Origin of the sequence: Janthinobacterium sp. LPB2021202312-11-4 (genome assembly GCF_037049705.1) — a bacterium.
In the GTDB taxonomy this organism is placed as follows: Bacteria; Pseudomonadota; Gammaproteobacteria; order Pseudomonadales; family Pseudomonadaceae; genus Aquipseudomonas.
Genome location: NZ_JBAGKV010000028.1, coordinates 1 through 86,074, shown reverse-complemented (window position 1 = coordinate 86,074; position 86,074 = coordinate 1). Strand labels below are relative to the sequence as shown.

The following is an 86,074-nucleotide window of genomic DNA, read 5'->3' as shown; positions in this document are numbered from 1 at the left end:
CTAGCGACTTCCCTCGCTTCTCAACTGGTTCATCGTCGAACGGGTGGATTCCGTTACGCGAGAGGAAAAGGAACAGATTCCTGCACGCGTTTTTTGTATCGCTAAAGCCGAGCCAGTCTAAGACTACTGTCTCGGGGATGACTGATTGGGGAGGGTAGATCCAGATGTGCCCAGGGTGTTGCTCTTGCCATGCGGCAATTTCTCTCTGCTCAATGGTTAGTGCTTTTAACCGTTCGACTGCTCGTCTAGCTAAAGGGATATCACTCTCGGCAAACCAATGGACACGGGATTGAAACTGCTTTTCCGCAAAATATCTGATACCGCATTCTACGAGAGAGTTGCCATTCGCATCGACAACCACTTCTCCCTTTGCTCCTATAATTGGCCTTTCGACCCAACAATCATAGGGAATCACGGCGACCTCGTTGCCTCTTTGCCCGGTCGCTATCAATAGGTCGATAACACGCAGTAGGATCTCTTCGCCGTCATTAGTGGGATTATTTGTACATAGCGCGTATGCTTCCATTGCTTCGCGCGAAGGTAGTCTGTCATCAGATTTTCGCTGCTTTACTGCACGATCAGGATCGTGTAATGAAATATAATCGTGAGTCGTTCTCTCCGGTTTTGCAGTATGTTCAAAGTGGATGGAGACTTCAGTTAATTGCAGTTTATCCATCGTGTCAGCGATCACTTGGAGATGAGAAATCGCGTCATATAAGTTCTTGTATCTACTCTCACGGAGAAACTGTACTACGCGCTCGAAGTCGCTCCGAGTCAACTGTGTCGGGTCGGCTATGCCTCGCTCAAACAACGGATTGTAGAGTCGTCGCGCAGCAATGTTGTAGGCTGCCACCATCCCGAGTTTCAAATTTCGGATGCGCTGTAGATGTATGATAATGCTCTTGCAAAAGTCCTGAAAAACTAGAGGAAGGGGGCCTTTGGGCGAGGCTAAATAGCCATTTTTTTCAAGTGATTGGCGATGTACCTCAAAGGTGATGGTGTGTTGATGCTGGCGCTGCGGCAACCACCGTTCGACTGCCCACTGCGACGACTCCCACGATGTAGATATCGGGAGTGACTGGAAAGCTGTCTGCTCTTGGCGTATAAAATGTTGAAGATTCTGCCTTGCACTAAACGCCGTCATCTATGTCACCCCCCGATTGTAGTCGGCAGCGCTCGATAACAGCGCTCACTGCTAGAATAGTGGTCTGATGTTGGGCTAATGGTCGATTGTGACTGAGGTCTCCCGCTTGTTCTGCTGCATCGATGAACCGTTGGGCTTCTTGTTGCAGCGCACCCTTCACCTGCTCGTGGCGGCCATCAGCAAAAGGGTGAAATTTCTTGCAGGTGTAGCACGCATAGACAGGGTTGTAGGGGCAAGCGGTGTGAGTTGGAAGGGCGCAGGCCCCGATGTCCCCAATGTACTGTGTGTCGATCACTCCACGAACTTCTCTTTCTGCCTTCGAATGGTCGCGTTTAGCAATTTCACCTGTCAAGAGACTGCGCATAATCCGCTGGTAGGCAGGGCTTTTTCCGAGCGCCCTCTCTTTGATACGGGCAATATTGGGCGTAGCGGCAACATAGGCACGCGCTGCAACCGTGCTGTTGTGACCAAGCATTTCGGCAATCATGTCGGCCGGCGTTCCTTGATCTGCTAGTCCTTGCCCGAGATGATGACGCAGCAGCATGGATACCTGGTTCGGCTTGCTTACTCCCGCGCTACGCAACTCGTGTTTCAGGCATATGCCGATTTCAACTACCGATAGTCGCTTCCCGGCGTGGCTAACAAACAATGGCTCACACCCGGGACCGAAACGACGTTGGACCTCCGAAACATGCTGCCTTATTTTATCACCCAATCGAGTGGTTATTTTGCGAGGTCTTCGCTCAGGTCGGCGCTGTCCGAACTTTTTAGCCATGGGCAGCCAGATAGTGTAATAGTTATTATGCACAGCGCTTTCAAAGTATTCAAAATCATTTACGTCAAGTGAATGAAACTGAATGGAGCGCGGCCCCAACTCGAAGCTCAGGTGAAGAATAATATTAAATTGAACCTCTTCCCATTCATTGGCCTGAATGTCACGATCGATACGCTTAAGCAATCGCACCTCTTCATCAAGGTCCAAACCAGACTGTGCTAGGAATATTCGTTCATATGGATCATTTCGCTTTCCCTTGATCTCTTTAATTGCCAAGTATGTTTCTTTATTAAAACCAGATATCCCCCGATTTAGGGCCCAGCGATAGAATGTTCTAAATAAAACTGTGCTGTGGCGAAACCTACTCCACGAATTGACAGCGGCGACCACATCTTGCAAAGCCCAAGGGAAGCCAGCTGATATAACGCTCTCAGCCAATCGTCTGAGTACCACAGATGCACTGAACGCCGTTAGTGGTGCGTACTTCTCCAATGCATAGGCTAGGAACGCTTTGGCAATTTCCATGAGATCAGGGCTAAAGTCGAGCTCGGCCCAATCTATTTTCATTGCGACGCCGCCGTCATACCACGTCCAGATACTCAATCGGGTGTCAACGTATTTGGGTTGGTCATTGGTGCGGGTGCGAATAGCTATCAGTGAAGGCCCGTTGAACACATAAGTAGGCGAAGAAGAGGAGGGTGATTCGTATTGTTTGTCGGTGTATTTGGCCATGGCAGACCTCCTCAACTTTTAACTCGACTCCAGGCGGCCGTGGCCCGCTGAGCGTTGTGAATATTGGCCGAATCGGCCAGATAGCGACTCGCGTAACGACGTGGCATCTTTGAGGCGTCTGACCAGCCACATATCCGACGAAGTTCATCCATCGCTCGTTCTAAATCATAGCCGCGCGTTTCGAGGAGATAGGCCAGGAAGCGGTCAGCAAAGGTGTGACGAAAGTCATGCGCTGAGAGTGTAGGAAAAACTCCAGGATGAGCCAGTTCGATCGTTAAAAACAGACGATCGAGGACGCTGGACAGCGCGCGAATCGACAGCGGACGCCCTCTGTCGGAAATGAACAAATACCGAAAGGGCAGCTTCATCGGTTTGCCGTTACGCAGCGGACGTCGTTCGCCTTGGATATAGCGCTCATAGACCCCATACAATTGCGCAGAGACCCCCACAGTACGGCCATGTGTTTTCAGCGCAGGCTCTTCGGCGCGCGGGTCGCCTGGATCATGCTCACGATCATTGATGCTGGCATAGGCATGCTGAGAACCCTGATTGATATCCGTGGTGTAGAGCTTCAGTAGCTCTCCGCGACGGATACCAGTCTCCAGCAGCAATTCAATCATTAGCCAATTGCGTAACTGCAGTCGTTCCGGAAACGGATTCTCTGCGTTGCCCGGGCGAATCAGTGTGCGAATGATCTGGAGTTGAGTATCTGTCAGGCTTCGGTAACGAGTGCGGTCTGGCTGAGCATTGATGATATGGCTCTCAAAGCGCCGCTCAATGACGTCGGCGACATCTGCAAATACGACCTCGATGTTAGCCAGGGTGGTTGAGTTCTGGCGGGCGCGCGGAATGTAACGGGTGACGCACCAGGACAGATACTGCTTAAGCAACCGCAGGTACTGGTCACGGGTACGCGGGTCGATCTGAGGAAAAGCTGCCGTTTCAGCTTTGCCAACTCGGGCTACAAGGTTGTCGGCTTGACGGCCGCTTTGGAGCCAGATGGCGTAACCGTCCAGTAACGCCAGAATCGACTCGAAGTGGCAGGCCAAGATGGCGTCGTCAATATTGAGGTCACGGCTTTTGGCATAGATATAGAAAGCCTGGATCGCGCGCAGATGTGCCGCAGCGGTGTTGTAAGCGCGGTACCTGAGCTTGAGTTGAACGTAGATGAACGGGACAAGCATGGGCAACGGCGCCGCGTCTCCGGTCTGCACGAGCAGCGGTACACGCTGACCTGAAGAGAAACGGCATTGAATCAGTTTCATCGGCAGCCCCCTCATTCAATTAATCGCCATGAACACGGAGTACATGGCCCGTTGAGAGAGTGGATGCCAGAAGCGGATTTGTCGAATCAGTACCTTACGAGGCTCATGAACATTTCTAACATGGCACCTCGTTTAACATAATATACATTATGCGTACCTTCGTATTCTTACGCGGGGGGCTCGGGTGGTCAGATTTGGAGCCTGATGCGACTTACCGCACAGGCCTGATCGATATCCTTCATCTGTTGGCAGATATCCGATCAGGCATGAACGAACCTTCGTTCATCTCGTGCTGATGATCGTTAACACCCAGATTTGAACGCTAACGATCAGGCTTGAGCTATCCCTGGTTCACCAGAGAACTACTTATTCGTACTTTCCCTTGCCCAGTTCAGCGGCCGAATCCATAAGGCGCATCAGCAACGGATGTTTCCGCGCAAAGGATGCGACATCCTTAGACGCCGCCGCTCGAAGCTCTAGACGACTTTCAACATCGGCCTGGTGCTGCCTTGCAGTTCTTTCACCGTATTTTTGAACGCGCTGATCCCACGACAAGCCTGGATCAAAAACGTCTTCACGGGCTTGCTGCAAGGCTGCAAACGCGGCTGAATCCTTCTCTCGCAATACTTCATATTCAGCGCGAAATGCCCGACGTTCATCAGGCGTATAGAGCTCACCAGCTAACTGAATCGTCGCCAGAGCCTTGAGAGAACCTTGAATCCCCTGTAGAGCCCCCAAAAGCTCCGAGTGCTGTTTTACCTGTTGGTCATCTGCCACAAAACCTCTCCTTGTAGTGAATAGAATCAGGCACAGGGTAACGAACATGAGCCGTCTACGAGCGTGAAAAAAAGCAAAATCGTAATTCCATTAAATTATAACTAAACTAAATGTCTGTTTAGTTTAGTTATAAAACAGCAACCTCCCAATGAGCGAAATGCTGAACAAAAAGACATCAAACACACTCAGTACGCACGTCCGTAGCCGCGATACTCAGGCGATTTCGGCCTTGGGATTTCGCCAGATAAAGCGCGCGATCTGCCCTATCGATCAGCATTTTTTCATCGCCACCATCCTCGTAGGCAGAGCACGTGGCCAGCCCCAGGCTGACGGTCACAATGCCGAAAGGACTGGTGACGTGTTCAACTCGCTCATCCACCATCCCGAACAAAATCGCCTCGCCCACTGCACGGGCCCCCGCTTCGTCCGTGTTGGGCATCACCACGGCAATTTCCTCGCCGCCATAACGCGCGGCCATATCGCCTGGCCGTCGCACGCAGCGTTTGATCGTCTGGCTAATGATCCGCAGGCACTCATCACCGGCCAAATGCCCGTAGTGATCGTTGTAGCGTTTGAACAAATCCACATCCACCAGGATCAACGACAACGGGCTGCCCTGTCGTTTGGCACGTTTGAATTCGACGTCGAGAAACTCATCAAAATGCCGACGGTTGGCCAACCCTGTCAGTTTGTCTTCGCTGGCAAGAATCTCCAGCGTGTGGTTGAGCTCGATCAATTCGGTCTGGGTAGTGCGCAGCTTTTGCTCGGCGCCGATTCGACGATTGATATGGGAAATCAACCGCCGTCCCAACGCAATCAACAGCCCGAGCAACACCGCCACCACGGCGATGGATTGCTCTGTCTGGCTCCACCACGCTTGCATCGCCTCCCGCTGCCCCACCGCTACCGTGGTCACAAAAGGGTACTGATCGCTACGCCTGAACGCATAGATACGGTGCATACCATCGACTTTTGAAACGAAATCCACAGTGCCCGAAACCGAGTTGCGCAGTTGCGCGGAAAATATCGGCGCTGGCGATAAATCCAGACCAATGTCCTGCTCCTTGAACGGATATCTGACCAACAACCGCCCTTCGGCGGTGGTCAAACTGATCGCGCCGAACTGCCCCACATGGATGGTTCGATAGAGCTTGAGGAAGTGTTCGAGGCTGATGGTGGCCGCGATGACCCCGGCGAAATGGCCATCCGGGTGATCGATGCGCCGGCTGACGGAAATCACCCACACACCCGTGGCCCGACTGAGAATCGCCGGGCCGATAAACAGGCCGCGATCCGGGTTATCGCGATGATGCTGGAAGAACGCGCGATCGGCGTTATTGCTGCCCCCGGGCGACAACGGTTGATTGGTCGAAAATACCCAATCGCCCTTGGCGTCATACAGCACCACACTGTTGAGTTGCGACAGCGCTTGCATCTCTTGCGCGACCAGCGCTCTCAAACGTTCGAGCTGCTCGGGGCCGATGCCGTCGCGTTCGATCCGCTCCGTCAGCCCCAGCAGGACCAATTCACTTTGTTTGAACGTGCCCTCGGTGTACGTATTGAGGGCGTTGGTCAGGTTCAGAGTATCGGTTTCGATATCACCCAACGTGGTCTGTCGGGACGTCCAGATTTGCCAACCCGTCATCAGCACCATGGAGATACACACCAGGGCGGTCAGCAAAGCGGCAAGTCGAAGGTCGCGTATCAAAGGAATACCGAGGGCTGTTGTAACAGGTTAGTTAAAGGCCCGCGCAGTATAAGCGTCTTCGAACGACGCGACACTTGAATTGCCACTCTATCGGGTTATCGACGATTGACCCGCCCCGCTCGCTTGAGTGTTTCGCTCGGCAACTCTTTGAACAACGCGTAGTAACTGCTGGAAAACCGCCCCAAGTGCCAGAACGACCAACGCATCGCCACTTCGGCGACGGTGGTTTCCATTGTGTTGCGGCCCAGCAGTTCGCGGTGCGCGCTATTGAGCCGGCGCAAACGCAACCAATAGGCCGGAGTCATGCCGGTAAAGGCTTTGAACGCGTGCTGCAACTGACGCAGTGACACCCCGGCGACCTGGGAAAGCTCCAGCAGGTTCAGGGTGTCTTCCGGCGCATCGGCGGCCCATTCGCCGACGCGCTTCATGATCGTTCGCTCTTCGGCGCGGCGCTGCAAACCGCCGCGATCCAGGCGCACACAGGCGTTGTCGAGGATGTACAGGCAGTCTTCCAGCAGTTGCAGGGTCAGGGCCTCGCGACTGGGCGGATCGAAGGTCTGCGCCAGTTGCGTCAACGTTGAACTCAACCAGCGGCTGAACAGCGCGTTCTGCTGGCAATTGAGCGGCGACATGAACAGACCTTCCAGCCGCGCCACATTCAAACCATGGCGCTGAACGAACTCCGGACCGAACACCACGGCGATTTCCTGGTAGTTCTCCGGGGTGATCCAGATGTTGCGACTTTCGCCATTCAACACGTACAGCGCGTTGTCGCTGCGATCAAAACAGAACGCCAGCGAGCCTTTTGGCGCGCTGAAATTCTGCTCGACCCGAGTGTTCATGTGCTCTTCGTAAATCTCCACGCCCTGCAAGTCCAGATAACGCACCAACCCGGCGAAATGCCCCGGCGACATCTGCTGGTAATGCTGCACCCAACCCGGTGTGGCGCGGATTTGTTCAGCGACATCGGCGGTGTTGAACGCCTGGACTTGTAACGGATTGCACACTGTCATGGGGTGACCTTACGCACTCGTTTGGTGCGTTTTGGTGCTGCTTAAAGTGGATAGATGGAACCGCAAGGCTCGCCCAAGATAGTCGTCAACGCGCTACAGGGGAAGTGTCCATCAGATGAAACGACCCTCTCCGGCGTTACCAAAACCAATAACGAGGTCCTTATGAATGTCCCTTTCGATCAGCTGTTCACGTGGCTGAAAGATCACAAGATTACTGAGGTCGAGTGTGTGGTCAGCGACTTGACCGGCATCGCTCGCGGCAAAATCGCACCGACTAACAAGTTCCTGCATGAGCGAGGCATGCGCCTGCCGGAAAGTGTGCTTTTGCAAACGGTAACCGGGGATTTTGTCGACGACGACATCTACTACGACCTGCTCGACCCTGCTGATATCGATATGGTCTGTAAACCCGTGGCCGACGCGGTGTACGTGATTCCATGGGCCATCGAACCGACCGCGATCGTGATTCACGACACCTTCGACAAGTTCGGCAACCCGATCGAACTGTCGCCGCGCAACGTGCTGAAGAAAGTCTTGCAGCTGTACACCGACAAAGGCTGGAAGCCAATCGTCGCGCCGGAAATGGAGTTCTACCTGACCCAGCGTTGCGAAGACCCGGACTTGCCGCTCAAGGCACCGCTGGGCCGTTCGGGCCGCGCTGAAAGTGGTCGTCAGTCGTTTTCCATCGACGCCGCCAACGAATTCGATCCGCTGTTCGAGGACGTCTACGACTGGTGCGAATTGCAGGGGCTGGACCTCGACACGCTGATCCACGAAGACGGCCCGGCGCAGATGGAAATCAACTTCCGCCATGGCGACGCCCTGGACCTGGCGGACCAGATCACTGTGTTCAAACGCACCATGCGTGAGGCCGCACTCAAGCACAACGTGGCGGCGACGTTCATGGCCAAGCCGATTGGCGACGAGCCGGGCAGCGCCATGCACTTGCACCAGAGCGTGGTGGACATCGTCACCGGCCAACCAATCTTCGCCGATGCCGACGGCAAAATGAGTGAACTGTTCCTGCACCACATTGGCGGCCTGCAAAAGTACATCCCTAAAGTGCTGCCGATGTTCGCGCCCAACGTCAACTCGTTCCGCCGCTTCCTGCCGGACACTTCGGCACCGGTGAACGTCGAATGGGGCGAAGAAAACCGCACCGTTGGCCTGCGCGTGCCGACCTCCAGCCCCGATGCCATGCGCGTGGAAAACCGTTTGCCCGGCGCCGACGCCAACCCGTACCTGGCCATCGCCGCCAGCCTGTTGTGCGGCTATTTGGGCATGGTCGAAAAGGTCGAGCCAAGCGCTGCGGTGCAGGGTCGTGCCTATGAACGCCGCAACCTGCGCCTGCCGATCACCATCGAAGAAGCCCTGAGCCAGATGGAAGAGTGCGAAACCGTCGAGCGTTACCTGGGCAGCAAATTCGTGCGCGGGTATGTGGCGGTGAAACGCGCCGAACACGAAAACTTCAAGCGTGTGATCAGCTCCTGGGAGCGTGAGTTCCTGATGCTGAGCGTCTAAATCTCCCGCATGAAATTGCATGCCCCTGTGGGAGCGGGCTTGCTCGCGAAAGCGGTGTGTCAGGCGGCATCAATATTGACTGTGCCGCCGTTTTCGCGAGCAAGCCCGCTCCCACAGGGGGAGTGTCAACGCCTGAAAAATCCAACAACCCGAAGAGGTGTCGAATGCGTCTATTGAAATCCGTGGTTCCGGTCGCGCTGGCGGTCATGTTCAGCGCCGTTGCACAGGCTCAACCCACCGTCAGCGTCTACAACTGGACCGATTACATCGGCGAGACCACCCTCGCCGACTTTCAGGGCAAAACCGGGATCAAGGTGATCTACGACGTATTCGATTCCAACGAAACCCTGGAAGGCAAACTGCTCGCCGGCCGTACCGGGTATGACGTGGTGGTGCCGTCCAACCACTTCCTCGCTCGCCAGGTAAAGGCTGGAGCGTTCCTCAAACTGGATCGCGCGCAACTGCCGAACTTCAAGAACCTGGACCCGAAATTGCTCGCGTTGCTGGAGAAAAACGATCCGCAAAACGCCCACTCGGTGCCGTACCTCTGGGGCACTAACGGCATCGGCTACAACGTCGACAAGGTCAAGCAAGTGCTGGGCATCGATCACATCGATTCCTGGGCGGTGCTGTTCGAACCGGAGAACATCAAGAAACTCAGCCAGTGTGGCGTGTCGATGATGGACTCGGCGGATGAAGTGTTCCCGGCGATCCTCAATTACATGGGCATGGACCCGCGCAGCGAAAACCCCGAGGACTATAAAAAAGCCGAAGCCAAACTGCTGAGCATCCGGCCTTACATCACCTACTTCCATTCCTCCAAGTACGTGTCGGACCTGGCCAACGGCGACATCTGCGTGGCGTTCGGCTATTCCGGCGACGTGTTCCAGGCCGCCAACCGGGCCAAGGAAGCGAAGAACGGCGTGAACATCGCCTACGCCATCCCGAAGGAAGGCAGTAATTTGTGGTTTGACCTTTTGGCCGTGCCCGCCGACGCCGCCAACCCGAAAGAAGCTCACGCCTTCATCAATTACCTGCTCGACCCGCAAGTGATCGCCAAGGTCAGCGCCTCGGTGGGTTACGCCAACCCGAACCCGGCGGCCAAGCAATACATGGACGTGGCGCTGGTGAGCAATCCTGAGGTCTACCCGCCCCAGGAAGTCCTCGACAAACTCTACATTTCGACCACCCCGCCCCAGGCGATCATGCGTTTGATGACCCGTTCCTGGAGCAAAGTGAAGTCCAATAAATGAATCAGTACAGCAACGAACACGCCCGCTCCTACTACGCCGCCACGGCAAAGGCCCTGGCGCCCTACCCTGCGCTGGCTTCGGATCTGGACGCCGATGTCTGCGTGATCGGCGGCGGGTTTACCGGGGTCAACACGGCGATCGAACTGGCGCAACGCGGGCTCTCGGTGATCCTGCTGGAGGCCCGGCGCATTGGCTGGGGCGCCAGCGGGCGTAACGGCGGGCAGTTGATTCGCGGCATCGGCCATGACGTCAGCGGTTTTGCCCGTTATGTCGGTGAGGAAGGCGTGCGTTACATGGAGCGCGCCGGGGTCGAGTCCGTGGCGCTGGTGGGTAATCGCATCCGAGAACACGGGATCGACTGCGACCTGCGCTGGGGCTTCTGTGAACTGGCCAACACCACGGCGCAGTTCGCGGCGCTCAAGGCTGAGCAAGAGGATTTGCTTCAGTCCGGATACACCCATGAAACCCGGATCGTCGGCCCGGAGCAGATCCGTCAGCAGGTGGTGAATTCCGGGGCGTATGCCGGTGGTTTGGTCGACATGGGCTCGGGGCATTTGCACCCGCTCAACCTGGTGCTCGGCGAAGCGCGACTGGCCGAATCCCTTGGGGTGCGGGTCTTCGAGCAGAGCCCGGTACTGGAAATCATCCACGGCAGCACCGTGCAGGTTCGTTGCGCGGGCGGCACGATCCGCGCCGGCAGCATTGTGCTGGGCTGCAATGCGCACCTGGAAGAACTGGAACCGAAGCTCAGCGGCAAAGTGCTCCCGGCCGGCAGCTACATCATTGCCACCGAACCGCTGTCCACCGAGATGGCCGCGCAGTTAATCCCGCAGAACCTGGCGCTGTGCGACCAGAAAGTCGGCCTCGATTACTACCGGCTCTCGGCGGACCGACGCTTGCTGTTCGGCGGTGCCTGCCACTATTCCGGGCGCGATCCGGCGGACATTGCCGCCTACATGCGCCCGGCCATGCTCAAGGTGTTCCCGCAACTGGCGAACGTGCGCATCGACTATCAATGGGGCGGCAAGATCGGCATCTCCGCCAACCGTTTTCCTCAGGTCGGACGCCTTAGCCAACACCCGAACGTGTTCTACGCCCAAGGTTATTCCGGCCATGGCCTGAACGTGACCCACTGGTGCGCGAAGCTGCTGGGTGAGGCCATCCACGCCGGCCACAGTCAAGGATTCGACGTGTTCAGCAACGTGCCGCACATGACCTTTCCCGGTGGCCGCGCCCTGCGTTCACCGCTGCTGGCCCTCGGCATGTTCTGGTATCGCCTGCGCGAAATGCTCGGCTAACCGCATTACGCACTACCCCGTAGGAGCTGCCGAAGGCTGCGATCTTTTGATCTTGTCTATTAAAAGTAAAATCAAAAGATCGCAGCCTTCGGCAGCTCCTACGTTTGTTCGCGTTCGGTTGGTGATAAGTGGCGCTTGCCCATTGGGCTATTAATAAGCCATGCCTATTAATCCCTCTGCAATCGGTCTTTCTATTCCCCCTCCCCTCGGGACTAGCATCGGGTCAACTCGATGCAGCGAGTCTTCCAACCATAACTGCACATTCACAAACACTGCCGTCCAACAAAAGAGATAACGCAGATGAATGACGCGATGAAATCGGAAAGCAACTCACCCCACAAAATCAACCTGGTCAAAGCACGTGGCTCGCTGGTCTGGGACGATCAGGGCAAGGAATACATCGACTGCACCGCCCAGGCCTGGTCGAACAACCTGGGTGCCAACGACCCACGGGTGGTCGAAGCGGCGATTGTCCAGTTGCGCGAGATGACTCACATCCGCCCCAACTTCGGCTCTGCGGCCCACACCCGGCTGGTGGCCAAGTTGCGTGAAATCTCACCGGCGTCGCTGAACCAGATGGGGTTTGCCTTGCACGGCAGCCTGGCCGGTGAAATGGCCATGAAACTGGCTTTCAAGAACCGCCCCGGCGCGCAGAACCTGATTGTCTTGCAGGACGGCTACCACGGCCGTTCCCTGGCGACCCTCGGTGCCAGTTGGCCGCACCCCAACAACCCGTTCTTGCCGATCCAGCCGCGCTTTACCCGCGTGCCCCATCCCAACCCTTACCGAACGCGCCTCGGCCTGGACCCGGAAACCGAGTCGCAACTGTGCCTGGGTCTGCTGGAGGAAACGATTCAAAAAGGCGTTGATGGCGGTGTCGCGGCGGTGATGATGGAACCGATCCAGGGCAACGGCGGGCATATCGAGTTTCCGCGTTCTTACTACCGAGGCGTGCGTGAGCTCTGCGACCGGCTGGGCGTGCTGCTGATTTTCGATGAAGTGCAGACCGGTTTTGGCCGGATGGGCACCATGTGGGCGGCGGACTACTATGACGTGGTGCCGGACATCATTGTGTTTGGCAAAGGCGTCGGCGGCGGTTTCCCACTGGCGGGGATTCTGGCCGATGACAAGCTGAAATGGTTCGATGAGGGTGAAGAGGCGCTGACGTTCGGCAACTTCCCGGTGTCGCTGGCGGCCGGCTTCGCGACCGTCGAAGCGATTGTCGCCGACCGCCTCTGCGACAAGGCACGGGACGCCGGTGAATACGTCACGGCGCGGTTGCGGGAGATGCAAACCCGTCATCCGCTGATCGGCGATGTACGTTGCCCGGGCCTGATGGCCTCGATCGAACTGGTCAAGGACCGGGTCAGCAAAGAGCCGGCCTGCCGTGAATCCCAGGAGGTTTACCGTTTAGGCGTGGAACGCGGGGTGCTGTTCGGCGAAAGTCGCTATGCGGGCCTCGGCAACCTGATCAAGGTCAAACCACCGCTGGATATCGAGCGGCCGCTGCTGGCCAAGGCCCTCGACGTGCTGGACGAGGTGATCGGCATCATCGAGGGGCAACGGCCATGAGCACAGTCATCGAAAGCACCCCAAGGGTCGCCGCCAGCGGCGACCCGGCGACACCGTTGTCGAGCGACGACGCGGACCTCGCGAGCCTCGGCTACGAGCAAAAGATGCACCGGACGATGAGTTCGTTCACCTCCTTCGCCCTGGCATTTTCCATGGTGTCGATCAACACCGGGGTGGTCACGCTGTTCGCCGACCCGTTCAACCGGGTCGGCGGCATCGGCATTCTGTTGTGGCTGCTGGTGATCCCGCTGGTGTGCTGCATCGTCATGGTCTATTGCCATTTAGCCGGGCGCATCCCGTTGACCGGTTACGCCTATCAGTGGTCCAGTCGCCTGGCCGGCAACCATTTCGGCTGGTTCACCGGGTGGGTTGCGTTCATCTCGTTTGTCGCCGGGACGGCGGGCACTTCGGCAGCGATTGGCAGTGTGTTCGCCCCGGAAATCTGGGCCAACCCGACCCAAGGGCAAATTCAGGGCCTGAGTATTGGCGCAACGCTGGTGGTCGGGCTGCTGAACATCTGCGGCATTCGCCTGGCCACACGGATCAACGACATCGGCGCGATCATCGAAATCATCGGCACCGTGCTGCTGGCCATTGCGTTGTTCCTGGGGGTGTTTTTCTTCTTTGAACACACCCAAGGCGTGGCGATCCTGACGTCGGCGGCGCCGGTTGGTGGCGGCACTGTCAGCTTCACCACCATGGCCCTGGCGACGTTGCTACCGGTCTCGGTGCTGCTGGGCTGGGAAGGTGCGGCGGACTTGTCCGAAGAAACCAAAGACCCGCGCCGGGCGGCGCCCCGAGCGATGATTCGCGCGGTGCTGGTGTCCAGCGTGTTGGGTTTTGCGGTGTTTGCACTGCTGAGCATCGCGATTCCGGGGTCGGTGTCGGACCTGCTCAGCCAGTCGGAAAATCCGGTGATCAACATCGTGCGCCTGCAACTGGGCAACGTCGCGGGCAAAGTGATGATCGTGATTGCATTCGCCTCGATCCTCGCCTGCCTGATCGCCAACATGGCCGTGGCCACCCGCATGACGTTTGCCTTGTCCCGCGACAACATGCTGCCCGGTTCCAAAGTGCTGGCGCGGATCAATCCGCACTTTGGCACGCCGGTCGCCGCCATCATCCTGATCACGGCCATTGCGGTATTGCTCAATCTGGCCAGCGGCGGGTTTGTGACAGCGATCTATTCGATGGTCGGCCTGACGTACTACTGCACCTACCTGCTGACCTTGATCGCGGCGTACCTGGCGTATAAAAACGGCCGCATGCCGAGCGCGCCACAAGGTGTGTTCAGCCTTGGCCGCTGGCTGATGCCGATGATCATTCTGGGCGGGTTATGGGCCATCGCGGTGATCCTGACCCTGAGCGTGCCGCAAGAAAGCCACACGGGGGCGATCACCACCGGGATTACGCTGGGGGTTGGCGCGCTGTGGTGGTTGTTTTCGCTGCGGGGGCGGCTGAACAACGGCACTGCCGGGCCAAACAAACAACGCCTGGACATCAATTAAGGATCTGAAACCACAATCCCTGTGTGCGAGCTTGCTCGCGAAGAGGCCGTGTCAGTCAGCATTGGTCTGCCTGACACACCGCTTTCGCGAGCAAGCCCGTTCCCACAGGTACGGGGTTTACCGCCGACCATTCGTCGCAACTGTCAGATCTGACAGTAGCCAAACCCCCGCCCTTTTTCGTGTGATACCTCCATTCCGCCCTGCGGCAAAGGAGCGTTCCCCATGAGCCGTTTACCCGCACTTGAATCCAGCATGACCGTTAAACCTCAGGCCCTGCGCCCGCCATTCTTTCCGGCCAGCACCTCCCTGATCGACCCACCGAACTATGACGGCGGTATTCCGATTCGGGCCCTTGAGGATGGGCTGCGATGCATCATCTCGCCGTGGGAGATGATGGACATCGGCGATGAGGTTCAGCTGTATTGGCAAAACCTCACCTCGCCCGTCGCCACAAAAACCATCCAGTTAGACGACGAAGTCGATAAACCGGTGGTGCTCCGGGTCCCGAAAAGCCAGGTGCTGGACGGGGACGCGCGGCCGGTGTTTTATCGGGTAATACGCCGCAATCAGGCACCGGAAGACTCCGAGCCGAAATTGACCTACCTGGTCAAAACCACCCGCCCCGGCGGCTACGATGACAACCCCGAACCGGGGCACTCAGGCTTCCAGTACACCTTCCTCACCGACATCTCCAACGGCGTCGATGCGGGCATGGCGGACCTGGGCGTGCAACTGCGCATCGAGCCCTATGAACACATGACCGCGTTTGACCGTATCGTCTGCCGCTGGGGCAGTCAGGAAGTGATTCATTACCCGGTAACCCAGGCGCAGGTCAATGACCCGCTGAACAACCCGATCGTGATCACCTTCACCCGCGAGGTCATTGAACGCGCCGGCGATGGCTCGCGGGTGGTGGTGACGTATCAGGTCATCGATTGCGTCGGCAATTACCCCGATGAGCGCGATTCCTGGGCGCCGTTCAGCTACGTATTGGTGGACTTGGGGGGTAATCGGCTGGATGCGCCGTTGGTGCTGATGGCCGGCCGGCCCACCAACAACATCGATCTGGACCAGTTGGGCAACGACGATGTCGAGGTCCGGGTCTACACCAACACCACGGATTTCAAGGTGGGCGACAGCCTGCGCCTGACCTGGACCGGCACCCCCGCCCAAGGCTCGCCCATCGTTGTTGGGCCGCTGCTGGAGTTGGTAGACGCCGTGCCGTTTCATTATGACTTCGCCATCCCCAACGCCGCCGTCAAAGCCATCGCCCAGGGCTGGGCCACGGTGTCCTACGTGCGGGTGCGCGACGGCGAACCGGACCGCCCCTCGAAAAACGCCAGCGTCAACGTGCAGGGCGACATCAGCCGCTTGCCAGCGCCCAGCGTGGCCCAGGCACCGGGCGGCACCCTGCCCTCAAATTCGCCTTATGCGACGATTGCCGTGCCGTATTTTGAAGGTCGAAGAACTGGCGATCTGATCACTATCCACTGCCAAGGCCGGCGTCCCGGTGGTGGCGAGACCTACTACTCGATCCCGATCATCGTCTCTGAAAGTGACGCCACAAACCCGATCACCCGCGACCTGCCCGGCAGCCAAATTGCACCGCTGGACGGCGGTACCTTGAAGCTCTACTACGTGGTCGCCAACGATGACCTGGCCGTGCGCAGCGAACGCGAATCCCTGCCGCTGGAACTCAACGTCGGCGTGGCGGCGCCAGACTTCAATGCACCGCAAATCACTGAAGCCGAAGGCGACGTGCTGCTGCCGGAAAACACCCCAAACGGCGCCAACGTCATCGCCCCGTTCAACGTGCCGAGTGACACCCGTGCGGGGGATATCGTTGGGCTACGCTGGGTCGGCTCGGTCACCGGCGCTCATCCGCTGTACGAAATCCCGTTGAGCAACCAAACGGCCGGTAAACCAGTGCCGTTTCTGGTTCGGGCGGAGCACATCCATCCCAACCTCAATGGCACGGTGACGGCGGATTACTACCGTAAGCGTGGGGCTGAGATGACACGGTTTTCCCGGGAACGGGTGTGGCGCGTGGGGGGTGTCGAACTGGATTTACAACCCCCTAGCATCAGGCAAGCCAGCGGCAACAGCCTCAACCCCGTCGCGGCCAAAGACCTGTTGACCGCCGTCATACCCCAAGGCGAGTTGCTCCCCGATGACTTGATGAGCGTGACCTGGACCGCCGCGCCCGGCACCTCGCCAGAAGGCTCGTACACCACACCAACCCGCCCCATCAGTGAAACCGGCCTGGAGATCGCGCTGCCCAATTCAGTGCTGGCATACAACCTGGGCAAAACCGTGACGATGACGTACAGCGTCACCCGGGGCAACACACCGGCCAAGACTTCGGCACCGCTGACGTTGAACGTGCTCAACATCCCGGCTCAGAGCCCCGAGTTACCGACGCCGATCATTGATGCGGCTTCAAACGGCGAACTGGATGTCACGACCCTCACCGGCAACGAACCGTTGTATGTCACGCAGTGGATGTTTCAGCGTCCGGGGCAAGCGGTGTGGTTGCGCTATGACGGCACGGACACCAACGGCAATGCCACCGAAGAAGTGGTGTGGGAAGGTGCGCCACACCACTCTGACCAGGGTTTGGTGATCGGGGCTGCTTATGGGTGGTTGCAGACGCTTAAGGATGGCAGCGTGGTGAGAATCACCTTTATGGTGAATTTTGATGGGGTGGCGAATGAAGCGACGGCGGTGAAGTTTCCGATGCGAACGTATACCGTAAGGTCTATTGAATTGGTGGTTCCAACCATCACTTCGGTCAAAGGCTCGCCGAGCAATGTCGAGATTCCTGACGGTGACACCACTGCCGAAACCGCCGTGCTCCTGATCGGGACCGCCAGCAAAGGTCAGGAGGTCGAAATTTTCGACGACACCACTTCCAAAGACAAAGCCAGGGCCGATGCGAATACCGGGATCTGGACACTGTCGATCACAATGCTCGCGGAGGGTGCGCACAGCTATACCGCCAAGGCGTTGTATGGCACAGGTGCCACTTCTGCTGCCCGGCGGCTGACAGTTGCTGAAGTAGATGACTTCAAATCAGCGCCTGAGACTGATCTAACAACAATTGGCCAGTATGTTTTAAGTGATAAATTCAGAATAACGCTGCGCGCAGTACCCTTCTCGTCGAGCTCTTTATATGTCGCCCCACCACGTTCAAGTTTTCCCTATCGGAAAATCGCAATTTTCCCATACGTCCCCTATCAAACTACTACAACTTATCTCACATATGAACTAGAGCTAAGAAGTGGATCAGCGAGAAGAGTAGGTTTTTGGATGAGGTACGGAAACTTAGGATCTCTTGACGACCACATGTACGTGTACTTCCTCAACTCCACAGGCCAGACGCTTCATTCACAACGTCACAACTACGCTCAAGAAAATCATGGCCGCGAGCTAAAGTTTGACTCAGGCATGTTAAATGAAATTAAAACCATACGACTCTCAACAACCGGCCAATATATGGTGGGCCACTTTGAAATCACACGATAGACAAGACAAAGGGGACGTATTTATTTAATAGTGACGCCCCCTCTTATAAGGACTAACGGGGCCTGGTCTATTTAATTGCAAAACGGCCCCTACCTGTTCAAACCCGGTAGGCCGTATGCATCGAACCAACCGGTTTTGGGACCGCTGCGGCACCCAACGGGCGTAAGCCCCCCTCGCCACGGAGTGGCGTGGCAAGGCCGGGAAGATACCTACGGACATTGCGGATATTTCGGTCCTTGCTTCGGTTGACTGCCCTGCCCGCGCTCCCTATCCTCACGCCCGTCACGACTCATTCGTGATCGGGTTTGACGGCTCGGCTGTATTCACGACGCGCATAGCCTTTCTTTGCTCGAGCACCTCCGTGCCCGTTCATTGCATATGGCGACTGTGCGTGGGGCATCTTCGGGTGCGCCGGGTTCGTGAGACCGGTCCGTCAACCTGCGCACAGTTGCCACCCAACTCGTTTGACGGCGATTTCGTGGCAGCTCCTTTGAAACTCACGGAGCTACAACAATGACCACCGCAACCACAAAACCCACCCCCTTCGCCCCCTGCGATCACGTCGATCATCACCTCCTCGCCGTCCAACCCGACATCCCGATCCTCGACGCCCTGGAACACGCCTCGGTCTACCTCAGCGTCGCCGAAGCCCTCGCCGCTCAGGCCCCCAACGCCACCTGCGCGGAACACGGCGTTTCAATGCGCTGGGCCAGCAAACACATGCTCGGCACCGCCCGTTCCATCGTCCAGGCCTCGATCGACGGCTTGCACGCCGCGCACGCGGGAGGTGAGGCATGAGCGCGCCTATGCCGATGACCCACAACGACAGCGACATCCCGGTGTTGCTGGTCGCCACTCAAGCACCGCTGGACGTGTTGCACGGCAGCGCCGCCAGTCGTTTTCTGGCGGTGACGCAGATGATGGAAAGCCTGGCCAGCCTCGACATCACTAGGGCCAAAGGCGCGGATGTGCAGCAACTGGCCCACGCTGCGGCGATGTTGTTGCGTGATGGCTGCGATGTGATGGACGTGCTGGGGCGGCAGATTCGGGCGCGGGCCTAGCCTTGGCGGGCTGACGGCTGATTTATGAGTTGAATGTGATGGCCTCTTCGCGGGCAAGCCCGGCTCCCACAGGGGATTTGTGGTGGATGCGCATGTTGTGCGCACCGCCAAACCCTTGTGGGAGCGGGCTTGCTCGCGAAGAGGCCGTGTCAGTCGACATCCATATTGACTGACACACCGCTTTCGCGAGCAAGCCCGCTCCCACAGGTTCTGAATTGGTCAGGGGCGGCTACGCGCCACTTCCAGCGCCAGTTGCGCAAAGTTACGCGCCGCCACGCTCGGGGTTGCCGGCAGCGCCACCGCCACCTCGCACATCGGCATGTCGCTGATGACCGGGAACGAAAGCCCCGGCCGGGCGTAAAACCGCGCGGTCGACGACGCCGTGATGCTGATTCCGCGCTCCGACGCCACAGCCTGCAATTCGGTTTCCACGGTAGACGCCTCATCGACAATGCGCGCCGGTTGCGTGCGATAGGTCTCAGCGGTCCAGTAATTGCGCCACGCACCAGCACCAGGCGCGGCAATGATCGGCTCATCAAGCAGGTCATAAATGCTCAGGCTCGCGGCCCCGGCCAATCGGTGGCTGGACGCCAGGCACGCCACACACGGCTCGGTGACCAGCGTCTGCAACTCGATGCCGTCCAGTTCCACGGGCGGGCGCAACACCGCCACGTCCATACCGTCATCGATACCGGCCCGGGGCGAGCCGAAGTCGTATTCACGGACCCTCACGCTGACCTCGGGAAAGCGCTTGGCGAAGGCGCTGAGGATCTGCGGCATCAGGTCGACACCGGCACCGATCAGAAACCCTACTTTCAACGAACCGCGAAGACCGCGGGAATGCTCCTGGGCCGTTCGAGTCAGGCGGATAAGGCTGGCGAGAATTTCCTGGGCCTGTCCCAGCAACACCTGGCCGGCTTCGGTCAGCGTGACGTTGCGGGTGTTGCGCTCGAACAATTGAACGTCGAGCATTGCTTCCAGTTGGCGGATGGTCTGTGACAACGCCGGCTGCGATACGTGAAGACGCGCCGCGCCGCGCACGAAACTGAGCTCCTCGCCCACCGCCACGAACGCCTTGAGTTGGCGAATATCCACACCTGAAATCTGCACTTCATCCCCCTGATCCAAACCCGGCGCCGAGCCGGATAGTCGCATGCTTGCCCAACGATACCAATGGGCGTGAATCAGTCATCGCATCTCCTTGAACAGCCTTTTAATTTGCTCTATCGCAAGGCACTTCTATATTGAGGGGGTGCTCTGACTTTCCTGCCTCCTTGCGAATGCGACCCATGGCCACGACTGACCAGTTGATCATCTGCGAGCACTGCGACTGCGTGTATGAAAAAGTCACGCTCGCCAAACATCAGAAAACCCTGTGCACCCGCTGCGGCGGCGTGCTCCAGCGCTATAACGGCCTGACAGTGCAGCAGCGCCTGGCGTTGACCTTCACCGCGTTGGTGCTGTGGATTTTCGCCAACTTCTTCCCGGTCATGAGCATCAGCCTCAAAGGCCTGAAAAACAGCGCCACACTCTGGGATTCGGTCATTGCCCTGAGCCTGGGGCCGATCACGTTTATCGCGATGGTGGCGGCGATTGCGATGATCATCGCGCCGATTTTCCAGTTGCTGCTGTTGATCTGGGTCCTGAGCTTCGCCCTCGCCCGTCAGCGCGCGCCCGGTTTCAGGTTCTGCATGCGCTGGCTCGAAACGCTAAGGCCCTGGAGCATGCTCGAAGTCTGCTTGCTGGGCGCAATGGTCGCGGTGATCAAACTCGCCGGTTTGCTTGATGTACTGCCCGGTATCGGCCTGTTCGCCCTGGCCATTCTCAGCCTGATGATGATCCGCATTGCCGGGCGCGATATCCGTGAACTGTGGGACGTCCTATGACCACGCCTCCGGTCGCCAGCGAACTTGGCCTGTGCCTGTGTCACACCTGCGGGCTGGCCTGTGACGTGACCGACAATCCTCATGAATGTGAGCGTTGCGGCGCCCCGTTGCATCGGCGCAAGACCAACGCCCTGGCCCGGACCTGGGCCTACCTCTTCGCCGCACTGGCGTTTTACGTCCCGGCCAATCTGCTGCCGGTAATGAACACCAAAATGGTCGGGGCCGGGGCCGACAGCACGATCATGAGCGGTGTGCTGGAGTTTTGGGAGGCCGGCGCCTGGGACATTGCCCTGATCATTTTTATCGCCAGTATCGCGGTGCCCGGCATCAAGTTCGTTGCCCTGACACTGCTGCTGGTGACCGTCCAGCGCGACAGCGACTGGGCACGCAAGGAGCGTTCGAAGCTGTACCGCTTCGTCGAGGTGATCGGCTATTGGTCGATGCTCGACGTGATCGTGGTCGCGCTGGTCGCGTCCCTGGTGAAATTTCAAGCCCTGGCCGACATCGAGCCGCGTCCGGGCATTCTGTTTTTCGGGCTGGTGGTGGTGTTCACCATGCTCTCGGCGATGAGCTTCGATCCCCGATTGATCTGGGACAACACGCCGAATCAACCCCACAACGAGGAGGTCACGGATGAAGCCCCAAGCCACTGACGGGCCACAGGCCCCAGGTCAGGCCAGTATCAAGACGCGGCGTTTCAGCGTTTCACTGGTCTGGATCGTGCCCATTGTGGCGGTGCTGGTGGGCATTTCCCTGGTGGTGCACAGCATCCTGCAGGAAGGCCCGACAATCATCGTCAACTTCAAGACCGGCGACGGCCTGACCGCCAACAAGACCGAAGTCAAATACCGCAATGTGGTAGTCGGCCATGTCTCGGACGTGGAATTGAGCAACGACCAGAAGAGTGTCGATGCCACAATCAAACTGTCCAAACAGGCCGAAACCTTCACCCGCGAAGACTCGCAATTCTGGGTCGTGCGCCCGCGTATCGGTGCGGGCGGAGTCTCGGGCATCGACACCTTGCTGTCCGGCGACTACATCGGCGCCGATATCGGTCACGCCAACGGTCGCGCCAAGAACTTCAAAGGCCTGGAAAACCCGCCGCCGATTACCTACGGCGAACCGGGCAAACGCTTCACCCTGCATTCTCAGGACCTCGGTTCGCTGGACATCGGCTCGCCGGTCTATTACCGCAAGATCCCGGTCGGCCAAGTGGTGGCCTATGCCCTGGACGCGGACGGCAAAGGGGTCAACCTGGAACTGTTCATCCACGCGCCGAATGACGCCTACGTCACCGAAAACACCCGGTTCTGGAACGCCAGCGGCATTGACCTGAACATCGGCGCCAACGGCTTTGCGGTGAAAACCGAATCGTTGTCTTCGTTGCTGGTGGGCGGCATCGCTTTTCTCGCCCCGCCGTACAGCCCCAACGATCAAACCGCCACCGAAGAGAAAACCTTTGAGCTGTTCGACGACCAAGTCACCGCCCTCGCCCCGCCCAACGGCAAGGCGCAGTACTTGAGCCTGCGTTTCGACCAGGCCCTGCGCGGGCTCAAGGTCGATGCGCCGGTGGAATTCCTTGGCATGGAAATCGGCAAGGTGGTGGCGATCAATCTGGATTTCGATGAGAAGAAACGCAGCTTCCCGGTCAACGTCGGCATCGTGATCTACCCGCAACGACTCGGTCAGGCCCACACCAAAATGATCAAGGCCATGATGCACGACCCCAATGACGAAGCGGCGGGTGTCAGGCTGATGGGCACCTTTATCGAGAATGGCCTGCGGGCCCAGGCGCGCAACGGCAACTTGCTGACCGGGCAACTGTACATCGCGCTGGATTTCTACCCCAAAGCCGAGAAAGTCGTGTTCGATCCGAACGCCCGGCCAGTCAGCATTCCGACCATTCCCGGCAGCCTGGAAGAGTTGCAGGAAAAACTCCAGGCCATGGTCGACAAGATCAACAAGCTGCCGGTGGAGCGGATTGCGGGCAACCTCGACAGCAACCTCGTCGAGCTGCGCAAAGGCCTGGCGCAATTCAACGCCAAGACCCTGCCCGGTGTGCAAACCACCCTGGCGGACGTCAGCAAAACCTTGCAATCGGCCAGTTCGACTCTCGCCGAAGACTCGCCGCAGCGCGAACAACTGACCCAGACCCTGGACGAACTCAAACGCATGTCGCGGTCCTTGCGTGAACTTTCGGATTACCTCGGACGGCACCCTGAATCGCTGATTAGAGGTCGCCCTGACAATGCGGCACCAGCGGACCTGCAAGGGCCACCGCGTAACTGACCACAGGAGCAACACCCATGGCTTTTTCGCCAAAGTTCACGTTGGTCGCCGCGTTGCTACTGCTCACCGCGTGCCGCAGCGATCCGATTCACTTTCACACCCTGACCCCGGCGCAGCCTTCGCGGGGCGGCGGTGACGAGATCAAGATCGAAGGCATCAGCGTGCCGCCGCAGGTCGATCGGGCGCAGATTGTCATTCGCCAGGGTAATAGCGGCCTGTCGATCATCGAAACCGATTGGTGGGGCGCGAGCCTGTCGGACGAATTGCGCAGCGCGCTGGTGGATCAACTGACCAACGCCAACCCGCAACGCAAAGTGTCATTGCGGGTGGATGTGCAGCGCTTCGACTCGATTCCCGGCCAGTATGGTTTGATCGACGTCAAATGGCGTTTGCGGCCTATGGGGGCTGGCGATGGTGCATTGGTCACCTGTCGCAGCACCTTGCAGACGCCGTCGGGGCCATCCATTGAAGACCTGGTGGCAGCCCAGCAAAACAACGTCAAACGACTCGCCGCCGTCATCAGCCAGGCGGCCGCCACACAACGAGGTTGCCCGGCGTCCCTCTGACACCCCAGAACTCTGTAGGAGCAGAGCTGCTCACGAAAGAAACCCTGTAGGAGCAGAGCTTGCTCGCGAAAGCGGTGGGTCAGTCACGAGTGATATCGACTGACCCACCGCTTTCGCGAGCAAGCTCTGCTCCTACAGGGCTCTAAATAACTTGAAACAACTCTTCCAGTGTATTTGATACTAGTTTTCAAATACCCCCGCGCTATTACCGATTACGCGACTACGCTCCCGTCACTGAAACTAAAAGGAGCAAGTTTCGTGATCAACAATCGATTTCTGCAAATTTTTCACATCCGTTTCACCGCGCTCATACGCCCCGCCCCTTAGTTTGCTGCTCATCGTTAAAAGTTTGATTGAGCAACTTCAAATCTCGTCGAAATTCTCCCGGCCAAGGCTGCGTTGCGTGCAGTTTTCGGGTTATCCAAAGGGGCAAGACCGTGGTCGAATCAGTGTCATCTGCAATGCCGGCCAGTCGGTGGCTGCCATCGCGACTCAGCAGAATTATCAGCCTGTCGGCCGTGTTGGTCGTGGCGACACTGGTGACCGGTTTCGTCTTGTGGCATCGGTCCCCGACCGATCTTGGCAACGCCGGCGCCAAGGCTCAGGCGGAACTGATCCGGCACTGGCAGGCCGGCGAAGTGGTGGTGCTGGTGCGTCACGCCGAGCGTTGCGACCGTTCGAGCAACCCGTGCCTGGGCCCGGCCGACGGCATTACCCAATTGGGTAGCCAGTCTGCGGCGACCGTGGGCCAGGGCTTTGTGCGCCTCGGCATGGCTCAGACCGACGTCTACACCAGCCCGGTGACCCGCACCGAACAAACGGCGCATTACATGTTCGGTAAAGCAGCGGCGACCCAGGAATGGCTGGCCAGTTGTGGCAGTACCCTGCGCAACGATGTGGTCGCGCACAAAATCCCCCACCGCAACACGGTGCTGGTCACCCACAGCGGCTGCATCAGCGACTTCGAAAAGCAGACCGGTTTCCAGCACGCCAGCACCAGCGAATACAGCAGCTCCTTGTTTGTGAGCATTGATGGCAATGGACAACTTCAAGTGCTGGGCATACTCAATGACGTTGATTGGCATTCGCTATTAAGCGCTAAGCGCTAAGCGCTGAAGTGAGTACTGCCGTCTGAATCAGCAGTTAGATGCCAACCGCAATACAAAACCTAATAAAGAGTTGCAATGAGTAGCGAGCTAATCAGTTCTCCCTCGTTGGCGTACCTATGTAAGAAAGTTTGTCTTTTACATGAATATCTGGACATCGGTGGAATTCAAGCTTGAATTCCTTCAGGAACTGTTCAGCCGGGAAGGTTGATAGTTCCCTGGATTCAGGGAGACCACGCACATTCGGCTGCCGATAGACCTGTATTCATTCAAACCAGTGTTGTACCCGTGCAGGATTGCGCCGGGCGCTCCACTGAACCAAGCAACGTCCCTGCGTTAAGGTCGAGTCATGACGTCCCATAACAACCTGTTGCAACACCCTGCGGCGCATCTGTCCCGCCGCCCTGCACCAGCCCCCACCGCCGCCGAACGCTGGATCGTTCCCGGCTTGCTCCTGGCCTTTGTGGTGTTCTATTTACTGCCACTGATGAGCCACGGTTTGTGGATTCCCGACGAAACCCGCTATGCCCAGATCAGCCAGGAAATGCGCCTGAGCGGCGACTGGATCGCCCCGCATTTCATGGGCATCCGCTATTTCGAAAAGCCCATTGCCGGCTACTGGATGATCGCCATCGGCCAGGCCGTGTTTGGCGATAACCTGTTTGGCGTGCGGATCGCCTCGGCGCTCAGCACCGGGCTGAGCGTCTGGCTGACCTACCTGATCGCCCGCCGCTTGTGGAGCGATCCGCGTAAAAGCGGCGCCTGTGCCTTGCTCTACATGAGCTTCGGGCTGATCGCCGGGCAAGCGGGGTATGCGAATCTCGATCCGCAGTTCACCTTCTGGGTCAATTTGAGTCTGGTGGCCTTGTGGTTTGCCATTGATCAGCCGTCAGGCAAACGGCGAATCGGTGCCTGGGCCTTACTGGGCCTGGCCTGCGGCATGGGCTTCATGACCAAGGGCTTTCTCGCCTGGCTGTTGCCGGTGCTGATCGCCCTGCCCTACATGCTTTGGCAACGACGCCTGGGTGAACTGTTGCGTTACGGGCCGATTGCCGTAGTCGTTGCCGCAGTGGTCTGCCTGCCGTGGGTGCTTGCCATTCACCATCAGGAACCGGACTTCTGGCGCTTTTTCTTCTGGCACGAACACATTCGCCGGTTTGCCGCCGATGACGCGCAACACGCTCGTCCGTGGTGGTTCTATCTGCCGTTGCTGGTGGTGTCGAGCCTGCCGTGGGCGGCGTTGTTACCGTCGACCTTCATTCAGGCCTGGAAGCACAAGGCGCAGCCAGCCATCGGTTTTCTGCTGCTGTGGCTGTTGTTGCCCCTGGCCTTTTTCAGCCTGAGCAACGGCAAGTTGCCGACCTACATCATGCCGTGCCTGCTGCCGCTGGCATTGCTGATGGGGCATACCGTGGTGGGCATGCTGGACCAGGCCAAAGGCCGGGCCATTCGTTTCAACGGCGCGCTCAATGTGCTGCTGGCCAGCGTTGCCCTGATCGGTTTGATTTACGCTCAAGCCACCAGGGAAATCTTCGAACACAACGAGATGTTCAGCCTGTCCCTGGGTTACATCGTGCTGGCCGGCTGGATCATCGCCAACGCGCTGACCGTCTCGCGGCCATTGGTGTTCTGGGCGGCTCCGGCGCTGGGGACCTGGTTGCTGGTGGCGCTGCTGCCGGCGGCGATGCCGGCGACGATCGTCAACAGCAAGATGCCTGATCAGTTTATTGCCGAACACCAGGATGCCTTGAGCCAGACCACCTCATTGCTCAGCAACGACCTGGGCGCGGCGTCGGCCCTGTCTTGGCGGTTGCAGCGTCCGCAGGTCGATCTGTTCAACACCATCGGCGAACTGAAATACGGCCTCGACGACCCGGCGATGGATTCGCGCAAAGTCACCAAGGACAGTGTCGGCCAATGGATGACCGAAGCCCGCAAGAAAGGCGCGGTCGGGGTGGTGATGCGGGTCAACAGCGTGCAGGAAGTCGAGGAAGTCGCGTTGCTGCCGGTGGATGGCAAGCGCTACCAAAGGGGCAATCTGGAAATTCTGATTTTCCCCCAGAGCCAGCCCTGAGCACTAAAGACGAACATTTAACCTGTGGCGAGCGGGCTAAACCCCTCGCCACAGGCTAGCTCTCTCACCACAAGCAAGCTCCCTCGCCAAACAGGCATGTCAATCGCTACTAGGAAACCCTCAATGAAGTTCTGGGCAAGTGACAGGGGTGCGCTATGGCTTCTGCTGGGCGCGACGGCCCTGATGTTGTTGTTGGGTTTAGGCACACGGGAGTTATGGGGCGCGGAAACCCGCTGGGCCAACATTGCCTTGCAAATGCTCCAGAGCGGCGACTACTTCGATCCGTACCTTAAGGGCGGGCCGTATTACGACAAGCCTTTGCCTTCCTATTGGCTGATCACCGCCACGGCGTGGCTGACCGGCGGCCTGGGCCATTGGTCGCTGCGATTGTCGTCGGTGATATCCGCGTGGCTCAGCGTCTGGCTGGTGTACCTGCTGGGTGAGCAACTGTTTCGCAAAGGCACCGGGCTGATTGCCGGCTGGATGTTGGCGACCACGTTCTATTTCGTGTTTTGGGCGCGAGTCGCGACGGCCGATATCCTGACGGTCTGCGGCGTGCTGGCGGCGGTGTGGTGGTACTGGCGCGGCCCGGACGACACCCGACTGGGCCGCTATCTGGGGTTTTTCCTGCTGCTGTCGCTGACTTCGCTGTTCAAAGGCCTGATCGGCTTCATTCTGCCGGGCCTGTTGCTGTTGCCGCATCTGCTGCAGGACGGCCGCTGGAAACGCCACCTCAATCTGCGGCTGTGTGTGGCCCTGGTGATCGCCGGCGCGTTCTACATGACACCGTTCATCCTCTCGCACTTCTACGGCGCGCCGACCTACGGCGAAAGTGGCCTGGGCCTCGTGTTGCGGGAAAACGTCGTGCGGTTTTTCCAGCCGTTCGACAACATCGGGCCGATTTACACCTACCTGGTTTACCTGCCGGTCTACACCCTGCCCTGGGCGCCAGTCTGGTTGATTGCGTTGTGGGTTGCCGTGCGCAATTGGCGCAGCATCGAGCCTAATACCCGTTGGTTGATTTGGGGCCTGGGCCTGTTGATGCTGTTTTTCACCGCCAGCGGCAGCCGGCGCAGTTACTACGTGTTGCCTCTGGTGCCGTTTGCGCAATTATTGGGCGCCTGGTGGATCACCCGGCGAATAGCACAACGCAACGCAGTGAGCCGGTTTGGCGGTCGCGGCTGGAAGATCGGCTTTGGCGCGGCCACGGTCCTGCTGCTCGCGGTGCTGGGGGTCATCTACCCCTGGACCAAAAGCGGTGGCGGCGTGGTCCAGTTTGGCGAAACGGTCAAGCTTGAGGCCAGCAAACGTGCCCCACTGCGCGACTGGCAGATGGTCATGATTGAAGTCGATAACAAACTGCCCATGTACCTGCAAACCGGCGGCGCGCCGTTCTATTACGTGCAGGAAACCCAAGACTTCCCACGCACCGGTGACAGCGCTGCGCTGATGGCCTGGCTCGACGCCACCAGCGGCCAGCATTGGGACCCGCAACGCACCATCGTGGTCGCGCATTACCGCAATGGCGATGCCCTGCCGCTGAACTACCTGAGCGCCGACCATCAAGTCATCACCACCACACCCACGAATGGTGAACGGATGTTTCACGGTCGCGAGGACCAAAGCGTGGCGTTTATCCCGCAATCCTGATCAACCGCTGTAATCCCCTCTGGGAGCGGGCTTGCTCGCGAATGCGGTGGCTCAGTAGACATCTGCTCTGACTGACCCGCCGCATTCGCGAGCAAGCCCGCTCTCGCAGTGGTGTTTCCTTGCATGACCCCGCCCTCACCGAATGACAGGAATTGACGGTTTTTTTAACGTTTTTTTCTCATTCAGCGCTCTACATTCGCCGCGCCTCAAACATGCAAATGATTCCTATTGATCTACAGTTATTGAGAACCTTCCTCGTCAACACGGGGATGGCGCACGCACCAATTAAAAAACAGGAGCTGGCATCGCATGACTTCCCGTATCCCTACTTTTCTCAAAAGAGCACTGCTGACCACCGCACTGGTCAGCGCCGGGCACGTGTACGCCGCCACCGAAGCCGACGGCATCGTGGTCTACAACGCACAGCATGAAAGCCTGACCAAATCCTGGATCGAGGGTTTCACCAAGGAGACCGGCATCAAGGTCACCGTGCGCAATGGCGATGACACCGAGATGGGCAACCAGATCGTCCAGGAAGGTGCGGCCTCCCCGGCGGACGTATTCCTGACCGAGAACTCGCCAGCCATGGTGCTGGTAGAAAACGCCGGGCTGTTTGCCCCGGTGGCGCCTGCCACCCTGGAACAAATCGGCGCACCTTATCGTCCAGCCCATGGCAAATGGGTCGGCATCGCCGCGCGCTCCACCGTGTTTGTCTACAACCCGAGCAAACTGGCCGAAGCCGATCTGCCCAAGTCGCTGCTGGACCTCGCGTCGCCGAACTGGAAAGGTCGTTGGGGTGCATCACCCGGCGGTGCGGACTTCCAGGCGATCGTCGCTGCCGTGCTTGAACTCAAGGGCGAAGCCGCCACGCTTGAGTGGTTGAAAGCGATGAAAGCCAACTCCACCGCTTACCGTGGTAACAGTGCAGTGCTGAAAGCGGTGAATGCCGGGCAAATCGACAGCGGTGTGATCTATCACTACTACCGTTTCGTCGATCAGGCCAAGACCGGCGAAAACAGCAAGAACACCAGCCTGCACTACTTCAAGCACAAGGACCCGGGTGCGTTTGTCAGCATCTCCGGTGGTGGCGTCCTGGCCTCCAGCAAACACAAGGAACAAGCCCAGGCCTTCCTGAAGTGGATTACCGGCAAGGACGGCCAGGCGATTCTCAAGACCGGCAACTCGTTTGAGTACGCCGTGGGCCAGAACGCCGAATCGAACCCAAAACTGGTACCGCTGGCGCAACTCGATGCCCCGACCGTCGACGCCTCCAAGCTCGACAGCAAAAAAGCGGTGGAACTCATGACCCAGGCCGGACTGCTCTAATTGATGCCTGAAACCCTGCCGTCGGGTGTCGCTTCGGCGATACCCGCGAACTCGTTACGACGCTCCCGCGGCCTCTTCATTGGCCGCGGTGGCGTGTGGGTGACTGCTTTATCGGTATTGGTTTCGCTATTGGCGCTGCTGCCGATAGCGTTTGTGATCGGCGTGTCCTGGCAAACCGGTTGGGCCGCCATCGAGACCCTGGTGTTTCGGCCCCGGGTCGGCGAATTGCTGATCAACACCGTGTTGCTGGTGCTGATCACCCTGCCCTTGTGCATCGCCCTGGGCATTTCCCTCGCGTGGCTGACCGAGCGCACCAACCTGCCGGGGCGACGCTGGTGGTCGTTACTCGCGACTGCGCCGCTGGCGGTGCCGGCGTTCGTTCACAGCTACGCGTGGGTCAGTCTGATTCCTTCGATTCATGGGTTGCCGGCCGGCGTGCTGGTGTCGGTGATCGCCTACTTCCCGTTCCTTTATCTACCGGTGGCCGCCACATTGCGGCGGCTCGACCCAGCCATCGAAGACGTCGCCGAATCCCTCGGGCTCAAGCCCTGGGCGGTGTTTTTCCGGGTGGTTCTGCCACAACTGCGCCTGGCGATTTGTGGCGGCGCGCTACTGGTTGGCCTGCACTTGCTCGCGGAATATGGCCTGTACGCGATGATTCGCTTCGACACCTTCACCACGGCGATCTTCGATCAGTTCAAATCCACCTTCAACGGCCCCGCCGCGAACATGCTGGCTGGGGTCTTGGCGCTGTGTTGCCTGGCCATGCTGACCGTCGAATCGGCAGCACGTGGCAGCGCCCGTTACGCCCGGGTCGGCTCGGGCAGCGCCCGGGATCAGCGGATTGTGCGGCTCGATGGCAACACCACGTTGCTCGCCCTCGCCTTGCAAGTCGTCACCTGCGCGCTGGCGCTTGGGGTGCCGTTGATTACCCTGGGCAAATGGCTGATCGCCGGGGGCAGCGAGGTCTGGCAACTGGCTGATTTGCTGCCGGCGCTGCAACAGACCTTGCTGCTCGGGGTCGCTGGCGCGGCGCTGACCACGTGCGCGGCGATCCCGATTGCCTGGCTGTCGATTCGTGCACCGGGTCGTTTGCAACGGGTGCTCGAAAGCTGCAACTACATCACCAGTTCATTGCCCGGCATTGTCGTGGCCCTGGCGTTGGTCACGGTGACGATTCACTTCGCCCGACCGATCTACCAGACCACGATCACGGTGCTGCTGGCATACCTGCTGATGTTTCTGCCCCGGGCGCTGGTGAGTCTGCGGGCAGGCATCGCCCAGGCCCCCGTGGAGCTGGAAAACATGGCGCGCAGCCTCGGCCGCTCCCCCGGCCGGGCCCTGTGGTTGATCACCCTGCGCCTGGCTGCACCGGGTGCCGCTGCCGGGGCCGCGCTGGTGTTTCTGGCGATCACCAATGAGCTGACCGCCACCCTGCTGCTGGCGCCAAACGGCACCCGCACCCTGGCCACCGGTTTCTGGGCCATGACCAGCGAAATCGACTACGCGGCGGCAGCGCCCTACGCGCTGATCATGATCGTGCTGTCACTTCCGCTGACCGGACTTCTTTATCACCAATCCAAACGCACGGCTGGCCGATGAACACCCTCGAACTGAACTCGATCTACAAAGCCTTCGGCGCCCAGCAAGCCCTGGAGAACATCAACCTGTCAGTGCCGACTGGCAGTCGAACGGTGATCGTCGGGCCGTCCGGCTCGGGCAAAACCACTTTGTTGCGCATGATTGCCGGTTTCGAGTTCCCCGACGCCGGCAGCCTGTCGCTCAATGGCCAGACGCTGGTCGACGGCACACATTCAGTACCGGCGCACCAGCGCTTGATCGGTTACGTCCCCCAGGACGGCGCGTTGTTCCCGCACATGACCGTTGCCGACAACATCGGCTTCGGCCTGGCGGACAAAGGCCCCGCTCGACAGGAGCGAATCGCCGAACTGATGGACAGCGTTGCCCTGGATTCGACCATGGCCAAGCGTTGGCCCCACGAACTGTCCGGCGGTCAGCAGCAACGGGTGGCTCTGGCCCGGGCCTTGGCGCAACAGCCGCGCTTGATGTTGCTGGACGAGCCGTTTTCGGCGCTGGACACCGGGTTACGCGCCGCCATGCGCAAAATGGTCGCCCGGTTGTTGGCCGATGCCGGCGTGACCACCATTCTGGTGACCCACGATCAGAGCGAAGCGTTGTCATTCGCCGATCAGTTGGCCGTCATGCGTCAGGGCCGACTGGTGCAATCCGGGCATCCGATGGATTTGTACCGCTATCCCGACGACGAACAAACCGCGCTATTTCTTGGTGATGCCGTGGTGATGCCCGCCCGTATCGAGGCGGGCTGGGCTCATTGCGACCTGGGCCGCATCCCGGTCAACAACCAGGGGAAACACGGAGCGGCGCAGATCATGCTGCGGCCCGAACAACTGCAAATTGGCAGTTCGCCGACCGATTCCCACGGCTGTCCCGGCGTCGTCACCGAGCGCGATTTTGGCGGCAACACCTGCACTTTGACCGTGGAATTACTGCCCGGCGAATTCGAGCCCGGCCGTTCATTGCTGGTGCGCAGCTCCGGCATGCACGCGCCGCCGGCCGGTGCCGCGGTTCACGTGACCACACTCGGTCATGCTCATGTGCTGAGTGACTGATCGTCCTTACAGGTCGAAGCGATCGACCGCCCGGCGCCGTTCATTGTCATCGCGCACATCGTAGTTGGCGGTGGTCTGGATGTTGCTGTGGTGGGCCAGTTTCTGCGCAATCGACAGGTCGTACTCTTCGATCACGCGGGTGATGAACGAGCGCCGGAAATCGTGGGGCATGATCTTCACCCCCACCTGGGCGCCGCGCTGCCGGGCAATGTAATAGATCGCGTGTTTGGTGATGCGCTCACGGGTGATGTGACTGCCACGGCGGATGCGGTTGAACAGGAACAGATCGTCCTGCTGCCCTTCACCCAATTGCGAGCGGCGCAACTCAAGCCAGGCCTCCAGTTTGGCGAACGCCCAGGCCGGCGCGTACTTGATCAACTGTTTGTTGCCCTTGGCCGTGACCCGCAGGCTGCGCTCGCGGAAATCGACCTGATTCAGGTCCAGGTTTACCGATTCCGACTTGCGCATTCCCGAACCGTAAAGCACCGCAATGATCGCCGCGTCGCGCAACCCTTGCGGCCGGGGATCGGCGGCACAGACCTCCATCAATTCCTGAATCAACGTGCGCTTGAGGTTGCGCCCCTGGGACAGCCGTGTGCCGGCAATCCCTTTGACCGAGCGCATTTTCAGCAAGTGCTCCTGGCTGATCAGGCTCATGCGCCACGCTTCGTTCATCACCCCGCGCACCGCGTTTACATACAGCGAAGAGGTATTGGGCGCGTAGCCGTCAGTGCGCAACGTCGCGACTAAGGCCACCACATCCTCGGGCTGGAGCTCGTACCAGGGAATCTCTTCGATGTTCACATCTTCAAAGCCCAAGCGATCCGCCGCGTCTTGCAAAACGTAGCGCATGGTCAGTTGGCTGGAGGGCGCCAGGCGCGCCAGATAAAGGGTCAGCGGGTTGGCTTTTGCAGCCTTGGGGCCATTAACGGGCAAGTCAATCAAACGAAAAAAACCTTGAATGAAAACGGTTCAACACAACAACTAAGGAGTTTGGCTACTTGCAGTAAGGAGAAGCCAGTGCCGGAATTAGGCGATAAGCGGCAGAAGTCTGAACTATGGCTGTCTGAACTTCAGATAAACGATACGCCGACCGGTTTTTCATGTCCCTTTCACATTTTCGCGCTTAATCTGGATGGATATGGCGACTCGCGGTCGCCTTGCACAACCTGACGAGCAAGGAGCAGAAAGTCAACCTACGCAATCTGTCATATTTCTGCGGTAACTAATTGATGCAGCATTCGTTTTAGCGTCTACGCTCAACGTGGATCCAAGGCGTTACAGCCAAAATTCCGTTGATGCTTCAGTCCCGAGGTCCCCATGAGTCAGGCTTTTCTCCCCTTCTCGCGCCCCAGTATTGGCGATGAAGAAATTGCAGCCGTAGAGCAAGTATTGCGCTCTGGCTGGATCACCACCGGGCCAAAAAACCAGGCACTGGAAGAGCACTTCGCCAACTATGTTGGTTGCAAGCATGCCGTGGCATTGTCTTCGGCCACCGGCGGCATGCACATCACCTTGCTGGCCCTGGGCATCGGTCCCGGGGATGAAGTCATTACCCCGTCCCAGACCTGGGTTTCCACCGCCAACATGATCTGCCTGCTCGGGGCGACACCGGTGTTCGTCGATGTTGATCGCGACACCCTGATGACCGACCTGCAAAGCATCGAAGCGGCGATCACCCCTCGGACCAAGGCCATCATTCCGGTGCATTACGCCGGCGCGGCGTTCGATCTCGACCCGCTCTACGCCTTGGCCGACAAACACGGCATCCCCGTGATCGAAGACGCCGCCCACGCCGCCGGGACTTTTTACAAAGGTCGTCACGTCGGCTCCCAAGGCACGGCGATTTTCTCCTTCCACGCGATCAAGAACATGACCTGCGCCGAAGGCGCGATGTTCGTCAGCGACGATGAAGCGCTGGCCAACCGCGTGCGCATGCTCAAGTTTCATGGCCTGGGCGTTGATGCTTACGACCGCCTCACCGGTGGCCGCAAACCGCAGGCGCAAGTCATTGAGCCCGGCTTCAAGTACAACCTGGCCGACATCAACGCCGCCATCGCCCTGGTGCAACTGGAGCGACTGGACGAGATCAACGCCAAGCGCACGCAACTGGCCCAGACCTACCTGCAACGCCTCGAAGGCCTGCCGGTGGAACCCCTGGCGATCCCGACCTACCCACAGCAGCATGCCTGGCACCTGTTCATCCTGCGCATCGACGCCGAACGTTGCGGACTGGACCGCGAAGCGTTCATGAAGGCCTTGCAGGAACAAAACATCGGCACCGGCATTCACTTCATTGCCACGCACTTGCACACCTACTACCGCCAGCGTTTCCCGAACATCTATCTGCCCAATACCGAATGGAACTCGGCGCGGCTGTGTTCGATCCCATTGTTCCCCGACATGACTACCGATGACGTTGAACGCGTCGTCGGCGCCATTGAAAACATTATGGACAGAAGCCTTTGAAACCTTATCCAATCAACTGCGTGTCGATCGTCATTCCGGTCTACAACGAAGAAGAAAGCCTGCCCGAGTTGCTGCGTCGTACCGAAGCGGCCTGCGCACAACTGCACCACGAGTACGAGATCGTGCTGGTGGATGACGGCAGCCGCGACAACTCGGCGCAAATCCTCGAAGACGCCGCCAACCGTGAAGGCAGCCCGATCGTGGCGGTTATTCTCAACCGCAACTACGGTCAGCACGCAGCGATCATGGCCGGTTTCGAACAGTGCAAAGGCGACGTGGTGATTACCCTCGACGCCGACCTGCAAAACCCGCCGGAAGAAATTCCGCGCCTGGTGGCCCAGGCCGAGTTCGGCTACGACGTGGTCGCCACCGTGCGCAACAACCGCCAGGATTCGGCCTTGCGCCGCTGGCCGTCGAAACTGATCAACCTTGCCGTGCAGCGTTCCACCGGCGTCGCCATGAGCGACTACGGCTGCATGCTGCGCGCTTACCGGCGCACCATCGTCGACGCGATGCTCGCCTGCCGCGAGCGCAGCACCTTCATCCCGATCCTGGCCAACAGCTTCGCCCGGCACACCACGGAAATCCTGGTGACCCACGCCGAGCGCGAGCACGGCGAATCCAAGTACAGCCCGATGCGCCTGGTCAACCTGATGTTTGACCTGATCACCTGCATGACCACCACCCCGCTGCGCCTGCTCAGCATCGTCGGCTTCGGCATGGCGGCGCTGGGCATGATATTCGCCATCACGCTGGTCATCCTGCGCCTGGCCTTTGGTGCCGGTTGGGCGGGCGGCGGCACGTTCGTCCTGTTCGCCGTGCTGTTCGTCTTTACCGGCGGGCAATTCATCGGCATGGGCCTGCTGGGTGAATACCTGGGCCGCATGTACAGCGATGTCCGGGCACGTCCACGGTTCTTTATCGAAAAAGTCTTGCGTAGCCAACCCGCCTCCCCTGCTCCCGTTGTCACTGTCGACGGTCTCACTTCAACTTCTTCAGATCAGGTTCTCTCATGAGCAAAAAAGCTGTTGTCTTCGCCTATCACGATATCGGCTGTGCCGGCATCGATGCCCTGCTTGGCGCAGGTTTTGAGATCGCGGCCGTGTTCACGCACGCCGATGACCCGAAGGAAAACGCCTTCTACGGCTCCGTCGCGCAACTGTGCGCCAATAAAGGCATCCCGGTTCACGCCCCGGAAGACGCTAACCATCCGTTGTGGATCGAGCGCATCGCCAAGCTCAACCCGGACTACATTTTTTCGTTCTACTACCGCAACCTGCTGAGCGAGCCACTGCTGGCCACCGCCCGCCAAGGTGCGTTCAACCTGCACGGCTCGTTGTTGCCCGCCTACCGTGGTCGCGCACCGGCCAACTGGGTGTTGGTCAACGGCGAAACCGAAACTGGCGTGACGCTGCACCGCATGGTCAAGCGTGCCGATGCCGGCGCAATCGTTGCCCAGGAAAAAGTCGGGATCGAACGCACCGACACCGCCCTGACCCTGCATGCCAAGCTGCGCGAAGCGGCCACGTCCTTGCTGCGCGACACTCTGCCGGCGCTGCTGCAAGGCAAAATCACTGAAACCGCGCAAGACGAATCCAAAGCCACCGTGTTCGGCCGTCGTACCCCGGCCGATGGCAAGCTCGTCTGGAAAAAACCGGCCGAAGAACTGTTCAACCTGGTTCGTGCCGTGACCCAACCGTATCCGGGCGCGTTCTGCGCTGTCGGCGAGCACAAACTGATTGTCTGGGGCGCACAAGTCGTCAAGGGCAATGAAGGTCAAATCCCTGGCCGTGTCATCAGCGTCGATCCGCTGCGCATCGCTTGCGGTGAAGACTCCCTGGTGATCACCGCCGGCCAGCGCAACGACAATGGCTTGTACCTGAGCGGTCCGCAACTGGCCAATGAGCTGGGCCTGGTGGACGGCTCGGTGCTGCGCGGTGCCGAGTCCGGCCGCGCTCCGCGTCGTACCCGCGTGCTGATCCTCGGCGTCAATGGCTTCATCGGCAACCACTTGTCCGAGCGCTTGCTGCGTGACGACCGTTACGAAGTCTACGGCCTGGACATCGGTTCCGATGCCATCGATCGCCTGCGCAGCCATCCGAACTTCCACTTCGTCGAAGGCGACATCAGCATTCACTCCGAGTGGATCGAGTACCACATCAAGAAGTGCGACGTGGTCCTGCCGCTGGTGGCCATCGCCACGCCAATCGAATACACCCGCAACCCGCTGCGTGTGTTTGAACTCGACTTCGAAGAGAACCTGAAACTGGTTCGCTACTGCGTGAAGTACAACAAGCGCGTGATCTTCCCGTCGACCTCCGAAGTCTATGGCATGTGCCAGGACAAGAACTTCGACGAAGACACCTCGAACCTGATCGTGGGTCCGATCAACAAGCAGCGCTGGATCTACTCGGTTTCCAAGCAACTGCTCGACCGCGTGATCTGGGCCTACGGCGCCAAAGGCCTGAACTTCACCCTGTTCCGTCCGTTCAACTGGATGGGCCCACGCCTGGACCGCCTGGACTCGGCGCGTATCGGCAGTTCCCGGGCGATCACTCAGTTGATCCTCAACCTGGTGGAAGGCACGCCGATTCGTCTGTTCGACGGCGGCGAGCAAAAACGCTGCTTCACCGACATCGCTGACGGTGTTGAGGCACTGGCGCGGATCATCGACAACGACAACGACGTGTGCAACGGCCAGATCATCAACATCGGCAACCCGGAAAACGAAGCCAGCATCCGTCAGTTGGGCGAAGAGCTGCTGCGTCAGTTCGAAGCTCACCCGTTGCGTGCCAACTTCCCTCCGTTCGCCGGTTTCCGCGACGTGGAAAGCAAGGCGTTCTACGGTGCCGGTTACCAGGATGTAGAACACCGCAAGCCAAGCATCGCCAACGCCAAGCGCCTGCTGGACTGGGAACCGACCGTTGAAATGAGCGAAACCATCGGCAACACGCTGGACTTCTTCCTGCGCGAAGCCATGCTCGAAATCGCGGACAAGCGCTGATGCAGGCAGGCCTTCGAATCGATGTCGACACCTACCGGGGCACCCGCGAAGGGGTGCCACGGTTGCTGGAAATCCTCGATGAGGCCCAGGTCAAGGCGACGTTTTTCTTCAGCGTCGGGCCGGACAACATGGGGCGCCACTTGTGGCGCCTCATCCGCCCGCAGTTCCTCTGGAAAATGCTGCGTTCCAACGCCGCCGGCCTGTATGGCTGGGATATTTTGCTGGCCGGTACTGCCTGGCCGGGCAAACCCATTGGTCGTGATCTCGGGCACCTGATGCGTCAGGCCCGGGATGCCGGTCATGAAGTCGGCCTGCACGCCTGGGATCACCATGGCTGGCAGGCCAACGCCGGGCGCTGGAGCGATGCGCAACTGATCGAGCAGATTCGCCGGGGCGTTGACAGCCTCAGCGACATCCTCGGGGCAAAAGTCGACTGCTCGGCGTCAGCCGGTTGGCGGGCGGACGAGCGCGTCATCGAAGCCAAGCAGGCCTTCGGCTTTCGCTACAACAGCGATTGCCGGGGCCAAAGCCTGTTCCAGCCGACCTTGGCCAATGGCCTACTCGGTGCACCGCAAATCCCGGTAGACCTGCCGACCTTTGACGAGGTTGTCGGGCCAACCGTGGCGGCCAAGGATTTCAATGCGTTCATCCTGGACCGCTTTGCCGCTGAAAAACTCAATGTCTACACGATCCATGCCGAGGTAGAAGGGATTCTGATGGCCAATGATTTCCGTCAACTGCTGGCCGATGCGCGCCAGCGGGATATTCGTTTCAAACCCTTGGGCGATCTGTTGCCCGAGTCGTTCGCCAGCCTGCCGGCCGGGCGTGTGGTACGCGGCGCCCTCGAAGGCCGCGAAGGCTGGCTGGGAGTGCAAGGCGCATGAGTAAACGCTGGGCCTTGCCTGTGTTGCTGGCCATGATGCTGCTGGCGTACCTGTTGCCGTTGGGTACCCACGGTTTATGGATTCCCGATGAAACCCGCTACGCCCAGATCAGCCAGGACATGCTCCAGAGCGGTAACTGGGTGTCGCCGCATTTCATGGGTTTGCGCTACTTCGAGAAACCGGTGGCCGGCTACTGGATGATCGCCCTCGGCCAGGCGCTGTTTGGCGACAACCTGTTTGGCGTGCGTTTCGCTTCGGCCCTGAGCACCGGGCTGAGTGTGCTGCTGTGCTTCTTGATCGCTCGCCGAATGTGGAACGACCCGCGCAAAAGTTTTGCCTGCGCCTTGCTGTACATGAGTTTCACCGTCATTGCCGGCCAGGCCGGTTATGCCAACCTCGATCCGCAATTCACTTTCTGGGTCAACGCGAGCCTGGTCGCCCTGTGGTTTGCGCTGGACAGCGCCAGTCGCGGTCAGCGGCTGTTGGGCTGGGTCTCGTTGGGCCTGGCCTGTGGCATGGGGTTCATGACCAAGGGATTCCTCGCCTGGTTACTGCCAGTGTTGATCGCTCTGCCGTGGATGATCTGGCAGAAACGTTGGCGTGAACTGCTGGTCTACGGCCCGATCGCGGTGGTCGTGGCCATCGCGATCAGCCTGCCGTGGGTCCTGGCCGTGCATGCACAGGAACCCGACTACTGGCGGTTCTTCTTCTGGCACGAACACATTCAGCGCTTTGCCGGCGAAGACGCCCAGCATGACGCACCGTGGTGGTACTACCTGCCGCTGCTGGTTGCGTTCAGCCTGCCCTGGGCCGCGTTGCTGCCAACGGCACTGAAACAAGCCTGGCAAACCCGTCGTCAGGCCAACATCGGCTTTTTGCTGTTGTGGCTGGTAATGCCGCTGATTTTCTTCAGCCTGAGCAAAGGCAAATTGCCCGCCTATATCCTGCCCTGTCTGCTGCCCTTGGCGCTGTTGCTGGGGAGTTCGTTGGCGGACCGCTTGAAGCTTGAACAAGGCCGGGCGCTTTGGATCAACGGTTTGCTGAACCTGGTAATGGGCCTGGTCGTCTTGCTGGCGCTGGTTTACCTGCAACTGAAAAAGCCGTTGTACGAGCTTGAGTTGCATCACCTGATCCTGGTGTTTATCGCGCTGATTGGCTGGATCATGGCCAACCTGCTGCAAGCCTTCCGTCCTTTGCAATGTTGGGCGGCACCGGCGTTTGGCAGCCTGATCCTGATGGGACTGGTGCCGGCGGGCCTGCCTAATTCGGTGGTCTCGAACAAGATGCCCGACCAGTTCATCCTCGAACACGCTCAAGAGCTGGGCCAGACCGGGCACTTGCTAAGCAATGATCTGGGGGCGGCGGCGGCGCTGGCCTGGCGCCTGCAAAACCCGCAAGTTGCCCTGTACAACACGGTCGGCGAACTCAAGTACGGCCTGGACTATCCCGACACCGGCAATCGGCGGATCACCACCGATCAGGTGCAACAGTGGATGCAGGACGCGCGCAAGACCGGTTCGGTCGGCGTGGTCATGCGGGTCAAGGGTGACGACGAACTGCACGAAGTGGATCTGTTGCCCAAAGACGGCAAGCGCTACGAGCAAGGCAACCTGGTGATTCTGATCATCCCCAAGGATGCGTCATGAGCCTGTTGCTGCTGCTGACGGCCTGTCTGCTGACCTGCCTGGGCCAGGTGGCCCAGAAGTACGCCGTGGAGAGCTGGCGCGGTAAAGACTCAGGCTGGGGCGAGAAATTGCGCTCGCCGTGGTTGTGGCTCGCCTTGTTCTCGCTGGGTTCGGGGCTGCTGGTCTGGCTGCTGGTGCTACAGCGCCTCGAAGTTGGCGTCGCCTACCCGATGTTGAGCCTCAATTTCGTGCTGATCACCCTGGTGGCCCGTTTTGTCTTTCACGAAACCATCGACCGTCGCCATTGGCTGGGTGTGGCACTGGTGATCGGTGGTGTGGTTTTGCTGGGGCAACAAACATGAACCTGCGCCGTGGAATCAGCTTCGCCCTTGGCAGTGTGATGCTCGCCAGTGCCGCGCAACTGGGCATGCGCTGGAGCATGAGCCGCTTGCCGCAACCCGATCAATGGCTGACGGCATTGGGCAATGGCAGCGTTGATCTGATCGCCATCGGCGTAGTGCTGGCGGCGATCCTCGCCTACGCGTTGTCGATGCTCAGTTGGTTGCTGGCCTTGCGCGACGTGCCGCTGGGCCGCGCGTACTCACTGTTGAGCATCAGCTATGCGCTGGTGTACCTGCTGGCCGCCAGTCTGCCGGCGTTCAACGAACATTTCAGTCTTGCAAAAAGCCTTGGGGTGGCCCTCGTCATCCTCGGGGTAATAACCATCAACTCTCGACCTGCTCGCGCACCTGTTCTTAGGAATGCCCCATGAAAATCAGTGTATTTGGTAGTGGTTACGTTGGCCTCGTGCAGGCTGCCGTTCTGGCCGAAGTCGGCCACGATGTGATCTGCATGGACATCGATGCCAAAAAGGTCGAATTGCTCAAACAGGGCCACGTCAGTATTTTCGAACCGGGGCTGGCCAGCCTGGTCAAGGAGAGTCTGGAGGCCAAGCGCCTGCAGTTCACTACCGATGAAAAACTGGCCGTTCAGCACGGCGAAGTGCTGTTCATCGCCGTCGGCACGCCGTCCAGTGAAGACGGTTCGGCAGACCTGAGCTACGTGTTGTCGGTGGGTGACGCGGTAGCGCGTCATCGCGAGCAGCCGCTGATTCTGGTGGAAAAATCCACCGTCCCGGTCGGCACCGGCGACACCCTTCGCGCCCACATTGAAGGCAAGCTGCAACAGGCGGGTCGTGAGCTGGAGTTCGATATCGTTTCCAACCCCGAATTCCTCAAGGAAGGCACGGCCGTGGCCGACTGCCGCCGCCCGGACCGCATCATTGTCGGCTGCGAGCGCGATGAAGTGCGCGAGGTCATGCGCGAACTCTACGCACCGTTCAACCGAAACCATGACCGCATCATGTTCATGGACCTGCGCAGCGCCGAGCTGACCAAATACGCCGCCAACTGCATGCTGGCCACCAAGATCAGCTTCATCAACCAGATCGCCGAACTGGCCGAGCACCTGGGTTGCGACATCGAATCCGTGCGCCTGGGCATCGGCGCCGATCAGCGCATCGGCTATCACTTCATCTATCCGGGCTGCGGTTATGGTGGTTCGTGCTTCCCGAAAGACATGCGCGCACTGATTCACAGTGCCGAGAAAGCGAACTGCTCCAGCGACCTGTTGCAAGCAGTGGAAGCCATCAACGAACGGCAGAAACACAAGCTGTTCGAGCGGGTCAATGCGTTCTACAAAGGCGACCTGGCCGGCAAAACCTTTGCCGTGTGGGGCCTGGCGTTCAAGCCGAACACCGATGACATGCGCGATGCGCCAAGTCGGGTACTGCTCGAGTCGCTGTTCGCCGCCGGGGCCAACGTTCGTGCGTTCGACCCTGAAGCCATGCAGGAAACCCAGCATCTGTACCCGGACGAATCGAAGCTGATGCTCATGGGTACGCCTGAATCGGTACTGACCGGCGCAGACGCCCTGATCATTTGCACCGAATGGCAGCAATTCAAGGCCCCGGACTTCGATCTGATGCGCCAGCGCCTCGTTGCGCCGGTGATCTTCGACGGACGCAACCTGTACGACGCTGAGCGCCTGTCGCGCAGTGGCTTCCTGTACTTCCCGATGGGTCGCGGCGAGTCACGCAAGCTGCCGATTCCGCAACAGCAATGGCCCACTACACCAGCAGTTGCCTGACGGTGGGGGCTCAATCCAGCAACGCAATCCGTCGGCAGTCCCTGAGTCTGGGGCTGTTGGCATTGCTGTTGTTCATGGCCGGGGTTTACCAGCAGACCGCGATCGGCTTCGATTCGCGGTTTGTGTTGTTTGCCCAGGAAATGCTCCGCCACGGACCGACGTTTTTCCCCACCACTTATGGCCAGCCTTACGCTGACTATTCGGCGGTGACCACGTTGTTCGTCTGGTTGCTGTCGTTGCCATTCGGTGAGGTGAATGCCTTCAGTGCCTGGTTGCCAAGTGCGGTGGCCGGTTCGGTGATCGTCACGCTGATGTACCGGCTGCTGGCGCCCTACTCCACCCGCTGGGCATTGATCAGCATTGCCCTGCTGTTGCTGACCAACACGTTTGTCACCGAAGCCCGCGCCGTGTCCCTGGACCTGATGCTCGCGGCAGTGGCGTTTTCGGTGTTCTACCTGGGCTATGCCGCCGATCATTTCAACGCCAACCGTCGCTGGCTGCTGATCTTTGCCTTGCTGCTGCTTGGCTTCGGGATTCGTGGGCCGATTGGCCTGGTGGTGCCGACCGGCATGCTGTGCAGCTACTTCCTGCTCAATCGTCAGTGGCAACGGCTGTTTGGCTTCGGTCTGCTCGCTGCGGCACTGCTGGTGGTGTGCGTCGGCTTGCTGTTGCTGCTGGCCAAAATCAGCGGTGGCCCGGCCTTCATGCAGGACGTGATTCGCATGCAGTTCATGGGACGCATGGATGGCAGTGAAGGCGCCAGCGGTTCGCTGTATTACTTCAGCAGCTCCATGGGCAACTATGCGCTGGCCTATCCGTTGGGCGTTTTGGCGTTGTTAGCCATCGGCCTGACCACGCCGCGCGAAGCCGGACCGCAGCTGCGCCTGGTGCTGTATTGCGCGGCAGCCGGGTTGATCGTGATGCTCGGGCTGTCGATTCCCCAGGCGAAAAAAGCGCGCTACCTGCTGCCGATGTTGCCCATGGCGGCAATCATTGCGGCGTATCCGTTTCAGGCAACGCGGGGGCGATTGTTCGGCGCATTGCGTGGCGTGATGCAGGGGCTTTGGTTGCTGATCCCGGGCTTGTTGATCGTCGGCTTGATCGTCGGCCAGAAGCGCTTCCCCGAGCAACTCACTGGCCTGGCACCGGTGATGATCGTGCTTGGCGTGCTGCAAGCAATGGCTGTGGCGGCGCTTTTCCGGCCGGCGTGGCGGGCGCAGGCCTTGGCGTTTTGCGCGGTATTGGGATTGTGGTCGGTTTACATCCTGGTGTTCGAACCCGTGGAGCGGCAGCTCTACGACTCACGCACCTTTAGCCGCGCCGTTTTCCTGGAGGTTCAAAAAGACCCCGCGCCGCTGGTGTTGTTCGGTATGGGCAAAGACGCCAAGGCGATCAAGTTCATGGTCAATATCGAACAGGACCTGCAACCGGTGTTTACTGAATCGGTTCAGGAACTGGAAACTATCGCGGCACCGGCGTGGGTGATGTTGGATCGCAGTGATTACATCGCACTCAAAGGAACAACCCTCGGCAATTTGCAGCCAGTCCTGACCGGGCGTTTCGATAAAAACGATTACGTGTTACTGCACCTGTAGGAGCTGCCGAAGGCTGCGATCTTTTGACGTTGTTTTTTCAAGAGCAAAAGATCGCAGCCTTCGGCAGCTCCTACATGTTTTGTGCAGTTCGAGGGTTGGAGTTACTTGCACTAGCATCACACCGGCACCTTCAAATCCACCCCCAACGCCTGGGCAAACGCCTTGACCAGCGGACTGCGCACCGTGTTGTGCCGCAGGATCAGATTGAATGGCGTGACGATGTTGATCAGGTCCGGGCGCACGGCCCGAAACTGACCTTGGGCCACCAGGCTGGCGGCGTAATGTTGCGGCAGGAAGCCCACGAATCGGCCGGTCTTGACCAACAACGCTACCGCTTCCACTTGGGTCGCCGAGGCTGAAAAGCTGTCGTAGTGGGCGAAATTCAGTTTGTCCCGATGAATCGCGTAACGGTGGTTGATGCACTCATGATCCTTGAGCACATGGCTGCCGATTTCCGCCTCCGGCAACTCGAACAACGGATGCCCGACTGCGCAGTAAACCTGCGAGCGTTCTTCGTAGAGTGCGTAGTAATCGAACTCTTCACGTTTCTGATAAACCGGCACGATTCCCGCCACTAATCGCCCCTCGACAACACCCCGCTCTACTTCATCCAACTGTGAGGCCTGAAGTTGAAACCTTACTTTCGGCGACTCTTCATTAATCCTTCTAAGCGCCGCAACTAACGGTGAATTAGGATCGGAGATCGTATTATCAACAACCCCCACACCCAGATCACCGATAAGTTCGTTTTGCGCTGAACTAAGCCGATCACGAAAGTTATCGACCGAGGCAAATAAATCAATCGACGCCTGATACACCAGGCGACCTTCTTCGGTCAGGTGAAAACCTTCCCGGCCCCGGGTGCACAGGCGCATGCCGATGCGAATTTCCAGGTCGGAGATCTGTTTGCTGATGGCTGCCAGGCCCACATTCAGCTCGTTCTGGGCCGCACTGAAGCCACCGGCCTCGACCACCGCCTTAAACACTTTGAGCAATTTGAAGTCCAGACCGCTGAGCGCCAACGGCGCCCGGTGAGGTGGTTTTGGCGGCGGGTTTCCGGAATTGGAAAGTGGGGTTTCCATAATGCTTATTTACCTCTGGCGCTCTAGCAAACAATCTGTGTCCAACAACAAAAATAACGCTGGCTAATAATAATGAACACAGAAAACAAGCCTTGGCAACCGTTAATAAATTCCGTACCTAAGTGCCAACTCACTGATTTCGCACCATTAAAAGCTGACACTTCGATCAGCTCTCGCCACTTCGCAACTGCCCCTTGAAAACTGCTTTGGCCTAACCACGCCCGAATGATTTGCGGCGAGTGTTCAGGGCCTTCAGACCTTATTCAGTTCGCTTTACCGACGAGGAAAACAACAATGTCTCAAACCACCGACCGTCTCTGGGGTGCCCGCTTCAAAAGCGGCCCATCCGAAGCCCTGGCGGCCCTGTCCCGTTGCCCTGAGCGCTATTTCCGCCTCACCCCCTACGACCTCGCCGGCTCCAAGGCTCATGCAGGAGAACTGCAGCGTGCCGGCCTGTTGAGCGAGGAAGAAACCCGCACCATGCTCGGCGCCCTGGATCAGATCGGCGTTGACTTCCGCGCCGGCAGCATCGCCCCGACCCTGGACGACGAAGACGTTCACACGTTCATCGAACGCCTGCTGACCGAGCGCCTCGGCGCCCTCGGCGGCAAGCTGCGTGCCGGCCGTTCGCGCAACGACCAGACCGCCAACGACCTGCGCCTGTTCCTGCGTGATCACGTCCGCACCCTGGCCGTTGAAGTGTTGGCCTTGCAGCAAGCACTGGTGGAACAAGCCGAACAACACGTCGAAAGCATTTGCCCAGGCTTCACCCACTTGCAGCAGGCGCAACCGATCGTCTTCGCTCACCACTTGCTGGCCCACGCCCAATCGATGTTGCGTGATGTGCAGCGTTTGGTGGATTGGGACGCGCGCACTTCGCTGTCGCCACTCGGCGCGGCGGCCATGGCCGGTTCCGCCATCGCTCGTCTGCCCCAGCAGTCGGCCAAGGAAATGGGCTACAGCGGCGTGTGCGAAAACTCCATCGACGCCGTAGCCAGTCGTGACCATGTGGCCGAGTTCCTGTTTATCGCCAGCATGCTCGGGATCAACATTTCCCGCCTCGCCGAAGAGTTTTGCCTGTGGTCGTCGCGGCAATTTCGCTGGGTCGCACTGGACGATGCCTACGCCACCGGCAGCTCGATCATGCCGCAGAAGAAGAACCCGGACATTGCCGAACTGGCGCGGGGTAAGGCGGGGCGTTTGATCGGCAACCTGACCGGTCTGCTCTCCACCCTCAAATCCCTGCCGCTGTCCTATAACCGCGACTTGAGCGAAGACAAAAACGGCGTGCTCGACAGCGTCGACACCTTGCTGCTGGTACTGCCGGCCATGGCCGGGATGGTCGCGACCATGAAGGTCAACGTTGAAGAACTGCGGCGTCAGGCGCCATTGGGTTTCACCCTGGCCACCGAAGTCGCCGACTGGCTGGCCATGCGCGGCGTGCCGTTCAAAGAAGCCCACGAAATCACCGGTGCGCTGGTCCAGGCCTGTGAGAAACACGACATCGAATTGTGGGAAGCGTCTCCGGCGCTGCTGGCCGAGATCGATCCACGCCTGACCCCGGAAGTGCGCGACAGCCTGACCCTGGAAGCCGCCATCGCCGCCCGCAGTGGCTGGGGCGGCACCGCGCCACAACGGGTACGCGAGCAGATCGGTCGCTTGAAAACCGCACTCGCCGCGCAGCATGAGTGGACCGAGAACTATCAGGGCTTCCGCCTTTAAGCCAGACGCAAAACCTGTAGGAGCGAGGCTTGCCCGCGAAGGGGTCGTCACATACAACATCACCGTTGAATGACCCACCGCTTTCGCGAGCAAGCTTCGCTCCTACAGGCACCAGGTTTGACCTGAAATACCAGTTTACGGAGAACCAACATGAGCCAGACTCAGGCAGAACGACTCCAGGCGGAGCGCAAACTGGCCGACAACCAGTTCGATATCACCCAGTACCACCATGTGCCACGGCGCTATTACGGGCGAATTTTCTTCGCCACCGTGATCGTCATCGCGATTCTCGGTCTGGTCCGCGCCTTCGCCGAAGGCAAGATTGAATGGTCCTACATCGGCCAGTTCATCACCTCGCAAGCGATCCTCTGGGGCTTGTTCAACACCATCGTCATGGCGGTGCTGGCAATGGCGCTGGGGATTGTGTTCGGGGTGATCACGGCGATCATGCGCATGTCGGCCAACCCGATCCTGCGCTACGTGGCGGTGACTTACACCTGGCTGTTCCGTGGCACGCCGCTGATCCTGCAACTGCTGTTGTGGTTCAACCTGGCGCTGATTTTCCCCACCATCGGCATCCCCGGCCTGTTCGAAATGGACACCGTGAGCCTGATGAGCCCGTTCGTGGCCGCCCTGCTCGGCTTGAGCATCAATCAGGGCGCCTACACCGCCGAAGTGGTGCGCGCCGGCCTGCTGTCGGTGGACACCGGCCAGTACGAAGCGGCCAAGTCGATTGGCATGGCGCGCCTGCAAGCGCTGCGCCGGATCATCCTGCCGCAAGCCATGCGAATCATCATTCCACCGGTCGGCAACGAGTTTATCGGCATGGTGAAAATGACCTCCCTGGCGAGCGTCATCCAATACTCGGAACTGCTCTACAACGCCCAGAACATCTACTACGCCAACGCCCGGGTCATGGAATTGCTGATCGTCGCCGGTATCTGGTACCTGGCCGCCGTCACCGTTCTGTCCTTTGGTCAAAGCCGTCTGGAGCGTCGTTTCGCTCGCGGCGCCGGCAAGCGTTCTTGAGGAATCCGACATGAGAAGCATCGTCAAGGCCGTGAGCCTGAACAAATATTACGACCAGTACCACGCGCTCAAAGACATCAACATCGAAGTCGAGCAAGGCGAAGTGCTGTGCATCATCGGCCCGTCCGGTTCGGGCAAAAGCACCCTGCTGCGCTGCGTCAATCAGTTGGAGAAGATCGACAAGGGCGGCCTCTGGGTCGACGGCGAGCTGGTGGGTTACCGCGTGGTCGGTAACAAACTGCACGAACTCAACGAGTCGCAAATCGCCCGTCAACGCCTGGCCACCGGCATGGTGTTCCAGCGTTTCAACTTGTTCCCGCACATGACGGTGCTGCAAAACATCATCGAAGGCCCGTGCCAGGTGCTCAAGCGCTCGCCCAAGGAAGCCCACGAGGAAGCCCTGGAATTACTGGCCCGCGTCGGCCTGGCCGACAAACGCAACAGCTACCCGATTGAACTCTCGGGCGGTCAGCAACAACGCGTCGCCATCGCGCGAGCATTGGCGATGCGACCCAAGCTGATGCTGTTCGATGAACCCACTTCGGCACTCGACCCGGAACTGGTCGGTGAGGTGCTGTCGGTGATGCGCGATCTTGCGCAAACCGGCATGACCATGATCGTCGTCACCCATGAACTGGGCTTCGCTCGCGAAGTCTCCAACCGCATGGTGTTTATGGACGGCGGGCAGATCGTGGAGGCTGGAAGCCCCGAAGAAATACTAATAAGCCCACAAAACCCGCGCACCCAAAGCTTCATTTCTGCCGTTCGAACCTAAGCGCCAGCCTCAGCAACCAAGAGCTGCGTAACAACACTCATAAGAGAACGACCATGAAGAATTTCGTAATTCCAGCAGTACTCGCCGGCCTGATGGCTTCCAGCGTCAGCTTCGCCGCCGAATTGCCGGCCAGCATCAAGGCCAAGGGCGAGATCGTTGTCGCGATCATGCCGAACTACCCGCCGATGGATTTCAAGGACCCGGCCACCAACACCCTCACCGGTCTGGACTATGACCTGGGCAACGCCCTGGCCGAACGCCTGGGCGTGAAGATCAAATGGCAGGAAACCGGCTTCGAGCAAATGATCAACGCGCTGACCACCGACCGTGTGGACATGGTGCTGTCGGGCATGACCGACACCGCCGAGCGTCAGGCCAGCGTGACCTTCGTCGACTACTTCACCAGCGGTCCGCAGTTCTACACCTTGCAGAAGAACAAGGATTTCAACGAAATCACCGACCTGTGCGGCAAGAAAGTCGGCACCAGCCGCCGCACCACCTTCCCGGCGGAAATTGCCGAGTACAGCAAGACCCATTGTGAGGGCGCCGGCAAACCCGCCATCGTCGTGATCGGCACCGAAGGCTCGGCGGACGCCCGGGCGCAACTGCGCCAGAGCCGGATCGATGCCGCCATGCAGGGCAGCGAGACCTTGTCGTACCTGAAGACTCAGGAAAAGGACATGTACAAGACTGTCGGCCAGCCGATTTCGGTGCAGTTCTCCGGCATGGGTTTGAGCAAGAAAAAGCCTGAGCTGAGCGAAGCGGTGAAAGTGGCGTTGCAGAGCATGATCGATGACGGCAGCTACCAGACCATCCTGAAAAAATGGGACCTGGAACTGGGCGCGATCAAAACCGTGACGATTAACGCCGGCAAGTAATGCTTGCCCTGTAGGAGCGAGGCTTGCCCGCGATAGCGTCCTCAAGTGCGCCATCGCGGGCAAGCCATGCTCCTACAGGTTGGGAGGCGGACCACAGATTTATGATCGACTCAAATCCAGTGTGGGAGCGGGCTTGCTCGCGAAGGGACCCTGTCAGTCAGCATTGATGTTGAATGACACGCCGCGTTCGCGAGCAAGCCCGCTCCCACAGGGGATGGTGTTTTACCTATAGATGAATGGAGAGCCACAGATGTCCTCCTCACCCCAACCCGCCTGGCCATTCCAGCACAAAGCCTGCCTTGCCCTGGCCTTCGACCTCGACGGCCCGACCGGCGATGCCATGCTCAACGGCTCGATCTGGCGCAAGCCCGAATACTTCGGCTTCGGTGGCTACGGCCCCTACCGCGCTTTACCGCGCATCCTCGACCTGCTCGACGCCTTCCAGATCCCGACGACCTTCTTCGTCCCGGCCTGGGTCGTGGAGAACTGGCCGAAACAGTGCCAGGCGATTGTCGAGCGCGGACATGAGGTGGCGTACCACGGTTACAAACACGAATCCTTTTACGCCCTGACGCTGGACCAGCAGAAGGCCGTGATGAAGAAATCCCGCGAGGTGTTCTGGAAGCATTTGAACATCCGCTCCGAAGGTTTCCGCACGCCGTCCGGTGACTGGCGCGCCGAGACCCCGGCGATGCTGGTGGAGGCTGGCGTCACTTACTCCAGCAGCATGCGCGGCGATGATCGGCCTTACCTGGTCAACGTCCCAGGCTTCGACACACCGCTGGTGGAAATCCCCGGCCGCTGGGAAATGGACGATTACGCCTCCCTCGCCTACACCCGCGCCCCGGACTTCCCCTCGGGGCTGGACCGCACCGCCAGTTACGAATTGACCCTGGACAACTGGTGCCGTGAATACGACGGCGCCATGGATGAAGGGCTGTGCCTGACCACCCTGTTCCACCCCAAGATCACCGGCAAACCGGGACGCATCCTGTTGCTGGAAAAACTCTTCGAACACATGCGTCAGCGCGATGACGTGTGGTTCGCCACCTGCCGCGATGTCGCCCAGTGGTGGCTGAAGGAGCATCACCATGGCTGATTCCAGTGTCTGGCCTGACGGCAACCGCTGCGCCGTCGTCCTGACGGTCGATTACAACGACATCCACGGCATTCTGACCCAAGCCCCGGAAGTCGCCGGGCGGGATAAAACCCTGTCGGTCTGGCGCTACGGCAGCCAGCGCGGCGTGGATCGATTGCTCGGTTTGTTTGCAGAGCTGGGCGTCTCCAGCAGTTGGTGCATTCCGGGCATCGTCGCCGAGGAAAACCCCGGGCATATACAGGCGATTCAGGCCGGCGGGCATGAGATTGCCTGCGCCGGGTATCGCCATCAGAACTACGACAACCTGACGCTGGCCGAACAGAGCGCCGACATCGCCAAGGGCTGCGAAGCCTTGGCCGCGTTGACCGGCGTACGTCCAACCGGGTTTCGCATCCCGGCCGGCAACGGTGCGCCGGGGTTTATCGAGGCGTTGAGAGATCACGGCATCCGCTGGTCTTCGTCGTGGCGTGGCGATGATTTGCCGTTCGCCCACCCGACGGCGCCCGAGGTGATTGAGCTGCCGTTGCACTACGAACTGGAAGACGAACCCTACTTCGCCTTCAACCTCAGCCCGGCGGTGCCGCCGGCGCAATCGCGGATCGCCTCCTACAGCCACACCTTGGGCAACCTGCAAATGGACTTCGCCGGGTTTCACCGGTTTGGCCTCTGTTACGTGCTGCGCCTGCACCCGGAAATCATCGCCACACCGGGACGCATCGGCGTGTTGCGTGAATTGCTGGAAGGGATTCAGCAGCATCAGGACGTGTGGATTGCCACGGCGGGTGACGTGGCGCAGTGGTGGGCGGATTCGGCGGTGCGGGTGACGGAGGATCATCCTGCGGCGGTGTATGAGCGGCACTATCGGGATTACGGCGTATGAGCGAATTTTGCAGTGCCTACCAAGGCGTGATGCGCATGGAGCACCTGGCGCAGTTTTGTGTCGACACACGGTTTGAGGATCTGCCGGCCGCGCTGGTGGCACAGGCCAAGCGGCACATTCTCGATACCTTCGGTGCGACCCTCGCCGGGGCGGGCAGTGACGTGGCGAAACAGGCCCGGACGGTGTTCGAAGGTGAAACCGGCAGCACGCCGGTCTGGGGCACCGATTGGCGCGTCGGTGCGGCGCAAGCGGCGATGCTCAATGGCATCGCCGCCCATGCGCTGGAACTGGACGATACCGGGGGTTGCGATCATTCCGGGGCCGTGGTGCTGCCCGCCGTGATGGCGGCCGTGTCGATGTCCGGGAAAACGGTGAATGGACGGGAGTTCATCACCGCTGTGGTCATCGGCTACGAAATCGGCCGGCGGGTGCTGGAAGCCTGCGGCAGTTATTCGGCGCATAACGGAGCCGGTTGGCATTCCACGGCGACGTGCGGGGTGTTTGGCGCAGCGGCCGCCAGTGCGCGGATTCTCGGCCTCGATGCTGCGCAAACCTTGTCGGCCCTGGGTATCGCCGGCAGCTTCAGCGGCGGACTTTGGGCGTTTATTCATGACGGTTCCCAAAGCAAAAAACTCCACAGCGGTCGCGCCGCCGAAGGTGGTTTGCTGGCGGCACGGTTCGCCCAGCGCGGTATCACCGGGCCAACCAAGTTGTTCGAGGACGTCTGGGGCGGATTTCTCAAGACCCTGGCCGGTGACGCAGCGGTACCCGAGGCGCTGGACGCGGATCTGGGCCGGGTGTGGAAACTCGCCCGCTGCTCGATCAAGCCTTACGCCGCGTGCCGTGGCACCCATTCGGCAATCGATGCCCTGGGCCTGTTGCTGACGCAGTTGCAGGTTGGCGTCGATCAGGTCGAGGACATTCGGGTGTCGTTGTGCGGGTTCCTGCAAGACATGTGCGGCGGGCAAGAGGTGGCGAGTCTGGCGGCGGCGCAGATGAGCTTGCGCTATGCCCTCGCCGCGCGGCTGGTCCTGGGGCATTGCCGACTGGAAGCCTATGACGAGGCGCAACGCAACGACCCGCGAATCGCTGACTGGATGTCGCGTATCCGGCTTGAAGTGGACCCGCAACTGTCCGAGGATGGCGAGCCCGTCGTCAGCGTGCGGACCGTGGACGGTCGGCAAGCCAGCCTGTGCGTTGAAGTGCCGTTGGGCGCGCCGGGCAATCCGCTGAGTGATGAAGCGTTGGAGGAGAAGTTTTTCAGTCTGGCCGGGCGGGTGATGGCGCGGCAGCAGGTTGAAGAACTGCTTGGGCAGTTGTGGCGGGTTGATGAACTGGAATCTGTTGCAACCTTGGATCGGTGGCTGACTTGAATGGTGTGCTGTCTGTACCGGCCTCTTCGCGGGCAAGCCTCGCTCCTACGGGGTTAGCGCGAACCTGTAGGAGCGAGGCTTGCCCGCGAATGGCAGCAACTCGGTATGACGCCGAGCCCCATAACATCTGAATAAGGACATTTGCCCCACCGTGGCCACTTACTCGCTCGTTATCCGCCGGTTGATGATTTGCTCGCTGACCATCGTCGTCAGCCGCGCCATCACCAGCCCGTTGCTCACGCTGTTCCTGAGCAACAAACTCGGTCTCAACCAACAGGACGTTGGTCTGCTGCTGGGCATCGCGGTGTTTATCGCCACCCTGCTCGCCCTCTACGGCGGCTACATCATCGACCGACTGGAAAAGCGCCGGCTGTTGATCCTGGCCATGCTCTCCAGCGCCATCGGCTTCGTGCTGCTGACCTTCGCCGAAAACCTCTACCTGACCACCGCCACCCTGGTCATCACCGAAACCGCGTCCGCGTTGTTCCTGATCGGCTCGAAAGCGATCCTCAGTGAAAACCTGCCCATGGGCCAACGGGCCAAGGCATTTTCCCTGCGCTACACCTTGACCAACATCGGCTACGCGACCGGGCCGATGCTCGGCGTGGTGATCGCCGGGGTGTACCCGATTGCACCGTTCCTGATTGCCGGCGGCATCGCGTTCTTCAGCATCTTCTTGATGAGCGGTATTCCGAAAGACGCCGCCCAAGTGCCCGCCATCGGCCAGCCCCAGAGTTTTTTGAAGACCCTGACCACCCTCAAGAACGACCGCACCTTGATCATGTTCACCTGCGGCTGCCTGTTCAGCACCGTGGTCCACGGCCGTTTCACCTTGTACTTGTCGCAATACCTGCTGGTGACCCACGACTCCAAGCGCGCCCTGCAAACCATGGCCGCCCTGCTCGCCTGCAACGCCATCACGGTGATCCTGCTGCAATACCAGATCGGCCGCTTCCTCAAGCGCGAACAACTGCGCTATTGGATTGCCGGCGGCACCAGCCTGTTCATCTTGGGGTTAGTCGGGTTCAGCCTGGCCGATGGCCTGGTGAGCTGGTGCGTGGCGATGTTCATCTTCACCCTCGGTGAAATGATCATCTACCCGGCAGAGTTCCTGTTCGTCGACACCCTGGCGCCGGAAGAACTGCGCGGCAGTTACTACGGCGCGCAAAACCTCGCGGCACTGGGCGGCGCGTTGAGCCCGGTGATCTGCGGCTTCTTGCTGATGCACACCCCGGCGCCGACAATGTTCTACGCCCTCTGCGCTTTGACGGCGATGGGCGGCTCGCTGTGTTTCATGGCCGGCCGGCGGGTGGCGATACTGCAAAAGTAATGCATTGAAGCTGCATTAATATGAATTTGTCAGCATCGGGAATGAACGGCACACTGCGCCTCGTTCCTCCCCCAATAGTTGGAACACCTTCAAGGGCTTTCTGGGTATCCCAGCCAAGCCTTTTTTTTTGCCCCGGATTTTGCCAACGGATCGATTGTGATGATGCTCGCTCGCTGGCTGCCCGCCGCCATTAACACCCGCCCCTCCGAATGGAGCCGCGCGGCCATCGGCATGTCCCTGGGCACGCTGTTCAGCGTCTGGTTATGCAGCCAGGTGTTCGGCATAGAAGTGGCGCAGCATTTGGTCGGCCCGCTCGGGGCGTCGGCGGTGTTGTTGTTCGCCGTCTCCTCCGGCGCCCTCGCCCAGCCATGGTCGATTCTGGGCGGCTATTTGAGCGCCGGGGTGATCGCGCTGCTGGTCGCCCATGTGCTCGGGCGAACCCTGGGCAGTGCTTGCCTGGCGGCGGGCATGGCGCTGATGTTGATGTGCTGGCTGCGTTGCCTGCACCCGCCGGCCGGAGCGCTGGCGCTGTTATTGGTGCTCGCGGACCCGGCGACCATCGCCCTGGACTGGAAAGCCCTCGGCCCGGTGATGCTCAGCGCTTCGGCGATGCTGCTGTGCGCGTTGGCGTACAACAACCTGACACGGATTCGCTACCCCAAACGCGCCGCCGAATCGGCACCGACGCTGCCCTCGGCGGACAGCCAGGCCATTACGGCCGAGGACCTGAAGCGGGCGCTGGCCGATATGGAGGCGTTCATCGACGTGACGCCGGAAGACCTTGAGCAACTGATTCATGCCAGTGAACTGCATGCCAAGCGGCGTAGCATTGGTGATGTGTTTTCTGCCCGTCCTTGAAAATCAAAGGATCGCAGCCTTCGGCAGCTCCTACAGATCGGGTTTGCACGCGTTCAATGTAGGAGCTGCCGAAGGCTGCGATCTTTTGATCTAGGCTGCTGACTGCTGCCGCACCGGCACCGCCAGACTCACGGCCCTCACCGACAAGACCTTGAGCAACTGATTCACGCCAGCGAGCTGCATGCCAAGCGGCGTAGCATTGGTGATGTGTTTTCTGCCCGTCCTTGAAAATCAAAGGATCGCAGCCTCCGGCAGCTCCTACAGATCGGGTTTGCACGCGTTCAATGTAGGAGCTGCCGAAGGCTGCGATCTTTTGATCTAGGCTGCTGACTGCTGCCGCACCGGCACCGCCAGACTCACGGCCCTTACCGACAAGACCTTGAGCAACTGATTCACGCCAGCGAGCTGCATGCCAAGCGGTGTAGCGTTGGTGATGTGTTTTCTGCCCGTCCTTGAAGATCAAAGGATCGCAGCCTTCGGCAGCTCCTACAGGATCGGGTTAGCACGCGTTCAATGTAGGAGCTGCCGAAGGCTGCGATCTTTTGATCTAGGCTGCTGACTGCTGCCGAACCGGCACCGCCAGACTCACGGCCCTCACCGACGAGCCCGCACACACCCCCAACGCCTTGGCCGTTTGCGCGTCCACAATCAACGTCCCCGCCGCCACCCTGGCCGCTGCCGCGGTAATCCGGCAATCGGCGAACTGGCGGTTATGAATCAAATACGTCGCCGCCTGCTCCCCCAGTGTGCCGATGCTCAACTGCAATACCTCGCTGTCACGCACCGCACGGATATCCCCGGTGGCGCATTCGATCAGCGGCCCGCCGTCGAAGATGTCGATGTAATCCCGATGTTCAAACCCTTCAGCCTTGAGCATGCCCAGTGCCGGCTCAGTGTTGGGATGCACCCGGCCAATTACCGAGCGCGCGTCTTGCGGCAGCAGGCAGGTCGGTAGCGGGAACTTGGGCATCAGTTCAGCGATAAAGGTCTTGTTGCCGAGGCCGGTGAGGTAATCGGCGTCAGCAAAATCCATCTTGAAAAAGTGCCGCCCCAGGCCTTCCCAGAACGGTGACACGCCTTCGTCATCCGAATAACCGCGCATCTCGGCAATCACCTTGTCGCCAAACTGCTCACGGAATTCCGCCAGAAACAGAAACCGCGCTTTGGACAGCAAGCGTCCATTGAGGCCACTGCGGTGATCAGCGTGCAGGAACAGCGAACACAGCTCCGAATGCCCGGTCATGTCGTTGCCGAGGAACAACGTCGGCAATTGCTGATTAATCCCGAGGTTTTTCGAGGCCGCGACAAACAGACCCAAACGGTAGTTGTACCAAGGCTCGCGCAGGCCCACTGCACCGGCCAGGGCGCAGATGCCGATGGCTTCATTCGCGTCGTTTTCCAGCACAAACAGGTAATCGGCATCGGCCCGCTCAGCGTCACCAGCGAAGGTTTTTGCCGCCCATTCCAGGCGTTGACGCAAGCGTGGGGCGTCGGCAGGCAACGTAGTCAAACCGGTCCCGGCGCTGTGGGCCAGGGCCAGTAATGCGGGTAAATCGGCGGGAGTGGCTGGACGGACGATCATCGCTGGTGCTCCTTGATAGCCAGGTGTTTAGGCAGGAAAACTTCGGCCAGCATGCAGCGCGCGCTGCCGCCGCCGATGCGTTCGATGGTGTCGATGTTCACGGGAAGCGGCGTGGTGTGGGCTTCGATCAAGCGGCGCTGGGCCACGTCCAGCGATTGCCACGCGGTGCGCGACATCACCAGCACGGGCTCACCCGCCGCGTTGTGGACTTCCAGCATGTTGCCGGCGAAGGACTCCAGTTGCGCCCAGTCGAGGGCGATGACCTGCTTGCCGCTGTCTTCAAGCCGTTTACGCAAGGCCAGGCGTTCGCCAGGCTCGGTCACCGACACCAGGCAGGCAATGGCCAACCGCGTACCGACACTCATCATCACGTTGGTGTGGTAAATCGGGACGCCTTGGCGGTCCACCGCGTTAAAGGCACACAACTCGTAGCCCAAATGGCTGACCACCTGGTCCAGAGCCTTGGCGTGGGTGCGCGTGGAATAACCGGCGTAGCAAATGCGCTGCTGACGATCCAGCACCATGCTGCCGGTGCCTTCGAGGAACACCTCCTGCAACTCCAGGCCGGACAGGTCCAGGCACTGCTCGACCCGGTATTCATCGCGCAAATGGTCGAGTACGCCTTTGTCGCGCTCCAGACGACGGTTATGGCCCTGCATCGGGTACAGCACCAGCGTGCCGTCCGGGTGACTGCTCCACCAATTGTTAGGGAAGATCGAATCCGGGGTGTGTGGCGCTTCGGCGTCGTTGTGCACCAGCACTTCAACGCCGTGCCCACGCAGCGCGGCGACGTAGCCATCGAACTCTTGCAGGGCCTTGAGCTGGACGTCTTCGGACACCGCCGCCGGGCGCTGGAAACGGTTGTTCGCCGCCGTGTCCTGATTGAAGGAGAAACGTGTCGGGCGAATCATCAAAACGGTATTGGTGGTTTGCATGGGCACAGATTCAATGAGGGTTGAGAGAGGCTCATTGTCTGTTTCGGCGGGGGGAAAACCCGGTTGATAAGGGGGGTGGTTGATGCTGAAAACGGCTGAAGATGGAGTGTTCCTCAGCCGATTCGGTGAGGGCCTGAAGTCAAAAGATCGCAGCCTTCGGCAGCGCCTGCATTGACCGCGTGAAAACCCGATCCTGTAGGAGCTGCCGAAGGCTGCGATCTTTTGATCTTGCTATAAACATCTATTCCATCGTGGTCTTGACCATCGCCAATTCCGGATGGCTCACCAACTTGTCGATATGCAATTCCGGGTCATCAAACCAGACCTCTGTCAGCACCCGGTAATGCTCCATGTCCCGACAACGCATCCGCAGGCTGTAATCGAACGCGCCACTGATCAAGCGACATTCCAGCACTTGCGGGCAACCCCGCACCTTGGCCTCAAAGGCCTTCTGCGCCGCCCGCCCGCTCTGGTTCGACAACGCCACCAACACCAGCAACGACAGCCCCGGCGTCAGTTTTTTCTCATCGAGAATCGCCCCGTACCCGCGAATAACCCCGAGCTGTTCCAGTTTGCGCACCCGTTCCAGGCAAGGCCTGGGGGTCAGATGCACACGCTCGGACAGCTTTTGATAGGTGATGCGCCCATCGTGGCGCAGCACTTCGATGATGGCTTGATCAATGCGATCAAGCACGATCGACAGATCGCGGATATCCGCCATGTACGTCTCTCACTTCAAACGGCCTGATAAAAATTGCTGCAAACGTTCACTGCCTGGCTGATCGAGGATAGTCGCATCACCCTGCTCTTCAACCCGTCCCTGATGCAAGAACAACACCTGGGTCGAGACCTGCCGGGCGAAGCCCATTTCGTGGGTCACCATCAGCATGGTCCGGCCTTCTTCGGCCAGTGCCTGAATCACCTTGAGTACTTCGCCCACCAGTTCCGGGTCGAGGGCCGAAGTCGGCTCGTCGAACAACAGAATCTCCGGTTCCACCGCCAGCGCCCGGGCAATCGCTACCCGTTGCTGCTGGCCGCCGGAGAGAAACGCCGGGTACTGATCGGCGACCCTTTGCGGCAAACCGACTTTGTCCAGATACGCCCGGGCACTGTCTTCGGCGGCTTTGCGGCTGATCCCGAGCACCCGGCACGGCGCCAGGATGATGTTCTCCAGCACGGTCAGGTGGCTCCACAAATTGAAATGCTGGAACACCATCGCCAGCCGCGTGCGCAAGCGCTGCAACTGTGCCGGATTGGCCACGCGCATGCCACCGATGCCTGGGCGGGTGACGATGCGTTCGCCGTCCAGTTCGATGGCACCTTCGTCCGCCCGTTCCAGAAAGTTGATGCAGCGCAACATGGTGCTTTTGCCCGAACCGCTGGCGCCGATCATGCTCACCACGTCCCCTGCCTTGGCGTTCAACGAGACGCCCTTGAGCACTTCATTGTCACCGAAGCGTTTAAACAGGTTTTCTACGGTCAATTTATTCATGCAAACCTCTTTAGTGAGCGGGACCGAGGAAGTTCAGCCAGCGTTTCTCGGCCAGGCGAAACGCCCCGACCAGGCCGAACGACAACGCGAGGTACAGCAACCCGGCGATGCCAAAGGCCTGGAAAGTCATGAAGGTCGCGGCGTTGGCGTCCCGGGCGACTTTGAGGATGTCGGGAATGGTCGCGGTGAACGCCACCGACGTGGCGTGCAGCATCAGGATCACTTCGTTGCTGTAATACGGCAGCGCCCGACGCAGTGCCGAGGGCAGGATCAGCCGCAGATACAGACGCCAACCGCTCAAGCCGTAAGCGTGGGCGGCTTCGATTTCGCCGTAGGGAATGCTGCGAATCGCCCCGGCAAAAATCTCCACGGTGTAGGCGCAGGTGTTGAGGGTAAACGCCAGCAACGTGCAATTCATCGCATCGCGAAAAAACGCTTCGAGCAACGGTTGCGAGCGCACCAGCGCGATGCCGTAGATCCCGCTGTAGCAAATCAGCAACTGGATATACAGCGGCGTGCCGCGAAACACGTAAGTGAATAGCTGAACCGGCCAGCGCAACAGGCCCCAACGCGAGGTGCGCAGGATCGCCAACGGCAACGACAGGAAAAAGCCCATCACGATGCTCGCCACCAGCAACCACAAGGTCATGGCCAACCCGGTCAGGCTGTAGCCGTCGCTGAAGAGGAAGGGTTTCCAGTACTCGGCAATCAATTCGATCATCGCGCCATCCCCCGCACGCCCTGGTTATAGCGGCGTTCGAGCACCCGCAGGACATAGTTCGAAGCGCTGGTGATCAGCAAGTACAGCGCCGCCGCCAGCAACAGGAAGTCGAGCATGTTGAAGGTGCTCTTGCCCGCCTCTTGGGCGACTTTGACCAGGTCCGACAAGCCGATGATCGACACCAGGGCCGTGGCCTTGAGCAGCACCAGCCAGTTGTTGCCCAGGCTTGGCAAGGCGAACCGCATCATCTGCGGGAACACCACGAAGCGAAAACGCTGCCAGCGATTCAAGCCGAAACACGCCGCCGCTTCCTGCTGGCCACGGGGCACGCTGAGGATCGCGCCGCGAAAAGTCTCGGTGAAATACGCGCCGTAGATAAACCCGAGGGTGACGATCCCGGCCACGAACGGGTCGATTTCCATGTACGGCCAGCCCATCGCTTCGGTCAGGCTGCTGAGCCAGCCTTGCAGGCTGTAGAAAATCAGCAGCATCAGCACCAGGTCCGGCACGCCGCGAATCAGCGTGGTGTAAAAGGTCGCCGGCAGGTTCAGCACCTTGAGCGGCGACAGCTTGGCCGCCGCCCCGAGCAGGCCCAGCGCCATGCTGACCAGCAGCGACAGCGCCGATAATTTGAGGGTGACCCAGGTGCCGTGCTGCAGCAGCGGGCCATAACCTTGCAGGGCCGAAACATCGAGCCCGATCAGATTCAGGAAGGAATTCACGCCAGTCACCTGTCTTGAGGCGCCCACGCTGAAGCGCTGCACCGGTTATCGCGGCACAGCGTTCGGGGCGCGGGGATCAGTTGTTGTAGAGGTCCAGATCGCCGAAGTGTTTCTGCTGGATCTGTGCGTAGATGCCCTTGTCGTGCAGGGCCTTGATGGCGGCATTGAGCATGCCTTTGAGTTCTTCGTTGTCCTTGCGGATGCCGATGGCGATGTCCGACGGCACCAACGGGTCGCTGATGCCTTCGCTGTTCTTGAAGTCCGCGCCTTGGGGCGAGGTCAGGAAGCTCATTTGCGCCTGCATCTTGTCCTGGATCGAGGCGTCGAGACGCCCGAACACCAGGTCGGCGTAGACCTGATCCTGATTCTGATAGGCGCGCAGCTTCACGCCACCGGGCGCCAGTTTGGCCCGGGCGTAGGTTTCCTGGATGGTGCCCTGCATGTAGCCGATGGTCTTGCCGCGCAGCGACTCGGCGGTGGGCAGCAAGCCGGAATCCTTGCGAGTGACGATGGCGGTCGGGCCGGCGTACAGGCGATCGGTGAAGTCGATCTGCTTCTTGCGCGCTTCGGTGACCGTCATCGACGACTCGATGGCGTCGAACTTACCGGCCTTCAGCGCCGGAATCAGCCCGTCGAAGTCATTGCTGACCCACACGCAGGTCAGCTTCAATTCGGCGCAAATGGCGTTGCCCAGGTCCACGCCAAAACCTTGTACGCCGCCGTCAGCGGTGGTCGATTCAAAGGGCGGGTAACTTGGGTTAACGCCAAAGCGCAGCTCTTTCCATTCTTTGGCGCTGGCGCCAGTGGTGCAGCACAGCAAAGCCAATGCCGGCAAGGTCAGCCATTTGATTTTCATTTTTTAGAGTCCCGGATTATTTGGAGTTATCGCGGCCAGGCCGCTTTATGGGCAGGGACGCCAGAATGCCAAGTGCCGGGGTGGGGCTGGTGTCGTAAGGCCTTGTTTAGACAGCTCAAGTACGCTGAAGGAGGGACATTGGCAGCCGAATCGGTCGTGGGTGTTATCAAAGATCAAAAGATCGCAGCCTTCGGCAGCTCCTACGCGCCTGTGGGCGCCGCCGCAGGCTGCGATCTTTGCCCTAAGGTAAAAATGCACGTAGAGCCTGCACATATGCCGGTTGTACATCACAAATTTGCACTGCTACGATCCAGCATCGCTCGCGCGCGAGCTTCTCTATAAAGAACAATAAAAGCAGGGAGTTATCGATGACTGCTCAGGTTTCATCTCCGCAGGCAAACGCCACGGACGCCACGGCAAACGAAGTGCTGGCCGAGGTTCGCAACCACATCGGCCACCTGACCCTCAATCGCCCCGCCGGCCTCAACGCCATCACCCTGAACATGGTCCGCCGCCTGCAACATCAGCTCGATGCCTGGGCCAAGGATTCGCAGGTCCACGCCGTGGTACTGCGCGGTGCTGGTGAAAAAGCCTTCTGCGCCGGTGGTGATATTCGCTCGCTGTACGACAGCCACAAAAACGGCGACACCCTGCACGAAGATTTCTTTGTCGAGGAGTACGCCCTGGACCTCGCCATCCACCACTACCGCAAACCGATCCTCGCCTTGATGGACGGCTTTGTACTGGGCGGCGGCATGGGTCTGGTACAAGGCGCTGATCTGCGCGTCGTCACCGAACGCAGTCGCCTGGCGATGCCGGAAGTGGCCATCGGTTATTTCCCGGACGTGGGCGGCAGCTACTTCCTGCCACGGATTCCTGGCGAACTGGGGATTTACCTGGGCGTCAGCGGCGTGCAGATTCGCGCCGCCGATGCGCTGTATTGCGGCTTGGCCGACTGGTTTCTGGAAAGCGACAAACTCGGCGCCCTGGACGAGCATCTCGATCAGCTTGAATGGCACGACTCACCGCTCAAGGACCTGCAAGGTCTGCTGGCCAAACTCGCCACCCAGCAACTGCCCGACGCACCCTTGATTGCGTTGCGCCCGGCCATCGACCACTTCTTCGCCCTGCCGGACGTGGCGAGTATGGTGGAGCAACTGCGTGAAGTGACGGTTGCCGACAGTCACGAATGGGCGAAAACCACCGCTGACTTGCTCGAAAGCCGCTCGCCGCTGGCCATGGGTGTGACCCTGGAGATGCTCCGTCGCGGTCGTCACTTGAGCCTTGAACAATGCTTCGCCCTGGAATTGCACCTGGACCGTCAGTGGTTCGACCGGGGCGACCTGATCGAAGGCGTGCGCGCCTTGCTGATCGACAAAGACAAAAAGCCACGCTGGAACCCGCCGACCTTGCAGGCGCTGCACGCCGAGCACGTCGAGAGTTTCTTCACAGGTTTTGAGCAGAGCGGGAACTGAGCCATGAACGATATCGAATTGAGCGAAGAGCAAGTGATGATCCGCGACATGGCCCGGGACTTTGCCCGTGGCGAAATCGCGCCCCATGCACAAGCCTGGGAAAAGGCGGGCTGGATCGACGACGGTCTGGTGGCGAAGATGGGTGAGTTGGGCCTGCTGGGCATGGTGGTGCCGGAAGAATGGGGCGGCACCTATGTCGATTACGTCGCCTACGCCCTGGCCGTGGAAGAGATTTCGGCGGGTGACGGCGCCACGGGTGCGCTGATGAGCATCCACAACTCCGTGGGCTGTGGCCCGGTACTCAATTACGGCACCGAAGAGCAGAAAAAAACCTGGTTGCCGGACCTGGCCAGCGGTCAGGCCATCGGCTGCTTCTGCCTGACCGAACCGCAAGCCGGTTCCGAAGCCCACAACCTGCGCACCCGTGCCGAACTGCGGGACGGCCAGTGGGTGATCAACGGCGCCAAGCAATTCGTCAGCAACGGCAAGCGAGCGAAACTGGCAATTGTGTTTGCCGTGACTGACCCGGACCTGGGCAAAAAAGGCATCTCGGCGTTTCTGGTGCCGACCGACACCCCGGGTTTCATCGTTGACCGCACCGAACACAAAATGGGCATCCGCGCCTCCGACACCTGCGCGGTCACCCTGAGCAACTGCACGATTCCTGAGGCCAATCTGCTGGGTGATCGCGGCAAAGGCCTGGCCATCGCCCTCTCCAACCTTGAAGGCGGGCGCATCGGCATCGCCGCGCAGGCATTGGGCATTGCGCGGGCGGCGTTTGAAGCGGCGCTGGCCTATTCCCGGGATCGGGTGCAGTTCGGCAAGACGATCAACGAACACCAGAGCATCGCGAATATGCTGGCGGACATGCACACACGGTTGAACGCCGCACGGTTGCTGATCCTGCATGCGGCACGGTTGCGCAGTGCGGGCAAGCCGTGTCTGTCGGAGGCTTCACAGGCCAAGTTGTTTGCGTCAGAGATGGCTGAGAAGGTCTGTTCCTCGGCGATGCAGATTCATGGCGGGTATGGGTATCTGGAGGATTACCCGGTGGAGCGTTATTACCGGGATGCGCGGATTACCCAGATTTATGAAGGGTCGAGCGAGATACAGCGGATGGTGATTGCTCGCGAACTGAAAAACTATCTGGTTTAAAAAAGCAAAAGATCGCAGCCTTCGGCAGCTCCTACAAGGGCCGCGTTCACCCGATTATCGGTATTGAACGTGAACCTGTAGGAGCTGCCGAAGGCTGCGATCTTTTGACGGCAAATGAATTACTTGCCTTGGAACTCGGCCTCACGCTTGGCAATAAACGCCGCCATCCCTTCCTTCTGATCCTGCGTCGCAAACGCCGCATGGAACACCCGACGCTCAAAGCGCACGCCTTCGGACAGGCTCACCTCAAATGCGCGGTTGACACTTTCCTTGACCATCATCGCAATCGGCAACGATTTCTTGGCGATCAACGCCGCGACTTTCAGCGCTTCGTCCAGTAGCTCATCGGCCGGGACGATCCGCGCGACAATCCCGCAACGCTCCGCTTCCACCGCATCGATCAAACGGCCGCTGAGGCACATTTCCATGGCCTTGGCCTTGCCCACCGCACGGGTCAGGCGCTGGGTACCGCCCATGCCCGGCAGCACGCCGAGATTGATTTCCGGCTGGCCGAATCTGGCGTTGTCACCGGCCAGGATGAAGTCGCACATCAACGCCAATTCACAGCCACCGCCGAGGGCGAAACCGTTAACGGCAGCAATGATCGGCTTGCGGCGGTTGGCCACGCGATCGCTGTCGCTGAACAGGTCGTCGAGGTAGATCTGCGGGTAGGTCAGCTCGGCCATTTCCTTGATGTCGGCACCGGCGGCGAAGGCTTTTTTCGAGCCGGTCAGCACGATGCAGCCGATGTTCGAATCGGCTTCCAGGCCATCGAGGGCGTGGTTCAGTTCGCTGACGATCTGCGCGTTCAACGCGTTCAGCGCTTGCGGACGGTTAAGCGTGATCAGGCCAACGCGACCGTGAATGTCCAACAAAATCGTTTCGTAGCTCATAAACAACTCCTGTTTTGCATAAGGCTTGGCTCCCCGTAGGAGCTGCCGAAGGCTGCGATCTTTTGACTTTGATTTTTAAAAACAGAATCAAAAAATCGCAGCCTTCGGCAGCTCCTACCGGGGGCCTTTTAAAGATTGCGCGAAATAACCATGCGCTGAATATCGCTGGTGCCTTCGTAGATCTGGCACACCCGCACGTCGCGGTAGATCCGCTCCAGCGGGAAGTCGTTCAGGTAACCGTAACCGCCGAGGGTTTGCAACGCGGCGGAGCAGACCTTCTCGGCCATTTCCGAGGCAAACAATTTGGCCATCGACGCTTCGACCAGGGCCGGTTTGCCGCTGTCACGCAGGGCTGCCGCATAGTGCACCATCTGCCGGGCGACAGCGATTTGGGTGGCCATGTCCGCCAAACGGAACGCCACGGCCTGGTGCTCGATGATCGGCTTACCGAAACTTTCGCGCTCACGGGCGTAGTCGCGGGCCGCTTCAAACGCGGCGCGGGCCATGCCCACCGATTGCGACGCGATGCCCACACGGCCGCCTTCAAGGTTGGCCAGGGCAATTCGGTAACCTTCGCCCTCCTCGCCCAAGCGATTGGCCACCGGGACCTTCACGTCTTCGAAAAGGATCTGGCAGGTGTCAGAAGCGTGCTGGCCGAGTTTGTCCTCGACCCGGGCGACTTTATAGCCCGGCGAATCGGTGGGTACGATCAGCGCGGTGATCCCGCGTTTGCCGGCGCCCGGGTCGGTCACAGCGAAGACAATCACCACCCCGGCGTTCTGCCCGGAGGTGATGAACTGTTTGCAGCCATTGAGCACGTAGTGATCGCCTTCCAGACGCGCACGGGTTTTCAAGCCGCTGGCGTCGGAGCCGGCCTGGGGTTCGGTCAGGGCAAAGGCGCCGAGCATCGAGCCGCTGGCCAACGGCTTGAGGAAGCGTTCCTTCTGGTCGTCGGTGCCGTATTTGAGGATCGGCACGCAACCCACCGAGTTGTGCACGCTCATGATGGTCGAGCAGGCGCCATCGCCCGCAGCGATTTCTTCCAGGGCCATGGCGTAGGCCAGGTAACCGGTGTCACAGCCGCCCCACTCTTCGGGCACCAACATGCCGAAAAAGCCCAGCTCGGCCATTTCACCGATGGCCTCTTTGGGGAAACGATGCTCACGGTCCCACTCGGCGGCGAACGGTTTCAGCCGCTCCTGGGCAAATTGCCGGGCGGCTTCGCTGATCTGAAGTTGTTCGTCATTGGGAATCATGGGCAATCCTTAAAAATGTCATTGCCCCCGTAGGAGCTGGCGGAGCCTGCGATCTTTTGATTGTGATTTTTAGGGTCAAAGATCGCAGCCTCGTTTCACTCGACAGCTCCTACGGGGGTTGCGCGAGCCTCAGTACAGGCATTCAACAGCCATGGCCGTGGCTTCGCCGCCGCCGATGCAGATCGCTGCAACGCCGCGTGTCAGGCCTTTCTGGCGCAGGGCCGAGAGCAAGGTCACGAGGATTCGCGCGCCGGACGCGCCAATCGGGTGGCCCAAGGCGCAAGCACCGCCGTGGATGTTGACCTTCTCGTGAGGGATTTCCAGTTTGCTCATGGTCACCAGGCTGACCACGGCGAACGCCTCGTTGATTTCGAACAACTCGACTTCATCCAGGGACCAGCCGGTTTTCTTCATCAGCTTCTTGATCGCGCCGACTGGAGCGACCGGAAACAGGCCCGGGGTATCGGCAAACGCGGCGTGGCCATGGATCACTGCCAGTGGTTTGAGCCCGCGTTTATCGGCTTCGGAGCGACGCATCAACACCAATGCCGCCGCGCCATCGGAGATCGAGCTGGAGTTGGCCGCCGTCACCGTACCGCCCTCGCGGAACGCCGGTTTCAGTGAGGTGATTTTGTCGAGTTTGGCTTTCGGTGGCTGTTCGTCATTGCTGATCAGCACCTGTTCTTTGCCAACGGTGACGGTCAGCGGCACGATTTCAGCCTTGAAACTGCCGTCCTTGATCGCCTGCTGCGCCCGCATCGTCGATGCAATCGCGAATTCGTCCTGGGCTTCGCGGGTGAAGCCGTTCGCCTCGGCACAATCCTCGGCGAAGGTGCCCATCAGACGGCCCTTGTCGTAGGCGTCTTCGAGGCCGTCGAGGAACATCGAATCCAGCACTCGACCATGGCCCATGCGGTAACCGCTACGGGCGCGGTCCAGCAGGTACGGCGAGTTGGACATGCTTTCCATGCCGCCGGCGATCACCACCTCGGCACTGCCGGCCACCAGCATGTCGTGGGCCAGGATGGTGGTTTCCATGCCGGAACCGCACATTTTGTTCACGGTGGTGCAACGGGTCGATTTATCCAGCCCGGCGCCCAGTGCAGCCTGACGCGCAGGCGCCTGGCCGAGGCCGGCGGGCAACACACAACCGAACAGCACTTCGTCGACCGCGTCGGAGGCCACACCGGCCCGTTCAACCGCAGCCTTGATCGCCGCAGCACCGAGTTGCGGCGCGGTCAGGCTTTTCAGTTCGCCCTGGAAGCCACCCATCGGGGTGCGGACGGCGCTGACAATAACAATCGGATCGTTGGAAAGGCTCATGACAAATCCTCCTTACTTGGCGGCCATACGCAAGGCACCGTCGAGACGGATCACCTCGCCGTTGAGCATGCTGTTTTCAATGATATGCCTGACCAGCGCGGCGTACTCGGCCGGTTTGCCAAGACGCGGCGGGAACGGTACGCCAGCGGCCAGGGAGGCGCGAACTTCCTCGGTCATGCCGGCCATCATCGGCGTTTCAAAAATGCCGGGGGCGATGGTCATTACGCGGATGCCGAAGCGCGCCAGTTCACGGGCGGCGGGCAAGGTCAGGCTGACGATGGCGCCTTTCGATGCAGCGTAGGCAGCCTGGCCGATCTGGCCGTCGTAAGCCGCTGCGGATGCGGTGTTGATGATCACCCCGCGTTCACCGCCGGCATCCGCTTCGGTTTCCGCGATGGCCGCAGCGGCCAGGCGCAACATGTTGAAGCTGCCGATCAGGTTAACGTTGATCACTTGGCTGAAACTGGCCAAGGCGTGGGGGCCGGTCTTGCCGAGGATCTTCTCGCCACGCACGATGCCGGCGCAATTCACCAGACCGTGCAGGCCACCGAAGGCTTTCACCGTCGCGGCCACAGCGGCTTCGGCGGCAGCTTCGTTGCTGATGTCCGCCACCACGCTGTGCGCGCCGAGACGTTCAGCCTGGGCCGCAACGGCTTCGGCGTTCATGTCCACCAGCATCACGTTGGCGCCGGCAGCCACCAGCATTTCAGCCGTGGCAGCGCCCAGGCCGGACGCACCACCCGTGACGAGAAAAACCTTGTTTTCGATCTGCATCATTGTTTCCTTCGATTCAAGCAGAAGCTTTGTGAGCCGCGGCCTCTTGAGCCTTGGCGATTTCCTGGTTGCGCAAGATAAAGCGCTGCAATTTGCCGCTTGGGGTTTTCGGCAATTCGCTGACAAATTCGATTTCACGGGGGTACGAGTGCGCGGCCAGACGCTTGCGCACGTGTTGGCGCAACTCTTCGGCCAGCTCCGGCGTGGCGCGGTATTGCTCGCAAATCACCACGAAGGCTTTCACCAGTTCGGTGCGCTCCGGGTCGGGTTTGCCGACCACGGCCGCTTCGATCACGGCCGGGTGTTCGATCAGCGCACTTTCGACGTCGAACGGGCCAACGCGGTAGCCGGAGGTGGTGATCACATCATCGCTGCGACCAACGAAACTGATGCTGCCGTCCGGGTTCCACTCGACGGTATCGCCGCTCAGGTAATAGTTGCCGACAAAAGCTTTGGTCGGCGCGCCTTCGTAGCCGTTGAACCAGCACATCGGTGACTGGGTGCGGTCGATAGCCAGGATGCCCGGCTGGCCGACGCCGAGTTCCTTGTAGTCATCGTCAAGTACCACGATGCGATGGCCGGGCGAGGCAAACCCGGCGGCGCCCATGTGAATCGGGTGCTCGAGGCCATGGTGGTTGCACAGCACCATGCCCAGTTCGGTCTGGCCGTAATGGTCGTGAATGACCACATCGAGGTTGTCGGCGAACCAGCGGATCACTTCCGGGTTCAGCGGCTCACCGGCACTGCTGACGATGCGCAACTTGCCTTTGATCGACTTGGCGAATTCGTTCCCACCGGCAATCAGCAGGCGATAAGCCGTCGGCGAACCGGTCAGGTTGGTGATGTTGTATTTGTTGATCACCCGGCAGGTGCTTTCGAGGGTGAACGGGCCATCGTAGAAAGTGATCGGGTGCCCCATCGACATCGGCCCGGTCACGCCGAAATAGATGCCATAGGCCCAACCTGGGTCAGCGACGTTCCAGAATGCGTCTTCCGGGCGCAAATCCACCGCATCGCGGGTGTAGCTCTGGAAGGCGACGATGGCCTTGAGCGGCACCGACAACGCTTTCGACGGGCCAGTGGTGCCTGAGGTGAACATCAGCAGGAACGGGTCTTCGCCCGTCAACATGACCGGTTCGCAGTCAGGGGAATAATTGGCCAGTTCCGCCCAGAAGCTGTAATCGCCACGGACGATGCCCTGCCCTTTGGCGCCGCCGACGGTGACGATGGTCGGGCAATCGGCGACTTCCGCGAGTTTCGGCCGATTAACCGCGTCGGTCACCACCACTTTGGCGCCGGAGCTGCTCAAGCGGTGCTCTAGGGCTTTCGGGCCAAACGCGGTGAACAGCGGCTGATAAACCGCGCCGATACGCCAGGTGGCAAACACGGTGATCAGCAATTCAATGTTGCGTGGCAGCAGGCCGGCAACCTTGTCGCCTTTCTGCACGCCTTGGGCGAGGAGGAAATTGGCCAAACGCGCGGCTTTGTCCTGCAAGTCGCTGAAGGTGTACGTTGCGCTGGCGCCGTCCCGACCTTCCCAGAACAGCGCGATGCGCCCTGGCAATGCATGGCGGTCGCAACACTCGACGCAAGCGTTAAGCGCCGTCAAATCGCCGGCCAGCGCGGCATCAACGGTGTGCTGGTAATCGAACTGTGAAGTAGCAGACAAGTAATCGCGCATTGCCAGAATCCCTCTGTATTTTTATTAGGTTGGGGGAACCGTAATTAACACAGGAATACTCGCGCTGCGCGGTGGGTGCGGCAATGGTCAAAGCTATCAAGTTGCGTGACTGGTTTGGCCAAGGCCAATGTTTACCTGGCGCCCCGTAGGAGCTGCCGAAGGCTGCGATCTTTTGATCTTGCTTCTTAAAATCAAGATCAAAAGATCGCAGCCTTCGGCAGCTCCTACAGGGCAACGGACTTCGCTAATCGGGTTCGTTGAGGATCAGGCTGCGGTAATGCCCCGGATTGGTCCCCGACCACTTGCGAAACGCCTTGTAGAACGAACTCGCATCGGCAAAGCCCAGGCGCGCGGCAATCTCGGCAAAGCTGATGGCCGGTTCCGCCAGCCAGACGATGGCCAGTTCCTTGCGCACGCTATCCTTCAGCCCCTGCCAGGTCTGCCCTTCCTCGGCCAAACGGCGGCGCAGGGTCGAGGCCGACATGCACAGTTGCTGCGCCAGGGCTTCGGTTTCCGGCCAGTGCTCGGCGGGCAGTTGGCGCAGGTCATGTTTGATTCGGCTGGCGAGGCTTTCCGGGTCGCGGTATTTGACCAGGATGTTGGCCGGCGCATGGGCGAGGAAGCGCTTGAGTTCTTCGGGGCTGCGCTTGATCGGCAGGTCGAGGCAATCGGCGGCGAAGATCATCCGGGTGCGCGGCCGGTCGAAGCGCAAGTTCTCGGAGAACATCACCTGATAGTCATCGCAAAAATCCGGCGCCGGGCAGCGCAGTTCGATGGCCAGGATCGGAATCCGCCGCCCCGCCAGCCAGCAGGCGACGCCGTGAACGATCATCCAGTAGGTGAAATAGGTGAAGGCCCGGCGCGGGTCCTGGTCGTCTTCCAGCAGCACAATTTCGGCCAGGCTTTGCTGGCGCACCAGTTGCGCGGGCAGGTGTTCGAGCATCAATGACAGAAAGCTCAGGCCCGAGGTCAGGCCGGCGGCGAGGTTCGGCTGGACCATGGCGCAACGGCATAAAAACGCAAGGCTGCCGGATTTGAGCTGGCGCGGGTCCATGCCGAAAAACTCGTCGTCACCGCGCCGGGCCAGCAGGCGCCACAAACGCGCATAGGCAGTGGCCGGGACGCGGGCGTTGGTGGTCAACAACAGCGCCGGATCGATGCCGACCTTGTGCAACACCTCTTCCGTGGCGGCACCCGGGGCGCAGCTTTGCAACAGCGCTTCACGCACCAGTTGAATGGCGATGGTGTCTTTTTCCGACATTGAGTGTGGCGAGCCCGGTTCTTGTTCAAGTGACGGGCATATTAGCCCAGCGCATAGCCCTGTGGGAGCGGGCTTGCTCGCGAAGGGGCCGTGTCAGTCAGCATTTATTTGAATGGCACACCGCCTTCGCGGGCAAGCCTCTCTCCTACATGGATTTGAGTCGATCACAAATTTGTGGTCATCCTGCAAACCTGTAGGAGCGAAGCTTGCTCGCGAAGAGGCCGGCACATTCAACATCTCTGTTGACTGATACGACCCCTTCGCGAGCAAGCCCGCACCCACAAAGGGCGAGGTGATTTTGGGCCGTTCAGCTTAGGTTCAGATAAAAGTCAATCTGCGTCGTTTGAGAATGAGTGTCATTATGTTACAAATTAGCATCCTCTCTAACGACGTCACGGTGCTGAATGCTTGTTCCCTTTCTGATCATGCTGCGCGAAGGCATTGAAGCGGCGTTGATCGTCGGCATTATCGCCAGCTACCTCAAGCAAACCGGCCGTGGCCAGTGGATGCCCGCCGTGTGGATTGGCGTGTTTCTCGCCGCCGCGCTGGCCTTGTTGGTCGGCGGTGGCCTGGAACTGATGAGCGCCGAATTCCCGCAGAAACAACAGGAACTGTTCGAAGGCATCGTTGGCCTGGTCGCCGTGGGCATCCTCAGTTCGATGGTGTTCTGGATGCGCAAAGTGGCGCGTTCGATCAAGCACTCCCTGCACGTGTCCCTCGATCACGCCCTGGCGGGCTCCAAGCACCAGGTCACGGCGTTGATCGCCATGGTGTTTTTCGCCGTGGCCCGGGAAGGTCTGGAGACGGTGTTCTTCCTGCTCGCAGTGTTCCAGCAAAGCGAAGGTCCGGCGGCACCGATTGGCGCCCTGCTCGGCCTGATCCTGGCGATCATCGTCGGTTTCCTGATCTACACCGGCAGCATGCGTCTGAACCTCAGCGCGTTCTTCCGCTGGACTGGCCTGTTCATCCTGGTGGTGGCCGCCGGCATCCTTTCCAACTCGGTGCAGGCCCTGCATGAAGCGGGCGTCTGGAATCACCTGCAAACCGTGCTTTTCGACTTCAGCGCCACGCTGCCGATGGACGGCCCGTTGGGCTCGGTGCTGGCCGGCATGTTCGGTTATCAGGACGCGCCAACCGTCAGCACCCTTGGGGCGTATCTCATTTATCTGATGTTCGCGCTGGTGATGTTCTTTCTTCCGGCTCCCGCGCCCGCCAAGCAATCTTCTTCCGTTTCCAGCCAGTAAGGGCATTCATGTCAACGCCTACTCCTCCCGTGGCCTCCCCTCCCCGCGCGCTGCGCTGGGCGGTGGCCGGTTCGGTGATCGTGATGATCGCCGCCGGTGGCCTGTTCTATTACGCCTCGAAAATAGCCGCCGAAAAGCGCCAGACCAACCACGATGAAGTCGTGGTGAACATTCACCCTAAAAGCTGCGAGCCGAACGCGCTGACGGTCCCGGCCGGGCGTGCGAGTTTCCGCATCGTCAACCGCTCGGACCGTGCAGTGGAATGGGAAATCCTCGACGGCGTGCTGGTGGTCGAAGAACGGGAGAACATCGCCCCGGGCCTGAGCCAGGTGATCAACGCTAACCTGGCGCCCGGCGATTACGCGATCACCTGCGGTTTGCTGAGCAACCCGCGTGGCACCTTGCACGTGACCCCGACCGCCGCTTCCGATGCCGCCGCCAAGGCCCGTCCGTCGATGGTGGCGTTTATCGGCCCGCTGTCGGAATTCCGCGTGTACCTGAGCAGCCAAAGCAGCGCGCTGATCAAAGCCGTCACGGCCCTCAAGCAAGCCATCGAAGCCGGCGATCTGGCCCAGGCCCAGGCGCTTTACGTGCCGGCCCGCGCCGCCTATCAACGGATCGCCCCGGCGGCCCAGCGTCTGGCCGAACTGGACAATGCCATCAACGCCCGCGCCGATTACTTCGAAAAACGTGAGCAAGATTCGGCCTTCACCGGTTTCCATCGCCTCGAATACGCCCTGTTCCAACAACGCAAACTCGACGCCCTGGCGCCCGTGGCCATGCAGTTGATCATCGACATCACCACGCTCAAGCAGCAATTGCTCGCCCAATCCCTGCCGCCGGAGCAATTGGTGAGCATCGTGGTGCGCAACCTCAACAGCATCGCCGACGTGCGCGCCAGCAGCGGTGAAGAAGAACGCTACAGCCACACCGACCTGAACGGTTTCGCCGCCAATCTGGACGCGGCGCGCAAAGTCGTCGATCTGTTGCGGCCATTGCTGGCCAAGTCTGCTGCCGACCTGTTGCCGAAAATCGACGCCGCCATCAGCGCTTTCGACGCCGAGCTCAACGGTTTCAAAGTCAATGATGGCTACGCCAGCTACGACACGGTCAGTGCCGAGCAGCGCAAACAGATCGCTGACAAGGCCAAGGCTCTGGCCGACGTACTCGATGGAATCGACCCCGCCCTTGGCCTTTCCGGCCTGTAAGCAGAAGACGACTTTTACATGAAAGATTTAGAACAGTTTTCCGCCCAGCGTCGCCGCGTATTGATGGGCATGGGCGCCGCCGGTGTTGCGTTGGCCGGCAGCGCGTTGAGCTGCCCGGCGATGGCCGCCTCAAGCCAAGTCACCGAAGCACCGAGCAGCGACAAGACCGAAGATCGCCACGACTTTTATGGCAAGCACCAGACCGGGATCGTCACCCCACGCCCGGCGTCGGGCATGTTGGTGTCCTTCGACGTATTGGCCAGTGATCGTGAAGACCTGGAGCGGCTGTTCCGCACCCTCAACGAGCGCATCGCGTTCCTGATGAAGGGCGGCGCGGTCACGCAAGTCGATCCGAAACTGCCGCCCGTGGATTCGGGCATCCTCGGCCCGGTGGTCACCCCGGATAACCTGACCATCACCGTGTCGGTCGGCGAATCGCTGTTCGACGAGCGTTTCGGCCTGGCCAGCGCCAAACCCAAGCGCCTGATCCGCATGGTCGGTTTCCCCAATGACGCGCTGGAAGCCGATTGCTGCCACGGTGACTTGAGCTTGCAGTTCTGCTCCAACACCACCGACACCAACATCCACGCCCTGCGCGACATCGTGAAAAACCTGCCGGACCTGCTGCTGGTGCGCTGGAAACAGGAAGGCAGCGTGCCCCCGCAAGCCCCGGCCAAACCCGGCGTGCCGGCGCAGAGCGCGCGCAATTTCCTCGGCTTTCGCGATGGCTCGGCCAACCCGGACTCCAACGACGCCAAGACCATGGACACCATCGTCTGGGTGCAACCGGGCAGCGACGAACCGGCCTGGGCCGCCAATGGCAGTTATCAAGCGGTGCGGATCATCCGCAACTTCGTTGAACGCTGGGACCGCACACCCCTGCAAGAACAGGAAAGCATCCTCGGCCGGGTCAAGAGCACCGGCGCACCGATGGGCGGCGAGCACGAAACCCAGGTCCCGGACTACGCCAAGGACCCGGAAGGCAAGCTGATCAAGCTTGACGCACACATCCGCCTGGCCAACCCGCGCACCGCTGCCACGCAAGCCAACCTGATCCTGCGTCGGCCGTTCAACTACTCCAACGGCGTGAACAAGAACGGCCAGCTCGAAATGGGCCTGCTGTTCATCTGCTACCAGGCCGACCTGGAAAAAGGCTTTATCACCGTACAAACCCGACTCAACGGCGAGCCGTTGGAGGAATACCTCAAGCCAGTGGGCGGCGGGTACTTCTTCACATTGCCGGGTGTGACGGGCGACAAGGATTTCATTGGTCGCTCGCTGCTGAACGCCACACAACCCAAAACTGCTGTTTAACAAACACAACAACCCCCACGGAACCGTCCCATGAAAAAGTCGCCACTCGCTTTAATGCTGACCCTTGGCTTGCTCAACACCCCGTTTTCGGCTTTCGCGGCGACGGCGCCGCTGGATCTGGTGGGGCCGGTCTCGGACTACAAGATCTACGTCACCGAGCAACTGGAAGAACTGGGCAGCCACACCCAGGCGTTCACCGACGCCGTGAAAAAAGGCGACCTGGCCACCGCGCAAAAACTCTACGCTCCGACCCGCGTTTATTACGAGTCGATCGAGCCGATTGCCGAGCTGTTCAGTGATCTGGATGCGTCCATCGACTCCCGTGTCGACGACCACGAAAAAGGCGTGAAAGCCGAAGACTTCACCGGTTTCCACCGCATCGAGTACTCGCTGTTCTCGGAAAAGAGCACCAAGGACCTGGGCGCCCTGGCTGACAAGCTGAACGGCGATGTCAAAGACCTGCAAACCCGCGTGGCCGGCCTGACCTTCCCGCCTGAGAAAGTGGTGGGCGGTGCCGCTGCGCTGCTTGAAGAAGTGGCCGCGACCAAGATCTCCGGTGAAGAAGATCGCTACAGCCACACCGACCTGTATGACTTCCAGGGCAACATCGACGGCGCGAAGAAAATCGTCGACCTGTTCCGTCCGCAGATCGAAAAGCAGGACAAAGCCTTCATCGCCAAAGTCGACAAGAACTTTGCTGCTGTGAACAAGATCCTGGCGAAGTACAAAACCAAGGATGGCGGTTTCGAGACGTATGACAAGGTGAAAGAAGCTGACCGTAAGGCGCTGGTTGGCCCGGTTAACACCTTGGCTGAAGATCTGTCGACACTGCGTGGCAAGTTGGGTCTGAACTAAATATCGGCGTTGTTTGTAAAAAGATCGCAGCCTTCGGCAGCTCCTACAGAAATCGGTGTAGGCGCTGCCGGAGGCTGCGATCTTTTGCTTTTGGGGCTTACAACATCCGGTAGAGCAATCGCTCAATCCGCACTCGACTCACCCGCTTGAGAAACTTGGCCACCGCCCCCGGGTATTCCGGCAGGGTTTCCAGATCCAGGTAACGCTCGATGCGCCGGGTGTTTTCGAAGATTTCCGCCAGCTCTTTGCGACGGGGTTCCATCAGCTCGCTTTTCGGGTCATCGATCAGCAAAGCGTTTTCCAGATCGAGACGGAACGCCCGCGGGTTGAGGTTGTTGCCGGTCAGCAAGGTGTAGCGCTGATCGACCCACATGCCCTTGAGGTGATAGGTGTTGTCGCCGTCACGCCACAAATGCAGGTTCAACTGGCCGCTGTCGATATTGTGCTGATGGCGCTTGGCGAAGCGGCGCAGGCTGATCTCGTAGAGGTACGGCAGCGCGGCGATCACCTTGAACGGCTCGGTCGGCGGGATGTAGAAGTCGTTGGCGGTCTTGTCGCCGACGATGATGTCGATCTTCACCCCACGGGCCAGGGCCCGGTTGATTTCCCGGGTCACCGCCAATGGCAGGTTGAAGTAAGGCGTGCAGATCGTCAGTTGATGCTGGGCGCTGGCGATCAACTCGCAGATCACCCGGCTCAGCGGGTTGTTCTTGCCGACCCCGAGCAACGGACTGACCGACAGGCCGCTCTTGTCGGTGCTACCCGCCGTGGTGTCGTAGGTTGCGTGCTTGAGACGGCTGCGCAGGTCGCCGATGTCGTTGCGCAGGCTGCGAGTGGTCGGCAGGTTCGGCAGGTCGAGGCGATGCACCGCTTTGGAGGCGATCAAACCGTGCTGGATCAGGTGCTGCATGGAGTCGGCCAGCGCGCTGTTCTGTAGCAGGTGATAACGGTCGTAGCGGTACTTGTCGAATTTGTGCAAATAAACGTTGTTCAGGCTCGCGCCGCTGTAGATCACGCAATCGTCGATCACAAAACCCTTCAAGTGCAGCACGCCGAACAGCTCACGGGTCTGCACCGGCACGCCGTACACCGGCACTTCGCTGGCGTGGGTGCGGGTCATTTCCTGATACCAGGCCGAGTTGCCCGGCTGCTTGCCGGCGCCAATCAAGCCGCGCTGGGCGCGCAGCCAGTCGACCACCACTACCACGTCCAATTCAGGACGCGCCAGTTTGGCGGCGTGCAAGGCATCGAGGATTTCCTGGCCGGCTTCGTCCTGCTGCAGGTACAGCGCGACGATGTAAATGCGCTGGGTGGCCTGGGCGATTTTTTCCAGCAGGCAACGACGGTATTCGGCCGCGCCGGACAGAATGGTGACGGCATCGGCGGTCAGCGGAAAACTGCGCAGTTTGGGCAGCAGAGAGCGTTTGAAAAGCGACGGCATAAGGCTCGCAAAAAGGTCGAATCCGAAGAACCCGAGAGCTTACACCATGGATGGGTTTGGGTCTTGTTACTGTCTGTAATGGCGCCATCGCGGGCAAGCCTTGCTCCTACATTGGAGCGCATTCCCCTGTAGGAGCGAGGCTTGCCCGCGATGGCGATTTAACTGGCGATAAAAATATCCGCTTGACCAAGGAGAACGATCGTTCTACTGTTCACCACATGAACGAAATCACCAGCAACGACACACGCAACATCATTCTGGATGTCACCGAAAAGTTGATCTACAAAAGTGGCATCGCCGCCACCGGCATGGATCTTCTGGTGAAAACCGCCGGCGTCTCCAGAAAGAGCATTTACCGCTACTTCGCCAATAAGGAGGAGCTCACCGTCGCGGCTTTGCAACGTCGCGATGTGCGCTGGATGAACTGGTACAGAACCGAAGTCGACAAGGCGCCGACCCCGGCTGACCGCCTGCTCAATCTGTTTACCGTGCTCAAGGCCTGGTTCGACTCCGACGGCTTTCGCGGCTGCGCCTTTATCAACACCAGCGGCGAAACCGGCGACCCGCAGGACCCGGTTCGCCTGGTGGCCAAAGAACATAAACAGAAACTGCTCGACTACGTGCGCGAGCTTTGCACCGAACATGGCGCTACCGATCCCGAGACGCTGGCCAGACAGCTGCTGATCCTGATCGACGGGGCCATCACCGTTGCGCTTGTGATGGGTGATCACAGTGCCGCCGATAATGCGCAATGCATGTCGCGAAAGTTATTGGACCTGTAGCCGCTTAATCAAGCTCGACAACTTGTTTGAACTTTACTTTGAGAAGGAGACATTCAAATGTCATCTAATGCCGAAGTTCGTCCGCCATTACCGCCATTCACCCGTGAAACCGCTATTCAAAAAGTTCGCTTGGCCGAAGACGGCTGGAACTCCCGCGACCCGGAACGCGTGTCCCTCGCCTACACCCTGGATACCAAATGGCGTAACCGCGCCGAGTTCGCCAACAACCGTGAAGAAGCCAAGGGTTTCCTGACCCGCAAATGGGCCAAGGAACTGGACTACCGGCTGATCAAGGAACTCTGGGCCTTCACCGGTAACCGCATCGCCGTGCGCTACGCCTACGAATGGCACGACGACTCGGGCAATTGGTTCCGTTCCTATGGCAATGAAAACTGGGAGTTCGATGAAAACGGTTTGATGGCCAACCGCTTCGCCTGCATCAACGACCTGCCGATCAAGGAAAGCGAGCGTAAATTCCATTGGCCGCTGGGGCGTCGTCCGGATGATCATCCGGGTTTGTCCGACCTCGGCCTATAAATTGCCTGAATTGAAATGATTCCCCCTGTAGGAGCTGCCGAAGGCTGCGATGATTTTGCTTTTTAAGGGCAAGATCAAAAGATCGCAGCCTCGTTTCACTCGGCAGCTCCTACGGGGTGTTGTGGTGTTTAGGCGACGGCGGCTTGCGGCTTCACGCCGGCCTTGGCCTCAAGCTCACGCACCAACGGCAGCACGCGTTTGCCGAAATACTCCACTTCTTCCTGGAAGTGCAGGAATCCCGCCAGCACCAGATCCACGCCCACCGCTTTCAACGCCACGATGCGCTCGGCAATCTGCTGCGGCGTGCCGATCAGGTTGGTCTTGAAGCCGTCGTTGTACTGCACCAGATCCTCGAATGTCGACTTGGCCCAGTTGCCCTCGCCTTCCGGTGACGCCTTGCCCGCCTGCTTCGCCGCATCGCCAAAAGCATTCACCGCTTCCGGATCGGCTTGATCGATGATCTGTGCCAGCACCGCACGCGCCTCTTCTTCGGTGTCGCGGGCGATGACAAACGCGTTGACCCCGACTTTCACCGAATGATTGTTCGCCGCTGCCTTGGTTCGAATGTCATCAACCTGGGCCTTGATGCCTTCCGGGGTGTTGCCGTTGGTGAAGTACCAATCCGATACGCGCGCCGCCATGTCCCGGGCCGCACGGGAACTGCCGCCCTGGAAAATTTCCGGCTGGCCCAGTGGTTTTGGCTTGAGGCTGTAGTTGTCGAAGCGATAGAAGTCGCCACGGAAGGTGAAGTTGTCCTGACTCCAGATGCCCTTGAGCGAGCGAATGAATTCTTCGGAACGGCGATAGCGTTCGTCGTGCTCCAGCCAGTGTTCGCCGATGGCCTGGAATTCACCTTTGAACCAGCCACTGACGATATTGACCGCGATCCGGCCATTGGTCAGTTGATCGATGGTCGCCAGTTGTTTGGCCGCCAGCGCCGGTTGCCATGGCCCGGGCAGGATCGCTGCGATCACTTTGAGTTTGGTGGTGGCGGCCAGCAATGCGTGGCTGAAGGCTACCGATTCATGCTGGAACTCGGCGCCGTAGCCGGCGGTGAAGCGAATCTGGGTCAGGGCGTATTCGAACCCCGCCTCTTCGGCCAGTTGCGCCAGTTTGCGGTTGTAGTCGATACCCCAGTGGGTGCGTTGTTCGATCTTGCTGACCACCAGCCCGCCGCTGACGTTCGGCACCCAGTAGGCAAATTTGACGGCTTGCTGACTCATTGGTTTGTCCTCGGGACTTTTGGGAAGTCTTTGGACAAGAGCAGCAACCGTGCCAGTGCTGAGCCCCCGCAGTCGCTTAAACACCACGAAACCCCGTAGGAGCTGCCGAAGGCTGCGATCTTTTGATCTTGCTTTTTAAGGGCAAAATCAAAAGATCGCAGCCTTCGGCAGCTCCTACGGGGTATGTGTGGGGGGCAATTTGTTGCTGCGCTGTTGGCTGGGCAACAGTTGAAGCCATCGCATCATCGGCGCGACTCAGCAAATACGGGGCGGCGAGCTTCGGCATGGACCGTGCAATCGCTCCCGGCAGAGGTAAAGCCTTCCACTGCCGATTCAGGAGCTGTCCCTATGACCGACCACCAGGTAATCAACCCCCTTTCCACCGGCACCGACTATGAAGCGCTAGCCGCGCGTTTTCGGCCGATCTTCGAGCGCATCGCCGCCGGCGCCGTTGAGCGCGAACAAACCCGCAGCCTGCCGTATGAACCCATCCAGTGGCTCAAGGAAGCCGGTTTTGGCGCGGTGCGGGTGCCGGTGGAATATGGCGGTGGCGGTGCTTCGGTGCCGCAGTTGTTTGAATTGCTGATCGAACTGGCCGAAGCCGATTCCAACGTACCCCAGGCCTTTCGCGGGCACTTCGCGTTTGCCGAAGACCGCCTCAACGCCGCGCCCGGGCCGGCACGGGATGTCTGGTTCAAACGTTTCGTGGCGGGCGACATTGTCGGTTGCGCCTGGACCGAAATCGGCAGCGTGACCATCGGCGACGTCATTACCAAAGTCTCGCCCCATGGCGATCAATGGCGGCTCAACGGTGAGAAGTTCTACAGCACCGGCAGCATTTTCTCCGACTGGATCGACGTCTACGCCCAGCGCAGCGACACCGGCGGCGACGTGATCGCCGCCGTGCGCACCCGCCAACCCGGCATTGTGCAGAGCGATGACTGGGACGGTTTCGGCCAGCGCACCACCGGCAGCGGTACATCGCGGTTTATCGATGCCGAGGTGGACGCCGAAAACATCATCGACTTCGCCACCCGCTTCAAATACCAGACCGCGTTCTATCAATTGGTCTTGCTCGCGTCGCTGGCGGGGATCGGCCGCGCGGCGCTGCGTGATGTGGCGCATCAAGTGCGCGAGCGCAAACGCATCTACAGCCATGGCAATGCCCCGCACGTCAGCCAGGATGCGCAGGTGCAGCAAGTGGTCGGTGAAATCGCGGCGCTGGTGTATGCCGCCGAGGCCAGCGCGTTGAAGGCTGCGCAACCGGCGCAACGCGCTTACGAGGCGCGTTTTTCCGGTGATGAGGCGTTGGAGCAAGCGGCGAATGTCGCGGCGGAAATCGAATCGGCCAAGGCGCAAGTGGTGGTGACTGAGTTGATTCAGCGTGCGACCACAGAGTTGTTCAATGCGCTGGGGGCTTCGGATATTCGCCAGGGTAAATCCCTCGACCGGCATTGGCGTAATGCGCGGACCGTGTCGTCGCACAACCCGGTGATCTACAAGGCGCGGATTATTGGGGATTGGGTGATCAACGGAACCGAGCCGCCGTTTGTGTGGCAGATCGGGAATGGGCCTGAGCGCAAAAACTAAAGGCCGAACGCCATACCCGTAGGAGCTGCCGAAGGCTGCGATCTTTTGATTTTGCTTTTAAAAGACAAGATCAAAAGATCGCAGCCTCGTTTCACTCGACAGCTCCTACGGGGGGTGGGGCCAGACCGGTCGCCGCCGAAGATGGATATGGGTAAGATACCGGCCTTCCCCGCAGCCCTTTCTGCGCCATGCCGAATTAAGCCGATTCCATGCCTTTCGAACTCAGCGTTGACCTCACCACCCTGGCCATTCTGGCCGTCGTTGCTTTCATTGCCGGCTTCATCGACGCCATTGCCGGCGGTGGCGGTCTGTTGACCACACCTGCCCTGCTGACCGCCGGGCTGCCACCGCACCTGGTGCTGGGCACCAACAAACTGAGTTCGACCTTCGGCTCGGCCACCGCCAGTTTCACCTTCTACCGCCGCAAGCTGTTCCACCCACGGCAATGGGTGCACGCCATCGTCGGTACGTTGGTCGGCGCGCTGACCGGCGCTGTGGTTGCGCATTACCTGCCGGCAGAATGGCTGAACAAGATGCTTCCGGTGATCGTCTTCGCCTGTGGCGTCTACCTGTTGTTCGGCGGCACGCCAAAAGCGCCGCTGGACAGCGACGCGCCGATCAAGAAAAAGTGGCAATCGACCCAGGGCTTCGGCCTCGGCTTCTATGACGGCGTGGCCGGTCCTGGCACGGGTGCATTCTGGACCGTCAGCAGCCTGCTGATGTACCCCATCGACCTGGTGAAGGCCAGCGGTGTGGCCCGCAGCATGAACTTCGTCAGCAACATTGCGGCGCTGTCGGTGTTTGTGTTTTCCGGGCAGGTGGATTGGGTGATCGGCCTGAGCATGGGCCTGTCGGTGATGGTCGGTGCGTTCTTCGGTGCACGCTCCGCCATCAGCGGCGGAGCCAAATTCATTCGCCCGGTGTTCATCACCGTGGTGCTTGGTTTGACCGTGCGGTTAGCCTGGCAACACTGGTTCAGCGTGGCCTAAGCGCCGCGCCAGGTAGACATCGATCAGGTAACGGGCAATCGAGCGCGACGCCGGCAATGGCGGCATCGCGTGGACGTTGAACCATTGGGCGTCCTCGATCTCGTCCTCCTGACAGACGATCTCGCCACCGGCATATTCGGCGTGAAACCCCAACATCATCGAATGCGGGAACGGCCAGCACTGGCTGCCCATGTACTGGATGTTCTTGACCTCGATCTGCACCTCTTCGCGGACCTCGCGAATCAGGCATTCCTCGGCCGACTCACCCGGTTCGGCAAACCCCGCCAACGTGCTATAGACCCCGGTAACGAAGCGTGGCGAACGCGCCAGCAACACTTCATCACCACGGGTCACCAGTACGATCATGCTCGGCGAAATTCGCGGGTAATAGCGAATGTCGCAGGGCTCGCAATACATCGCCCGCTCACGGAAAACCTGCTGGGTCGCCTGCCCGCAATTGCCGCAAAAGCGGTGTTCGCGGTACCAGGTGCCGATCTGCGCGGCGTAACCGAGAATCCGGTAAACCGTGTGATCGCCTTCGAGCATGAACGCCCGCAGGCCCTTCCAGTTGCAGCCGGGCACTTCGCTGTGGCTGCGCAACTCGATCAGGTACACCGGTTCGCCATCGAGATGACCGATGCCGTGTTCGGCAAGGATCGACAAGTCCTGGCGCTTGAGCCATTCCCGGGGGAACAGCGCGCCGTTGTCATCGAACAGAAAGCCTTCGGGGCTGCGTGCCACGGCCCAGCCGCCGGGTTGATCGGTGTCCAGTACTGCGGTGGTCCAGCGTGAAGTCATGGTTAATCAGTCCAGAAATTCGGGTTTCTGTTTGCTCATATGGGCGGCCATGGCCACGCGCAAATCGGTGGATTGCAGCATGGCGGCGTTCCAGGTGGCGACGTATTCGAGGCCGTCGTCGATGCGATGGTCGCGCATGTAGCTGATCATCTCTTTGGTACCGGTAATCGCGATCGGCGACTTGCTGGCGATCTCGCGGGCAATGCCCATCACGCCGTCGAGCAGGCTGGTGTTGTCGCTGTAAACGCGATTGACCAGGCCCATGCCGCGCGCTTCCTCGGCGCCAAACTGGCGACCAGTGTAAGCCAGTTCACGCAGCATGCCGTCACCGATGATCCGCGGCAAGCGTTGCAAGGTGCCGACGTCGGCGGCCATGCCGATGTCGATTTCCTTGATCGAGAATTGCGCGTCTTCGGCGGCGTAACGCATGTCACAGGCCGAGATCAGGTCAATAGCGCCGCCCAGGCAGTAGCCCTGAATGGCCGCGAGCACCGGTTTGCGGCAGTTGTCGACGGCATTGAACGAGGCTTGCAGGGACAGGATCTTGCGGCGCAACAGGCGCGCGTTGCGGCCGACGTCCTTGCCCAGTTCGTTGGCCACGCCGGCGAGCATCATCAGGTCGATGCCCGAGGAAAAGTGTTTGCCGGCACCGCTCAGGACCACCACCCGCACGTCGTCGGTGTCGTCGATCCAACGGAAAATCTCGATGATCTCACTCCAGAACGCGGCGTTCATCGAGTTGATCTTGTCTGGACGGTTGATCTGCACATGGGCGATTTTGTCGGCGAGTTCGACGGTGAACGCGGTGTACTGAGACATGGCAGTGATCCTTGACCGGGCAGAAAATGAGGCCGGAACTATAACAAGACATCGCGGGTGGGATAAGGCAGTGGTTCGGCCAAATGCGGGACTGGCTTGAGTTCTCTGTTGTCTGGGCGGGCCTCTTCGCGAGCAAGCTTCGCTCCTACAGGGGATCGCATCCCTATGTAGGAGCGAAGCTTGCTCGCGAAGGACCGCACTGCCGATTTAACTGCCCTTCACCGCCACAAACGCCGCCGTCACATAAGGCACCGTAATCACATCCTTGCCCCGCAACGCCGGCTCACTCTCGATTAGCGCCCGCATCTGCGCATCCACGTTGTCTCGCTGAGCCTGGGGCAACGCCGCAATAAAACTGGTGGACCGCACCCGATTGAAAATCACATCTTCCGGCGACCCCGTATGTTCATGACCAAAATGCTGCGCCTGCAACGGCCCAAACGCCTTGTGCGGAAAGGCCAGGCGCCAGGCACCGGTGTAGAAGCGCGGGGTATCGCCCTCCAGTGCATTGACGATCGCATCCAGTTTCGGCACCCAACTGACCCGGGTATCGCGCAGGTTCCACACCAGGCCCAACTTGCCACCCGGTTTGAGTACACGGGCTATTTCAGTCAGCGCTTGCGGGCTGGCGAACCAGTGGAAGGCCTGGGCGCACACCACCACATCCACCGAAGCATCCGGCAGCGGCAAGTCGGTGGCGGTGCCGCTGACCGCCAGCACATCAGGATAAGCGGCGGACAATTTCTCAAGCATTTCCGGTACCGGCTCGACGGCAATCACCTGCGCCCCGGTAGCAACCAACCGTCCGGTGAACTTGCCGGTGCCGGCGCCGAGGTCGATCACGGTTTTGTCGTCATTCAAGCCCAATGTGCCTGTTAGCCAATCGGCCACTTGCGGCGGATAATCCGGGCGGCCGCGCACGTAGGTGTCGGCGCCGGTTTTGTAGCCATCGGCGGCAGCATGGTGAATGTGTTCTCTCATGGCAGTTCTCCCGATACACATCAATGCTGTCGAGCATAGCGTCTGGCTTAATGCTTTCCGTGCAAAGAACCGCACAAAGAAATGAATAATTGTTCACACAGCGGTGTTCACTGCCCATCGCCCATAAGGAAAGCCCATGAACACTCCGACACGTTACGATCGCCTGACCATGAGCCTGCATTGGCTCACCGCCGCGTTGGTGATTTTCCTGTTCTCCAGTGCACTGATCTGGGATCAACTGGCCAAGGGCACGCCGCTGCGCAAAGGGCTGCAATCGGTGCACATATCCTGCGGCATCCTGCTGGCGGTGATTGTCATCGGTCGGTTGTTCTGGCGCCTGTCCCGTGGCCGCCGACTGCCGCCGATTAATAAAGGCGTCATGAACATTGCCGCTAAAACTGCCCATTTGGCGCTGTATCTGCTGCTGTTGAGCCAGATCGTGCTGGGTTTTCTGTTTCGCTGGGCCCAGGGCGAACCGTTCAACTTCTTTGGGCTGTTCGATGTCCCAACCCTGATGACTTTTGATAAAAGCATGAAGTCGGTGTTCGGCGGTCTGCATGAGCAAGTGGCTTGGGTCATCATCATTCTGGCCGGGGTACACGCGGTGATGGCGCTGATTCACCATTACGGTCTGCGGGACGGCACATTGCGCCGGATGCTGCCGGGGCGCGATTCGTACTGAATCGAATAAAAACCCGGCCCCCGGTGTTCTCTAG

At 59.8% G+C, this 86,074-nt stretch carries 74 protein-coding genes; 47 read left to right on the top strand and 27 right to left on the bottom strand.

Annotation, left to right across the window (positions count from 1 at the left end):
* From V5E99_RS24790 to V5E99_RS24765, 6 genes are all read right to left on the bottom strand, one after another.
* Positions 1–1,144 (bottom strand): site-specific integrase (locus V5E99_RS24790; RefSeq protein ID WP_499804867.1); only part of this gene is annotated, 1,144 nt, incomplete at its 3' end.
* Positions 1,131–2,651 carry a tyrosine-type recombinase/integrase gene (locus tag V5E99_RS24785; RefSeq protein WP_499804866.1) on the bottom strand — a complete coding sequence of 507 codons (1,521 nt, stop codon included), beginning with the start codon at positions 2,649–2,651 and terminating at the stop codon, positions 1,131–1,133. The genes V5E99_RS24785 and V5E99_RS24790, both read right to left, overlap by 14 nt.
* Before the next feature lie 11 nt (positions 2,652–2,662).
* The gene (locus V5E99_RS24780) at positions 2,663–3,916 is read right to left on the bottom strand and encodes a tyrosine-type recombinase/integrase (RefSeq protein WP_499804865.1); all 1,254 of its coding nucleotides are present in this window, start codon (positions 3,914–3,916) and stop codon (positions 2,663–2,665) included.
* A gap of 366 nt (positions 3,917–4,282) precedes the next feature.
* The gene (locus V5E99_RS24775) at positions 4,283–4,693 is read right to left on the bottom strand and encodes a hypothetical protein (RefSeq protein WP_499804864.1); all 411 of its coding nucleotides are present in this window, start codon (positions 4,691–4,693) and stop codon (positions 4,283–4,285) included.
* A 175-nt stretch (positions 4,694–4,868) separates the two neighbouring features.
* Entirely contained in the window at positions 4,869–6,347 is a 1,479-nt protein-coding gene (locus tag V5E99_RS24770) for a sensor domain-containing diguanylate cyclase (RefSeq protein WP_499804863.1), read from the bottom strand.
* 149 nt (positions 6,348–6,496) lie between these two features.
* The gene (locus tag V5E99_RS24765; RefSeq protein ID WP_499804862.1) at positions 6,497–7,414 is read right to left on the bottom strand and encodes a helix-turn-helix domain-containing protein; all 918 of its coding nucleotides are present in this window, start codon (positions 7,412–7,414) and stop codon (positions 6,497–6,499) included.
* Between the two features lie 162 nt (positions 7,415–7,576).
* Between V5E99_RS24765 and V5E99_RS24760 the strand changes: the two genes are divergently transcribed.
* The 8 genes from V5E99_RS24760 (at position 7,577) to V5E99_RS24725 (ending at position 19,152) form a co-directional block, all read left to right on the top strand.
* Complete coding sequence (locus tag V5E99_RS24760; protein WP_499804861.1) at positions 7,577–8,935, top strand: glutamine synthetase family protein; 1,359 nt, start codon at positions 7,577–7,579, stop codon at positions 8,933–8,935.
* A gap of 164 nt (positions 8,936–9,099) precedes the next feature.
* The gene (locus V5E99_RS24755) at positions 9,100–10,188 is read left to right on the top strand and encodes a polyamine ABC transporter substrate-binding protein (protein ID WP_499804860.1); all 1,089 of its coding nucleotides are present in this window, start codon (positions 9,100–9,102) and stop codon (positions 10,186–10,188) included.
* Positions 10,185–11,486: an NAD(P)/FAD-dependent oxidoreductase gene (locus V5E99_RS24750; protein WP_499804859.1), complete on the top strand. Its 1,302-nt coding sequence runs from the start codon at positions 10,185–10,187 to the stop codon at positions 11,484–11,486. The genes V5E99_RS24755 and V5E99_RS24750 overlap by 4 nt, the downstream gene beginning before the upstream one ends.
* A 300-nt stretch (positions 11,487–11,786) precedes the next feature.
* A complete protein-coding gene (locus tag V5E99_RS24745; protein WP_499804858.1) occupies positions 11,787–13,058 on the top strand; it encodes an aspartate aminotransferase family protein in 1,272 nt (423 codons plus the stop codon).
* Positions 13,055–14,566 carry an amino acid permease gene (locus V5E99_RS24740; RefSeq protein ID WP_499804857.1) on the top strand — a complete coding sequence of 504 codons (1,512 nt, stop codon included), beginning with the start codon at positions 13,055–13,057 and terminating at the stop codon, positions 14,564–14,566. Before V5E99_RS24745 ends, V5E99_RS24740 begins: the two co-directional genes overlap by 4 nt.
* A gap of 222 nt (positions 14,567–14,788) precedes the next feature.
* On the top strand, positions 14,789–18,091 hold the full coding sequence (locus tag V5E99_RS24735) for a hypothetical protein (RefSeq protein WP_499804856.1): 3,303 nt from the start codon (positions 14,789–14,791) through the stop codon (positions 18,089–18,091).
* Positions 18,092–18,604: 513 nt separating this feature from the next.
* Positions 18,605–18,889 carry a DUF3077 domain-containing protein gene (locus V5E99_RS24730; protein ID WP_499804855.1) on the top strand — a complete coding sequence of 95 codons (285 nt, stop codon included), beginning with the start codon at positions 18,605–18,607 and terminating at the stop codon, positions 18,887–18,889.
* A complete protein-coding gene (locus V5E99_RS24725; RefSeq protein WP_499804854.1) occupies positions 18,886–19,152 on the top strand; it encodes a hypothetical protein in 267 nt (88 codons plus the stop codon). Before V5E99_RS24730 ends, V5E99_RS24725 begins: the two co-directional genes overlap by 4 nt.
* A gap of 219 nt (positions 19,153–19,371) precedes the next feature.
* On the opposite strand, the gene V5E99_RS24720 is transcribed toward V5E99_RS24725, so the two are convergent.
* A complete protein-coding gene (locus tag V5E99_RS24720) occupies positions 19,372–20,262 on the bottom strand; it encodes a LysR family transcriptional regulator (protein WP_499804853.1) in 891 nt (296 codons plus the stop codon).
* Between the two features lie 179 nt (positions 20,263–20,441).
* On the opposite strand from V5E99_RS24720, the gene V5E99_RS24715 reads away from it, so the two are divergent.
* The 10 genes from V5E99_RS24715 to V5E99_RS24670 all read left to right on the top strand — a co-directional run bounded on the left by V5E99_RS24715 (position 20,442) and on the right by V5E99_RS24670 (position 32,700).
* A complete protein-coding gene (locus V5E99_RS24715) occupies positions 20,442–21,038 on the top strand; it encodes a paraquat-inducible protein A (RefSeq protein WP_499804852.1) in 597 nt (198 codons plus the stop codon).
* Positions 21,035–21,691: a paraquat-inducible protein A gene (locus V5E99_RS24710; RefSeq protein ID WP_499804851.1), complete on the top strand. Its 657-nt coding sequence runs from the start codon at positions 21,035–21,037 to the stop codon at positions 21,689–21,691. Before V5E99_RS24715 ends, V5E99_RS24710 begins: the two co-directional genes overlap by 4 nt.
* Positions 21,672–23,327, top strand: coding sequence for a PqiB family protein (locus V5E99_RS24705; RefSeq protein WP_499804850.1), 1,656 nt, complete (start codon positions 21,672–21,674; stop codon positions 23,325–23,327). The genes V5E99_RS24710 and V5E99_RS24705 overlap by 20 nt, the downstream gene beginning before the upstream one ends.
* Positions 23,328–23,344: 17 nt before the next feature.
* The gene (locus tag V5E99_RS24700; protein ID WP_499804849.1) at positions 23,345–23,893 is read left to right on the top strand and encodes a PqiC family protein; all 549 of its coding nucleotides are present in this window, start codon (positions 23,345–23,347) and stop codon (positions 23,891–23,893) included.
* A 437-nt stretch (positions 23,894–24,330) separates the two neighbouring features.
* A complete protein-coding gene (pmrG, locus tag V5E99_RS24695; RefSeq protein ID WP_499804848.1) occupies positions 24,331–25,002 on the top strand; it encodes a lipopolysaccharide core heptose(II)-phosphate phosphatase PmrG in 672 nt (223 codons plus the stop codon).
* 346 nt (positions 25,003–25,348) lie between these two features.
* Positions 25,349–27,073 carry a lipid IV(A) 4-amino-4-deoxy-L-arabinosyltransferase gene (gene arnT, locus V5E99_RS24690; RefSeq protein ID WP_499804847.1) on the top strand — a complete coding sequence of 575 codons (1,725 nt, stop codon included), beginning with the start codon at positions 25,349–25,351 and terminating at the stop codon, positions 27,071–27,073.
* A 123-nt stretch (positions 27,074–27,196) separates the two neighbouring features.
* The gene (locus V5E99_RS24685) at positions 27,197–28,723 is read left to right on the top strand and encodes an ArnT family glycosyltransferase (RefSeq protein ID WP_499804846.1); all 1,527 of its coding nucleotides are present in this window, start codon (positions 27,197–27,199) and stop codon (positions 28,721–28,723) included.
* A 309-nt stretch (positions 28,724–29,032) separates the two neighbouring features.
* Complete coding sequence (locus V5E99_RS24680; RefSeq protein ID WP_499804845.1) at positions 29,033–30,049, top strand: iron ABC transporter substrate-binding protein; 1,017 nt, start codon at positions 29,033–29,035, stop codon at positions 30,047–30,049.
* A gap of 99 nt (positions 30,050–30,148) precedes the next feature.
* Positions 30,149–31,651 (top strand): ABC transporter permease, encoded by a 1,503-nt coding sequence (locus V5E99_RS24675; RefSeq protein ID WP_499804844.1) that lies wholly within the window; start codon positions 30,149–30,151, stop codon positions 31,649–31,651.
* Positions 31,648–32,700: an ABC transporter ATP-binding protein gene (locus V5E99_RS24670; protein WP_499804843.1), complete on the top strand. Its 1,053-nt coding sequence runs from the start codon at positions 31,648–31,650 to the stop codon at positions 32,698–32,700. Before V5E99_RS24675 ends, V5E99_RS24670 begins: the two co-directional genes overlap by 4 nt.
* Positions 32,701–32,706: 6 nt before the next feature.
* Here the strand turns inward: V5E99_RS24670 and V5E99_RS24665 are convergent, their stop codons facing one another.
* A complete protein-coding gene (locus tag V5E99_RS24665) occupies positions 32,707–33,645 on the bottom strand; it encodes a site-specific integrase (protein ID WP_499804842.1) in 939 nt (312 codons plus the stop codon).
* Positions 33,646–34,020: 375 nt separating this feature from the next.
* On the opposite strand from V5E99_RS24665, the gene arnB reads away from it, so the two are divergent.
* From arnB to V5E99_RS24620, 9 genes are read left to right on the top strand one after another with little or no spacing between them, the layout of a single operon-like run.
* Positions 34,021–35,169, top strand: a complete 1,149-nt coding sequence (gene arnB / locus V5E99_RS24660; protein WP_499804841.1) for a UDP-4-amino-4-deoxy-L-arabinose aminotransferase — start codon at positions 34,021–34,023, stop codon at positions 35,167–35,169.
* A complete protein-coding gene (gene arnC, locus V5E99_RS24655; protein ID WP_499804840.1) occupies positions 35,166–36,185 on the top strand; it encodes an undecaprenyl-phosphate 4-deoxy-4-formamido-L-arabinose transferase in 1,020 nt (339 codons plus the stop codon). Before arnB ends, arnC begins: the two co-directional genes overlap by 4 nt.
* A complete protein-coding gene (gene arnA, locus V5E99_RS24650) occupies positions 36,182–38,173 on the top strand; it encodes a bifunctional UDP-4-amino-4-deoxy-L-arabinose formyltransferase/UDP-glucuronic acid oxidase ArnA (RefSeq protein WP_499804839.1) in 1,992 nt (663 codons plus the stop codon). Before arnC ends, arnA begins: the two co-directional genes overlap by 4 nt.
* Positions 38,173–39,057, top strand: a complete 885-nt coding sequence (arnD, locus tag V5E99_RS24645; protein ID WP_499804838.1) for a 4-deoxy-4-formamido-L-arabinose-phosphoundecaprenol deformylase — start codon at positions 38,173–38,175, stop codon at positions 39,055–39,057. Before arnA ends, arnD begins: the two co-directional genes overlap by 1 nt.
* Positions 39,054–40,703: a lipid IV(A) 4-amino-4-deoxy-L-arabinosyltransferase gene (gene arnT, locus V5E99_RS24640; RefSeq protein WP_499804837.1), complete on the top strand. Its 1,650-nt coding sequence runs from the start codon at positions 39,054–39,056 to the stop codon at positions 40,701–40,703. Before arnD ends, arnT (V5E99_RS24640) begins: the two co-directional genes overlap by 4 nt.
* Positions 40,700–41,044: a 4-amino-4-deoxy-L-arabinose-phosphoundecaprenol flippase subunit ArnE gene (gene arnE, locus V5E99_RS24635; RefSeq protein ID WP_499804836.1), complete on the top strand. Its 345-nt coding sequence runs from the start codon at positions 40,700–40,702 to the stop codon at positions 41,042–41,044. Before arnT (V5E99_RS24640) ends, arnE begins: the two co-directional genes overlap by 4 nt.
* The gene (gene arnF, locus V5E99_RS24630) at positions 41,041–41,454 is read left to right on the top strand and encodes a 4-amino-4-deoxy-L-arabinose-phosphoundecaprenol flippase subunit ArnF (RefSeq protein WP_499804835.1); all 414 of its coding nucleotides are present in this window, start codon (positions 41,041–41,043) and stop codon (positions 41,452–41,454) included. The genes arnE and arnF overlap by 4 nt, the downstream gene beginning before the upstream one ends.
* Positions 41,451–42,830: a UDP-glucose dehydrogenase family protein gene (locus V5E99_RS24625; protein ID WP_499804834.1), complete on the top strand. Its 1,380-nt coding sequence runs from the start codon at positions 41,451–41,453 to the stop codon at positions 42,828–42,830. The genes arnF and V5E99_RS24625 overlap by 4 nt, the downstream gene beginning before the upstream one ends.
* Positions 42,803–44,425, top strand: coding sequence for an ArnT family glycosyltransferase (locus V5E99_RS24620; RefSeq protein ID WP_499804833.1), 1,623 nt, complete (start codon positions 42,803–42,805; stop codon positions 44,423–44,425). The genes V5E99_RS24625 and V5E99_RS24620 overlap by 28 nt, the downstream gene beginning before the upstream one ends.
* A gap of 116 nt (positions 44,426–44,541) precedes the next feature.
* On the opposite strand, the gene V5E99_RS24615 is transcribed toward V5E99_RS24620, so the two are convergent.
* Positions 44,542–45,507: a LysR family transcriptional regulator gene (locus V5E99_RS24615; RefSeq protein WP_499804832.1), complete on the bottom strand. Its 966-nt coding sequence runs from the start codon at positions 45,505–45,507 to the stop codon at positions 44,542–44,544.
* Between the two features lie 294 nt (positions 45,508–45,801).
* On the opposite strand from V5E99_RS24615, the gene argH reads away from it, so the two are divergent.
* The 9 genes from argH to V5E99_RS24570 all read left to right on the top strand — a co-directional run bounded on the left by argH (position 45,802) and on the right by V5E99_RS24570 (position 55,451).
* On the top strand, positions 45,802–47,229 hold the full coding sequence (argH, locus tag V5E99_RS24610) for an argininosuccinate lyase (RefSeq protein WP_499804831.1): 1,428 nt from the start codon (positions 45,802–45,804) through the stop codon (positions 47,227–47,229).
* Positions 47,230–47,379: 150 nt separating this feature from the next.
* Entirely contained in the window at positions 47,380–48,258 is an 879-nt protein-coding gene (locus tag V5E99_RS24605) for an amino acid ABC transporter permease (protein ID WP_499804830.1), read from the top strand.
* A gap of 10 nt (positions 48,259–48,268) precedes the next feature.
* Positions 48,269–49,033, top strand: a complete 765-nt coding sequence (locus V5E99_RS24600) for an amino acid ABC transporter ATP-binding protein (protein WP_127647236.1) — start codon at positions 48,269–48,271, stop codon at positions 49,031–49,033.
* A 53-nt stretch (positions 49,034–49,086) separates the two neighbouring features.
* Positions 49,087–49,911, top strand: coding sequence for an ABC transporter substrate-binding protein (locus V5E99_RS24595; RefSeq protein WP_499804829.1), 825 nt, complete (start codon positions 49,087–49,089; stop codon positions 49,909–49,911).
* A 250-nt stretch (positions 49,912–50,161) separates the two neighbouring features.
* Positions 50,162–51,010 carry a polysaccharide deacetylase family protein gene (locus V5E99_RS24590; RefSeq protein ID WP_499804828.1) on the top strand — a complete coding sequence of 283 codons (849 nt, stop codon included), beginning with the start codon at positions 50,162–50,164 and terminating at the stop codon, positions 51,008–51,010.
* Positions 51,003–51,890, top strand: a complete 888-nt coding sequence (locus tag V5E99_RS24585; protein ID WP_499804827.1) for a polysaccharide deacetylase family protein — start codon at positions 51,003–51,005, stop codon at positions 51,888–51,890. Before V5E99_RS24590 ends, V5E99_RS24585 begins: the two co-directional genes overlap by 8 nt.
* On the top strand, positions 51,887–53,263 hold the full coding sequence (locus V5E99_RS24580; RefSeq protein ID WP_499804826.1) for an MmgE/PrpD family protein: 1,377 nt from the start codon (positions 51,887–51,889) through the stop codon (positions 53,261–53,263). Before V5E99_RS24585 ends, V5E99_RS24580 begins: the two co-directional genes overlap by 4 nt.
* A gap of 151 nt (positions 53,264–53,414) precedes the next feature.
* Entirely contained in the window at positions 53,415–54,593 is a 1,179-nt protein-coding gene (locus tag V5E99_RS24575; RefSeq protein WP_499804825.1) for an MFS transporter, read from the top strand.
* 159 nt (positions 54,594–54,752) lie between these two features.
* Positions 54,753–55,451 (top strand): HPP family protein, encoded by a 699-nt coding sequence (locus V5E99_RS24570; RefSeq protein ID WP_499804824.1) that lies wholly within the window; start codon positions 54,753–54,755, stop codon positions 55,449–55,451.
* Between the two features lie 547 nt (positions 55,452–55,998).
* Here the strand turns inward: V5E99_RS24570 and astA are convergent.
* From astA to V5E99_RS24535, 7 genes are all read right to left on the bottom strand, one after another.
* Positions 55,999–57,033: an arginine N-succinyltransferase gene (astA, locus tag V5E99_RS24565; RefSeq protein ID WP_499804823.1), complete on the bottom strand. Its 1,035-nt coding sequence runs from the start codon at positions 57,031–57,033 to the stop codon at positions 55,999–56,001.
* Positions 57,030–57,968 carry a citrulline utilization hydrolase CtlX gene (gene ctlX / locus V5E99_RS24560; protein ID WP_499804822.1) on the bottom strand — a complete coding sequence of 313 codons (939 nt, stop codon included), beginning with the start codon at positions 57,966–57,968 and terminating at the stop codon, positions 57,030–57,032. Before ctlX ends, astA begins: the two co-directional genes overlap by 4 nt.
* Positions 57,969–58,209: 241 nt before the next feature.
* Positions 58,210–58,689, bottom strand: a complete 480-nt coding sequence (locus V5E99_RS24555) for an Lrp/AsnC family transcriptional regulator (RefSeq protein ID WP_499804821.1) — start codon at positions 58,687–58,689, stop codon at positions 58,210–58,212.
* Between the two features lie 9 nt (positions 58,690–58,698).
* Positions 58,699–59,460: an ABC transporter ATP-binding protein gene (locus tag V5E99_RS24550; RefSeq protein ID WP_499804820.1), complete on the bottom strand. Its 762-nt coding sequence runs from the start codon at positions 59,458–59,460 to the stop codon at positions 58,699–58,701.
* A gap of 10 nt (positions 59,461–59,470) precedes the next feature.
* Positions 59,471–60,181: an ABC transporter permease gene (locus V5E99_RS24545; RefSeq protein WP_499804819.1), complete on the bottom strand. Its 711-nt coding sequence runs from the start codon at positions 60,179–60,181 to the stop codon at positions 59,471–59,473.
* Positions 60,178–60,861 carry an ABC transporter permease gene (locus tag V5E99_RS24540; RefSeq protein WP_499804868.1) on the bottom strand — a complete coding sequence of 228 codons (684 nt, stop codon included), beginning with the start codon at positions 60,859–60,861 and terminating at the stop codon, positions 60,178–60,180. Before V5E99_RS24540 ends, V5E99_RS24545 begins: the two co-directional genes overlap by 4 nt.
* A 118-nt stretch (positions 60,862–60,979) precedes the next feature.
* Complete coding sequence (locus V5E99_RS24535; RefSeq protein ID WP_499804818.1) at positions 60,980–61,759, bottom strand: transporter substrate-binding domain-containing protein; 780 nt, start codon at positions 61,757–61,759, stop codon at positions 60,980–60,982.
* 368 nt (positions 61,760–62,127) lie between these two features.
* Here V5E99_RS24535 and V5E99_RS24530 point away from each other — a divergent pair, with 368 nt between their 5' ends.
* Positions 62,128–63,234 (top strand): enoyl-CoA hydratase/isomerase family protein, encoded by a 1,107-nt coding sequence (locus V5E99_RS24530; protein ID WP_499804817.1) that lies wholly within the window; start codon positions 62,128–62,130, stop codon positions 63,232–63,234.
* Between the two features lie 3 nt (positions 63,235–63,237).
* The gene (locus V5E99_RS24525) at positions 63,238–64,389 is read left to right on the top strand and encodes an acyl-CoA dehydrogenase family protein (RefSeq protein ID WP_499804816.1); all 1,152 of its coding nucleotides are present in this window, start codon (positions 63,238–63,240) and stop codon (positions 64,387–64,389) included.
* Between the two features lie 119 nt (positions 64,390–64,508).
* Here V5E99_RS24525 and V5E99_RS24520 read toward each other — a convergent pair whose 3' ends face one another.
* The 6 genes from V5E99_RS24520 to V5E99_RS24495 form a co-directional block, all read right to left on the bottom strand.
* Complete coding sequence (locus V5E99_RS24520; protein WP_499804815.1) at positions 64,509–65,282, bottom strand: enoyl-CoA hydratase; 774 nt, start codon at positions 65,280–65,282, stop codon at positions 64,509–64,511.
* Between the two features lie 128 nt (positions 65,283–65,410).
* Positions 65,411–66,538 (bottom strand): acyl-CoA dehydrogenase, encoded by a 1,128-nt coding sequence (locus tag V5E99_RS24515; RefSeq protein ID WP_499804814.1) that lies wholly within the window; start codon positions 66,536–66,538, stop codon positions 65,411–65,413.
* A 129-nt stretch (positions 66,539–66,667) separates the two neighbouring features.
* Positions 66,668–67,861: an acetyl-CoA C-acyltransferase gene (locus tag V5E99_RS24510; protein ID WP_499804813.1), complete on the bottom strand. Its 1,194-nt coding sequence runs from the start codon at positions 67,859–67,861 to the stop codon at positions 66,668–66,670.
* 12 nt (positions 67,862–67,873) lie between these two features.
* Positions 67,874–68,635, bottom strand: a complete 762-nt coding sequence (locus tag V5E99_RS24505) for an SDR family NAD(P)-dependent oxidoreductase (RefSeq protein ID WP_499804812.1) — start codon at positions 68,633–68,635, stop codon at positions 67,874–67,876.
* A gap of 16 nt (positions 68,636–68,651) precedes the next feature.
* Positions 68,652–70,316, bottom strand: coding sequence for an AMP-binding protein (locus tag V5E99_RS24500; protein ID WP_499804811.1), 1,665 nt, complete (start codon positions 70,314–70,316; stop codon positions 68,652–68,654).
* Between the two features lie 244 nt (positions 70,317–70,560).
* Complete coding sequence (locus V5E99_RS24495; protein WP_499804810.1) at positions 70,561–71,577, bottom strand: AraC family transcriptional regulator; 1,017 nt, start codon at positions 71,575–71,577, stop codon at positions 70,561–70,563.
* 404 nt (positions 71,578–71,981) lie between these two features.
* On the opposite strand from V5E99_RS24495, the gene efeU reads away from it, so the two are divergent.
* Genes efeU through efeO (V5E99_RS24475) form a run of 4 tightly spaced genes read left to right on the top strand, consistent with a single transcriptional unit; the run spans position 71,982 to position 76,198 of the window.
* The gene (gene efeU / locus V5E99_RS24490) at positions 71,982–72,821 is read left to right on the top strand and encodes an iron uptake transporter permease EfeU (protein ID WP_499804809.1); all 840 of its coding nucleotides are present in this window, start codon (positions 71,982–71,984) and stop codon (positions 72,819–72,821) included.
* Between the two features lie 8 nt (positions 72,822–72,829).
* A complete protein-coding gene (gene efeO / locus V5E99_RS24485) occupies positions 72,830–74,029 on the top strand; it encodes an iron uptake system protein EfeO (RefSeq protein WP_499804808.1) in 1,200 nt (399 codons plus the stop codon).
* Between the two features lie 18 nt (positions 74,030–74,047).
* A complete protein-coding gene (gene efeB, locus V5E99_RS24480) occupies positions 74,048–75,343 on the top strand; it encodes an iron uptake transporter deferrochelatase/peroxidase subunit (protein ID WP_499804807.1) in 1,296 nt (431 codons plus the stop codon).
* A 30-nt stretch (positions 75,344–75,373) separates the two neighbouring features.
* Positions 75,374–76,198, top strand: a complete 825-nt coding sequence (efeO, locus tag V5E99_RS24475) for an iron uptake system protein EfeO (protein ID WP_499804806.1) — start codon at positions 75,374–75,376, stop codon at positions 76,196–76,198.
* A 97-nt stretch (positions 76,199–76,295) separates the two neighbouring features.
* Here efeO (V5E99_RS24475) and pssA read toward each other — a convergent pair whose 3' ends face one another.
* Positions 76,296–77,639, bottom strand: a complete 1,344-nt coding sequence (pssA, locus tag V5E99_RS24470; RefSeq protein ID WP_499804805.1) for a CDP-diacylglycerol--serine O-phosphatidyltransferase — start codon at positions 77,637–77,639, stop codon at positions 76,296–76,298.
* Positions 77,640–77,689: 50 nt separating this feature from the next.
* On the opposite strand from pssA, the gene V5E99_RS24465 reads away from it, so the two are divergent.
* Entirely contained in the window at positions 77,690–78,421 is a 732-nt protein-coding gene (locus V5E99_RS24465; protein WP_499804804.1) for a TetR/AcrR family transcriptional regulator, read from the top strand.
* A gap of 57 nt (positions 78,422–78,478) precedes the next feature.
* Positions 78,479–78,958 carry a nuclear transport factor 2 family protein gene (locus V5E99_RS24460; protein ID WP_499804803.1) on the top strand — a complete coding sequence of 160 codons (480 nt, stop codon included), beginning with the start codon at positions 78,479–78,481 and terminating at the stop codon, positions 78,956–78,958.
* A 128-nt stretch (positions 78,959–79,086) separates the two neighbouring features.
* On the opposite strand, the gene sfnG is transcribed toward V5E99_RS24460, so the two are convergent.
* Complete coding sequence (gene sfnG, locus V5E99_RS24455) at positions 79,087–80,181, bottom strand: dimethylsulfone monooxygenase SfnG (RefSeq protein ID WP_499804802.1); 1,095 nt, start codon at positions 80,179–80,181, stop codon at positions 79,087–79,089.
* 348 nt (positions 80,182–80,529) lie between these two features.
* Here sfnG and V5E99_RS24450 point away from each other — a divergent pair, with 348 nt between their 5' ends.
* Positions 80,530–81,771, top strand: a complete 1,242-nt coding sequence (locus tag V5E99_RS24450) for an acyl-CoA dehydrogenase family protein (protein ID WP_499804801.1) — start codon at positions 80,530–80,532, stop codon at positions 81,769–81,771.
* Between the two features lie 209 nt (positions 81,772–81,980).
* Positions 81,981–82,760 (top strand): TSUP family transporter, encoded by a 780-nt coding sequence (locus tag V5E99_RS24445; protein WP_499804800.1) that lies wholly within the window; start codon positions 81,981–81,983, stop codon positions 82,758–82,760.
* Here V5E99_RS24445 and nudC read toward each other — a convergent pair.
* From nudC to V5E99_RS24430, 3 genes are all read right to left on the bottom strand, one after another.
* Complete coding sequence (nudC, locus tag V5E99_RS24440) at positions 82,728–83,558, bottom strand: NAD(+) diphosphatase (RefSeq protein ID WP_499804799.1); 831 nt, start codon at positions 83,556–83,558, stop codon at positions 82,728–82,730. The genes V5E99_RS24445 and nudC overlap by 33 nt on opposite strands.
* Before the next feature lie 6 nt (positions 83,559–83,564).
* Positions 83,565–84,377: a crotonase/enoyl-CoA hydratase family protein gene (locus V5E99_RS24435; RefSeq protein WP_499804798.1), complete on the bottom strand. Its 813-nt coding sequence runs from the start codon at positions 84,375–84,377 to the stop codon at positions 83,565–83,567.
* A 207-nt stretch (positions 84,378–84,584) separates the two neighbouring features.
* Positions 84,585–85,358 carry a class I SAM-dependent methyltransferase gene (locus tag V5E99_RS24430; RefSeq protein ID WP_499804797.1) on the bottom strand — a complete coding sequence of 258 codons (774 nt, stop codon included), beginning with the start codon at positions 85,356–85,358 and terminating at the stop codon, positions 84,585–84,587.
* 136 nt (positions 85,359–85,494) lie between these two features.
* Here V5E99_RS24430 and V5E99_RS24425 point away from each other — a divergent pair, with 136 nt between their 5' ends.
* Positions 85,495–86,040: a cytochrome b gene (locus V5E99_RS24425; protein ID WP_499804796.1), complete on the top strand. Its 546-nt coding sequence runs from the start codon at positions 85,495–85,497 to the stop codon at positions 86,038–86,040.
* Positions 86,041–86,074: the final 34 nt, after the last annotated feature.

Excerpts from the sequence above, each read along its gene's own strand:
- V5E99_RS24530 (WP_499804817.1), top strand. The coding sequence starts at position 62,128 with ATGACTGCTCAGGTTTCATCTCCGCAGGCAAACGCCACGGACGCCACG.
- efeU (WP_499804809.1), top strand. The coding sequence starts at position 71,982 with ATGCTTGTTCCCTTTCTGATCATGCTGCGCGAAGGCATTGAAGCGGCG.
- V5E99_RS24445 (WP_499804800.1), top strand. The coding sequence starts at position 81,981 with ATGCCTTTCGAACTCAGCGTTGACCTCACCACCCTGGCCATTCTGGCC.
- ctlX (WP_499804822.1), bottom strand. The coding sequence starts at position 57,968 with ATGCAAACCACCAATACCGTTTTGATGATTCGCCCGACACGTTTCTCC.
- V5E99_RS24715 (WP_499804852.1), top strand. The coding sequence starts at position 20,442 with ATGGCCACGACTGACCAGTTGATCATCTGCGAGCACTGCGACTGCGTG.
- V5E99_RS24510 (WP_499804813.1), bottom strand. The coding sequence starts at position 67,861 with ATGAGCCTTTCCAACGATCCGATTGTTATTGTCAGCGCCGTCCGCACC.
- V5E99_RS24585 (WP_499804827.1), top strand. The coding sequence starts at position 51,003 with ATGGCTGATTCCAGTGTCTGGCCTGACGGCAACCGCTGCGCCGTCGTC.
- V5E99_RS24590 (WP_499804828.1), top strand. The coding sequence starts at position 50,162 with ATGTCCTCCTCACCCCAACCCGCCTGGCCATTCCAGCACAAAGCCTGC.
- arnF (WP_499804835.1), top strand. The coding sequence starts at position 41,041 with ATGAACCTGCGCCGTGGAATCAGCTTCGCCCTTGGCAGTGTGATGCTC.
- V5E99_RS24555 (WP_499804821.1), bottom strand. The coding sequence starts at position 58,689 with ATGGCGGATATCCGCGATCTGTCGATCGTGCTTGATCGCATTGATCAA.
- V5E99_RS24550 (WP_499804820.1), bottom strand. The coding sequence starts at position 59,460 with ATGAATAAATTGACCGTAGAAAACCTGTTTAAACGCTTCGGTGACAAT.
- arnT (WP_499804837.1), top strand. The coding sequence starts at position 39,054 with ATGAGTAAACGCTGGGCCTTGCCTGTGTTGCTGGCCATGATGCTGCTG.
- efeB (WP_499804807.1), top strand. The coding sequence starts at position 74,048 with ATGAAAGATTTAGAACAGTTTTCCGCCCAGCGTCGCCGCGTATTGATG.
- V5E99_RS24500 (WP_499804811.1), bottom strand. The coding sequence starts at position 70,316 with ATGCGCGATTACTTGTCTGCTACTTCACAGTTCGATTACCAGCACACC.
- pssA (WP_499804805.1), bottom strand. The coding sequence starts at position 77,639 with ATGCCGTCGCTTTTCAAACGCTCTCTGCTGCCCAAACTGCGCAGTTTT.
- V5E99_RS24505 (WP_499804812.1), bottom strand. The coding sequence starts at position 68,635 with ATGCAGATCGAAAACAAGGTTTTTCTCGTCACGGGTGGTGCGTCCGGC.
- V5E99_RS24735 (WP_499804856.1), top strand. The coding sequence starts at position 14,789 with ATGAGCCGTTTACCCGCACTTGAATCCAGCATGACCGTTAAACCTCAG.
- V5E99_RS24435 (WP_499804798.1), bottom strand. The coding sequence starts at position 84,377 with ATGTCTCAGTACACCGCGTTCACCGTCGAACTCGCCGACAAAATCGCC.
- astA (WP_499804823.1), bottom strand. The coding sequence starts at position 57,033 with ATGATCGTCCGTCCAGCCACTCCCGCCGATTTACCCGCATTACTGGCC.
- V5E99_RS24600 (WP_127647236.1), top strand. The coding sequence starts at position 48,269 with ATGAGAAGCATCGTCAAGGCCGTGAGCCTGAACAAATATTACGACCAG.
- arnT (WP_499804847.1), top strand. The coding sequence starts at position 25,349 with ATGACGTCCCATAACAACCTGTTGCAACACCCTGCGGCGCATCTGTCC.
- V5E99_RS24615 (WP_499804832.1), bottom strand. The coding sequence starts at position 45,507 with ATGGAAACCCCACTTTCCAATTCCGGAAACCCGCCGCCAAAACCACCT.
- V5E99_RS24770 (WP_499804863.1), bottom strand. The coding sequence starts at position 6,347 with ATGGTGCTGATGACGGGTTGGCAAATCTGGACGTCCCGACAGACCACG.
- V5E99_RS24460 (WP_499804803.1), top strand. The coding sequence starts at position 78,479 with ATGTCATCTAATGCCGAAGTTCGTCCGCCATTACCGCCATTCACCCGT.
- efeO (WP_499804806.1), top strand. The coding sequence starts at position 75,374 with ATGAAAAAGTCGCCACTCGCTTTAATGCTGACCCTTGGCTTGCTCAAC.
- V5E99_RS24750 (WP_499804859.1), top strand. The coding sequence starts at position 10,185 with ATGAATCAGTACAGCAACGAACACGCCCGCTCCTACTACGCCGCCACG.
- nudC (WP_499804799.1), bottom strand. The coding sequence starts at position 83,558 with ATGACTTCACGCTGGACCACCGCAGTACTGGACACCGATCAACCCGGC.
- efeO (WP_499804808.1), top strand. The coding sequence starts at position 72,830 with ATGTCAACGCCTACTCCTCCCGTGGCCTCCCCTCCCCGCGCGCTGCGC.
- V5E99_RS24755 (WP_499804860.1), top strand. The coding sequence starts at position 9,100 with ATGCGTCTATTGAAATCCGTGGTTCCGGTCGCGCTGGCGGTCATGTTC.
- V5E99_RS24465 (WP_499804804.1), top strand. The coding sequence starts at position 77,690 with ATGGGTTTGGGTCTTGTTACTGTCTGTAATGGCGCCATCGCGGGCAAG.
- V5E99_RS24580 (WP_499804826.1), top strand. The coding sequence starts at position 51,887 with ATGAGCGAATTTTGCAGTGCCTACCAAGGCGTGATGCGCATGGAGCAC.
- V5E99_RS24525 (WP_499804816.1), top strand. The coding sequence starts at position 63,238 with ATGAACGATATCGAATTGAGCGAAGAGCAAGTGATGATCCGCGACATG.
- V5E99_RS24685 (WP_499804846.1), top strand. The coding sequence starts at position 27,197 with ATGAAGTTCTGGGCAAGTGACAGGGGTGCGCTATGGCTTCTGCTGGGC.
- V5E99_RS24700 (WP_499804849.1), top strand. The coding sequence starts at position 23,345 with ATGGCTTTTTCGCCAAAGTTCACGTTGGTCGCCGCGTTGCTACTGCTC.
- V5E99_RS24705 (WP_499804850.1), top strand. The coding sequence starts at position 21,672 with ATGAAGCCCCAAGCCACTGACGGGCCACAGGCCCCAGGTCAGGCCAGT.
- arnD (WP_499804838.1), top strand. The coding sequence starts at position 38,173 with ATGCAGGCAGGCCTTCGAATCGATGTCGACACCTACCGGGGCACCCGC.
- V5E99_RS24425 (WP_499804796.1), top strand. The coding sequence starts at position 85,495 with ATGAACACTCCGACACGTTACGATCGCCTGACCATGAGCCTGCATTGG.
- V5E99_RS24730 (WP_499804855.1), top strand. The coding sequence starts at position 18,605 with ATGACCACCGCAACCACAAAACCCACCCCCTTCGCCCCCTGCGATCAC.
- V5E99_RS24740 (WP_499804857.1), top strand. The coding sequence starts at position 13,055 with ATGAGCACAGTCATCGAAAGCACCCCAAGGGTCGCCGCCAGCGGCGAC.
- V5E99_RS24430 (WP_499804797.1), bottom strand. The coding sequence starts at position 85,358 with ATGAGAGAACACATTCACCATGCTGCCGCCGATGGCTACAAAACCGGC.
- V5E99_RS24680 (WP_499804845.1), top strand. The coding sequence starts at position 29,033 with ATGACTTCCCGTATCCCTACTTTTCTCAAAAGAGCACTGCTGACCACC.
- V5E99_RS24620 (WP_499804833.1), top strand. The coding sequence starts at position 42,803 with ATGGCCCACTACACCAGCAGTTGCCTGACGGTGGGGGCTCAATCCAGC.
- V5E99_RS24515 (WP_499804814.1), bottom strand. The coding sequence starts at position 66,538 with ATGATTCCCAATGACGAACAACTTCAGATCAGCGAAGCCGCCCGGCAA.
- V5E99_RS24605 (WP_499804830.1), top strand. The coding sequence starts at position 47,380 with ATGAGCCAGACTCAGGCAGAACGACTCCAGGCGGAGCGCAAACTGGCC.
- V5E99_RS24595 (WP_499804829.1), top strand. The coding sequence starts at position 49,087 with ATGAAGAATTTCGTAATTCCAGCAGTACTCGCCGGCCTGATGGCTTCC.
- V5E99_RS24710 (WP_499804851.1), top strand. The coding sequence starts at position 21,035 with ATGACCACGCCTCCGGTCGCCAGCGAACTTGGCCTGTGCCTGTGTCAC.
- V5E99_RS24765 (WP_499804862.1), bottom strand. The coding sequence starts at position 7,414 with ATGACAGTGTGCAATCCGTTACAAGTCCAGGCGTTCAACACCGCCGAT.
- V5E99_RS24780 (WP_499804865.1), bottom strand. The coding sequence starts at position 3,916 with ATGAAACTGATTCAATGCCGTTTCTCTTCAGGTCAGCGTGTACCGCTG.
- V5E99_RS24520 (WP_499804815.1), bottom strand. The coding sequence starts at position 65,282 with ATGAGCTACGAAACGATTTTGTTGGACATTCACGGTCGCGTTGGCCTG.
- V5E99_RS24725 (WP_499804854.1), top strand. The coding sequence starts at position 18,886 with ATGAGCGCGCCTATGCCGATGACCCACAACGACAGCGACATCCCGGTG.
- arnE (WP_499804836.1), top strand. The coding sequence starts at position 40,700 with ATGAGCCTGTTGCTGCTGCTGACGGCCTGTCTGCTGACCTGCCTGGGC.
- V5E99_RS24785 (WP_499804866.1), bottom strand. The coding sequence starts at position 2,651 with ATGGCCAAATACACCGACAAACAATACGAATCACCCTCCTCTTCTTCG.
- V5E99_RS24625 (WP_499804834.1), top strand. The coding sequence starts at position 41,451 with ATGAAAATCAGTGTATTTGGTAGTGGTTACGTTGGCCTCGTGCAGGCT.
- argH (WP_499804831.1), top strand. The coding sequence starts at position 45,802 with ATGTCTCAAACCACCGACCGTCTCTGGGGTGCCCGCTTCAAAAGCGGC.
- V5E99_RS24760 (WP_499804861.1), top strand. The coding sequence starts at position 7,577 with ATGAATGTCCCTTTCGATCAGCTGTTCACGTGGCTGAAAGATCACAAG.
- arnA (WP_499804839.1), top strand. The coding sequence starts at position 36,182 with ATGAGCAAAAAAGCTGTTGTCTTCGCCTATCACGATATCGGCTGTGCC.
- arnB (WP_499804841.1), top strand. The coding sequence starts at position 34,021 with ATGAGTCAGGCTTTTCTCCCCTTCTCGCGCCCCAGTATTGGCGATGAA.
- V5E99_RS24545 (WP_499804819.1), bottom strand. The coding sequence starts at position 60,181 with ATGATCGAATTGATTGCCGAGTACTGGAAACCCTTCCTCTTCAGCGAC.
- V5E99_RS24745 (WP_499804858.1), top strand. The coding sequence starts at position 11,787 with ATGAATGACGCGATGAAATCGGAAAGCAACTCACCCCACAAAATCAAC.
- V5E99_RS24570 (WP_499804824.1), top strand. The coding sequence starts at position 54,753 with ATGATGCTCGCTCGCTGGCTGCCCGCCGCCATTAACACCCGCCCCTCC.
- V5E99_RS24450 (WP_499804801.1), top strand. The coding sequence starts at position 80,530 with ATGACCGACCACCAGGTAATCAACCCCCTTTCCACCGGCACCGACTAT.
- V5E99_RS24495 (WP_499804810.1), bottom strand. The coding sequence starts at position 71,577 with ATGTCGGAAAAAGACACCATCGCCATTCAACTGGTGCGTGAAGCGCTG.
- V5E99_RS24670 (WP_499804843.1), top strand. The coding sequence starts at position 31,648 with ATGAACACCCTCGAACTGAACTCGATCTACAAAGCCTTCGGCGCCCAG.
- V5E99_RS24535 (WP_499804818.1), bottom strand. The coding sequence starts at position 61,759 with ATGAAAATCAAATGGCTGACCTTGCCGGCATTGGCTTTGCTGTGCTGC.
- sfnG (WP_499804802.1), bottom strand. The coding sequence starts at position 80,181 with ATGAGTCAGCAAGCCGTCAAATTTGCCTACTGGGTGCCGAACGTCAGC.